Origin of the sequence: Neisseria benedictiae (assembly GCF_958267435.1) — a bacterium.
GTDB lineage: Bacteria > Pseudomonadota > Gammaproteobacteria > Burkholderiales > Neisseriaceae > Neisseria > Neisseria bergeri.
Genome location: NZ_CATQFV010000068.1, coordinates 1 through 106882, shown reverse-complemented (window position 1 = coordinate 106882; position 106882 = coordinate 1). Strand labels below are relative to the sequence as shown.

General features: G+C 52.1%; 109 protein-coding genes, 5 tRNA genes and 2 pseudogenes. 54 read left to right on the top strand and 62 right to left on the bottom strand.

The genetic code is table 11. From position 1 onward, the window contains the following. The first annotated feature begins 239 nt into the window (after positions 1-239). Positions 240-821 carry a superoxide dismutase gene (locus tag Q3O12_RS09115; protein WP_301670159.1) on the top strand — a complete coding sequence of 194 codons (582 nt, stop codon included), beginning with the start codon at positions 240-242 and terminating at the stop codon, positions 819-821. A gap of 64 nt (positions 822-885) precedes the next feature. Here the strand turns inward: Q3O12_RS09115 and Q3O12_RS09110 are convergent, their stop codons facing one another. Continuing rightward, on the bottom strand, positions 886-1218 hold the full coding sequence (locus Q3O12_RS09110) for a general secretion pathway protein GspG (protein ID WP_118782836.1): 333 nt from the start codon (positions 1216-1218) through the stop codon (positions 886-888). Positions 1219-1403: 185 nt separating this feature from the next. Between Q3O12_RS09110 and cysT the strand changes: the two genes are divergently transcribed. The 3 genes from cysT (at position 1404) to Q3O12_RS09095 (ending at position 4587) form a co-directional block, all read left to right on the top strand. Continuing rightward, positions 1404-2240: a sulfate ABC transporter permease subunit CysT gene (cysT, locus tag Q3O12_RS09105; RefSeq protein WP_301670158.1), complete on the top strand. Its 837-nt coding sequence runs from the start codon at positions 1404-1406 to the stop codon at positions 2238-2240. Positions 2241-2502: 262 nt separating this feature from the next. Next, the gene (gene cysW / locus Q3O12_RS09100) at positions 2503-3324 is read left to right on the top strand and encodes a sulfate ABC transporter permease subunit CysW (RefSeq protein WP_301670157.1); all 822 of its coding nucleotides are present in this window, start codon (positions 2503-2505) and stop codon (positions 3322-3324) included. Positions 3325-3513: 189 nt separating this feature from the next. Further along, positions 3514-4587, top strand: coding sequence for a sulfate/molybdate ABC transporter ATP-binding protein (locus tag Q3O12_RS09095; RefSeq protein ID WP_301670156.1), 1074 nt, complete (start codon positions 3514-3516; stop codon positions 4585-4587). A 55-nt stretch (positions 4588-4642) separates the two neighbouring features. Here the strand turns inward: Q3O12_RS09095 and ilvA are convergent, their stop codons facing one another. Beyond that, a complete protein-coding gene (gene ilvA / locus Q3O12_RS09090) occupies positions 4643-6169 on the bottom strand; it encodes a threonine ammonia-lyase, biosynthetic (protein WP_301670155.1) in 1527 nt (508 codons plus the stop codon). A 147-nt stretch (positions 6170-6316) separates the two neighbouring features. Between ilvA and Q3O12_RS09085 the strand changes: the two genes are divergently transcribed. Further along, a complete protein-coding gene (locus Q3O12_RS09085) occupies positions 6317-7486 on the top strand; it encodes a D-alanyl-D-alanine carboxypeptidase family protein (RefSeq protein WP_301670154.1) in 1170 nt (389 codons plus the stop codon). Positions 7487-7610: 124 nt separating this feature from the next. On the opposite strand, the gene Q3O12_RS09080 is transcribed toward Q3O12_RS09085, so the two are convergent. The 12 genes from Q3O12_RS09080 to Q3O12_RS09025 all read right to left on the bottom strand — a co-directional run bounded on the left by Q3O12_RS09080 (position 7611) and on the right by Q3O12_RS09025 (position 15480). Next, positions 7611-8183, bottom strand: coding sequence for a 50S ribosomal protein L25/general stress protein Ctc (locus Q3O12_RS09080; RefSeq protein WP_301670153.1), 573 nt, complete (start codon positions 8181-8183; stop codon positions 7611-7613). Between the two features lie 66 nt (positions 8184-8249). Next, positions 8250-9233, bottom strand: a complete 984-nt coding sequence (locus tag Q3O12_RS09075; protein ID WP_107818814.1) for a ribose-phosphate pyrophosphokinase — start codon at positions 9231-9233, stop codon at positions 8250-8252. A 167-nt stretch (positions 9234-9400) separates the two neighbouring features. After that, positions 9401-9476, bottom strand: a tRNA-Gln gene (locus tag Q3O12_RS09070). 12 nt (positions 9477-9488) lie between these two features. Next, positions 9489-9564, bottom strand: a tRNA-Gln gene (locus tag Q3O12_RS09065). Between the two features lie 8 nt (positions 9565-9572). Further along, positions 9573-9648: transfer RNA gene (locus Q3O12_RS09060), tRNA-Gln, on the bottom strand. Between the two features lie 7 nt (positions 9649-9655). After that, positions 9656-10501, bottom strand: a complete 846-nt coding sequence (gene ispE / locus Q3O12_RS09055; protein WP_301670152.1) for a 4-(cytidine 5'-diphospho)-2-C-methyl-D-erythritol kinase — start codon at positions 10499-10501, stop codon at positions 9656-9658. 9 nt (positions 10502-10510) lie between these two features. Then, a complete protein-coding gene (locus tag Q3O12_RS09050; protein WP_301670151.1) occupies positions 10511-11092 on the bottom strand; it encodes an outer membrane lipoprotein LolB in 582 nt (193 codons plus the stop codon). 139 nt (positions 11093-11231) lie between these two features. Further along, the gene (locus Q3O12_RS09045) at positions 11232-13076 is read right to left on the bottom strand and encodes a tetratricopeptide repeat protein (protein WP_301670165.1); all 1845 of its coding nucleotides are present in this window, start codon (positions 13074-13076) and stop codon (positions 11232-11234) included. 326 nt (positions 13077-13402) lie between these two features. Further along, a complete protein-coding gene (panC, locus tag Q3O12_RS09040) occupies positions 13403-14239 on the bottom strand; it encodes a pantoate--beta-alanine ligase (protein ID WP_301670150.1) in 837 nt (278 codons plus the stop codon). A gap of 122 nt (positions 14240-14361) precedes the next feature. Continuing rightward, positions 14362-15153 carry a 3-methyl-2-oxobutanoate hydroxymethyltransferase gene (gene panB, locus Q3O12_RS09035; protein WP_301670149.1) on the bottom strand — a complete coding sequence of 264 codons (792 nt, stop codon included), beginning with the start codon at positions 15151-15153 and terminating at the stop codon, positions 14362-14364. A gap of 141 nt (positions 15154-15294) precedes the next feature. Continuing rightward, positions 15295-15370: transfer RNA gene (locus Q3O12_RS09030), tRNA-Thr, on the bottom strand. Positions 15371-15404: 34 nt separating this feature from the next. After that, a tRNA-Thr gene (locus tag Q3O12_RS09025) sits at positions 15405-15480 on the bottom strand. Between the two features lie 165 nt (positions 15481-15645). On the opposite strand from Q3O12_RS09025, the gene Q3O12_RS09020 reads away from it, so the two are divergent. Further along, positions 15646-16437 carry a polyamine aminopropyltransferase gene (locus Q3O12_RS09020; protein WP_301670148.1) on the top strand — a complete coding sequence of 264 codons (792 nt, stop codon included), beginning with the start codon at positions 15646-15648 and terminating at the stop codon, positions 16435-16437. A 54-nt stretch (positions 16438-16491) separates the two neighbouring features. Continuing rightward, complete coding sequence (locus Q3O12_RS09015) at positions 16492-17133, top strand: alpha/beta hydrolase (RefSeq protein WP_301670147.1); 642 nt, start codon at positions 16492-16494, stop codon at positions 17131-17133. Positions 17134-17210: 77 nt separating this feature from the next. Here Q3O12_RS09015 and Q3O12_RS09010 read toward each other — a convergent pair whose 3' ends face one another. After that, the gene (locus Q3O12_RS09010) at positions 17211-18134 is read right to left on the bottom strand and encodes an RluA family pseudouridine synthase (RefSeq protein WP_301670146.1); all 924 of its coding nucleotides are present in this window, start codon (positions 18132-18134) and stop codon (positions 17211-17213) included. A gap of 163 nt (positions 18135-18297) precedes the next feature. Here Q3O12_RS09010 and Q3O12_RS09005 point away from each other — a divergent pair. The 11 genes and pseudogenes from Q3O12_RS09005 (at position 18298) to dcd (ending at position 26843) form a co-directional block, all read left to right on the top strand. Next, positions 18298-19160, top strand: a pseudogene (locus tag Q3O12_RS09005) (meta-pathway of phenol degradation family protein). A gap of 42 nt (positions 19161-19202) precedes the next feature. Further along, positions 19203-19598: a hypothetical protein gene (locus tag Q3O12_RS09000; protein WP_301670145.1), complete on the top strand. Its 396-nt coding sequence runs from the start codon at positions 19203-19205 to the stop codon at positions 19596-19598. Then, entirely contained in the window at positions 19588-19803 is a 216-nt protein-coding gene (locus tag Q3O12_RS08995) for a hypothetical protein (protein ID WP_003707391.1), read from the top strand. Before Q3O12_RS09000 ends, Q3O12_RS08995 begins: the two co-directional genes overlap by 11 nt. Before the next feature lie 203 nt (positions 19804-20006). Continuing rightward, the gene (locus tag Q3O12_RS08990; RefSeq protein ID WP_003707389.1) at positions 20007-20294 is read left to right on the top strand and encodes a hypothetical protein; all 288 of its coding nucleotides are present in this window, start codon (positions 20007-20009) and stop codon (positions 20292-20294) included. 193 nt (positions 20295-20487) lie between these two features. Then, positions 20488-21144, top strand: coding sequence for a C39 family peptidase (locus Q3O12_RS08985; RefSeq protein WP_301670144.1), 657 nt, complete (start codon positions 20488-20490; stop codon positions 21142-21144). A 126-nt stretch (positions 21145-21270) separates the two neighbouring features. Then, a complete protein-coding gene (gene hisS / locus Q3O12_RS08980) occupies positions 21271-22566 on the top strand; it encodes a histidine--tRNA ligase (RefSeq protein ID WP_301670143.1) in 1296 nt (431 codons plus the stop codon). After that, positions 22567-23196: a YfgM family protein gene (locus Q3O12_RS08975; RefSeq protein WP_301670142.1), complete on the top strand. Its 630-nt coding sequence runs from the start codon at positions 22567-22569 to the stop codon at positions 23194-23196. A gap of 149 nt (positions 23197-23345) precedes the next feature. Beyond that, complete coding sequence (gene der / locus Q3O12_RS08970) at positions 23346-24803, top strand: ribosome biogenesis GTPase Der (RefSeq protein ID WP_301670164.1); 1458 nt, start codon at positions 23346-23348, stop codon at positions 24801-24803. A gap of 30 nt (positions 24804-24833) precedes the next feature. Beyond that, the gene (locus Q3O12_RS08965) at positions 24834-25733 is read left to right on the top strand and encodes a recombination-associated protein RdgC (protein ID WP_301670141.1); all 900 of its coding nucleotides are present in this window, start codon (positions 24834-24836) and stop codon (positions 25731-25733) included. A gap of 61 nt (positions 25734-25794) precedes the next feature. Beyond that, a complete protein-coding gene (locus Q3O12_RS08960; RefSeq protein WP_137426389.1) occupies positions 25795-26211 on the top strand; it encodes an MORN repeat-containing protein in 417 nt (138 codons plus the stop codon). Between the two features lie 65 nt (positions 26212-26276). After that, positions 26277-26843, top strand: coding sequence for a dCTP deaminase (gene dcd / locus Q3O12_RS08955; RefSeq protein ID WP_002224592.1), 567 nt, complete (start codon positions 26277-26279; stop codon positions 26841-26843). Positions 26844-26907: 64 nt separating this feature from the next. On the opposite strand, the gene Q3O12_RS08950 is transcribed toward dcd, so the two are convergent. Then, the gene (locus Q3O12_RS08950; protein WP_301670140.1) at positions 26908-27612 is read right to left on the bottom strand and encodes an SIMPL domain-containing protein; all 705 of its coding nucleotides are present in this window, start codon (positions 27610-27612) and stop codon (positions 26908-26910) included. Positions 27613-27813: 201 nt separating this feature from the next. On the opposite strand from Q3O12_RS08950, the gene Q3O12_RS08945 reads away from it, so the two are divergent. Further along, the gene (locus tag Q3O12_RS08945; protein WP_301670139.1) at positions 27814-28767 is read left to right on the top strand and encodes a PhoH family protein; all 954 of its coding nucleotides are present in this window, start codon (positions 27814-27816) and stop codon (positions 28765-28767) included. 103 nt (positions 28768-28870) lie between these two features. On the opposite strand, the gene Q3O12_RS08940 is transcribed toward Q3O12_RS08945, so the two are convergent. The 5 genes from Q3O12_RS08940 to yjgA all read right to left on the bottom strand — a co-directional run bounded on the left by Q3O12_RS08940 (position 28871) and on the right by yjgA (position 34199). After that, a complete protein-coding gene (locus Q3O12_RS08940) occupies positions 28871-29194 on the bottom strand; it encodes a hypothetical protein (RefSeq protein ID WP_301670138.1) in 324 nt (107 codons plus the stop codon). A 172-nt stretch (positions 29195-29366) separates the two neighbouring features. Continuing rightward, complete coding sequence (locus Q3O12_RS08935) at positions 29367-30728, bottom strand: polynucleotide adenylyltransferase PcnB (protein ID WP_301670163.1); 1362 nt, start codon at positions 30726-30728, stop codon at positions 29367-29369. Positions 30729-31160: 432 nt separating this feature from the next. Beyond that, the gene (gene recJ, locus Q3O12_RS08930) at positions 31161-32861 is read right to left on the bottom strand and encodes a single-stranded-DNA-specific exonuclease RecJ (RefSeq protein WP_301670137.1); all 1701 of its coding nucleotides are present in this window, start codon (positions 32859-32861) and stop codon (positions 31161-31163) included. Positions 32862-32929: 68 nt separating this feature from the next. Beyond that, the gene (locus Q3O12_RS08925) at positions 32930-33646 is read right to left on the bottom strand and encodes a YidX family protein (protein ID WP_301670136.1); all 717 of its coding nucleotides are present in this window, start codon (positions 33644-33646) and stop codon (positions 32930-32932) included. Between the two features lie 46 nt (positions 33647-33692). Then, the gene (gene yjgA / locus Q3O12_RS08920) at positions 33693-34199 is read right to left on the bottom strand and encodes a ribosome biogenesis factor YjgA (RefSeq protein ID WP_301670135.1); all 507 of its coding nucleotides are present in this window, start codon (positions 34197-34199) and stop codon (positions 33693-33695) included. A 152-nt stretch (positions 34200-34351) separates the two neighbouring features. On the opposite strand from yjgA, the gene pmbA reads away from it, so the two are divergent. After that, entirely contained in the window at positions 34352-35683 is a 1332-nt protein-coding gene (gene pmbA / locus Q3O12_RS08915) for a metalloprotease PmbA (RefSeq protein ID WP_301670134.1), read from the top strand. A gap of 135 nt (positions 35684-35818) precedes the next feature. Here pmbA and Q3O12_RS08910 read toward each other — a convergent pair whose 3' ends face one another. Further along, positions 35819-36043: a hypothetical protein gene (locus tag Q3O12_RS08910; protein WP_301670133.1), complete on the bottom strand. Its 225-nt coding sequence runs from the start codon at positions 36041-36043 to the stop codon at positions 35819-35821. Between the two features lie 61 nt (positions 36044-36104). Beyond that, complete coding sequence (locus Q3O12_RS08905; protein WP_002217533.1) at positions 36105-36308, bottom strand: cold-shock protein; 204 nt, start codon at positions 36306-36308, stop codon at positions 36105-36107. A 244-nt stretch (positions 36309-36552) separates the two neighbouring features. On the opposite strand from Q3O12_RS08905, the gene clpS reads away from it, so the two are divergent. Together clpS and clpA are read left to right on the top strand one after the other, a co-directional pair. Further along, the gene (clpS, locus tag Q3O12_RS08900) at positions 36553-36855 is read left to right on the top strand and encodes an ATP-dependent Clp protease adapter ClpS (RefSeq protein WP_002221161.1); all 303 of its coding nucleotides are present in this window, start codon (positions 36553-36555) and stop codon (positions 36853-36855) included. Between the two features lies 1 nt (position 36856). Beyond that, positions 36857-39148 carry an ATP-dependent Clp protease ATP-binding subunit ClpA gene (gene clpA, locus Q3O12_RS08895; protein WP_301670132.1) on the top strand — a complete coding sequence of 764 codons (2292 nt, stop codon included), beginning with the start codon at positions 36857-36859 and terminating at the stop codon, positions 39146-39148. Between the two features lie 64 nt (positions 39149-39212). On the opposite strand, the gene rfaD is transcribed toward clpA, so the two are convergent. The 7 genes from rfaD to adk form a co-directional block, all read right to left on the bottom strand. Further along, positions 39213-40217: an ADP-glyceromanno-heptose 6-epimerase gene (rfaD, locus tag Q3O12_RS08890; protein ID WP_301670130.1), complete on the bottom strand. Its 1005-nt coding sequence runs from the start codon at positions 40215-40217 to the stop codon at positions 39213-39215. 40 nt (positions 40218-40257) lie between these two features. Next, positions 40258-41376 (bottom strand): HNH endonuclease, encoded by a 1119-nt coding sequence (locus tag Q3O12_RS08885; protein ID WP_301670129.1) that lies wholly within the window; start codon positions 41374-41376, stop codon positions 40258-40260. 1 nt (position 41377) lies between these two features. Continuing rightward, positions 41378-42613, bottom strand: coding sequence for a DNA cytosine methyltransferase (locus tag Q3O12_RS08880; protein ID WP_039856213.1), 1236 nt, complete (start codon positions 42611-42613; stop codon positions 41378-41380). Between the two features lie 44 nt (positions 42614-42657). After that, positions 42658-43617, bottom strand: a complete 960-nt coding sequence (gene hldA, locus Q3O12_RS08875) for an ADP-heptose synthase (RefSeq protein WP_301670128.1) — start codon at positions 43615-43617, stop codon at positions 42658-42660. 103 nt (positions 43618-43720) lie between these two features. Continuing rightward, on the bottom strand, positions 43721-44113 hold the full coding sequence (locus Q3O12_RS08870; protein WP_301670127.1) for a DUF2185 domain-containing protein: 393 nt from the start codon (positions 44111-44113) through the stop codon (positions 43721-43723). A 96-nt stretch (positions 44114-44209) separates the two neighbouring features. Next, positions 44210-44941, bottom strand: coding sequence for an orotidine-5'-phosphate decarboxylase (pyrF, locus tag Q3O12_RS08865; protein WP_301670126.1), 732 nt, complete (start codon positions 44939-44941; stop codon positions 44210-44212). A 366-nt stretch (positions 44942-45307) separates the two neighbouring features. Next, positions 45308-45955 (bottom strand): adenylate kinase, encoded by a 648-nt coding sequence (gene adk / locus Q3O12_RS08860; RefSeq protein WP_301670125.1) that lies wholly within the window; start codon positions 45953-45955, stop codon positions 45308-45310. A 214-nt stretch (positions 45956-46169) separates the two neighbouring features. Between adk and htpX the strand changes: the two genes are divergently transcribed. Next, on the top strand, positions 46170-47009 hold the full coding sequence (gene htpX / locus Q3O12_RS08855) for a protease HtpX (protein ID WP_196427884.1): 840 nt from the start codon (positions 46170-46172) through the stop codon (positions 47007-47009). Positions 47010-47226: 217 nt separating this feature from the next. Here htpX and Q3O12_RS08850 read toward each other — a convergent pair whose 3' ends face one another. Beyond that, positions 47227-48525 carry an adenylosuccinate synthase gene (locus Q3O12_RS08850; RefSeq protein ID WP_184910097.1) on the bottom strand — a complete coding sequence of 433 codons (1299 nt, stop codon included), beginning with the start codon at positions 48523-48525 and terminating at the stop codon, positions 47227-47229. A gap of 82 nt (positions 48526-48607) precedes the next feature. Further along, complete coding sequence (locus Q3O12_RS08845; RefSeq protein WP_301670124.1) at positions 48608-49780, bottom strand: ATP phosphoribosyltransferase regulatory subunit; 1173 nt, start codon at positions 49778-49780, stop codon at positions 48608-48610. Positions 49781-50114: 334 nt separating this feature from the next. On the opposite strand from Q3O12_RS08845, the gene norM reads away from it, so the two are divergent. The 8 genes from norM to Q3O12_RS08805 all read left to right on the top strand — a co-directional run bounded on the left by norM (position 50115) and on the right by Q3O12_RS08805 (position 57244). Beyond that, complete coding sequence (gene norM, locus Q3O12_RS08840; RefSeq protein WP_301670123.1) at positions 50115-51494, top strand: multidrug efflux MATE transporter NorM; 1380 nt, start codon at positions 50115-50117, stop codon at positions 51492-51494. A gap of 63 nt (positions 51495-51557) precedes the next feature. Continuing rightward, the gene (locus Q3O12_RS08835) at positions 51558-52331 is read left to right on the top strand and encodes an LEM-3-like GIY-YIG domain-containing protein (protein ID WP_301670122.1); all 774 of its coding nucleotides are present in this window, start codon (positions 51558-51560) and stop codon (positions 52329-52331) included. Between the two features lie 46 nt (positions 52332-52377). Further along, positions 52378-53418: a UDP-N-acetylmuramate dehydrogenase gene (gene murB, locus Q3O12_RS08830; RefSeq protein ID WP_301670121.1), complete on the top strand. Its 1041-nt coding sequence runs from the start codon at positions 52378-52380 to the stop codon at positions 53416-53418. Positions 53419-53429: 11 nt separating this feature from the next. Continuing rightward, complete coding sequence (locus Q3O12_RS08825) at positions 53430-54080, top strand: TetR/AcrR family transcriptional regulator (protein ID WP_301670120.1); 651 nt, start codon at positions 53430-53432, stop codon at positions 54078-54080. Positions 54081-54127: 47 nt separating this feature from the next. Further along, on the top strand, positions 54128-54934 hold the full coding sequence (locus Q3O12_RS08820; protein WP_301670119.1) for an SDR family oxidoreductase: 807 nt from the start codon (positions 54128-54130) through the stop codon (positions 54932-54934). A gap of 50 nt (positions 54935-54984) precedes the next feature. Then, the gene (locus Q3O12_RS08815; protein ID WP_301670118.1) at positions 54985-55551 is read left to right on the top strand and encodes a ubiquinone biosynthesis accessory factor UbiJ; all 567 of its coding nucleotides are present in this window, start codon (positions 54985-54987) and stop codon (positions 55549-55551) included. A gap of 19 nt (positions 55552-55570) precedes the next feature. Further along, positions 55571-56461, top strand: a complete 891-nt coding sequence (locus Q3O12_RS08810) for an NAD(+) kinase (protein WP_301670117.1) — start codon at positions 55571-55573, stop codon at positions 56459-56461. A gap of 24 nt (positions 56462-56485) precedes the next feature. Continuing rightward, positions 56486-57244 (top strand): pseudouridine synthase, encoded by a 759-nt coding sequence (locus tag Q3O12_RS08805; protein WP_301670116.1) that lies wholly within the window; start codon positions 56486-56488, stop codon positions 57242-57244. A 54-nt stretch (positions 57245-57298) separates the two neighbouring features. Here Q3O12_RS08805 and Q3O12_RS08800 read toward each other — a convergent pair whose 3' ends face one another. After that, complete coding sequence (locus Q3O12_RS08800) at positions 57299-57964, bottom strand: NAD(P)H-dependent oxidoreductase (RefSeq protein WP_301667885.1); 666 nt, start codon at positions 57962-57964, stop codon at positions 57299-57301. A 196-nt stretch (positions 57965-58160) separates the two neighbouring features. Continuing rightward, positions 58161-58934 carry a GTP cyclohydrolase FolE2 gene (folE2, locus tag Q3O12_RS08795; protein WP_369414975.1) on the bottom strand — a complete coding sequence of 258 codons (774 nt, stop codon included), beginning with the start codon at positions 58932-58934 and terminating at the stop codon, positions 58161-58163. Between the two features lie 202 nt (positions 58935-59136). Here folE2 and Q3O12_RS08790 point away from each other — a divergent pair, with 202 nt between their 5' ends. Beyond that, entirely contained in the window at positions 59137-60294 is a 1158-nt protein-coding gene (locus tag Q3O12_RS08790; RefSeq protein ID WP_301670114.1) for a trans-sulfuration enzyme family protein, read from the top strand. Between the two features lie 62 nt (positions 60295-60356). On the opposite strand, the gene hemB is transcribed toward Q3O12_RS08790, so the two are convergent. Further along, on the bottom strand, positions 60357-61358 hold the full coding sequence (gene hemB / locus Q3O12_RS08785; RefSeq protein WP_301670113.1) for a porphobilinogen synthase: 1002 nt from the start codon (positions 61356-61358) through the stop codon (positions 60357-60359). Between the two features lie 171 nt (positions 61359-61529). Further along, complete coding sequence (yhbY, locus tag Q3O12_RS08780; RefSeq protein ID WP_025457224.1) at positions 61530-61814, bottom strand: ribosome assembly RNA-binding protein YhbY; 285 nt, start codon at positions 61812-61814, stop codon at positions 61530-61532. Positions 61815-61923: 109 nt separating this feature from the next. Here yhbY and Q3O12_RS08775 point away from each other — a divergent pair, with 109 nt between their 5' ends. The 11 genes from Q3O12_RS08775 to Q3O12_RS08725 all read left to right on the top strand — a co-directional run bounded on the left by Q3O12_RS08775 (position 61924) and on the right by Q3O12_RS08725 (position 70869). Beyond that, positions 61924-62544, top strand: coding sequence for an RlmE family RNA methyltransferase (locus Q3O12_RS08775; protein WP_107818735.1), 621 nt, complete (start codon positions 61924-61926; stop codon positions 62542-62544). Positions 62545-62607: 63 nt separating this feature from the next. Further along, complete coding sequence (ftsH, locus tag Q3O12_RS08770; RefSeq protein WP_301670112.1) at positions 62608-64575, top strand: ATP-dependent zinc metalloprotease FtsH; 1968 nt, start codon at positions 62608-62610, stop codon at positions 64573-64575. A gap of 220 nt (positions 64576-64795) precedes the next feature. Next, a complete protein-coding gene (locus tag Q3O12_RS08765; protein WP_301670162.1) occupies positions 64796-65227 on the top strand; it encodes a type II toxin-antitoxin system RatA family toxin in 432 nt (143 codons plus the stop codon). Continuing rightward, complete coding sequence (locus tag Q3O12_RS08760; protein WP_301670111.1) at positions 65220-65498, top strand: RnfH family protein; 279 nt, start codon at positions 65220-65222, stop codon at positions 65496-65498. The genes Q3O12_RS08765 and Q3O12_RS08760 overlap by 8 nt, the downstream gene beginning before the upstream one ends. A 52-nt stretch (positions 65499-65550) precedes the next feature. Further along, positions 65551-66129, top strand: a complete 579-nt coding sequence (gene pth, locus Q3O12_RS08755) for an aminoacyl-tRNA hydrolase (protein ID WP_301670110.1) — start codon at positions 65551-65553, stop codon at positions 66127-66129. A gap of 60 nt (positions 66130-66189) precedes the next feature. After that, a complete protein-coding gene (locus Q3O12_RS08750; RefSeq protein WP_301667896.1) occupies positions 66190-66396 on the top strand; it encodes a dioxygenase in 207 nt (68 codons plus the stop codon). Beyond that, on the top strand, positions 66393-66752 hold the full coding sequence (locus tag Q3O12_RS08745; protein WP_301670109.1) for a VanZ family protein: 360 nt from the start codon (positions 66393-66395) through the stop codon (positions 66750-66752). The genes Q3O12_RS08750 and Q3O12_RS08745 overlap by 4 nt, the downstream gene beginning before the upstream one ends. A 228-nt stretch (positions 66753-66980) precedes the next feature. Next, entirely contained in the window at positions 66981-68396 is a 1416-nt protein-coding gene (locus tag Q3O12_RS08740; RefSeq protein ID WP_003750818.1) for an SLC13 family permease, read from the top strand. Between the two features lie 105 nt (positions 68397-68501). Beyond that, entirely contained in the window at positions 68502-69011 is a 510-nt protein-coding gene (locus Q3O12_RS08735; protein WP_107818727.1) for a peptidylprolyl isomerase, read from the top strand. A gap of 162 nt (positions 69012-69173) precedes the next feature. Continuing rightward, positions 69174-70556, top strand: coding sequence for a phosphomannomutase/phosphoglucomutase (locus Q3O12_RS08730; protein WP_301670108.1), 1383 nt, complete (start codon positions 69174-69176; stop codon positions 70554-70556). Between the two features lie 49 nt (positions 70557-70605). Further along, entirely contained in the window at positions 70606-70869 is a 264-nt protein-coding gene (locus Q3O12_RS08725; protein ID WP_002234239.1) for a hypothetical protein, read from the top strand. Positions 70870-70984: 115 nt separating this feature from the next. On the opposite strand, the gene Q3O12_RS08720 is transcribed toward Q3O12_RS08725, so the two are convergent. Genes Q3O12_RS08720 through Q3O12_RS08710 form a run of 3 tightly spaced genes read right to left on the bottom strand, consistent with a single transcriptional unit; the run spans position 70985 to position 73280 of the window. Further along, entirely contained in the window at positions 70985-71740 is a 756-nt protein-coding gene (locus tag Q3O12_RS08720) for an amino acid ABC transporter ATP-binding protein (protein ID WP_301670107.1), read from the bottom strand. A gap of 9 nt (positions 71741-71749) precedes the next feature. Further along, positions 71750-72466: an amino acid ABC transporter permease gene (locus tag Q3O12_RS08715; RefSeq protein ID WP_301670106.1), complete on the bottom strand. Its 717-nt coding sequence runs from the start codon at positions 72464-72466 to the stop codon at positions 71750-71752. Next, complete coding sequence (locus Q3O12_RS08710) at positions 72456-73280, bottom strand: amino acid ABC transporter substrate-binding protein (protein ID WP_301670105.1); 825 nt, start codon at positions 73278-73280, stop codon at positions 72456-72458. Before Q3O12_RS08710 ends, Q3O12_RS08715 begins: the two co-directional genes overlap by 11 nt. A 370-nt stretch (positions 73281-73650) precedes the next feature. Here Q3O12_RS08710 and Q3O12_RS08705 point away from each other — a divergent pair, with 370 nt between their 5' ends. The 4 genes from Q3O12_RS08705 to Q3O12_RS08690 all read left to right on the top strand — a co-directional run bounded on the left by Q3O12_RS08705 (position 73651) and on the right by Q3O12_RS08690 (position 79254). Continuing rightward, entirely contained in the window at positions 73651-74559 is a 909-nt protein-coding gene (locus Q3O12_RS08705) for a Dyp-type peroxidase (RefSeq protein ID WP_301670104.1), read from the top strand. 78 nt (positions 74560-74637) lie between these two features. Beyond that, positions 74638-78252, top strand: a complete 3615-nt coding sequence (gene recB, locus Q3O12_RS08700) for an exodeoxyribonuclease V subunit beta (RefSeq protein WP_301670103.1) — start codon at positions 74638-74640, stop codon at positions 78250-78252. A 38-nt stretch (positions 78253-78290) separates the two neighbouring features. Continuing rightward, a complete protein-coding gene (locus Q3O12_RS08695; protein WP_115177693.1) occupies positions 78291-78650 on the top strand; it encodes a rhodanese-like domain-containing protein in 360 nt (119 codons plus the stop codon). A 124-nt stretch (positions 78651-78774) separates the two neighbouring features. Further along, a complete protein-coding gene (locus Q3O12_RS08690) occupies positions 78775-79254 on the top strand; it encodes a DUF302 domain-containing protein (protein ID WP_301670161.1) in 480 nt (159 codons plus the stop codon). A gap of 270 nt (positions 79255-79524) precedes the next feature. Here Q3O12_RS08690 and radA read toward each other — a convergent pair whose 3' ends face one another. The 14 genes and pseudogenes from radA to Q3O12_RS08620 all read right to left on the bottom strand — a co-directional run bounded on the left by radA (position 79525) and on the right by Q3O12_RS08620 (position 91651). Beyond that, positions 79525-80904, bottom strand: coding sequence for a DNA repair protein RadA (gene radA, locus Q3O12_RS08685; protein ID WP_301670102.1), 1380 nt, complete (start codon positions 80902-80904; stop codon positions 79525-79527). Between the two features lie 189 nt (positions 80905-81093). Beyond that, positions 81094-82158, bottom strand: a complete 1065-nt coding sequence (gene hemE, locus Q3O12_RS08680) for a uroporphyrinogen decarboxylase (RefSeq protein WP_118813993.1) — start codon at positions 82156-82158, stop codon at positions 81094-81096. A gap of 153 nt (positions 82159-82311) precedes the next feature. Continuing rightward, positions 82312-82752, bottom strand: coding sequence for a hypothetical protein (locus Q3O12_RS08675; RefSeq protein WP_118787014.1), 441 nt, complete (start codon positions 82750-82752; stop codon positions 82312-82314). 32 nt (positions 82753-82784) lie between these two features. Continuing rightward, complete coding sequence (locus Q3O12_RS08670) at positions 82785-84008, bottom strand: heme biosynthesis protein HemY (protein ID WP_301670100.1); 1224 nt, start codon at positions 84006-84008, stop codon at positions 82785-82787. Then, positions 84005-85366 carry a uroporphyrinogen-III C-methyltransferase gene (locus Q3O12_RS08665; RefSeq protein ID WP_162817104.1) on the bottom strand — a complete coding sequence of 454 codons (1362 nt, stop codon included), beginning with the start codon at positions 85364-85366 and terminating at the stop codon, positions 84005-84007. The genes Q3O12_RS08670 and Q3O12_RS08665 overlap by 4 nt, the downstream gene beginning before the upstream one ends. After that, positions 85353-86133, bottom strand: a pseudogene (locus tag Q3O12_RS08660) (uroporphyrinogen-III synthase). Before Q3O12_RS08660 ends, Q3O12_RS08665 begins: the two are co-directional and overlap by 14 nt. Positions 86134-86150: 17 nt before the next feature. Beyond that, positions 86151-86573, bottom strand: coding sequence for a protein Gly1ORF1 (locus Q3O12_RS08655; protein WP_373323077.1), 423 nt, complete (start codon positions 86571-86573; stop codon positions 86151-86153). A gap of 170 nt (positions 86574-86743) precedes the next feature. After that, positions 86744-87061 carry a DUF2322 family protein gene (locus Q3O12_RS08650; protein ID WP_115177688.1) on the bottom strand — a complete coding sequence of 106 codons (318 nt, stop codon included), beginning with the start codon at positions 87059-87061 and terminating at the stop codon, positions 86744-86746. A gap of 22 nt (positions 87062-87083) precedes the next feature. Continuing rightward, a complete protein-coding gene (upp, locus tag Q3O12_RS08645) occupies positions 87084-87710 on the bottom strand; it encodes a uracil phosphoribosyltransferase (RefSeq protein ID WP_002242442.1) in 627 nt (208 codons plus the stop codon). Between the two features lie 105 nt (positions 87711-87815). After that, positions 87816-88127, bottom strand: coding sequence for a Grx4 family monothiol glutaredoxin (gene grxD / locus Q3O12_RS08640; RefSeq protein ID WP_002241342.1), 312 nt, complete (start codon positions 88125-88127; stop codon positions 87816-87818). A 243-nt stretch (positions 88128-88370) separates the two neighbouring features. Beyond that, complete coding sequence (locus Q3O12_RS08635; RefSeq protein ID WP_301670099.1) at positions 88371-89150, bottom strand: TatD family hydrolase; 780 nt, start codon at positions 89148-89150, stop codon at positions 88371-88373. A 4-nt stretch (positions 89151-89154) separates the two neighbouring features. Then, entirely contained in the window at positions 89155-89505 is a 351-nt protein-coding gene (locus Q3O12_RS08630) for a PilZ domain-containing protein (protein ID WP_301670098.1), read from the bottom strand. Between the two features lie 3 nt (positions 89506-89508). After that, complete coding sequence (locus Q3O12_RS08625) at positions 89509-90486, bottom strand: DNA polymerase III subunit delta' (protein WP_301670097.1); 978 nt, start codon at positions 90484-90486, stop codon at positions 89509-89511. Between the two features lie 34 nt (positions 90487-90520). Further along, a complete protein-coding gene (locus Q3O12_RS08620; protein WP_050155682.1) occupies positions 90521-91651 on the bottom strand; it encodes a PilT/PilU family type 4a pilus ATPase in 1131 nt (376 codons plus the stop codon). Positions 91652-91816: 165 nt separating this feature from the next. On the opposite strand from Q3O12_RS08620, the gene Q3O12_RS08615 reads away from it, so the two are divergent. From Q3O12_RS08615 to lepB, 3 genes are all read left to right on the top strand, one after another. Continuing rightward, the gene (locus Q3O12_RS08615; protein ID WP_301670096.1) at positions 91817-92518 is read left to right on the top strand and encodes a 5'-methylthioadenosine/adenosylhomocysteine nucleosidase; all 702 of its coding nucleotides are present in this window, start codon (positions 91817-91819) and stop codon (positions 92516-92518) included. Positions 92519-92659: 141 nt separating this feature from the next. Next, positions 92660-94453 (top strand): translation elongation factor 4, encoded by a 1794-nt coding sequence (gene lepA, locus Q3O12_RS08610; protein ID WP_301670095.1) that lies wholly within the window; start codon positions 92660-92662, stop codon positions 94451-94453. Between the two features lie 144 nt (positions 94454-94597). Then, positions 94598-95617: a signal peptidase I gene (gene lepB / locus Q3O12_RS08605; RefSeq protein ID WP_301670094.1), complete on the top strand. Its 1020-nt coding sequence runs from the start codon at positions 94598-94600 to the stop codon at positions 95615-95617. 218 nt (positions 95618-95835) lie between these two features. On the opposite strand, the gene Q3O12_RS08600 is transcribed toward lepB, so the two are convergent. The 5 genes from Q3O12_RS08600 to dapF all read right to left on the bottom strand — a co-directional run bounded on the left by Q3O12_RS08600 (position 95836) and on the right by dapF (position 99979). Further along, positions 95836-95985 (bottom strand): hypothetical protein, encoded by a 150-nt coding sequence (locus Q3O12_RS08600; RefSeq protein WP_003708054.1) that lies wholly within the window; start codon positions 95983-95985, stop codon positions 95836-95838. 45 nt (positions 95986-96030) lie between these two features. Beyond that, positions 96031-96936 carry a DMT family transporter gene (locus Q3O12_RS08595; protein WP_301670093.1) on the bottom strand — a complete coding sequence of 302 codons (906 nt, stop codon included), beginning with the start codon at positions 96934-96936 and terminating at the stop codon, positions 96031-96033. 461 nt (positions 96937-97397) lie between these two features. Next, positions 97398-98330 (bottom strand): cysteine synthase A, encoded by a 933-nt coding sequence (gene cysK, locus Q3O12_RS08590; protein ID WP_301670092.1) that lies wholly within the window; start codon positions 98328-98330, stop codon positions 97398-97400. Positions 98331-98525: 195 nt separating this feature from the next. Further along, the gene (locus Q3O12_RS08585) at positions 98526-99131 is read right to left on the bottom strand and encodes a hypothetical protein (RefSeq protein WP_301670091.1); all 606 of its coding nucleotides are present in this window, start codon (positions 99129-99131) and stop codon (positions 98526-98528) included. After that, a complete protein-coding gene (dapF, locus tag Q3O12_RS08580) occupies positions 99128-99979 on the bottom strand; it encodes a diaminopimelate epimerase (protein WP_301670090.1) in 852 nt (283 codons plus the stop codon). The genes Q3O12_RS08585 and dapF overlap by 4 nt, the downstream gene beginning before the upstream one ends. Positions 99980-100093: 114 nt before the next feature. Between dapF and Q3O12_RS08575 the strand changes: the two genes are divergently transcribed. The 3 genes from Q3O12_RS08575 to Q3O12_RS08565 all read left to right on the top strand — a co-directional run bounded on the left by Q3O12_RS08575 (position 100094) and on the right by Q3O12_RS08565 (position 101551). Then, positions 100094-100381, top strand: a complete 288-nt coding sequence (locus Q3O12_RS08575) for a barstar family protein (RefSeq protein ID WP_301670089.1) — start codon at positions 100094-100096, stop codon at positions 100379-100381. Between the two features lie 190 nt (positions 100382-100571). Continuing rightward, complete coding sequence (locus tag Q3O12_RS08570; protein WP_301670088.1) at positions 100572-100886, top strand: hypothetical protein; 315 nt, start codon at positions 100572-100574, stop codon at positions 100884-100886. Continuing rightward, complete coding sequence (locus Q3O12_RS08565) at positions 100883-101551, top strand: sulfite exporter TauE/SafE family protein (protein WP_250314134.1); 669 nt, start codon at positions 100883-100885, stop codon at positions 101549-101551. The genes Q3O12_RS08570 and Q3O12_RS08565 overlap by 4 nt, the downstream gene beginning before the upstream one ends. A 73-nt stretch (positions 101552-101624) precedes the next feature. Here Q3O12_RS08565 and pnp read toward each other — a convergent pair whose 3' ends face one another. Together pnp and Q3O12_RS08555 are read right to left on the bottom strand one after the other, a co-directional pair. Next, a complete protein-coding gene (pnp, locus tag Q3O12_RS08560; RefSeq protein ID WP_301670087.1) occupies positions 101625-103748 on the bottom strand; it encodes a polyribonucleotide nucleotidyltransferase in 2124 nt (707 codons plus the stop codon). A 233-nt stretch (positions 103749-103981) separates the two neighbouring features. Next, the gene (locus Q3O12_RS08555; RefSeq protein ID WP_301670086.1) at positions 103982-104845 is read right to left on the bottom strand and encodes a phosphoribosylaminoimidazolesuccinocarboxamide synthase; all 864 of its coding nucleotides are present in this window, start codon (positions 104843-104845) and stop codon (positions 103982-103984) included. Between the two features lie 205 nt (positions 104846-105050). Between Q3O12_RS08555 and rfbD the strand changes: the two genes are divergently transcribed. Further along, a complete protein-coding gene (gene rfbD / locus Q3O12_RS08550) occupies positions 105051-105914 on the top strand; it encodes a dTDP-4-dehydrorhamnose reductase (protein WP_301670085.1) in 864 nt (287 codons plus the stop codon). A gap of 375 nt (positions 105915-106289) precedes the next feature. On the opposite strand, the gene Q3O12_RS08545 is transcribed toward rfbD, so the two are convergent. After that, on the bottom strand, positions 106290-106523 hold the full coding sequence (locus Q3O12_RS08545; protein ID WP_025456684.1) for a glutaredoxin family protein: 234 nt from the start codon (positions 106521-106523) through the stop codon (positions 106290-106292). Positions 106524-106563: 40 nt separating this feature from the next. Continuing rightward, the gene (locus Q3O12_RS08540) at positions 106564-106797 is read right to left on the bottom strand and encodes a thioredoxin domain-containing protein (RefSeq protein WP_107862541.1); all 234 of its coding nucleotides are present in this window, start codon (positions 106795-106797) and stop codon (positions 106564-106566) included. Between the last annotated feature and the right edge of the window lie 85 nt (positions 106798-106882).

Genomic DNA, 106882 nt, shown 5'->3' with positions numbered 1-106882 from the left:
CGCCTCCATTGAGTGCGGCGGAAGCGACAATGAGCCGATTCCTCCGTCTTCAGACGGCATGGCTGTGTAATCATTCATGGTACATCCTATCTGTCGTGCCGAAATTGCAATCTTCTATTATAGCGTAAAGCAGGTTTAATTGGTTTCCATCCCTCAAAACAGGTAAAATATGTGCGCTGCTGAGCTATTTGCAGCACACTGCCAAAATACAACATTTAAAACAATATTAGGAGCACAAAATGGAACATAAGCTGCCGCAACTGCCTTATGAACTGGACGCATTGTCCCCGCATCTGAGCAAAGAGACTTTGGAATTCCACTACGGCAAACACCATCAAACCTACATCACCAATCTGAACAATCAAATCAAAGGTACGGAATTTGAAAACCTGCCTCTGGAAGAGATTGTGAAAAAATCTTCAGGCGGCATTTTTAACAACGCAGCGCAAACTTGGAACCACACCTTCTACTGGCTGGGTTTCACGCCCAAAGGTCAAGGCAAACCTTCCGGCGGACTGGCCGCCGCCATCGACGCGAAATGGGGCAGCTTCGAGAAATTCCAAGAAGCGTTCAATGCCTGCGCGGCCGGTACTTTCGGCTCCGGTTGGGCGTGGCTGGTGAAAACCCCTGCCGGCGGATTGGATTTGGTTTCCACTTCCAACGCCGCTACGCCGCTGACCACTGAAAACACGCCGCTCTTGACTTGCGACGTATGGGAACACGCCTACTACATCGACTACCGCAACAGCCGCCCCAACTATCTGAAAGGTTTTTGGGAAATCGTCAACTGGGACGAAGTCGCCAAACGTTTTGCCGCATAAGCCGCAAACCGGCAAAATGCCGTCTGAATACATTTCAGACGGCATTTTTTACGGGAAATCCAAATCAATGTCCGCAAGCGCAAGCGTCGCCGTGGTGTCCGCAACCTTTAGCCGCTTCGAGCCATTCGTCGTCATCGCCGTCAAACTCTTCCACTTCGTCAAACTCGCCGCGCTCGACCATGGCGCACAATTCTTCAAGGCTTTCCGCCCCCTCTACCCAAAAACACGGAATATCGGGAGGCGTATCCGGCGCAAGCAATGCCGCCAAACCTTGATGCCACGCAATCCAATAACCGTTTGCCGTTTGGACGAACTGCGCGTCCCGATGCACCGATTCTCCTTCCGTGCCGACGAGCATACGCTCCGCAATACTTTCCTGAAAAGATAAAATCTGCATAAGTGTTCCTTTATATGATGGTTTTCCGTCAAAACAAGGCGTTATTTTAGAACATCGCGCCCGCTTGAGAAACTGCCAACCGCTTTATAACAAATTCGTCTTTGCACCAAACTTTCCATTCTTTCCGTTTTTCAGACGGCATCGTTAAAGTAGCCCTTCCTTTTTTCTATTTTCAGCATTATTTCATGTTACTGCTCAAAACGCCCGGCGTACTGCCCGGCTTCAAAATCAGCCTCGGTCTGACCGTATTGTGCCTGTCGCTTCTGGTGGTTTTGCCGTTTGCGATGATGGCGGCGAAGGCGGCGGAAATCGGCTGGGGCGGCTTTTGGAACACGATTGCCGAGCCAAACGTGTTGGCGGCGGTGTGGCTGAGTTTGCGGATGTCGTTTTATGCGATGCTGACCAATGTCGTGTTCGGCACGCTGGTGGCGTGGGTATTGGTGCGCTATGAATTCCCGGGCAAGGGTCTGGCGAACGCGCTGGTCGATTTGCCGTTTGCGCTGCCGACGGCGGTTACGGGTATCGCGTTGGCAACCCTGTATGCGCCCAACGGTTGGATAGGCCGTTTTTTCGAGCCTTTGGGCATCAAAATCGCGTTTACACCCATCGGCATTTGGATTGCGCTGATTGTCGTCAGCCTGCCCTTTATCGTCCGCGCCGTGCAGCCGGTATTGGAAGAATTGTCGGGCGAATATGAAGAAGCGGCAGCGACTTTGGGGGCAAGCCGTTGGACTACGTTCCGCCGCGTCCTCTTGCCTGAAATCACACCGGCCTTGTTGACCGGCGCGGGCATGATGTTCGCGCGGGCAACGGGGGAATACGGTTCGGTGATTTTTATCGCGGGCAATATTCCGATGGTTTCCGAAATCCTGCCGCTGATTATTACGGGCAAGCTGGAACAGTTCGATGTGCAGGGCGCGTCGGCGGTGGCGTTGTTTATGCTGCTGGTTTCGTTTGTCATCCTGTTTGCGCTGAACGTGATGCAGTGGGCGTTAAGCAGGCGTTCGGGTGCGAAGGGTTGAGGGGTCGTCTGAAAACCTGAACTACGCTGTTACCGTCATTCCCGCGCAGGCGGGAATCCATTGGTGAATTTCGGCTGCCTTATTTATTTTCTGTTTTCCTGTTGCCCTGTGGTGGATTCCCGCCTGCGCGGGAATGACGGTAGCTAGACGTTTTTATTCCCTTAATCAATAAAAGGTCGTCTGAAAACGAATCCGCTCCCCAAAACACAGTTTTTCAGACGGCCTCCAAACATTTTAAAACCAACCAGAGAACACCACCGCCATGAAACCCTATTCCACCAATCCCAACCTGACCGAACCACGCTGGCTGCGCGTGCTGCTGACCGCTGTCGCGCTAGGATTCCTGCTGCTGATGCTGGTCGTGCCGCTTGTCGCCGTGTTTTACGAAGCCTTAAAAGGCGGTTGGGATTTGTACCTGAAATCCTTAAGCGATCCCGAAGCGTGGTCTGCCATCAAATTGACGCTGATTACCGCACTGATTGTCGTTCCCGTCAATGCCGTCTTGGGCGTGGCGATGGCGTGGCTGCTGACCCGTTTTGACTTCCGCGGCAAGCAGTTGCTGACCACCCTGCTCGATTTGCCGTTTTCCGTATCGCCCGTGGTGGCCGGTTTGATGTTCGTCTTATTGTTCGGCGCGCACACGGCATTGGGCGGCTGGCTGGAAGCGCAAGGCATACAGATTATCTTCGCCATCCCCGGCATTGTTTTGGCGACGCTGTTCGTTACCTTCCCCTTTGTCGCGCGCGAAATCATCCCGCTGATGCAGGCGCAGGGCGACAGCGAAGAACAAGCCGCGCTGATTCTCGGCGCAAGCGGCTGGCAGATGTTTTGGCGCGTTACCCTGCCCAACATCAAATGGGCGTTACTCTACGGCATCATTCTCACCAACGCCCGCGCGATGGGCGAATTCGGCGCGGTCAGCGTGGTATCGGGACACATACGCGGCGAAACCAACACCGTCCCACTTTTGGTCGAAATCTTCTACAACGAATACAACTTCACCGGCGCATTCGCCCTCTCCGGCGTATTGGCACTTTTAGCCTTGGCCACCTTGCTGGTGCAAAACATCATCACCAAATTATAGTGGATTAACAAAAATCAGGACAAGGCGACGAAGCCGCAGACAGTACAAATAGTACGGAATCGATTCACTTGGTGCTTCAGCACCTTAGAGAATCGTTCTCTTTGAGCTAAGGCGAGGCAACGCCGTACTGGTTTAAATTTAATCCACTATACAAGACAAAAAACTCGCCGCCGCCGAAAGGAACGCAATATGAGCATCACCATTCAAAATTTAAACAAACACTTCGGAGCGTTCCACGCGCTGAAAAACATCAACCTCAACGTCCCTACCGGCAAACTCGTTTCCCTGCTCGGCCCGTCCGGCTGCGGCAAAACCACACTTTTACGCATTATCGCCGGACTGGAAAACGCCGACGGCGGCAATATTCTCTTTGACGGGCAAGACGTAACCGCCAAACACGTCCGCGAACGCAAAGTCGGTTTCGTGTTCCAACACTACGCCCTCTTCCGCCACATGAACGTGTTTGACAACGTCGCCTTCGGTTTGACCGTATTGCCCAAGCCAGAACGCCCGTCCAAAGAACAAATCCGCGCCAAAGTCGAAGAATTGCTCAAACTCGTGCAGCTCTCGCATTTGGCAAAATTCTATCCGCACCAGCTCTCCGGCGGCCAACGCCAACGCATTGCCCTCGCCCGCGCCCTCGCCGTCGAACCCAAACTCCTACTCCTGGACGAACCCTTCGGCGCGTTGGATGCCAAAGTACGCAAAGAATTACGCACCTGGCTGCGCGACATTCATCACAACCTCGGCGTAACCAGTATTCTGGTTACGCACGACCAAGAAGAAGCCCTCGAAGTTTCCGACGAAATCGTCGTGATGAACCACGGCAAAATCGAACAAACCGGCAGTGCCGAAGCCATTTACCGCAAACCCGAAAACGCCTTCGTTACCGAGTTCCTCGGCGAAACCGACGCATTTGAAGGACGCATCGAAAAAGGCTTCTGGCATTACAACGGTTTCGCGTGGAAATTGGACGCGCAATACAAATGGCAGGAGCAAACCGCCACCGGCTATATCCGTCCGCACGAATGGCAGATCGCCGCCGAACACGAAACCCCGATGATTTGTGCCGAAATCGAAAAAATCCACGCCGTCGGCGCATTGACGCACGTTTTGGTGAAACACGGCAAACAAGACGTGCATATCACGCTGGCTGGCAGCGATGCCGCGCGTTACCAAATCGCTGAAGGCAAAGAATTGAACTTAATTCCGAAACAGGTTTATGTCTTCTCTCAAAACGAACTGATTGAATATTCGATTTAACCCTGAAAGCACAATGCCGTCTGAAAGGCTTTCAGACGGCATTGTGTATTACCCATTAAGCAAGAAACAGCTTGTACGCAGCATTTTGCGTTTCCTCGTGATAGCTGTATCCCAGACTTTCCAAGAAACCGTCAAATGCGGCGGCATCGTGAGGCGGCACATCGATACCGACCAAAATCCGCCCGTAATCCGCACCGTGGTTGCGGTAATGGAAGAGCGTAATATTCCACCCTCCCTGCATATGGTTCAAAAAGCGTGCCAATGCCCCCGGACGCTCCGGAAACTCAAAACTGACCAAACGCTCGTTTTCTACTTTGTCCGTCCGTCCTCCAACCATATAGCGGATATGGATTTTGGCAATCTCATCATCGGTCAGGTCGACATTGGGCAATCCCGCCTCATCCAACCGGCTGCCGATAACCGCCAAATCCTGCGGGCCTGCCGCTTGAAGTCCGACAAAGATATGCGCTTTTTCATCGTCCCCGTAGCGGTAGTTGAACTCGGTAATATTCCTATTTCCCAATATATTGACAAACTTAAGGAAGCTGCCGCGTTCTTCAGGGATGGTAACGGCAAAAATACCTTCGTTGCCCTCACCCAATTCGCTCCGTTCCGAAACGTGGCGCAAACGGTGAAAATTCATATTCGCGCCGCTGGTAACGGCAATCAGGGTTTGGTTTTCCGCGCCTTCTCGGGCAATATAGGCTTTCAGACCCGCCAACGCCAACGCGCCCGCCGGCTCGGTAATGCTGCGCGTGTCATCGAAAATATCCTTAACCGCACCGCAAACCGCATCGGTATCGACTGTAATGATTTCATCCAAAAGTTCTTTGCAGAGGCGGAAGGTTTCGTCTCCGACAACTTTGACCGCAGTGCCGTCTGAAAACAGCCCGACATCTTTCAAATGAACGATTTGACCCGCTTCGACCGATTGCTTCATACAGCAGGAATCATGTGTCTGAACGCCGATAACTTTGATTTCGGGACGGACCTGCTTGATAAATGCCGCCACGCCCGCTGCCAAACCGCCCCCCCCTATCGGGACGAATACGGCGTGAATATCATCCGGATGCTGGCTGACAATTTCCATCCCCACCGTCCCCTGTCCCGCAATCACATCAGGATCGTCAAACGGTGCGATATAGGTTAACCCTTCTTTTTCCGCCAACTCCATCGCATAATCGTATGCATCGTTGTATGAAACACCGCGCAAAACCACCTCGCCACCACGGCTCTTAACCGCATCTACTTTAATTTTCGGCGTAGTCTCCGGCATGACGATAACGGCACGGCAACCCAAACGCTGTGCGGACAATGCCACGCCTTGGGCATGGTTGCCCGCGCTTGCCGCAATCACGCCGCAAGCGAGCGCATCTTTCGGCAACTTGGACATTTTGTTGTACGCGCCGCGTATTTTGAAAGAAAATACAGGTTGCAAATCTTCGCGTTTCAGCAAAATATTGTTTCCCGAACGTGCAGAAAGGCTGCGTGCCGGTTCCAAAGGCGTTTCGACCGCGACATCATAGACAGATGCCGTCAGGATGCGGATGAGGTAATCGGAATAAGGAAGGGGCGTGTTCATAATTCAATATGGGATAATCGGTTTATTAAAATCGCAAAACCCAAAACCATACGCCCAAGACGGCGCGAAAGCAAGAAAAATCCGCCCGATCAGACACCCTAAGCGTATAATCGGCAGGCTGAAACACTCACACAATTAGAATATTTCATGACAGCACATAAAATCCTGCCCGTCCTGCTTTCCATCATCTTAGGCGTTTCTCACGCAACGGCTGCATCGCCCGCGCCCAATAGACCGACGGTACACGCCGCCCCCACGCTCCAAACACCCGAAACCCTCACAGCGGCACACATCGTTATCGACCTTCAAAGCAGGCAGACTTTATCCGCCAAAAACATCAATACCCCTGTCGAACCGGCGGCACTAACCCAACTGATGACTGCATATTTGGTTTTCAAAAACATGAAATCGGGAAATATCCAATCTGAAGAAAACTTAAAAATACCCGAATCCGCATGGGCTTCAGAAGGGAGCAGAATGTTTGTACGTCCCGGCGATACGGTCAGCACCGACAAACTCTTAAAAGGCATGATTGCCCTATCCGCAAACGATGCCGCCCTAACCCTTGCCGGCCGGCTGGGCAACGGCTCGATTGAAAATTTTGTGCAACAAATGAACAAAGAAGCCCGACGCCTGGGCATGAAAAACACCGTATTCAAAAACCCGACAGGCTTGAGTAGAGAAGGACAGGTTTCCACCGCCAAAGACCTCGCCCTGCTGTCTGAAGCATTGATGCGCGACTTTCCGGAATATTACCCGCTGTTTTCCATCAAATCTTTCAAATTCAAAAATATAGAACAAAACAACCGCAATATCCTTTTATATAGGGACAACAATGTAAACGGTCTGAAAGCCGGACACACAGAAAGCGGCGGCTACAACCTTGCCGTGTCATACTCCGGCAACGGCAGGCACATCCTTGTCATCACATTGGGTTCGGAATCGGCGGAAACACGCGCATCAGACAACAGCAAGCTGCTGAACTGGGCATTGCAGGCCTTCGATACGCCCAAAATATATCCGAAAGGCAAAACCGTTGCCCAAATCCAAATTTCCGGAGGCAGCAAAAAAACCGTCCGCGCAGGCTTCCTCAAAGAAGCCTACATCACTCTGCCACATAAGGAAGCGAAAACAGCCGAACAAATTTTGGAAACCATACAGCCGATTCCCGCCCCGGTAAAAAAAGGGCAGATTTTAGGAAAAATCAAAATCAGGCAAAACGGATACACCATTGCCGAAAAAGAAATCGTCGCACTGGAAAATGTAGAAAAAAGAAGCCGGTGGCAAAGGCTTTGGGCGCGTCTGACAGGGCAGTAATCTGCCGTTTCAAATATCCCGTTTTTCCAACAAATAAAGAAATGCCGTCTGAAACACGGTTCAGACGGCATAAAACAACAGGGCGGTACGTATTGCATACGCGCCGCCCTGCTGCTGAAATCAATTAGCGTTTCTTACCGGTAACGGTAGCAACAGCCAGATTTTCATTACGTTTCAAGGAAACGCTTTCTACACCTTCAGGCAATTTGATGTCTGACAAGTGCAAAATGTCGCCGGCAACCACTTCGGCACAATCCAAATCCAAGAAAGCAGGGATGTTGGCAGGCAAAGCAACTACTTCAACAGAAGTGTTCAACAGAGATACGCGACCGCCTTGCAGTTTGACCGCTTGGGAATTTTCAGTGTTAACGATGTGCAGGGGAACGCGGATGCGTACGGGTTGGTCTGCTTTAACGGCTTGAAAGTCGATATGTTGGACTTCGCGGCGGAACGGGTGCATTTGGAAATCACGGACGATAACGTCTTTGGTTTCGCCGTTCAGAGACAATTTAATCAATGCGGTATGGAAAGATTCTTTTTCCAATGCGTAGAATACGGTTTTGTGATCTACGGCAATCGCAACGGGCTCTTGACCTTCACCGTACAGAATACCGGGGATTTGACCTTCGCGACGCAGGCGGCGGCTCGCACCAGTGCCTTGTGCTTCACGAACAGAGGCTTGAATTTCATAAGTCATGTTAAATACTCCAAGTTAGGTAAAATCGCCGTCATCGGCCGCGACCAGCTTAAGACGGCTTCGGGCTTATGGCAGCAACATGCTGCCTGTCATCACTTCTTCATTAAAAAGATATGAGACGGATTCTTCATTGCTGATACGGCGAACCGTTTCGGCCAACAGACCGGCAATCGTTACCTGACGGATACGGTCGCAGTTTTTAGCCGCTTCAGACAAAGGAATGGTATCGGTTACGACCACCTGGTCGATTTCGGATGAGGCGATACGGCTGACCGCCTCTCCGGAGAATACGGCGTGGCTGGCATATGCTAAGACACGTTCTGCACCGCGCTCTTTCAGGGCGACGGCGGCTTTGCACAACGTATTTGCAGTGTCAATCATATCGTCCACAATCAGACAGGTTCTGCCTTGAATGTCGCCGATGATGTTCATGACTTCCGCCACATTGGCTTTCGGGCGGCGTTTGTCGATGATTGCCAGGTCGGCATTCAGGGATTTTGCGACGGCGCGGGCGCGGACGACACCGCCGATGTCCGGGCTGACGACGGTCAGATTTTCAATCCGCTGCTGCTTGATATCGTTCAACAGAATCGGGGTAGCATAAATATTATCCACAGGAATATCAAAAAAACCCTGAATCTGGTCTGCGTGCAAATCAACGGTCAAAACACGGTCGATCCCTGCCGAATACAGCATATTTGCCACCAGTTTGGCAGAAATCGGGACGCGGACGGAACGCGGACGGCGGTCTTGGCGCGCATAGCCGAAATACGGAATGGCTGCGGTAATACGGCCTGCCGAAGCGCGTTTGAGCGCATCCGCCATTGTCAGGATTTCCATCAGGTTGTCATTGGTCGGCGCGCAAGTAGGCTGAAGGATGAAAACATCGCGGCCGCGTACGTTTTCCAACAGTTCGACGGCAACTTCGCCATCTGAAAACTTGGAAACGGAAGCATTGCCCAAAGAAATGTCCAAATGCTTGACAACACGTTGTGCCAATTCGGGATTGGCATTGCCTGTAAATACCATCAAACTGTCGTACGCAGCCATATTCTCACCTGATTTTATGTTTAACTTCCGCTCAGAAAACACAATGCTTCCCTCCGCTTGTACCAAGCCCGACATTATACCTGCAACATCCGACACAAACAAAGGCATTTCAATATTTTTATTTCTATGAAATAAAAAGCGTGTAAGCAGGCTTACACGCTTTTATCTGGCTGGGGAGGAAGGATTCGAACCTTCGCATGCTGGAATCAAAATCCAGTGTCTTAACCGCTTGACGACTCCCCAACTCGTTTGACTTGGCTGGGGAGGAAGGATTCGAACCTTCGCATGCTGGAATCAAAATCCAGTGTCTTAACCGCTTGACGACTCCCCAAAAAAATATGGCTGGGGAGGAAGGATTCGAACCTTCGCATGCTGGAATCAAAATCCAGTGTCTTAACCGCTTGACGACTCCCCAACAATGTTTATACGGACAACAAAGGATGTTTTGAAAGACCCTCTGCTAAATATGCCTCGTACAAACCTGAAACTTGTCGGTATGTATTGTATGCGCTATCCCTATCTTGAAATGCTGCAAATATACAGGCTCCTGAGCCTGTCATCATTGCAGAACCGTATTTCGACAACTCGGAATAGGCTTTCCAAACTTCGGGGTATTCTTTAAATACCACTGCCTGCATATCATTTCTGAACGGTTGCAGGTTTTGGAAAGTCGGCATTATGCTTGAGGCGGAATTTCGTGTCAAGCCTTCGTGTGTGAAAATTTTTGCGGTGGAAACGTGGACGGGCGGTTTGACGATAACATACCACTGTTTCGGAATATCCATTTCGTCCAGCCTGTCGCCTATACCCCGCGCAAACGCATTTTTGCCGAAAATAAAAAACGGCACGTCCGCACCCAGTGTTGTACCCAGTTCAATCAGCTGCGGCGTTGTGAGCCCGCACTGCCACCAACGGTTCAACACCAGCAAAACGGTTGCCGCATCCGAGCTTCCTCCGCCCAAACCGGCCCCGGTCGGAATTTTTTTGTCCAACCATATTTCCACGCCGTCGGGGTTGCGCGCATATTTTTGCAGTAATGATGCGGCACGGTAGCTTAAATCCGCTTCCTGCGGCATTCCGTCAACTGGATTGTGCAGGATGATTTTGCCGTCGTCCCTCGGTTTCAAATATACGGTATCCTGCAAATCTATCAGGCAGAATATGCTTTCGATATTATGATAACCGTCTTCCCGCCTGCCGGTAATCCTCAAATCGAGATTCAGTTTGGCAGGGGCGGGAAACGCCTGCCGTCCGTCCGTAATATTCATCTGTCCGCCTTATCTCGTGCGCGCCGCACAGCGTTCCGGGGTTTCGGTTTCAGACGGCATTCCAATCTCGGTGAAAACCAGCCTGATGTTCAATTTCCCGTTGTCCAATTGCAGGATGCGGGTTTTTCCTCCGCTGCCTGCGGTTCTGCCGATTGTCCAACCGTATTGTTCCAATATGCCGTCTGAAAGGATGCGGTAAGGTGCATGGGCAACCCGTCTGCCGTCTGCCCAGATATGCAGATATTGGATTGGCAGCTTGAAGCCAATAAGCTGCCGGCTCAATTCTTCCGTACTTTCCGCCTGATAAACATTTCCTTTAGCATCCACTGCCAACGCACCGTCTTTGTCTTGACACAACTGCCCGAGCGTACTGCCCAAAGGGGTGTTGATATTGATGGTTTCCACAGGCGGTTGGTATGTCCAATCGAAATTTGCATACGAACCTTTCCCTTCCGCTTTGACTGCCAACCGCCCTTCCGCCGTGAACCTGCGGGTGTGTTCGGACGGCTGCCACAGGTTTTCGTTATTTTGAGGTAATTGCGCGCAAGCGGTCAAAAGCAGGATGACCGATGCGGATACGGTGTGTTTCATCAGAATTTCCTTAACGGGTGCTATCCTGTCGGCCGGCGGGTTCGATGTGCCGTGCAAAACGCGTGCGAACTGCATGCCGTTTGCCCGAATGCCGCAGCTTCCCGGCAAACCTTATGCCGTCTGAAAGGATGGGCCTGCATTATTTCCGGGGTTTGCGGGAAGGTTGGGGCAATGCGATTCCGTAGCGTTTGAGCGTTTCGCGCCATATTTTCTTGTCTCCCGTAAGGTGTGCCGCCTGAGTCCACACGTCAACCGCCTGATCGCGTTCACCCAATGCCCACAACACTTCGCCCAAATGGGCGGCAACTTCGGGCCCGGGGTCGTTTTCAAACGCATACCACAGATACGGCAGCGCGCTTTCCGCGTCGCCTTTCAGGTAATACGCCCAGCCTATGCTGTCGTTGACGGCGGTATCGTCCGGGTTGATTTGGTATGCCGTCTGAAGCAGGGCGAAGCCTTCGTCCAAACGCTTGGAATCGGTCAGCAGGCTGTAGCCCAGATTATTCATAATTTGTGCATTGTCGGGCGTAAGTTTGAGCGCGGTTTCAAGGTCGGCAATCATTTTTCCCCGTTTGCCGAACTGTTCGTAAATAATGGAACGCTGTGCCAATGCTTCCGCCAAAGGTTCCGCGCTTCCCGCCGCCGAAAGTTTGGCGACAATCTTGTTCAGCCCGATCAGGGCTTCCCGTTTGTCGGGCAGCTTCGACAGGGCGAGCATCTGTATTTTGGACAAATTGTCTGCCGTAAAATACCGCCCCTGCTGTTCGGGCAGCTTCCTCACCTTCCCGATCTGCCGCAAAGCCGCCCTGCCTCCGTCCAATTCGGCAGCCGCCGCAGCCGCCAGCACGCCTTTGTCGAACAGGTATTCCGGCGCGGACACTTTTTTCAACCACTGCCTGACTTTGGCGTAATCCCTGTGGTCGGCATATATCATCGCCGCCGTCATCGCCGCCCTGCTCCTCTGCTCCTCCGTCCCCCTGCCGTATGCCTTTTCGGCATAGCCGTCGATAACGGAAGCACCTTCTTTCCGGTTTGCCGCCAATATTGCCGCCTGAATATACAGGTCTGCATTCGGATTGTGTTCCAACAGCACGTTCAAACGCGCATAGGCATCATCCGACCTGTGCAGGGAAACCAGATTCATGATTTCCATTTCCTGCCAGACGGTTGAAAGGTTTTTGGTGTCTGTCTGCTCGAAAAAGCCGTCGAGTATTTCGGGATATTTGCGTGCAGTCAGACGCAACGTCATTAAAGTGGGGGGCAGTATTTCCGTATCGAACTTCGCCAAACGCTGCAAAGCACCGATTGCCTTTTCCTTTTCGCGTCCCTGTACGCTGAACACCGCATCGGCAACCGCCGCTTCGGGCAGATGTTCATATTTCAACGCCGCGCGGCGGACGGCCTCCGATGCTTTTTGCGCCAAGCCGCCCTGCTGCACGGCGGCTTGCGCCAGCAGCAAAAATATCCTGCGTTTTTGCACATCGTCCGATTGCGCCAGCACTTCTTCCAATCCGTCAAGATGCTGATTTCCCCCTTCCCTCAATACGTTCCGTAGCCATCCCGCCCGTTTTTGCGCCTCACCCGGCACAGGCTCGATTTCACGCCATTTCTGATAAATCATTTCCGCCTGTTCAAACGCGTTCAGCGACACGGCCATTTCCAAGGCGCGTTCGGCGACTTCGGGGGATTTTGTGCGTTCCAACATCAGCATATAGCTTGCCAGAGCCGTTCCCGCCTGCCCTTTTTGCAAGGCGGTTTCGCCGCCCAGCAGCGTAAATATCCTGTTGACCCGTTCGCCCACTGCCGCAAGCCGTGCGCGTTCGTTTTTGATTTCTTCCTCGCTGTAACGCTGCTGCTTTCTGAAAACCTTTCCGACTTCCTTCGGCGGCTTCACATCAACCGTATCCCTGCCGGCGGCGGACACCTGTCCGACAAGCAGGGCTGCCGCGAGCACAGATAAAATGGTGAAACGGGCGGGTAACATAATCATCCTTTATCCGACATCCGTCCGAACCTCCAGACGGCATATTGAGCCTATAGACAAGGCATCACTTTATCACAAGCCAAACGGTTTGTAGATTTGCAAAACCCGCCAGAAGGCAGGGCTGCATTTTGGGATTGCGTAGGTTTGCCTGCATACGATGCAGGACAATCCTTGCCTTATCATTTGGTTTGACAGTTTAATTTATTGAACAAAAAGAAATTTATTTCATTCCGTCTATTTTTCGACATGATTCCGAAGCACAGCCGACGGCAAAATGCCGTCTGAAACGCAAATCCGCTTCAGACGGCATTCCCGACTCCGACGGGCTAAGGCAGGACGACTTCCACATTGTCAATCAGGCGCGTCGTCCCCAGACGGGCGGCGGCCAAGACCACCAGTTTCTTATCTCCCGCCCGAGCCACTTCGAGCGTATTGGCGCGGCGGATTTCGACATAATCGACCGTCCAGCCGTGTTCCGTCAGGGATTGGACGGCGCGTGTTTCCAAACCCGCATAATCCAAACCGCCCTGCGCCAAGGATTCGGCAACAGCCTTTAATTCGCGGTACAGGCGCGGTGCTTCGGCACGTTCCGCCGCACTCAAATACTGGTTGCGGCTGGAGAGTGCTAACCCGTCTTCCGCGCGCCCTGTATCGACAGGCACTATTTCAACATCAAAATTCAAATCCTCGACAAAACCTTTAATCACAGCGAGCTGCTGGTAATCCTTCTTACCAAAACAGGCGATGTCCGGGGAAACGATATGGAACAGTTTGGACACCACCGTCGCCACACCGCGAAAATGCCCCGGGCGGAATTTGCCGCACAATTCGTTTTGCAGATGGGGCGGTTCGACGTTGTAACGCTGTTCCACGTTCGGATAGAGTTCTTTCTCATCGGGCGCGAAAACAACGGCAACGCCTTCGGCGGCAAGTTTGTCCGCATCCTGCTGCAAAGTACGCGGATATTTGTCGAAATCCTCGCCCTGACCGAATTGCAGGCGGTTGACGAATATGCTGACAACAACGTTGTCGGCGCGTTTTTTGGCTTCGCGAACGAGGGCAAGATGCCCTTCATGCAGATTGCCCATGGTCGGCACAAATGCCACCTTTCCCGCATTTTTACGCCACGCGCGCAGTTCTCGAATGGTATGTATGATTTGCATAACGGTAATCCTTATCCTTCGGGCTTCCTGCCCGACAAAACGCGCCGATTATACGCGCCGCGCACGGCAAAACAAAATGCCGTCTGAAACGGCATTCAGACGGCATCGGCAGCAGACCTTGTTCAGTCTGCAAAAATATGTTCCGCAGCAGGGAAGGTTTTGGCTTTGACTTCGGCAACATACGCCCGAACCGCCGCCTGAATGCTGCTTTGCCCATGCATAAAGTTTTTGACGAATTTCGCCGTTTTGCCCGGGAAAATGCCCAGCATATCGTGCATCACCAAAACCTGACCGTCGCAATCGACACCCGCGCCGATGCCGATGGTCGGACAGGCAACAGTTTCAGTTACCTTTTTTGCCAGTTCCGCAGGAACACACTCCATCAGCACGACCGCCGCCCCCGCATCATCATGCGCCTTGGCATCGTTAAGCAACGCCTGCGCCTTACTTCCGCGACCCTGAACCTTGTATCCGCCGAAGGCAAACACGGATTGCGGGGTCAGACCGATGTGGGCACAGACCGGAATGCCGCGCATTTGCAGAAATTCAGTCGTTTCCGCCATCCACACGCCGCCTTCGAGTTTGACCATATGCGCGCCGGCCGCCATCAGTTCGGCGGCAGCGGCAAACGCCTGCTCCTTACTCTGCTGATATGCACCAAACGGCAAATCGCTGACAATCATCGCATTTTTTGCACCGCGTGCTACACATTCGGTGTGATAACACATATCGCTCAGGCTGACGGGCAGCGTCGATTTCCGCCCCTGAACCGCCATCCCCAAAGAATCGCCGACCAGCAGCATTTCCACGCCAGCATCGTCCATCAGCGCGGCAAAACTGGATTCGTAAGCGGTCAGCATAGCGATTTTCTCGCCGGCCGCCTTCATTTTTTGCAGTGTGTTCACAGTAATCATCAGATATTGTTACCCCGCCCTTTTCAGACGGCCTTTTTAGTTTGAAACGGGCTATTATAGTGAAATGCCCGCAGCCCTGCCACCGACCGTGCCGCAAATGCAAAACAGCCCGACTGTTTTATACAATCAGGCTGTCAAATCTGGTGCCGGCACCAAGAGTCGAACTCGGGACCCCCTGATTACAAGTCAGGTGCTCTACCAACTGAGCTATACCGGCTTACTGAAATGTTTTGCAACACCATCAGCAGAAATGGTGCCGGCACCAAGAGTCGAACTCGGGACCCCCTGATTACAAGTCAGGTGCTCTACCAACTGAGCTATACCGGCAAAGAAGGCGAATTATGCAGGCAACTTCACACTTTGGCAAGAAATTTGTTCGACCCCCTCATAAAAATACACTAAGTATCTTATTTAAAACAAAATTAATTTGAAACAGAACAAGCATCGGCATTCTGATAAAATATCCGCCTTTCAAACCGACCGTTCACACCGATGGCAAGACATCCCTACCGCCGCCTGCGTCCTGCAAAATCCGGCTTTCCCGAAGTCGGCATTTCCGAAGAAGGCAATATCCGTTCGCTTCACTTGGGCAGCGACACCATCCAAAGCTCGATGAACCTCGACCACCCGTCCGAGCTGGTGCTCTCTTACAGCCGCGCGATGATGGGCTGGCTGCTGCTTGCGGAACGCCTGCCGCAACATATCACCCAAATCGGCTTGGGCGGCGGTTCGTTTGCACGCTGGATAGACACCTACCTGCCCGACACGCGCCAAACTGCCGTAGATATCAACCCGCAGGTCATCGCCATTGCCCGCAGCCTGTTTGAGTTGCCTTTCGAGGGCGAGAAATTTGAAATTATCGAAGCAGACGGTGCGGAGTACATCAAAGTCTTCCGCCACAATACCGATGTGATTTTGGTGGACGGGTTCGACGGCGAACAAATCATCGATACGCTGGTTGAAGAACCGTTCTTCCGAGACTGCCGCAACGCGCTTTCTTCAGACGGCATATTCGTTACCAACTGGTGGAGCGGCGACAAACGCTACCAACGCTTCATCGAACGCCTGTTAAACGTCTTTGAAGGGCGCGTCTTGGAACTTCCTGCCGAAAGTCACGGCAATGTCGCGGTAATGGCATTCCAAAGCAGTCCCAAAGAGCAAAACATAGACAAACTCAAAAAACGTGCCGACAAACTGAGCAACGCATACGGATTGGACTTCCACCGCATGTTCGCCGACCTGAAAGCATCCAACCCCAACAACGGCAAGCATTTCCACCTTTAAGCAACTATCTTTACGGTTGCATCGGAATATGCAGAAAATCAAGAGGAAACCATTATGCTGAAACCCGAAACCATACACATACCCGGCCCTGCCGGCATTTTAGAAACCATCCATATCCCGTCCGAACAAGTACCGGCGCGCGGCGTTGCCGTCATCAACCACCCCAACCCCCTCCAAGGCGGGACGAACACCAACAAAGTCATCCAAACCGCCGCCAAAGCCTTAAGCAAACTCGGCTTCCACTGCTACCTGCCCAACCTTCGCGGCGTAGGCGGCAGCGGAGGCACACATGATTACGGACGCGGCGAAACGCAAGACTGCCTCGCCGTCATCGACTATGCCCGCGCCCAACATCCCGAAGCCCCGGAATTTGCCTTATCCGGCTTCTCCTTCGGCGGTTATGTCGCCACATTTGCCGCACAAGCGCGCACACCCGATTTATTGCTGCTCATCGGCGCGGCAGTCTGCCACTATACCGACCGCCCCGAGCCGTCCGCCGTTCCCGACGTTGCAAAAACGCTGATGATACACGGCGCGGAAGACGAAGTCGTCAAAATCGGGAAAGCATTGAAATGGGCAGAACCGCAAGATTTGCCCGTCATTACCATCGCCGGTTCCACGCATTTCTTTCACGGCAAACTCATCGTCCTGCGCGACACCATCCTCCGCTTCGCGCCCGTATGCCTGAACGGATAAAGCCCCTTTCAGACGGCATCGATAATATCAAACCCGTATCGGCGGCATCTGCCGATACGGGTTTGCATTCCCTCTCATTATAGGCAAAACCCACTGCAAAACACCCTTTCCCGACCCGACAAAGGGTCTGCAAACGCAATCTTTTTTGCCAAGAGCTTCAAAGGTTTCCGATAATCCTCGCTTCCCGCTTCAGACGGCACGGGATAGAGCGCGTCATTCAACAGCGGCATACCCAAGCCCATCATATGCACGCGCAACTGGTGTTTCTTGCCCGTATGCGGCGTGAGGCGGTAAAGGCTGAATTTCCCCCTGTTTTCAATCAGTTCGACCGTCGTGTGCGCATTCGGCACGCCTTCCGCCTCTTGCGTCGTAAAAAATTTTTCACCCCTTACCAAACGCGAAACCACATCGAGCGGATACAGCAAATCCGTCCTTGTCGGCGCAAGCGCCTCATACGTTTTCCATACCGTTTTGTTTTGAAACATCGTCTGATAGGCTCCGCGTGTGGCAGAATTGTGCGACAGCAGCATCACACCCGCCGTATCCTTGTCCAAGCGGTGCAGCGGCGTAATGTCTTCAACATTCAAATGCTGCAATTCAGGGCGCAGGCGCAGACGTGTAAGCAGCGTTTCCCTCAAAAAACGCCCGCTGGGGATGACGGGCAGAAAATGCGGTTTGTCCACGACAATCAAATGTTTATCAATATGCAAAATTTTTTCTTCAAACGGAATACACGGCTCATCCTCACTGCTGGTTTCCCGATAATAAAACATCGTCTTACCCGGCTCGAACAAAGTATATTCGTCCAACGCCGCACCATCCGAACCGACCACAAAACCGCTGTTCAACCGCCTGCGCCAATCGTCCGCGCCCACAAAAGGAAAGCGGATGCACAGAAAATGCAGCAGCGGCAGCCCGTAAAACTGCTTTTCATGCGGCAGCACCAAATAACTGGGTTTGACACCGTTCAACAACGGAAGAGGATTGTTGCGTTTTTTCATGCGGCGGATTGTAACCGTTTTTCACAAACTTTTCAGACGGCATATCAAAACATAATTGATAAAAACAAATATATCGTTTTTTTGATTTAAAAATTTATTTAGACAGAATTATCGGATATTCATTACCATTCTTAAATAAGAATTAATATCAATAATAGGAAATATGAAACGTATCTTTTTGTCCGCCTTGCCCGCCATCCTGACTTTATCCGCTTATGCCGACCTGCCCTTAACGATTGAAGACATAATAACCGACAAGGGCAAATGGAAACTTCCCTTACCTACCTGAACAGCGAAAACAGCCGCGCCGCACTTGCCGCACCGGTTTACATTCAAACTGGCGCAACCTCGTTTATCCCCATTCCGACCGAAATCCAAGAAAACGGCAGCAATACCGATATGCTCGTCGGCACGCTCGGTTTGCGCTACGGACTGACCGGCAATACCGACATTTACGGCAGCGGCAGCTATCTGTGGCACGAAGAACGCAAACTCGACGGCAACGGCAAAACCCGCAACAAACAGATGTCCGACATATCTGCCGGCATCAGCCATACCTTCCTCAAAGACGGCAAAAACCCCGCACTCATCGCTTTTCTCGAAAGCACGGTTTACGAAAAATCGCGCAACAAAGCCTCGTCGGGAAAATCGTGGCTCATCGGCGCCACCACCTACAAAGCCATAGATCCGATTGTCCTTTCCCTCACCGCCGCCTACCGTATCAACGGCAGCAAAACCCTTTCAGACGGCATCCGCTACAAATCGGGCAACTACCTGCTGCTCAACCCCAACATCTCATTTGCCGCCAACGACAGAATCAGCCTGACCGGAGGCATCCAATGGCTGGGCAGGCAGCCCGACCGGACGGACGGCAAACGGGAATCCTCCGGAAACACATCCACCTACGCCCATTTCGGCGCAGGTTTCGGTTTCACCAAAACCACGGCTTTAAACGCATCCGTACGTTTCAACGTTTCAGGGCAAAGCAGTTCCGAACTGAAATTTGGCGTACAGCATACATTTTAAGCAGGTTTTGATTTTCCAACCTTGTAATCCAAAGGAGTTATTATGAAAAAACAAATCACCGCAGCCGTAATGATGCTGTCTATGATTGCCCCCGCAATGGCAAACAGCTTGGACAATCAGGCATTTGAAGACCAAGTGTTCCACACGCGGGCAGATGAGCCGATGCAGTTGGCGGAGCTTTCTCAAAAGGAGATGAAGGAGACTGAGGGGGCTTGGGGACCGGTAGGTGCATTTATCGGAGGAGTCGGAGGCGGAATCGGATATATGATGAACCAGCAACTTAGCGGAAGCAGATTTTCTCCCACAGCATTCACTCTTGCCGTAGGGGCGGGAGCTTTTGGAGGGGCGACAGCAGGTCCGGCAGGGGTTGTATGGGGATTTAACCGATCTTTGGCAACAGGTATGGTTACGGGTGTTGCCCAACGATATGGTAAATAAATATATAAAAACAGCAATCAGCATAACCGCCATATCTATATTTTATCTTCTAACTCAAGAAAGCAGCGGCAAAACTGAAGAACCATCATATTTCTTGATGTTCATGTTTCTCAACTCGCTTTGGTTTGAAGAAAATAAAACAGTTATGGCTGCCGTTACGGCAATGATTGCCGCCCACCTTATATTTGTCACACTATCCGATTAATAAGCAAACAAAAAGGCTGCTTGGAAATTTCAGGCAGCCTTTCAGGAGGACTTTGATGAAACATTATCTCCTCCCTAAGAATTTGTTATGAAAAAACAAATCACCGCAGCCGTGATGATGCTGTCTATGATTGCCCTCGCAATGGCAAACGGCTTGGACAAAATGAATTAAGGACATTAGCTGTTTTTACAGAAATTTTTAAAATGGATGATTTGATTGTAGCTTTTTTAGGCTATTTATCAGGTAAATATAGCGAAGGGAAAATAAGCAGATTAGAAATATCCCTAACGGCAGGAAGTATTTTCTTTGCAGTATTCTTTATTCATGAACTGATAATTTTTATTGTTGATGGAAATAAGGAAAATCTTTGGAATTTTATTACTGAGATGATGAAAGATTTATTTTTATTTTCATGTTCTGTTTGTTTATTATTCTACTTCTTATTATTTATTGCGGAAACTATTGGGAAAACAATCAATAAAATTAAATAAGATATTTAAGCCGCTAAAACCATTTAAGTATTTTATCTTTTCTATGCGGCATTTATCTTGGAATTGAAATACTGCAATCGGACTGCCGTTACGGCAATGATTGCCGCCCACTTTATATTTGTCGCACTATCCGATTAATAAGCAAACAAAAAGGCTGCTTGGAAATTTCAGGCAGCCTTTCAGGAGGATTTTGATGGAACAAAAAAGGCGGTTTGCCGCTTCCCTGCTCCTCGCCGCCGCCCTGCCGCTTTGTGCACATTCTTTTCCCTTTGCGGAAGAAAACCCCATAGCCTACGGCAAAGTCAAAATACAAAGCTGGAAAGCGCAGCGGGATTTCAATATTGTAAAGCAGGATTTGGATTTTTCCTGCGGGGCGGCTTCGGTGGCGACGCTTTTGAACAATTTTTACGGGCAAACGCTGACGGAAGAAGAAGTGTTGAAAAAGCTGGATAAGGAGCAGATGCGCGCGTCGTTTGAGGATATGCGGCGCATTATGCCAGATTTGGGTTTTGAAGCGAAAGGCTATGCCCTGTCTTTCGAGCAGCTCGCGCAGTTGAAAATCCCCGTCATCGTGTATCTGAAATACCGTAAGGATGATCATTTCTCGGTATTGCGCGGTATAGATGGCAATACGGTTTTGCTTGTCGACCCGTCGCTGGGTCATGTTTCGATGAGCAGGGCGCAGTTTTTGGATGCTTGGCAAACCCGTGAGGGAAATTTGGCAGGTAAGATTTTGGCTGTCGTACCGAAAAAAGCCGAGACAATTTCAAATAAATTGTTTTTCACACATCATCCCAAGCGGCAGACGGAGTTTGCAGTCGAACAAATCAGGCAAGCACGTGCAGAGTAAGTCAAATGCCGTCTGAAAACTGTTTCAGACGGCATTTTTACCCGTCCGCAAACCACCCCCAACCTCACAAGCCCTTAAAAATCCGCTATAATCGCCCGCAATTTGATTTAAGCATTTTTACTTGAAATGGCACAAAAAATCCAATCCGTCAAAGGTATGAACGACCTTCTGCCTGTCGAACAAAAAGATTTCAAACTGACGGCTGCGTTTTGGCAGGCGTTTGAAGATACGGTAAACCGCTGGACACGCGCTTACGGTTATCGGCAAATCCGTACGCCGATTGTCGAGCAAACCGGTTTGTTTGTCCGCTCCATCGGCGAGGAAACCGATGTGGTCGGCAAGGAAATGTACACCTTCTCCGATTCAAACGATTCTTTGAGTTTGAGCCTGCGTCCTGAAGGTACGGCTTCTTGTCTGCGTGCAGTGGTCGAACACAACCTTCTGTACAACAGCCCGCAAAAGCTGTGGTATATGGGGCCGATGTTCCGCCGCGAGCGTCCGCAAAAAGGCCGTTATCGTCAGTTCCATCAGGTCGGTATCGAGGCTTTGGGTTTTGAAGGGCCGGATATTGATGCGGAAATCATCGCGATGTCTGCCGACTTATGGGAAAAATTGGGTATTCGCGAATACCTGACTTTGGAAATCAACAGCTTGGGCAACCGTGAGGAACGCGCGGCACACCGTGCGGCATTGGTTGAATATTTGACCCGCTATGAAGCGCAACTGGATGAAGACAGTAAACGCCGTCTGAAAACCAATCCTTTGCGCGTTTTGGATACGAAAAACCCTGATTTACAGGAAATCTGTAATGCCGCGCCGCGTTTGGTGGATTACTTGGGTGAGGCTTCGCAAAACCACTATGCACGCTTCAAGGCGATGTTGGACGGTTTGGGTATTCAATATGTTGAAAATCCGCGCTTGGTACGCGGTTTGGATTATTACAATCAAACAGTTTTTGAGTGGACGACCGACAAACTCGGCGCGCAAGCGACTGTGTGCGGCGGCGGCCGTTACGACGGTTTGATTGAGGAACTTGGCGGTAAGCCTGCGCCGTCTATCGGCTTTGCAATGGGTATCGAGCGGCTGCTGCTTTTGGTGGGCGAATACGGCTCGCTGGAAGTAAACGCCGCGCCTGATGTCTATGCAATGCACCAAGGCGAAGGTGCGGACTTGCAGGTGATGAAATACGCGCAAGCCTTGCGCGCGCAAGGTTTCAATGTGATGCAGCATTCCGGCTATCAAAGCCTGAAAGCGCAAATGAAAAAAGCCGACAACAGCGGCGCGCGCTTTGCCCTGATTGTGGCTCAGGATGAGCTGGCAAACGGTACGGTTACCCTGAAAGATATGCAGGGCAAACACGGTCAGCAAACCGTCTCCGCCGCTGATTTGACAAACACTTTACAACAATGGAAGAACGCATAAATGGCAGCCCATCTCGAAGAACAACAAGAGTTAGACAACTTTAAATATTTTTGGAAAACCACGGGCAAATGGCTGTTTGCCCTGCTGATTTTGGCGGCACTCGGCTACTTGGGATACACGGTTTACCAAAACCGTGCGGCTTCCCAAAATCAGGAAGCGGCGGCGGTGCTGGCAAACATCGTGGAAAAGGCGCAAAACAAAGCCCCGCAAAGCGAAATCAATGCCGAATTGACCAAGCTCCAACAAAGCTACCCCCATTCCATTTCCGCCGCCCAAGCCACGCTGATGGCGGCAGCAACCGAATTTGACGCGCAGCGTTACGATGTTGCCGAAGGTCATTTGAAATGGGTATTGTCCAACCAAAAAGACAGCCTGATTCAAGCGTTGGCGGCGCAGCGTCTGGGCGTTGTGTTGTTGCAACAAAAAAAATACGATGCCGCGCTTGCCGCGCTCGACACGCCGGTTGAAGCGGACTTCGCCCCCCTGCTGATGGAAACCAAAGGCGATGTTTATGCCGCACAGGGAAAAAACCAAGAAGCCTTAAAAAACTACGGACAGGCTTTGGAAAAAATGTCTCAAGATTCTGTCGGTCGCGAATTGGTTCAAATGAAACTCGATTCGCTGAAATAAATGCCGTCTGAAATGCCACCCTCTCTTCAGACGGCATTTCAGACAACCCCATCCTACGGTAATTCCCGTAAAACCATCCGCCGTGTCCCAACGGACACCTGCTCGTGTTCAGTTCTCCCGAACGGCACTTGACACAGAAAGACCCAATGATGAAACCCACCATCGCGCTTGTCGGCCGTCCCAATGTCGGCAAATCCACCTTGTTCAACCGTTTGACGCGCACCAAAGACGCGCTCGTGCATGACCTGCCCGGCCTGACCCGAGACCGCCATTACGGTCATGGCAAAGTCGGCAGCAAACCTTATTTGGTCATCGATACCGGCGGTTTTGAGCCGGTTGTGGACAGCGGCATTTTGCACGAAATGGCAAAACAAACCTTGCAGGCTGTCGATGAAGCCGATGCGGTTGTGTTTTTGGTGGACGGTCGTACCGGCCTGACCCCGCAAGACAAGATTATTGCCGACCGTTTGCGCCAAAGTCCGCGCCCTGTTTATTTGGCGGTGAATAAAGGCGAGGGCGGCAATAGGGCCGTGCTTGCCGCCGAGTTCTACGAACTTGCTTTGGGCGACCCTTATGTTATTTCAGGTGCGCACGGCGACGGCGTGTATTATCTGATTGAAGATATTTTGGAAACCTTCCCAGAGCCGGAAGCCGAAGAAGCCGATGCAAAACATCCTGTTTTTGCCGTTATCGGTCGTCCGAATGTCGGCAAATCGACCTTGGTAAACGCCATTCTCGGCGAAGAGCGCGTGATTGCCTTCGATATGGCAGGTACGACACGCGACAGCATCCACATTGATTTTGAACGTAAAGGCAAACCGTTTACCATCATCGATACCGCAGGTGTGCGCCGTCGCGGCAAAGTGGATGAAGCAGTAGAAAAATTCTCCGTTATCAAAGCGATGCAGGCGGTTGAAGCGGCAAACGTCGCTGTTTTGGTATTGGACGCGCAGCAGGACATCGCCGACCAAGATGCGACGATTGCCGGTTTCGCCTTGGAAGCAGGGCGCGCGCTGGTGGTTGCCGTCAACAAATGGGACGGCATCAGTGAAGAGCGGCGCGAACAGATCAAACGCGACATTTCCCGCAAACTGTATTTCCTCGATTTTGCCAAGTTCCACTTTATTTCCGCGTTGAAAGAACGCGGTATAGACGGTTTGTTCGACAGCATTCAGGCTGCCTACAACGCGGCGATGATTAAGATGCCGACGCCGAAAATCACGCGCGTATTGCAAACCGCCGTCGAACGCCAACAGCCGCCGCGTGCCGGCTTGGTGCGTCCGAAAATGCGTTATGCCCACCAGGGCGGCATGAATCCGCCGGTGATTGTGGTGCACGGCAATTCGCTGCACGCGATTTCCGACAGCTATACGCGCTATCTGACCCAAACGTTCCGCAAAGCCTTCAATCTGCAAGGTACGCCGTTGCGGATTCAATACAATGTTTCGGAAAACCCGTATGAAAACGCCGACGACAAGCCGAAGAAAAAACCGTTGCGCCGCGTCAGCTTGAGCAACCGTATTGAGAAACGTGAAGGCCGCAAGGAAGAGAAAAACCGTTTTAAAAAGAAAACCAAAGTCAGTGTGAAAAAACAATTCAGCAAATAATTCCCGACATTTCAAACAACAGGAAACATTATGTGGTTCAAGCAGATTAGTTTTTATCCGCTCAACAAAGAAAAGCTGCCTGAGGCGGACGTACTTGCCGACAAACTTGCTGAAGCTGAATTTACCCATTGCCAAGGCTTAGACTGGTTCAGCGAAGGCTTTACCGCACCGGTTTCATTCTCCCCGGAACTCGTTTTCCCTGCCGACTTTACCTTGCGCGTCGCCCTGAAAAAAGAGGAAAAAGTCCTGCCTGCCGGCGTCATCCGCGATATTTTGGAAGAGAAGGTAGCGGAAATCCAAAACAATGAAGCCCGCAATGTCGGTCGCAAAGAAAAACAAGAGCTTAAAGAGCAAATTACAGACGACCTGCTGCCCCGAGCGTTTACCCGCAGCAGCCGTACAGAAGCGGTGTTTAACACTCGCCACAGCTACCTGCTCGTCAATAACGCGGCTTCCGCCAAAGCAGAAAACATCCTGACCAAGCTGCGCGAAGCCTTGGGCGGTTTGGAAGCCTCGCTGCCGAATACCAAACAATCGCCCTCTTCCCTGATGACCGGCTGGCTGTTGCAAGGGCATTGCGAAGGCGGTTTTGAATTAGACAGCGATTGCGAACTCAAAGGTACGGGCGATATTGTTCCCATCGTCAAAGTATCCAAACAAGATTTAACCGCCGACGAAGTGGTTCAACACGTCAAAAACGGCAAAACCGTAACCCAGCTCGGTTTGGTTTGGCGCGAACAAATCGCCTTTATCCTCACTCAAGACTTCACACTCAAGCGCATCCAATACCTCGACGTATTGCAGGAAGAAGCCGAAAGCAACGGTGACGATGCCGCCAGTCTTGCCTTCGCCTCGCAAATCCTGATGGCGGAATCCGTCAGCACCATGTTGGAAGAGCTGGTTTCCTATTTGGGCGGCTGGCAAGATTGATTTTTCAGACGGCTTTTACACGACAAAATACCGTCAACCAAAATCCAATGGAATAACCCTTATGCTTAAACATCTCGCATTCCTACTGCCCGCCATGATGTTCGCCCTCCCCACTTCGGCCGCCGTCCTGACTTCCTATCAAGAACCCGGCTGCACCTACGACGGCGATGTCGGCAAAGACGGTAAACCCGCCGGCAAAGGCACATGGCGCTGCCAAGACGGGCGCAACTATACCGGTTCGTTTAAAAACGGCAAGTTCGACGGACAAGGCGTTTATACCGTTGCCGCCAACCGCGAAATATTTATCGAGCCGTTCAATTCCGACAGTACCAAATTCCGCAACATGGTACTCTCGGGCATATTTAAAAAAGGTTTGGCACACGGCAGATTTACCGTCTCGCAAAACGGCGAAACCCTCTTCATTATGAAATGCGAAAACGGCATGATTAAAGAAGTGAAACTGCCCAAAAACAAATAAGCCCCGTTTTCAGACGGCATCCCCGAATGCTTTGTCCGAACATCAAAAGAAACAAGGAAAACATTATGAGCATCAAGTCCGACAAATGGATACGCCGCATGAGCGAAGAATTCGGCATGATTGATCCCTTCGAGCCGAATCAAATCAAAGAAGCCGACGGCAAACGCATCATCTCCTACGGCACGTCCAGCTACGGCTACGATATCCGCTGCGCCAATGAATTTAAAATTTTTACCAACATCAACAGCACCATCGTCGATCCCAAAAACTTCGATCCCAAAAACTTCGTTACCGTCGAAGACGACTGCTGCATCATCCCGCCCAATTCCTTCGCACTGGCGCGCACGGTCGAATATTTCCGCATCCCGCGCAACGTCCTGACCGTCTGCTTGGGCAAATCCACCTACGCCCGCTGCGGCATTATCGTCAACGTTACCCCGTTCGAACCGGAATGGGAAGGCTACGTTACCCTCGAATTTTCCAACACCACCCCCCTGCCCGCCAAAATCTACGCCGGCGAAGGTGTGGCGCAAGTCCTCTTCTTCGAGAGCGACGAAATCTGCGAAACTTCCTACAAAGACCGCAACGGCAAATACATGGGGCAAACCGGCGTAACCCTGCCCAAAGCCTGAAATACAAAATGCCGTCTGAACCCTTATCGTCGGGTTTCAGACGGCATTTACCGTTCACCTCAAATCAGAACTGAACCGTCCCATTGACGCTGATGCTGATTTCCTCCACACCAGGCGCGGCGGAATCCGCACCCTCCATATTGACGCTTGCCGCCATCGGCATCGCGCGCAACATTTTCGCCCGCACCGCTTCGCCACCCGCGATATGGCTGCCGATGTGTCCCAAATTCAATTTGACGATTTTATAACCGGACGCACCCAAAACGCCCGCCAACTTTTCGGCACGCGCCTTGAAACGCAAAATAGCATCTTTACTGACCTGATCGATGACCTCGTTTCGGCGTTCGCGCGACACATGGAAATCCGTATATTCCAATGCGGCATCTGCCTGAACATCGGCAATAAAACGGTTTAACTCATCAAAATCCCTACCCTCGACCTTAAATTCCGCACGTTCCTCCCAGCCCGTTTGGATACGCTTACCGTTGGTATACTGGTAGCGCGGCATCGCACTTCGGGAAACCAATTCGATTTTAAAGCTGCCGTTTTTCGATTTTCTGTTAAAACTGTTGAATTTTTTAACAAACCCGGCATTGACGGCAGTTTTGTCCCGCCCTTCCGCCATCACTTGGAAACGCGCGGACATTGTATCCTGAACCACCTCGATACCCGCCGATTCGGAAAATTCGACAATATTGTAATTCAATGCCTCAGCCGCCGCCGGAAAAGATACCGTCAACAGGGAAGCCGCCAAAACAAGACGCAACATATCCGCCTCCTTACCGATAAAACTGCCAATCTAACACACCGGCGCGCCAAATTGCATTGGCGCGAGGCAATTATTTCAGACCCGCGTTTTTATTCCTGCCGCCCCGCAAACCCGTTATCGGCAGGCAGCCGCCAAATCCGATGCGAAAACGCCGGCAAAATAGATTAAAATCACACAATATCCAACCATTCGGATGAACATATGACACATACCGTCCACCTGCATTTGGAAGAAACCGACAACTTGGCGTTACAACGCCTGTGCGGTTCTTTCGACAGCAACCTCGATTCGCTCGCCAAAGCACTCGATATCCACATCAGCCGCCGTTTCGAGCATTTCACCCTCAACGGCGCATTTGCACACGCCGGCAAACGCGCCCTGCTCAAACTCTTGGAAACGGCGCAGACGCGCGATTTGGACGACAACGACATCAGGCTTGCCGCCGTCGAAGCCCAAACCGAAGATGCCGGGCATCAGGAAAACAACCATGACCACGCCTATTATTTCCGCACCAAACGCGGCAGCATCGGCGGCAGGACACCCAGGCAGAACGGCTATATCCGCGCCCTGCTCAACCACGACATCGTATTCGGTCTGGGGCCCGCAGGCACGGGCAAAACCTATCTCGCCGTCGCCGCCGCCGTCGATGCGATGGAAAAACACCAAATCGAACGCATCATTTTAGTGCGCCCCGCCGTCGAAGCCGGCGAGAAACTCGGTTTTCTGCCCGGCGACCTGACCCAGAAAGTCGATCCCTACCTCCGTCCGCTTTATGATGCCCTCTATGACCTGATGGGCTTCGACCGTGTAACCAAGCTGATTGAAAAAGGTCTGATTGAAATCGCCCCGCTCGCCTATATGCGCGGCAGGACGCTCAACGGCGCATACATCATCCTCGACGAAGCGCAAAATACCACGCCCGAACAAATGAAAATGTTCCTGACCCGCATCGGCTTCGGCGCGAAAGCCGTCATTACCGGCGACACCAGCCAGATTGACCTGCCCAAAAACATCAAATCAGGATTGAAAGACGCGCGTGAGAAACTGCACGGCGTGGAAGGGCTGTATTTCCATACCTTTACCGGCGAAGACGTTGTCCGGCATCCTCTGGTGCAAAAAATCGTCGAAGCCTACGAATCGGCAGAACACGACTGACACTCCAATGCCGTCTGAAACCCGATGCACGGAAAATCAGGCAGAAAAAACGGATACGGAAGCCAAGCTCCGTATCCGTTTCTTTATCCGTCCAACCGATACATCAATCGAATTTTCTGCATCGGATTGCCTCATCTCCGCAAAACATTGCCGAAGTTTCGCGGTTGCACGCCTGACGCACTTTCTGCCGCGCCACGCCTTCATTCCGATCGCTTGCCTCAAACGTCTTTTGAAAAGGCGTAACGCTGCATACATACATGGTGGGATTTGAACCGAAAAAATCGATTTTGACGGTATTGCCGCCGCTTTCCAATACGGCGACACGGTGTTCCAACTGCGCCAGACGTGCTTCCAAATCGCTGATTCTGTCGGCAAATGCAGGCATGGCGGCACACGCGGTCAAAATGCCCAAAATACATTTTTTCATCAATTTTTCCTTGTTGCTTGAACCCTGCCCACCCGGACATCCTTTTTCCGGGCGGCAGGGTCAGACTTTATTTGCGGAGATAAAGTCCCTTACAAATCAGTGCAATACATGGAACGGTACTTTATGCTTCATCCCATGTGTTGAAACTTCATTGTTCCTTGTCTGTTGACCCTTATTCCCAATCCGTTCCCACAACCTTCGGCTTGGGTTTGCGCCTGCGACGGCGGCGTTTTTTCGCCTGTCCTTCGTTTTTTTCGTGTCGGGCGGCGGCTTCGTTTTTGGTCATCTCCGACCGCTGTTCCGCCGATGCCGTCTGAAACGCCGTCCACCACTCGGCAAGTGCGCGGTCCGCATTGCCGGTTTCGGCGCGCAAGAGCAGGAAATCATAGGCGGCACGGAAACGCGCCTGTGCAAACAGTTTGTGCGGACGTGTGCCTTTGCGGTTTTCAAACTGCGGCTGGAACATCCAAATTTCGCGCATCGTGGCGGAAAAGCGTTGCGGCACGCCCCAACCGCGTTCGACGGTTTCGCGCATCGTATTGATTGCATCGGACAGGGCGGGCGCGGGTTTCAAACCCTGTTGCAGATTGCTTTTCCAATGGCGGGCCAACTCGGGCCACATTAACGCCGCCAACACAAAGCCGACCGAAACCGATTTGTCGGCACGCAGCCGCTCATCGGTATTTTTCAAGGCAAGCACCGTCATTTTTCCGGCGATGCCGTCTGAAACGCGCAAGGCATTGAGCAGCGGATGGATGTCGTCCGGTATGTCAAATCCGTTCAAACGTTTCAGACACTCGCGCGCGTGCCCTGAAAACAGCAGTTTCATGATTTCGTCAAACAGCCGCGCTACCGGTTCGTGCTTCAGACGGCATATCGATTCGGCAATCGGTGCGGCGGTTTCTTCCGACAGCTCAAAGCCCAATTTGCCCGACAGGCGGATGGCGCGCAAAATCCTGACAGGGTCTTCCTGATAGCGTTCGGCGGCATCGCCAATCATAACCAGCCTGCGGGCGGCAACATCGGCAATCCCGTTGTGGAAATCCAAAATTTCTTCTTTTTCAGGATCGTAATACAAGGCATTGCAGGTAAAATCGCGCCGCATCGCATCTTCTTCGATGCTGCCGTAGGTGTTGTCCTTCATGATTCTGCCGCGCGCGTTCTGATGAACCTTCGCACCGCCCCGGAAAGTCGTTACCTCTATGGTTTCCGCGCCGTTCATAACGTGGACGATTTGAAAACGCCTGCCGATGATGCGGCTGCGGCGGAAGAGTTTGTGCACCTGTTCGGGCGTGGCATCGGTTGCGACATCGAAATCCTTGGGTTCGATGCCGAGCAGCAGGTCCCTGACCGCGCCGCCGACCACATAAGCCTGAAACCCTGCCCCTTTCAGGCGGCGTATGACGTTTTCGGCGGCAAAGCTCAACATTTCGGCACGGATGTTGTGTCTTTCGGCAGGAATGATCGTTTTACTTTCCGCTTTTTTACTGCTCCGACCGGAAGGCAGCATCTTATTTAACCATTTTTTCAGCATAATATTCTGACCCGAAGAGCGGCATCTCCACGGGCAACCGTGTTCAGACGGCATCGGGCGCAGGTTTGCAAGATGCCGTAACCATAAACAAAAGGCGTAGAAACTACGCCGTCCGAATCACGCCGCCCTCGCGGCGGCAACGCGTCATTATAACAGATTGCCCTCCAAAAAAATCAGACCCTGCTTTTGTGGCAGAGTCTGAAATTTGATGCGCCTTCTCCGATTGGGAACATTCCCGTCGTACAAACAGGCAAATGTTTCAACACACAGGACGACACATAAAGTACCGCCCTATGTGTTGCCCTGATTTGGAAGGGGTTACGCCCCCTCCCAAATAAGGTCTGATTCTACCGCCCTAAAAGGCGGGGTTTCAACCGAAAAGGAAATACGATGAAGAAACAGAAATCACATTCAAACGGCGTTCCGCCGCCTCTACGCGGCTTCCCAGTAGTCGATATAAAGCTGCAATTCGAGATTATTCCGCCATTCGTTGGCAACGGGGCGGTACACTGTGCGGATGTATTCGGGGATGTCTTCTCTGCACCGCCAGAACATCGCTTCAAATTCGCAGCCGTCTTTTTGCAGCCACGCTTTTTTGTGTTTGCCTTCCGCGCCCAACGGCTGCTGGCGGACGACGTGGAACTCGTCGGTAAAGCTCGGCGGCGCGAAGCCCTGCCCCCAAACGTGGCGGGCGAGGTTTTGCGCCTGTTCCAACGTGATGTCGTGTGCAGGCAGGCTGCCGTCGGTGATGAAGGTTTGCGACAAATCGTCTTCGCATACCATTTCGCGCACGGCTTCTTCAAAGGCCGTCTGAAACGCGGGGATATTGTGTTCAAATATGCTCAAGCCCGCCGCCATCGCGTGTCCGCCGAATTTCAAAATCAAATCGGGATGGCGTTTGGACACCAAGTCCAAAGCATCGCGCAGGTGTAGATTGGGAATGGAACGCCCCGAACCGCGCACTTCGCCGTTGTCGGCAGGCGCAAACACGATGGTCGGACGATAAAAACGGTCTTTGAGGCGGCTGGCAACGATGCCGACCACGCCTTGATGAAAGTCGTCGCGATACGCCACCAAAGTCGTCTGACCTGAAGGCAGGGTTTCAGGAAAAGCATTCAGCGCGTCTTGCAGCATAGACTGCTCGATTTCGCGGCGTTCGATATTAAGGTTGTTTAACTGAGCCGCCAGTTCCTGCGCTTCGGCATCATCTCGCGCCAACAGGCAGGCAATGCCGACCGACATATCGTCCAGCCGTCCGGCCGCATTGATGCGCGGCCCCAGCGCAAAGCCCATATCAAACGGCTGAGCCTTGCGCCAATCCCGTCGCGCCACTTCAAACAAGGCGCGGATACCGGGGCGCATTTTGCCCGAACGCATCCGTTTCAAACCTTGCGACACGAGGATACGGTTGTTGTGATCGAGGGAGACGACGTCGGCAACGGTACCGAGTGCGACCAAATCCAAAAGGTCGCCCAGATTCGGCTCTTTGATGCCGTCTGAAAAATAATCGCGGCGGCGCAATTCGGCACGCAACGCCGTCAGCACATAAAAAATCACGCCCACGCCCGCCAAGCTTTTGCTTTGGAAACCGCAACCTTTTTGGTTCGGATTGACGATGATGCAGTCGGGCACGGTCTCGGCAGGCAAATGGTGGTCGGTTACAATCACATCCAAACCCAGAGCCTGCGCGCGCGCCACGCCTGCGATGCTGGCAATGCCGTTATCGACCGTAATCAGCAAATCCACGCCTTGCTCTGCCGCGATTTCAGCCAGCTCGGGCGTTAAGCCGTAGCCGTGTTCGAAACGGTTGGGCACGAGAAAATCCACTTTCGCCCCCATCGCCGCCAAACCGCTCATACCGACGGAACACGCCGTCGCGCCGTCGGCATCGTAGTCGGCGACAATCAGGATTTTTTCCTTGCGTTCAACCGCATCCGCCAAACGGCCGGCGGCGGCTTCGCAGTTTGTCAGCGTTTGATAAGGCAGGAGGGAAGCGAGTTTGTCGTCCAATTCGGCAGGACTTTGCACACCGCGCGAGGCACAAAGCCGGGCGATTAAAGGATCGGCGCCGGCGGCGAGCAAATGATTAAAAACGTTGGTATTGACGAATCGGGTTTGGATTTTGACGGACATAGCGCGGGGTTTTACAGTGCGGGTGTGCTTGAAATGCCGTCTGAAGGCTTTTCAGACGGCATTACCGTTCATTTGTCTGAGGAATTCGAGACTGCAATCAACGCCGCGATAGGCAAGGCCAGCACCGCGCCCGCCGCATCCAGTATCAGCAAGGGGGGTGTATATAAAATATTTCCAAACAGCTTGAGTTTGTCGGTATATTTTCCCTCAACCATAAAATAAATCTCGACAGGCACACTTTGCTCAAAATGGTAATCGGCGTTCAGTTTTTGCGGTGTGGCGTAGTATTTGCCTTTGGCGGATACGCAGCGCGTGTAAATGGTCTGATTGTCGAGTTTGACCGCTTTAAACTCAAGCTGTTTCAGCTTGGCGATGTCGTCAGGCCTGTCGGTATCGTAGCGCAGGCAAAGGCCTCCGGTACTGAAATTCTGGCTGCCGGGCGCTTCGAGTTTGACCGGCAGGGCTTGGTGGCGGGCATAGCTCGGGGTATCCTCAACTATTTGGAAGGGCTTGTCCAACCCGGCCTTCAAAATGCCCGTCAGCTTCGCCGAATCTTCAGGATTGACGACGAACCAGTATTTCCCGCCCATCATCACCAGGCTGCCCTTTTCCAATTGGGCATTGTCTTCGGCAACCACACCGAAGGCGCGGATTTGGTCTTTGTCAACGTGTTTGCGGGTGATTGTTTCGCTGACCGGGTTGTTCATTCCCCACAACATCAACGTACAGCCGTTCAGCATCAAGGTTGCCGCCAAAACAGCGGCGGTCGTTTTACGGAACAACATTTTATCCTCCAATCAGAATGACGGCGGATGCCGTCTGAAAATATGCCTAAATTTCCTCGTCCCCGTTTTCCATCACGGTTTTCAATTCTTGAAACAGGGCGCGGAAATTTTTCGGCGGTTTGTTTTGCTCCTGCTCTTTTTTGGTATTGCGGATGAGCGTCCTCAGCTTGCCCGCGTCCGCATGCGGAAAATCCGACATAAACTGCGTCAGCGCGCCGTCGTCTGCCAACAGCCGTACGCGCGTCTGTTCCACACGTTGCAAAAAGGCATTGTGCGCCGCATCGTCGCCGCGCAGCTTGGCAAGAAACGCCTCGATGGGCGCGGGATCGGTATCGCGCATCAGCCTGCCGATAAATTGTGCCTGGCGTTTGAGCGCGCCGTTGGATGTGATTTTTTTATAGGCGGTTACCGCCTCGTACAAATCCGCATCCAAACCGATTTTTTTCAGCGTATCGTTTGAGAGCTTGGTCAACGCCATGCCCAAATCCTGCAAATCGTTCATTTGCTTTTTCATTTGGGTTTTGCTGACCCATTCATCTTCTTGTTCAAACATCTTGGTTCTCAAATTTTATCCGATAGGCGCATTTTAACAGAATGATTCCGCGTTCAGACGGCATTTTTCCCCATATGCCTTTTAACTGGTACTTTTGCCCCTGTCGGCCGAAACGGTTAAAATGCCGCAACGCTCCACCAAGAAAGATTTTTATGCTGTTCAACCACACCGCCTCCGAACTCCTCGACCTCTGCCACCGCACGCTCGACTTGGCAAAAGCGACGGGCGCAACCGCCGCCGAAGCCGATTTCAGCGAATCATTGGGACAAAGCGTCAGCGTGCGGCTGGGCGAAATCGAACAAATCGAGTTCCAGCAGGACAAGTCGCTGGACATTACCGTTTACGTCGGCAAACGCAAAGGCCGCGCCAGCACTGCCGACTTCTCCGAAAAAGCCCTGCAAGACACCGTCAAAGCCGCCATCGACATCGCCCGCTACACTGCCGAAGACGATTGCGCAGGTTTGGCAGACGCTTCGCTTATGGCGCAACACATCGGCGACCTCGACCGTTACCACGAATGGGATTTAAGCCCGGAAGCCGCCGTCGAGTTGGCAAAACAATGCGAACAAGCCGCTCTGAACGAGGATGAGCGCATCGAAAACTCCGAAGGGGCAGCGGTACAAACCGGACATTACCAATACGTTTACGGCAACACCCACGGTTTTGCCGCACACCAGCAAGGCACACGCCACAGCATTTCATGCAGCGTCGTTGCCGCCGACGAAAACGGCATGCAGCGGGACTACTGGTACGATTCCTCCTGCCGACATCAAGACATGGACAGCCCGACGCAAATCGGTCAAACCGCCGCCGAACGTACCTTGCGTCGTTTGAACAGCCGCAGCATTCCGACTGGAAGCTACCCCGTCCTATTCGATGCGACCGTTTCGGGAGGTCTGATCGGACACCTAGTCGGCGCACTGTCCGGCGGCTCGCTCTACCGCCAAAGCAGCTTCCTGATTAACAGCATAGGCAAACAGGTTCTGCCCGATTTCCTCAGCCTGCGCGAAGAGCCGCATATTCCCCGCGCCTTCGGCAGCACCTATTTTGATTCCGAAGGCGTCGCCACGCGGCCGCGTTTCGTTATCCGCGACGGCATTGTCGAAAGCTATTTCCTCAGCAGTTATAGCGCGAGAAAACTCGGTATGCAGACCACGGGCAACGCCGGCGGCGCGCACAACCTTTATTTGAACCATACGCACGAAACGCAATCAGACCTGCTGAAAGAAATGGGCACAGGATTATTGGTAACCGAGCTCATGGGACAAGGCGTAAACGCCATTACCGGCGACTACTCGCGCGGTGCGGCGGGTTTTTGGGTGGAAAACGGCATCATTGCCTACCCCGTCCATGAAATTACCGTTGCCGGCCGCTTGCAGGATATGTACCGCGACATCGTCGGCGTAGCGGATGACGCTTTGCGCCGCTCTTCCAACAAAATCGGTTCTATCCTGATTGCGGGGATGACGGTTGCCGGAAGCTGAACGCCCTGCCGATGCCGTCTGAAGACCAAGGCGGCACATTTTGCCCCGTGCCTGTCCGTTTGCCGTTTTATGCCGCACCGCCTTTTGCCGGCAACATTGCACATTTTTTCATCAGTATTGATTTTCCCTTATCCGTCAAAATACTAAGCCACTTGTCCACAACAGGGTACACACAAGTTCAGGATAAGGCGTGCGGGTATTGAGGATTTTTCCGCAACCGGCTTCAGACGGCATTTTGCCGTCGGGCGGGATGGGCACGCCCAATCCGCAGGAGTTTCCCGGTTTGCCGTCCGATGCCGTCTGAAGCCGACTCCGCGCCGAACGGACCGCCTGACCCGCCGCCCGCAAAACGGCAGACAAAAACGGCGGGACATTTCCTGTCCCGCCGTTTTCAAATATACGTTTGACCGTACATCAGGAATTAAGCTGCCTGAATGTTGGCGGCCTGTTTGCCTTTAGGGCCGGTGGTTACGTCGAAAGAGACGCGTTGGCCTTCTTTCAGGGTTTTGAAACCTTCCATATTGATCGCTGAGAAGTGTGCGAACAAATCTTCGCCGCCTTCGTCAGGAGTGATGAAACCAAAACCTTTAGCGTCGTTAAACCATTTTACGATACCGGTTGCCATTAGAAACTTCCTATACTTAAAAATTAACAAAATCAGCAAAATAAGGCATACAGCAAACTTAAACGTTCAGCGTTTCTCACCAGCTTTATATACTTGGTCGAGTGCCGGCTTCTGCTTAACCGTCTTTTTACATTTGTTAAGACAAAACGTCAAGCTATGTTTTCAAAAAAGTGGGAAAATAGGCAAAAGTACCGAAAATACAACAAAAATGCCGTCTGAACGCGGCTTTCAAATGGGACACGCTATGACCGCGCAACACCAATCCGACACGCTTTTGCACCGCCTGAACACCCTGCCGCCGAAACGTTACGGCGTATTTTTATTGAACGACGATTACACCACGATGGAATTTGTCGTTGAAATCCTGACCGAAATCTTTATGCTCGGGCAGGAACAGGCGGTGGCGGTGATGCTCTTGGTTCATCACGAAGGCAAAGGCTTGTGCGGCACTTACACACGAGACATCGCCCAAACCAAACAACAACAAGTCATGCAACGGGCAAAAGCCGAAGGGCATCCGCTGCAATGTATTGTCGAGGAGATTTAATATGCTTTCCCCCGAATTGGAACAGATTTTGCAGCAGCTTTACCGCGAGGCGCGTAAGGCTCATTATGAATTTATCAGCCTCGAACATCTGCTTTTGGTACTCATCGAAGAAGATGCCGCCGTCCCCAACGTCCTCAAGCTCTGCGGTGCGGATTTGAAAGTGGTGTCCGAACAACTCGCCGCCAGCGTTGCCGAAAACACCCCCCTGATTCCAGACCACCTTTTAGACACGGTCGAAACCCAGCCCACGCTCGGCTTCCAACGCGTCATCCAACGGGCGATGGTGCATACCCAATCAGCAGGCAAAGGCTTGGTTGAGCCTTTGGACGTTTTGGTCGCGCTGATGAGCGAAACCGACAGCCACGCCGTTTATTTTTTGGGCTTGCAATCGGTTACGCGTTTTGAAGTTTTGCGCTGTATCGCCCACGGCTCTCCCGATGAAGATGAAGACGATGGCAACCCTGCTTCAGACGGCATCGACGGCGATGGCGGAAGCCGCGCCGCATCGGGCAAAAACCCTTTATCGGAGTACACCGTCAACCTCAACGCCGAAGTCAAAGCCGGCCGTATCGACCCTTTGATTGGTCGCAAACACGAAATGGAACGGCTGGTGCAAATCCTGTGCCGCCGCCGCAAAAACAATCCGCTTTTGGTCGGCGAAGCAGGCGTGGGCAAAACCGCGCTGGCGGAAGGCTTGGCGCATCAAATCGTCAACGGCGACATTCCCGACGCGCTCAAAGAGGCCGAAGTGTACGCGCTGGATATGGGTTCGCTTTTGGCGGGTACAAAATACCGCGGCGACTTTGAAGCGCGGGTCAAATCCGTCTTGAAACAGCTCGAAAAAATCCCGCACGCCATTTTGTTTATCGACGAAATCCACACCATCATCGGCGCGGGCAGCACCAGCGGCGGTACGATGGACGCGTCCAATCTGCTCAAACCAGCATTGGCGAAAGGCTCGCTGCGCTGCATCGGTGCAACCACCTACGACGAATACCGCACCATTTTTGACAAAGACCGCGCCTTAAGCCGCCGCTTCCAAAAAATCGACGTGGTCGAACCCACCATTTCCGAAACCGTACAAATCCTGCGCGGCTTGAAACCGATGTTTGAAGATTTTCACCAAGTCCGCTATACGCAAGGCGCACTCGAAGCCGCCGCCGAACTCTCCGCCCGCTACATCAACGAACGTTTCCTGCCCGACAAAGCCATCGACGTAATGGACGAAGCAGGCGCGGCTCAACGGATTCTGCCCAAATCCAAACAGAAAAAAGTCATCGGAAAAGCGCAAATCGAAACCGTCATCGCCAAAGTCGCGCGGATTCCCGAAAAAACCGTGTCGCACGACGACAAACAAGTCCTGCAATTCCTCGGCCGCGATTTAAAAAACATGGTTTACGGTCAAGAAAATGCCATCGACGCGCTGGTTGCCGCCGTCAAAATGTCGCGTTCCGGCCTTGCCCTGCCCGACAAACCGATAGGCAGCTTCCTCTTCTCCGGTCCGACCGGCGTCGGTAAAACCGAAGTCGCCAAACAGCTTGCCTACTCGATGGGCGTACCGCTGCAACGCTTCGACATGTCCGAATACATGGAACGCCACGCCGTATCGCGCCTCATCGGCGCACCACCGGGCTACGTCGGCTTTGAACAAGGCGGCCTTTTAACCGAAGCCGTCAACAAACAGCCGCATTGCGTGCTGCTCTTGGACGAAATCGAAAAAGCCCACCCCGACATTTTCAACGTCCTCCTGCAAGTCATGGACGCAGGCAAACTGACCGACAACAACGGCAAGAGTGCCGATTTCCGCAACGTCATCCTGATTATGACCACCAACGCAGGCGCGGAAAGCCTCAGCCGCCCCAGCCTCGGCTTTACCGCCAAGCGCGAGCGCGGCGACGAAATGCAGGCCATCAACAAACTCTTCACGCCCGAGTTCCGCAACCGCTTGGACGCGATTATCCCGTTTGCACCTTTGTCCGAACCCATCATCGTCAAAGTCGTGGACAAATTCCTGCTCCAGCTCGAACACCAGCTCCTCGACAAAAAAGTCGAAGCCGAATTCACACCGGCATTGCGCAAATATCTGGCGGAAAAAGGTTTCGACCCGCAAATGGGCGCGCGCCCGATGCACCGCCTGATTCAGGAAAAAATCCGCAAACCGCTCGCCGACGAACTCCTGTTCGGCAAACTATCCGACGGCGGCTTTGTGCGGATAGACTGGGATGCAGCAAAAGAAGAAGCCGTGTTGAAGTTTAAGAAAAGCAAGGTCAAAATAAAAACCGCCCCCGCATAAAATCAAAAATGCCGTCTGAAAGGTTCAGACGGCATTTTCTTTCAAACAAAATTACCAATCGTGTTTAAGCCAAATTTTCCAGCATCCATTTGACGTAGCGGTCAACGCCTGATTTGACATCGAAAAATTCTTCCTTATATCCGGCTTCGCGCAATTTGGTGATGTCGGCTTGGGTGAAGCTTTGGTATTTGCCTTTGAGCGCGTCGGGAAATGGAATGTAGCGGATAAGTTCTTCTTCTACCAGCTCTTTCAAGCTCATTTCAGGTTTGCCTTCGGCGGCGCGGCAGGCGTTGACGGTGGCGGCGGCAAGCTCGTTGAACTGTTGGCTGCGGCCTGTTCCGAGGTTGTAGATGCCGGAAAGTTCGGGATGGTCGAAGAAATAGAGGTTGACTTTGGCGACGTCTTCGACGCTGACAAAGTCGCGGGTTTGTTCGCCGTTGCCGTAGCCGTCGTTGCTGCCGAACAGGTTGACGTAACCGTGTTCGCGGTATTGGTGGAAATGGTGGAAGGCGACGGATGCCATGCGGCCTTTGTGTTGTTCGTGTTGTCCGTAAACGTTGAAGTAGCGGAAGCCGACGACTTGGGCGGTCAAGCCTTCTTCCATACGGCGGCGCAATACTTGGTCAAACAGAAATTTGGAGTAGCCGTACACATTGAGCGGTTTTTCGAGTTCGCGCTCTTCGCGGAAGATTTCGCCTTTGCCGTAAACCGCCGCACTGGAGGCATAAAGGAAAGGGATGCGTTCGTCCTGACACCAGTCCAGCAAATCCAGCGTGTACTGGTAGTTGTTTTCCATCATATACAAACCGTCGTGGTTCATCGTATCGGAACACGCGCCTTGATGAAACACGGCTTCGATATTTTGATAAGGTAAAATGTGTTCCCTCACTTGGCGGATGAATTCGTGTTTGTCGAGATAATGGGCAATTTCGCACTCGGCAAGGTTTTTAAATTTTTCGCCTTTGCTCAAATTATCGACGGCAACAATGTCGGTAATACCGCGTTGATTAAGTGCTTTGACGATGTTGCTGCCGATAAAGCCGGCCGCGCCTGTTACGATGATGGTCATATTGGGTTTCCTTTGTTTTGAGTAGAATTAATAAACTTAGTTACAAGAAATCATCAATATTATCCTGAAACACAAATTTGCGATGATATTCCAAATATTTTTCTCTTCCTTCGGGATATATTCGCATCTTATTTTTTGCATTTGGATTGATATTAAGTTTTTCCCATGTATAACGACTTAATCGAGTACCGCAGATTAAACGACCATCATCCAAGAAAGTGATATAACCTTGATCGAATAACCAATCATAAGTTGGTGTTAAGGCTAACCCATTTAAATAATCCAATGCCTCTTTCTCATTTTTCTCAGTAATACAAACCATATAAGGTTTAATATGACTAGCCCTTAACAAAATCTCATCTGTAATTAATGTAAATGGACATTGTGGCATATAATTTATGACATCTTTGCGATATTTCTGCTGCCCTTTTCTACTTTTCTGTTTAATGATCTCTTGCTCTACCGATTGATCAGCTTCTAAAGCTGGTATTTCTAATTTTTCTCTTGATAAGAGTTGCGGGTGCACAATAGAGCGAAATTGATAATCTAAAAATATTCGAAAATAAAATAATGGTTCTGAATCTTCTATCCCTTCGACAGGTAATAGTTTTAGAATTGATAAATAACTAATTTTAGGTAACACAATCTTACGCCAAATTGACCATATATCATCCTCCGAACGGATATAACCTCTACGATAACCTTTAGAATTATTTAAATGGTCTGATACATCATGAATTGAAAAGAAAATATTTTCTGTTGTCAAATTATCAATGCTTAATACATAATCATCATAAAACCTTGAAATATCATTATGATATTTCTGTTCTTGTTTTTGATATTCAACTTTTGCATCAACCAAATAGCGCTGTAAATTTTTCTTATTAAAAAAACAATTTTTCTGAATTATAGGATATTCTACTCTCCTTCCATTTTTTGTCTCAGTAATCCCCCAATTTTTATACTCAAAAAATGTACTCAGTTTTCGACCACTATCATCAATATAACTACCTACATATTTGCGTGCTTCCCCATTACCACCGAAAACAGACAACTTGTTATTTCGGTGAATAAAACTATCTTCCGCACGTAAATTTTGAATACTATCAACAATAAAATACTCTATGTTTTCAATAGTAATTCTTTGAAAATCCGACATTTTACTCTCCATAACGCGTAATATCCATTTGTTTTAATATAGCAATTAATACATCGACAACAATACTATTTCCTGCTTGGCGATACATTTGAGTATCACTAACTAAAATTTTAAAATCATCTCTAAAACCCATTAGCCGTAAACATTCCCTAGGTGTTAATTTACGAATACGTCCACGATTATGAGTAACGTAATTATCAACCCCTGCACGATGCATTTTATGCATAGTTTGCAATAAAGGGCGAGCTACAGGTAAATCAGTTTCTGTACTAGTTTTAAAATTTTTTGTTCCTCCTGCTAAAACATAATTTTTGATTTTTTCAGAAAGATAATATTTTTCTTCAACGCTATTTACATCAAAAATAAAGTCATCAAATTCAAACTCGCGGGCTGCCTGAAAAATAAAATCACCATGCCAATTAAATTGTTGATTTGCTTTTTGGCATAAGGCAATTTCTCCATTAATCTGTGTATAACGTTTTTGCCTATTTTTAGAACTGGTAACAAATTTCACACCCTTTTCACGTAAAAAATATTTGCTATCAGTATAATCTTCTAAAAAATCTTGCATAGTATGTTCTAATTCAATCTTCTCAGGAAACTGAAAACCATTTGTAGGTGGGGTATGAAAACCAACAACAAAAATACGCTCACGATGTTGAGGAATCCCATAATCCTTACTATTCATTATTTGAAAATATAAATCATAACCAAGTGAATGAAAGACACTTTTTACAACTTCCCAGGTTTTTCCATTATCATGATTAAGCAATCCCTTTACATTTTCATAAATAAATATCTTTGGTTGAACTTCATCAACAACGCGAGCAAATTCATAAAATAATGTTCCTCGTGTATCTTCTAATCCTGCTCGTTTACCAACCATAGAAAATGCTTGGCAAGGGCTACCACCAACTAAAATATCAACTTGATTTCTAAACTTCCTCGCATCAAATTGAGTAATATCGTCATGCCAAAAACCTTCATCTAATTGGTAATTGCCAAGATAACTTTTTTTAACATGCGGATCAATATCTCCTGCAAAAACAATAGTATGGTTTAAATTTAATCGATAAAATGCCTGTTCAACTGCACCAATCCCACTGAACACAGTTGCTAATCTAATATGTGAATTAGGTTTAAGAAAAGTTTTAGATTGCCAACCTTGTTGACTAGGAAAGAGCAAAGTTTTTTGTAATTGAGTATCGTGTGTCTGTGCCATTGTCGAAATAGTCATACTTATATCGTTCTGCTTATCTTGTTAATATGAAAAAGAAATTACTACTCTTCCAATGTTTTGTTCAATTCAACAAACGAGCAAACCGCCGTACCAAGTTTCGCCACGACAACCCCAGCCGCAGTATTGGCAAGGTGCATGGCTTCAGGCATGGTATAACCAGCAGCTAGCCCCAAGCCCATTCCGGCAATAACGGTGTCGCCTGCGCCGGACACGTCGTAAACTTCCTGGGCGCGGGTGGGTTGGTAAATGGGTTCGCCTTCGCTGAACAGGGTCATGCCCTCTTCGCTCCGGGTCAGCAAAACGGCGGTCAGGTCGAGGTGACGGCGCAGGTTTTGCGCTTTTTCGGTCAACTCGCCTTCGTTTTTCCAACTGCCGACCACTTCTTTCAATTCGGCGCGGTTGGGCGTAATCAGGGTTGCACCGGCGTATTTTTCGTAATCGTCGCCTTTGGGGTCGATTAATACGGTTTTACCGGCGTGTTTTGCCCAATCTATCATATCGGAGATGTGCGACAGGCCGCCTTTGCCGTAGTCTGAAAAAATGATTGCGTCGTATTCGGGCAAGATTTCACGGTATTTCCGCTTGATTTGTTCCAACACTTCGCGGTTGGGATGTTCTTCAAAATCAAGGCGGATAAGCTGCTGGTTGCGGGCGACGACGCGCAGTTTGACGGTGGTGGCAATTTGTTTGTCGCGCATCAGATAGGAGGCAACGCCGTCTTGTGTCATCAGCGCATCGAGCGCGTCGGCGGCTTCGTCGTCGCCGGTTACGGACAACAGCCCTGCCCTGCCGCCCAACGAAGCAATATTGCGCGCAACGTTCGCCGCGCCACCCGCGCGTTGGTCGATACGTCCGATTTTCGCCACCGGCACGGGGGCTTCAGGAGAAATACGGGACACATCGCCAAACCAATAGCGGTCGAGCATCACATCGCCGACAACAAGGACTTTGGCTTGTGCGAAACGGGATTTGAGGGTTTCTTGTTGGAACTTGGCGGGCATTTTATGCACTCCAAAATAAGTTGTTTATATGTGTGAAAACTTCAATATATTCTCAGCACTTATCTGGCAGATTTACTGATTAAAAATAAAATCTGACTTTTTATTATTCTTCAAAGTCGAAAGGAGACCAATCGGTAACAGGTGAAAAGCAATCCTCTCCTTCTTTTTTTTCAAAAACGCTGCCTATATCCGCCCAAAACAGCTCCCCAACATCTGCTTGATAATGAGTGAGCCGTGTCAAACTATGAAAGGTAAAATTCTCAGGGTTATTCGAGTATTCATCATCTTCTGTTCCAGAAAATACTCGCCATCCGCTATCAAATGGTAAATCCCCTTGATGTTCCCGATACATAAATTTAATAGGAAGCCCCTCTTCGACAATTTTATGCGACACAATCGCATACCACCCGACAGGGGTATCCTTTACAAGCAAATCATCTTCCGGAAATGCATCATAATCAAAAATATTGCTCACATCTGAACCACATTGAGACATCGGATAAATTCCTTTCTAAGCTGAAATTTTCTGGTTATTTATCTATCGTATCAAAGTGAGGCAGTTCTCTTTGAACGGCATCAAAATTGTTGATGTTTAAGCATTCGCCACGCGGTTCACTTCGCGCAATACGGTGACCGGATCGGCGGCTTGGGTTACAGGGCGACCCATTACCAAATAGGTTGAACCTGCCGCCAAGGCTTCGGCCGGTGTCATAATACGGCGTTGGTCGTCGTTGTTGCCGGCAACGTCCAAGCGGATGCCGGGCGTTACCAAGACAAAATCCTGTCCCAATTCGCGGCGCAGCGGCGCGGCTTCTTGGGCGGAACAGACCACGCCGTCCAAGCCCGAACTTTGCGCCAGTTTCGCCAAGCGGATGACTTGTTCTTCAGGGGCGATGTTCAAACCGATTTCCGCCAAATCGCTTTGTTCCATGCTGGTCAACACGGTTACGCCGATTAAGAGCGGCTTCGTGCCGTATCCGGCGACGGCTTCGGCGGCGGCTTCCATCATACGGCGGCCGCCCAATGCGTGCATATCGACCATCCACACGCCCATATCGGCAGCGACTTTGCAGGCTTGCGCGACGGTGTGGGGAATGTCGTGGTATTTCAAATCGAGAAAAAGTTTGAAACCCTGATGAATCAGGCTTTCCGCCAAACTACGCCCCGTGGCGGTAAACAGCTCTTTGCCGATTTTGATTTGACACAATGTCGGGGCAAGATTGCGGACGAAGCCGAGCGTGTCTTTTTCGTTGGCAAAATCAAGGGCAACGATGACGGGAGTGCGTTGTTGCGGGGTTTGGAAGTCGGTAATTAAAGGATTCATGGTGTTTTCGTTTCGGTTTTCAGACGACCTTTATCGTCTTTTCGCAGTACAACGTAAATTCAAACCGTAGGTCGGACATGATGTCCGACCTACGCGGACTCAAGCCCCGACAAACTGTTTCGGATGAATTTGAACCGGCACATCAGCCGTCATTCCCGCGCAGGCGGGAATCCATTGATAAAACTCAGTTTATCGGATTTAAACAGCGATTGCCCAAATTCAGAAATGGATTCCCGCCTGCGCGGGAATGACACCGAATGATTGTTTTTCGGTTGCAACACGCTTTTTATCAAAAACAGGTCGTCTGAAAACCTGATTTCCTGTTTTCAGAGTGCGAAGCCTGCCCGTGGGTACGACCTTTTCGATTTATTTGCCCAAGCCTTTCAATACTTCGGCTTTCACAGCCTCTACCTGCTGGGTGCCGTCGACTTTGATGTATTTCGGCGCGTGTTCGCCTTCCAGCTTGCTGTAAAAATCGACCAGCACTTCGGTTTGCTCGTGGTACACGGCAAGGCGTTTTTTCACGGTTTCTTCTTTATCGTCGTCGCGCTGAATCAAATCTTCGCCGGTTACGTCGTCTTTGCCTTCGACTTTGGGCGGATTGTAGGTAACGTGGTAAGTACGGCCGGAAGCCAAATGCACGCGGCGGCCGCTCATGCGGTCGACAATCACGCTGTCGGGTACGTCGATTTCAACAACCGCGTCCAAATCCACGCCTGCTTCAACCATCGCTTCGGCTTGTGCCAATGTGCGTGGGAAACCGTCAAACAGGAAACCGTTTTTGCAGTCGTCTTGGGCAATGCGTTCTTTCACCATGCCGATGATGATGTCGTCGCGTACCAAACCGCCTTCATCGATGATTTTTTTCGCTTCCAAACCCAGCGGGGTGCCTGCTTTAATGGCCGCGCGGAGCATGTCGCCGGTAGAGATTTGCGGAATGCCGAACGCGGCGGTAATGAATTGCGCCTGAGTGCCTTTGCCCGCTCCCGGCGCGCCTAAAAGTAATGCTTTCATGAAGTTATCCTTTTAAATGTGTTTATTGGAATCAAACAGATAATTTACGATTCTACACGGCTTGGCACAATAGTTCAAAAACCAACTGCACAAACTGCCATTTGCAAGCAAATGTTTTGCATACCTTTGCCGAGTCTGATATTCACAAGCCGGCAACTTTTTGGGACAATCCCCAAAATTTCAAAACATCACACCCTACCAAAAAGGAACATCCGTGAAACGAATTTTTCTGTTTTTGGCTACCAATATCGCTGTTTTGGTCGTAATCAACATTGTTTTGGCGGTTCTGGGCATCAACAGCCGGGGCGGCACGGGCAGCCTGTTGGCGTATTCCGCCGTCGTCGGCTTCACTGGTTCGATTATTTCGCTGCTGATGTCCAAATTCATCGCCAAACAATCGGTCGGCGCGGAAGTTATCGACACGCCGCGCACCGAAGAAGAAGCCTGGCTTTTGAACACTGTCGAAGCCCAAGCGCGGCAATGGAACCTGAAAACGCCCGAAGTCGCCATCTACCACTCCCCCGAACCCAATGCCTTTGCCACAGGCGCATCGAGAAACAGCTCCCTGATCGCCGTCAGCACCGGTTTGCTCGACCATATGACGCGCGATGAGGTGGAAGCGGTTTTGGCGCACGAAATGGCGCACGTCGGAAACGGCGACATGGTTACGCTGACGCTGATTCAAGGCGTGGTCAATACCTTTGTCGTGTTCCTGTCGCGCATTATTGCCAACCTGATTGCCCGAAACAACGACGGCAGCCAGTCGCAGGGGACTTACTTCCTCGTCAGCACCGTATTTCAAATCCTGTTCGGCTTCCTTGCCAGCCTGATTGTCATGTGGTTCAGCCGCCAGCGCGAATACCGCGCCGACGCAGGCGCGGCAAAACTGGTCGGCGCGCCGAAAATGATTTCCGCCCTGCAAAGGCTCAAAGGCAACCCGGTCGATTTGCCCGAAGAAATGAACGCAATGGGCATCGCCGGAGATACGCGCGACTCCCTGCTCAGCACCCACCCTTCACTGGACAACCGAATCGCCCGCCTCAAATCGCTCTGAGCCGATTTGAAACAACAAAAAAACCGTACGCATAAGCAGTACGGTTTTTTCATAGTAAACCAATGCCGTCTGAAAACATCGGGTTTGCCATACCGGATACGCCGCATTGATATATCCCCGACAAACCGTTTCCGGACAGAGAATATCAGATAAAACAGCGGTAAAAATGCCGTCTGAAACCAATTAGGGCTTCAGACGGCATTTTCACTGCAAAACCTTATGCGAACGGATGATGCAGCACAATCGTTTCCTCGCGGTCGGGACCGGTGGAGACGATGGCGACCGGTGCGCCACAGACTTCTTCAATCCGTTTCAAATATGCTTTGGCGTTTTCGGGCAATGCGTCGTAGTTTTTCACGCCGAAGGTCGATTCGCGCCAGCCGGGCATAGTTTCGTAAATCGGCTTGCAGGTTTCCACCGCGTCCGAACCACAAGGCAGGATGTCGGTTTTGCCGCCGTCGGGCAATTCGTAGCCGACACAGATATTGATGGTTTCAACGCCGTCCATTACATCGAGTTTGGTAATGCACATACCGGAAATGCCGTTGATTTGAATGGAGCGTTTCAGGGCGGCGGCATCGAACCAGCCGCAACGGCGCGCGCGGCCGGTTACCGAACCGAATTCGTGTCCGCGTTCCGCCAAACCTGCGCCTACTTCGTCGAACAATTCGGTCGGGAACGGGCCCGAACCGACGCGCGTGGTATAGGCTTTGACGATGCCCAAAACATAATCCAGCATTTGAGGACCTACGCCCGCGCCTGCCGAAGCCGCGCCGGCGAGGCAGTTGGACGAGGTAACGAAGGGGTAAGTGCCGTAGTCGATATCCAACAACGCACCTTGCGCGCCTTCAAACAGCAGTTTTTCACCGTTTTTGTTTTTTTCGTTCAACACGCGGGACACGTCGGCAATCATCGGCGCAATGCGCGGCGCGACTTTTTCGATAACCGCCATCACGTCTTCCGCTTTAACAGGTCCGGCGTTGTGCAGGTATTGGAGTTGGACGTTGTAATAGGCAAGGACGGCATCCAGTTTTTCACGTAGTTTTTCAGGATGCAGCAAATCGGCGGCACGGATGGCGCGGCGTGCCACTTTGTCTTCGTAGGCGGGGCCGATGCCGCGTCCGGTCGTGCCGATTTTGCCTTTGCCGCGCGATGCTTCGCGGGCTTGGTCGAGCGCGATGTGGTAAGGCAGGATCAGCGGGCAGGTCGGCGCGATTTTCAAACGGCCTTCGACGTTTTTCACGCCCGCCGCGTTCAACTCGTCGATTTCGCCCAACAGGGCTTCGGGGGAAACGACAACGCCCGAACCGATAAAGCAATCCAATCCTTCGTGCAGGATGCCGCTCGGAATCAGGCGCAAAATGGTTTTTTTGCCGCCGACGACCAAAGTATGACCCGCATTGTGACCGCCTTGGAAGCGCACGACGCCGCCGGCTTCTTCCGCCAGCCAGTCAACGATTTTACCTTTACCCTCGTCGCCCCACTGTGCGCCGATTACTACAACATTTTTAGCCATAGCCATATAACCTATCGATATTAAAAATTATTGCGGAAATCCCCAAACCGGTGCGGCTTTGCGCCACGCCTCGGTTTGCCTTTCATCCGCTATGAACGGGTATTTGGCATTTCACGACCTGCCAAACGCCGTCCGTCTTTTTCAGACGGCCTGCAAGCTCTTCCGAAACATTGTGTCCGATACCGTAGTCAATCACGACACACTGCCCTTGTTCACGCAAGGCTTCGACTGCTTCGCGCGCCGCTTCGGCATCTTCCGCATCGACCAACACGGCAGGCTGCCGTTCGATGGCGGGCAAACGCCCGATAAAGCTGCGCAAGTCGAAACTGAATCCCGTTGCCGGGCGCGCCCTGCCGAAATATCCGCCCAATCCGTCATAACGCCCGCCGCGCGCGACCGCGTCGTGGAAATCGGCGGCATAGGCGGCATACAGCAAGCCCGTGTGGTAATTGTCGACACGCAGCTCGGACAAGTCGATATGGATTTCACAATCGGGGAATGCGTCGCACACCGCCTGCAATTCGTCCAACGCGCTGCCGACCGCCGACAAATCCGGCAACCGTCCGCGCGCGTCGGACAACACTTCCCGCCCGCCGTACAGGCGCGGCAGCAGCGAGAATGCTTTTGCCCACATACCGTCCAGTTTCCAAGCCTTGACCTGCGCCTCGACCGCCCCGGTATCTTTATCCTGCATCAGCGACAAAAGTTCTGCCGATTGCTCGGCATCGAGATGCGCCGCATCGGATAGGGTGCGGAATACGCCGATATGCCCCAGCGAAAGCAAAACTTCGCCCATATCGGCAATTTTCATGCTTTTCAGCATCAGGTCAATCAGTTCGATATCGCCACGGATGTCGGCGAAACCGTACATTTCCGCACCCGCCTGCAAGGGTTCGCGCATATTCAGCAGACCGTCGGGCTGCGCGTGCAACACGGAGCCTGCGTAACACAACCGGTTAATCCCTTGGTTGGCGGACAAAAGATGGGCATCGATACGCGCCACCTGCGGCGTAATATCGGCACGGATGCCCAACTGCCTGCCGCTCAACTGATCGACCACCAAAATGGTTTTCAACGACAAGCCTGCGTCAATATGCGTCAGCAGGGAGTGGCTGTATTCCATCAACGGGGGTTGGACCAACTCGTAACCGTGTACGCGGAACAGTGCCAACAACTGCTCCCTCGCGCTTTCAAGCTGCCGCGCGTTCGTGGGCAGTACGTCGGCGATATGTTCCGGAAGCTGCCAAGTCTGCATGAGAATCTGCCTTCTATTTTATTTTGCAAACACAAAAGGCTGCCCGATCCGCAATCAGACGGCATCTTTGCCGCAACGCATCACGCCGCTGTCAAAACGGCGATGCTTCCTTCCGATTCAGAATCCGAACAGCCCCTGTCCGACGGCTCAATGCCGTCAAGTTGTTAAAACCAAACTTTACCATAAAATACACACAATCTGAATATACTTTTATACCTGTATCCGCCGTCTGACGGCACGGCATTTTTTTTACTATATAATGTGCACCATTATTTCTCATCACTCCCTGCTGCCGTTTTCTGCTTCAGACGGCATTTTTGTTGATTGAACACTTATGCTGCTCGACCTCGACCGCTTTTCCTTTTCCGTCTTCCTGAAAGAAGTCCGCCTGCTCGCCGCCCTTGCCCTGCCCATGCTGTTGGCGCAGGTCGCACAGGTGGGCATCGGTTTTGTCGATACCGTGATGGCGGGCAGTGCGGGTAAGGAGGATTTGGCGGCGGTGGCTTTGGGCAGCAGCGCGTTTGCCACGGTTTATATTACCTTTATGGGCATTATGGCGGCGCTGAACCCGATGATTGCCCAGCTTTACGGCGCGGGTAAAACCGCCGAAGTGGGCGAAACGGGGCGGCAGGGGATTTGGTTCGGGCTGTTTTTGGGGATTTTCGGCATGGTATTGATGTGGGCGGCGATTACGCCGTTCCGCAACTGGCTGACCTTGAGCGATTATGTCGAAGGCACGATGGCGCAGTATATGCTGTTCACCAGCCTGGCGATGCCGGCGGCAATGGTGCACCGCGCCCTGCACGCCTACGCTTCCAGCCTGAACCGCCCGCGCCTGATTATGTTGGTCAGCTTCGCGGCGTTTGTATTGAACGTGCCGCTGAACTATATTTTCGTTTACGGCAAATTCGGTATGCCCGCTTTGGGCGGTGCGGGCTGCGGACTGGCGACGATGGCAGTGTTTTGGTTCAGCGCGCTGGCATTGTGGATTTATATCGCCAAGGAAAAATTCTTCCGCCCGTTCGGACTGACGGCGAAATTCGGCAAACCGGATTGGGCGGTGTTCAAACAGATTTGGAAAATCGGCGCGCCCATCGGGCTGTCTTATTTTTTGGAAGCCAGCGCGTTTTCGTTTATCGTATTTTTGATTGCGCCTTTCGGCGAGAATTATGTGGCGGCGCAGCAGGTCGGCATCAGTTTGTCGGGGATTCTCTACATGATTCCGCAAAGTGTCGGCTCGGCGGGGACGGTGCGCATCGGCTTTTCATTAGGACGGCGCGAATTTTCGCGGGCGCGTTACATTTCGGGCGTGTCGCTGGCGTTGGGCTGGATGCTCGCCGTGATTACCGTGCTTTCTTTGGTATTATTCCGTTCGCCGCTGGTAAGTATGTACAACAATGATCCGGCGGTTTTAAGCATCGCTGCCACCGTCCTGCTGTTCGCCGGCTTGTTCCAACCGGCAGACTTCACCCAATGTATCGCGTCCTACGCCCTGCGCGGCTATAAGATCACCAAAGTACCGATGTTCATCCACGCCGCCGCCTTCTGGGGCTGCGGCCTGCTGCCCGGCTACCTGCTCGCCTACCGTTTCGATATGGGCATTTACGGCTTCTGGACGGCATTGATTGCCTCGCTCACCATCGCAGCCGTCGCCTTGGTGTGGTGCTTGGAATTGTGCAGCAGGGAGATGGTCAGATCGCATAAGGTCGTCTGAAATTTCTTTCAGACGACCTCCATTGATATTCCATTTACGACTTATTCACTTTTAAGGAAAAAAATGTTTTCAACTTCCATTATAGAAAAACTTGCTTACTATATTTATTGCTTGATTGACCCTAGAGACGGCAATATTTTCTATGTAGGTAAAGGCGTGGGCAATCGCGTTTTCCATCATGCCCTAGGTTCATTACAAGAAACAGAAACGCCAAGTGATAAAATTGCTTTGATTAGGGAAATACATAAAAGCGGACACCAGCCCGTGTATTACATTCTGCGGCACAACATCCAAACAGACAAACAGGCTTTTGAATATGAAGCGATGGCAATAGACCTACTCTCCCTAGTCAAGCCGAGCCAGCAGCCGCTGACTAATATTCAAGGCGGCACGCATTCTTCAGAAGTAGGATTAATGAGTTTGCCCGAATTAAAACGAAAATATGATGCGCAAGAATTAAAAACTGATAAACCTATTGTTTTAATTACGATTAATAATGAATACGAGAAACTGAAAAAAAGTATTAGATCCGGAAATATTCCTGAAGCCAATAGGAATAAGGAAATTTACGAACGCACACGGAAATATTGGAAAATCGGAAGCCGACGTGAAAAAGCAAAATATGCAGTTGCAGTCTATCGCGGCTGGACATTAGCAGTATATGAAATCGAAAGATGGATTTCTGCCGACGATATTATTCAAGGCCGTTGGATGTTTGAAGGCAAGCCGTTGCCAAAAGAGTCCGACATTTATCAAGAAATCGTAGACAAGCTGACCTATTCTTCCCAAGAAAACTATAAAGCTCCCCAAAACCCCATTACCTATCGTAATTGTTAAATAGTAAGTTTTCAGACGACCTGAATCCACAAAATCACAAATCATCATGCAACCCATCCAATACCAAACCGACCTCACACCCTACAACACCTTCGGTCTTCGCGCCCAAGCCCAAGCCTTTATCGCGCTCGAACACGCCGACGAGTTGCGCGACATCATCCGACTGCCCGAGTTCAACCGCGATACTGTTTTATGGCTCGGCGGCGGCAGCAATATCCTTTTGATGCAGGATTACGACGGCTTGGTCGTACACATGGAAAACAAGGGCATACGCGAGATTACGCGTTCAGACGGCATGGTTCTGATTGAAGCGCAGGCGGGCGAAATTTGGCACGATTTTGTCCTGCACACCGTCGCGCTGGGTTTAAGCGGTTTGGAAAACCTGAGCCTGATTCCGGGTACGGTCGGCGCGTCGCCCGTGCAGAATATCGGCGCATACGGCGTGGAGGCGAAAGACGTAATTCACAGCGTGCGCTGCTTCGATTTGGATACGGAAACCTTTGTAACCCTTTCCAATGCCGACTGCCGCTTCGCCTACCGCGAAAGCCTGTTCAAGCAGGAAGGCAAAGGGCGTTATGTGATTGTTTCGGTCGTATTTGCATTAAAAACGCATTTTGTGCCGAACTTGAGCTACGGCGATTTGGCGGCGAAGGTTGCCGAACTGAGCGCGGGCAGAGCACCGACGGCGAAAGACGTTTCCGATGCGGTGTGCGCCATCCGCAACAGCAAATTACCCGACCCGAAAGTTTTGGGCAATGTCGGCAGTTTCTTTAAAAACCCCGTCGTCAGCGCAGAAAAAGCCGCCACCCTGTTGCAGCAGCATCCCGATATGCCGCGCTATCCGCAGCCCGACGGTTCGGTCAAACTCGCCGCCGGCTGGCTGATCGACCAATGCCGTCTGAAAGGCTTCCAAATTGGCGGCGCGGCGGTACACGACCGGCAGGCTCTGGTTTTGGTGAACAAAAACAATGCTTCTTCAGACGACATCTGGAAACTGGCGCAACACGTCTGCAATACAGTATTTACTCGATTTCAGGTAGAATTACACGCCGAACCCAATTGGCTGCCTGCTTCGTTCAGCCTATAAATCCAAGGAGTATGCCCGTGACCCGCATTGCAAAAACCAATACTTACACCCGCATCATCGACGCCAGCCTTGCGCTTTTCAACGAGGAAGGCGAGCGCAACATCAGTACCAACCATATCGCGGCACATTTGGGCATCAGTCCGGGCAATCTCTATTACCACTTCCGCAACAAAGACGAAATCATCGTCCAGCTCTTCAAACGTTACAGCGAAGCCCTGCTGGCATACCTGAATGAAGCCGTGTTGCCGTCTGATGTCGAAGATTCCATCAACTATATGGCAGGGATTTACGATGTGATGTGGGAATACCGTTTCCTCTTCAGCGACGTGAACACCCTGCTTGCGCGCAGTACCGAACTTTTGGGCGAGCACAACACCTTCACCCAAGCCAAAGTCTCCCCGCTCTTGGTCAACCTGCTCACCCAGCTCAACGGCCTGAACATCATCCAAGCCGACCAAACTGCTATGAACGACCTCGCCGTCAATATGTGGATGGTCACGAAATATTGGTTCGACTTCGACAGCTCACTGCGCGGGCGTACCAAGCTGACCGAAGACTCCAAAGCACGCGGCATCCGCCGCACCTTAAGCCTCCTGCGTCCTTATCTTTTGCCCGAACACCGCGCGGAATACGACCGGAAAATCGGCAGTACGCATTCATAATTTCCATACCGTCTGAGCTTATTTTCAGACGGCATTCATCTATAAACATGATACATACACCCCCTTCCGCCTCCCCCGACTCATCTATCTTAGGCTTAGGCTATCTCGGCCGTCCTTTGGCGCAGAAACTTTACGAACACGGCAGCCGCGTTGCCGCCGTCAAACGCAGCCTGACTTCGGACGATATCAATCTGCCCATACACCTCGATACCATCGACCTCAATCAAGACAGCGTGTTTCAAAGCGCGAACCTTGCCCGCGATACAAGCTTTTGGCAGCACCACGCCGACAAACCCGTCTGGTTCTTCCTGCTGCCGCCCTCCTCGCTGACGCATTACGCCGATACCGTCAAACAATGGACAGAACTTGCCCGAGCGTGTAACGTGCAACATCTGATTTTCACGAGCAGCACCAGTGTTTACGGCGATAAGGCGCGCGAATGCGACGAAACTGCCACACCCGATCCGCAAACCGAATCCGCCCGACAAATCCTCGCCGCCGAACAACACCTGCTCGACAGCGGCGTGCCGAACATCGACATCCTGCGGCTGGGCGGGCTTTATTGCGCCGAACGCCATCCCGTCAGCTGCCTTGTTCAAAAGCAAAACATCCCGGGCGGCAACCGCCCCGTCAATATCGTCCACCGAGATATCGCCGTCGAAACCCTATTTCAGACGGCATTCAAACCCAACGGCAAAAGACTGAAAAACATAATCGAACCGCGCCACCCGGCACGCCGCGAATTTTATACGGAAGAAGCCGCCAAACTCGGTCTGCCCGCGCCGGATTTCGCACCCGACGACAGCGTGGGCAAAATCATCCGTACCGTTTGCGATAACGGCTTAAGCCTGTAAAATAAGCGGCAACAACAACAAACAGGCATTCTCCGCCCCGATCAGAAAATATGTCCGCCCTCCTCCCCATCATCAACCGCCTGATTCTGCAAAACCCGGACAGCCGCTCGGAACTTGCCGCCTTTGCAGGCAAAACACTGACCCTGAACATTGCCGGGCTGAAACTGGCGGGACGCATCACAAAAGACGGTTTGCTCTCGGCGGGAAACGGCTTTGCAGACACCGAAATCATCTTCCGCAACAGCGCAATACAGAAAATCCTCCAAGGCGGCGAACCCGGGGCGGGCGACATCGGGCTCGAAGGCGACCTCATCCTCGGCATCGCGGTACTGTCCCTGCTCGGCAGCCTGCGTTCCCGCGCATCGGACGAATTGGCACGGATTTTCGGCACGCAATCAGACATCGGCAGCCGTGCCGCCGACATCGGACACGGCATCAAACAAATCGGCAGGAACATCGCCGAACAAATCGGCGGATTTTCCCGCGAACCCGAGTCCGCAAACATCGGCAACGAAGCCCTTGCCGGCTGCCTCGACGAAATAAGCAGACTGCGCGACGACGTCGCCCGCCTCAACGAACGCCTCGACCGGCTCGAACGCGACATTTGGATAGACTAACCTTCAGACGGCATCCGACATGAACAGCCCTTTTCGCAACATCGGCATCGTAACCCGCCCCAACACGCCCGACATCCAAGACACCGCACACACGCTGATTACCTTTTTGAAGCAGCACGGCTTTACCGTCTATCTCGACGAAGTCGGCATAAGGGAAGGCTGCATCTATACCCAAGACACCGCCGGCTGCCATATCGTCAACAAAACCGAACTGGGACAATACTGCGACCTGGTCGCCGTTTTGGGCGGAGACGGCACTTTTCTCTCCTCCGCCCGCGAAATCGCCCCGCGCGCCGTTCCGATTATCGGCATCAACCAAGGTCATTTGGGCTTCCTGACCCAAATTCCCCGCGAATATATGACGGACAAGCTATTGCCCGTTTTAGAAGGGAAATACCTTGCCGAAGAGCGCATCCTGATTGAAGCCGCACTCATCCGCGAAGGCAAAACCGTCGAACGCGCCATCGCCCTCAACGATGCCGTCCTCTCCCGGGGCGGTGCCGGACAGATGATTGAGTTTGAAGTCTTCGTCAATCGGGAATTCGTCTATACCCAGCGTTCGGACGGGCTGATTGTCTCCACCCCCACCGGATCGACCGCCTATTCGCTTGCCGCCGGCGGTCCCATCATGCAGGCAGGATTACACGCCTTCACACTCGTACCCATCTGTCCGCAATCCATGACCAACCGCCCTATCGCCATTTCCGACGCATCTGAAATAGAAATCCTCGTTACCCAAGGCGGCGACGCGCGCGTCCATTTCGACGGTCAAACCCATATCGACGTGCAAAGCCTCGACCGCATCACCATCCGCCGCTACCGCAACCCCTTACGCATCCTACATCCGACCGACTACCAATATTTCAAAACCCTGCGCCAAAAACTGCACTGGGGCGAACAATTGGTCTGAACCGACCCTTACCGGAAAACACCTATGAATCCAAAAACTCCCCCCGACCATACAGAAGATGCCGTGCGCCTGTCCAAACGTATGGCGCAACTCGGGCTTTGTTCGCGCCGCGAAGCCGACGGCTACATCGAACAGGGCTGGGTAACGGTCAACGGCAAAACCGCCGTACTCGGTCAGAAAGTTTCACCGGCCGACCGTATCGAACTAAACAAGAAAGCCCACGAACAGCAGGCGGCACGCATTACCATCCTGCTGAACAAACCCGTCGGCTATGTCAGCGCACAAGCAGAAAAAGGCTATAAATCCGCCGCCGAACTGATTACCCCCGAAAACCGCTGGGAAGGCGACACCGGCCGCATCCGTTTCGATCCGAAACACAAAATCGGCCTCGCTCCCGCCGGCAGACTCGATATCGATTCAGTCGGATTGCTGGTATTGACGCAGGACGGCCGTATCGCCAAGCAGCTTATCGGCGAAAACAGCGGCAGTGAAAAAGAATATTTGGTGCGCGTGCGCGGCAAATTGGACGAAAAAGGACTTGCGCTGCTGAACCTCGGGTTGAGCTTGGACGGCGAGAAACTGCGTCCCGCCAAAGTAGAATGGCAAAACGAAGACCAACTGCGCTTCGTGCTGAAACAGGGTAAAAAGCGGCAAATCCGCCGTATGTGCGAACTGGTCGGACTGCGCGTCGTCGGGCTGAAACGCATCAGGATGGGCAAGGTCAAACTCGGCAGGCTGCCGCCCGGCAAATGGCGTTATCTTGCTCCCGGCGAATCGTTTTAAATAAGCATTAAAAAATGCCGTCTGAACGTCCTTACGTTTTCAGACGGCATTGCCTTATGCCCAAATAACGGTTTCTTCCAAGGGCCTGCGCGCTTTCGTGGCGATTTCCTGAACCCGGTAGCCGAATGTCGCGGCGACGGACACGCCCCATTCTGCCGCATCGAACAAACCGAACTGCCCGGACAATACGCGTTCCATCTCGGCATAGTTGAAACCTTCCACCGGGCAGGAATCGATACCCGCCATCGCCGCACCCGTCATCATGTTGGCTAACGCGATATAGGTCTGGCGGCAACACCAGTCAAACAAGGCGCGTGGATCGTCCAAAATCTTGATGTCGTCGGCTTGAAACGCCCGATACCTCGCCAAAGATTTTGCCACGGCATCCGGTTCGGTAACGCCGCGCCGTTTGAGGCTTTCCAACATAAACGGGCTGTCGAAGCGGGCATTTTTCTTCGCCAAAAACACCACCAAATGACTGGCGGTATCCAAAGCATCCGCCATACCCCAAGAAAACGGCTTGATTGCCTGTCGGATTTCGGGGTTTTGAACCACAACAAACTGCCAAGGCTCCGAACCGACCGAACTGGGCGACAAACGCCCGAGTTCTAAAATAAACTGAAAATCCCCGGCACTGATTTTGCGTGCCGCATCGTAATGCCGGCATGATTTGCGGTTTTTAAATGCGGATAGAACCTGCTCTCTGTCTAATACCGTCATCGTGCATCCTTTATTACTTTTATTGCAAATTGATTTCAAACCGATACGGCTCTGCCGCACCATACAATCCGCCCTCGCCGTCGGACCTTATCCGGACTTTGCCCGTCCTTCGGCGGCTCGGAAAGTGAAGCGGCGGCAGATTCGCCAATAACGCCCAAACGCCTTTCAGACGGCATTTGGTTCATCGCAAACACGCCTACGGGTAGGCGATATAGGCATAAGCCGAATGGTTGTGGATAGACTCGAAATTCTCGCTCTCGACAACGAAACTCTTGATGCGTTTGTCGGCAATCAGCGAAGTAGCGACATCACGCACCATATCTTCCACGAATTTCGGGTTTTCGTAGGCTTTTTCGGTAACATATTTTTCATCGGGGCGTTTAAGCAGACCGTAGAGTTGGCAGCTTGCCTGCGCCTCCACATAATCGATGACTTCCTCGATACCGACTTCGGCATCGGCAGTCAGGCTGACGGTAACGTGCGAACGCTGGTTGTGCGCGCCGTATTGGGAAATTTCTTTGGAACACGGGCAAAGCGAGGTTACGGGAATCATGACTTTGAGGCTGTGGTCGTATGCCCCGTCTTTGATTTCGCCCGTGAGGCAGACATCATAATCCAGTAAAGACTGAATACCGGAAACTGGGGCGGTTTTCTTGCGGAAAAACGGAAAAGAAACGCTGATTTTACCGGAGTGGGAGTCCAAAAGCGCGACCATTTCGGCAGTCAGCCTATGCAATTGTGCGAAATCCAAGGCTTCAGAATGTTGCTCCATCAATGCGACAAAGCGCGACATATGCGTACCCTTCTGCTCGGCGGGCAGGTAAACCGTCATGGTCAGGCGGGCAACCGTGGATTGCGTTCCTTCGGCGGTTTTCAGGGTAATCGGGAAGCGCAGGTCTTTAATGCCGACCTGATTGATCGGCAGGTTGCGTAAATCTCTGCTGGATTGCACGTCTGCAATGGCGTTCATGCGTTGTTTGTCCTTAATATTCAGATAATTATTGAGATGTGTGTATTGTATGGCAGGCAGATGCCGTCTGAAAAAACGCTGTCGGCCGCCTGCCTGCAAATGCGAGATTATATCACTTGCTTTTGGCGGCTGCATTGATTGTTTCTATTTTCGGGATAGTGATAAAATCCCGACTTATTCATATCTTACAAGGCAGAAACAGATGAAATTCCCGACCCGCGCCATTCATTCCAGCTACGATTGCGACAAACACAACCGCGCGCTGATGCCGCCGATTTATCAAAACAGTATGTTCGCGTTGCACGAGATTGGCGAAAATGTGCCTTACCGCTATTCGCGCCTGAGCAACCCGACCCGTCAGATTTTAGAAGACACCGTTGCCGATTTGGAACACGGTGCGGCAGGTTTTGCGTTTTCCAGCGGTATGGCGGGGATTGATGCCGTATGGCGCACATTCCTGCGCCCGGGCGATACCATTGTCGCAGTCGCCGATATTTACGGCGGTGCTTATGATTTATTGGTCGATGTTTATCAAAAATGGGGGGTGAACGTTGTTTTTGCCGATTTGGGCAAGCCGGATAATTTGGACGAGCTGCTCAAAGCGCACAAGGTCAAACTGGTTTGGCTGGAAACGCCGTCCAACCCGCTTTTGCGCTTGGTAGACATCAAAGCCCTTGCGGCGAAAGCCAAAGCAGCCGGTGCGCTGGTCGGTATCGACAACACTTTTGCCACGCCGTATCTGCAACAGCCCTTGGATATGGGTTGCGATTTTGTATTCCATTCCGCTACCAAATATTTGTGCGGCCATTCGGATGTATTGATGGGTATCGTCGTTGCCAAAACCAAAGAACTGGCGCAGCCTTTGCACGATATGATGGTGCATACCGGCGCGGTTGCCGGTCCGATGGACTGCTGGCTGGTGTTGCGCGGCATCAAAACGCTTGCCCTGCGTATGGAGGCACACTGCAAAAACGCACTCGAAATCGCACGCCGTTTGGAAGCCCATCCTGCCATTGAAAAAGTGTTCCATCCCTGCCTGCCGTCGCACGAACATTATGAACTGGCGAAAACACAAATGCCTAAAGGCATCGGCGGCGTGGTTACGGTTTATCTCAAAAACGATACGCGTGAAGCGGCAAACAGCGTGATTAAAAACATGAAACTGGTCAAAATGGCCTCCAGCCTCGGCGGCGTGGAAAGTCTGGTCAACCATTGCTATTCCCAGTCCCACAGCGGCGTACCGCATAATGTGAAAATGGAAATGGGCATCAAAGTCGGTCTGCTGCGCTTCTCCATCGGTATTGAAGACGTAGATGATATTTGGAACGATATTTCCGCCGCACTCGATACGACTTTGTAAACCGTAAAAATGCCGTCTGAAACCATAGTTTCAGACGGCATTTCAATATTGCGAATCAAATATCAACGCTTCAGCATCTTTGCCGCCTCAATGGCGTAATAGGTCAAAATCCCGTCCGCACCCGCGCGTTTGAACGCCAGCAGGCTTTCCAAAACCACCTTATCACCGTCCAGCCAGCCGTTGGCAATTGCTGCCTGCAACATCGCGTATTCGCCCGAAACCTGATAGGCATAAGTCGGTACGCCGAACTCGTCCTTCACGCGGCGGACAACGTCCAAATACGGCAAACCGGGCTTGACCATCACCATATCCGCACCTTCCTGAATGTCCAACGCCACTTCGTGCAACGCCTCATCGGTATTTGCCGGATCCATCTGATAGGTCTTTTTATCTGCCTTGCCCAAATTGCCCGAACTGCCCACCGCATCGCGGAACGGCCCGTAAAACGCCGAAGCATATTTGGCAGAATACGCCATAATCCGCGTGTGGATATGCCCGGCATCCTCCAACGCCTCGCGAATCGCACCGATACGCCCGTCCATCATATCCGACGGAGCAACCACCTGCGCGCCCGCTTCAGCGTGGCACAAAGCCTGCTTGACCAAAACCTCTACGGTTTCATCGTTCATCACGTAACCGTTTTCGTCCGTCAGCCCGTCCTGACCGTGAACCGTATAAGGATCGAGCGCGACATCCGTCATAATGCCCAGTTCGGGAAACCTCTCGCGCAGGGCGCGGACGGCTGCCGGCACGAGTCCTTCGGGATTGTACGCTTCCTCCGCACGCTCGGTTTTGTTTGCCGTAACCACGGGAAAGAGTGCCAACATCGGAATACCGAGCTTCACCGCCTCCTCCGCCGTAAACAGCAACCTGTCCAAACTCTGACGCTTCACACCCGGCATAGAAGGCACATCCTCCTCGCGCGCCGCCCCCTCCAATACGAACACCGGATAAATCAAATCATCGGCGGTCAGCGTATGCTCGCGCATCAGGCGGCGTGAAAAATCGTCCCTGCGCATACGGCGCATACGCGAAGCCGGAACATTGCGGTAAGGAAACTGCATAATCCCTCCAATCATCCTGTCAACAATTCAAATCATACGGAAGCCGCCGCAACTTGCAGACGGCATCGGGCGGTAATCAAAATCCGTTTTCACCGGAAAGGGTTTCGGCACGCCGGAATGCCGCGCCGGAGGACAGCGTCCCGCCCGTTAAAGAACAAACCCCTTCCAAAATCAGGCTTCAATATTCTTACGCCACAATACCAAAAGTTTCCCGATATGCTGAACCGGTTGCGCGTCAACCGCCTCACACAAGGCATTGCAGATTTCGATGCGTTCGGCACGGTCGTCGCCGAATACGCGCACCTTAATCAGCTCATGCGCCGTCAGTGCCGCATCGGTTTCCTTGATGACCGCGTCCGTCAAACCCTGCTGACCGACCATCACAACAGGATGGAGATGGTGCGCGCGCGCTTTCAGTTCCAAAATTTCTTTGGTGTTCAATTTGGTATCCGTCATTTTCCTACTGCTTGAATAAAAAGAATAATGCAGCATTGTACGCGATTTGGCGCAGCAGGGGCAAAATTAACGTACAATACGCGGTTTCCATTCCGACCCGCGAACCACTATGGCTGTACGTTCCAAATCCTCAAAAGCGTGGCTGTACGAACACGTCAACGATCATTACGTCCATATGGCGCAAAAAGACGGCTACCGCGCCCGTGCCGCATACAAACTTTTGGAAATCAACGAAAAAGACAAATTAATCAAACCCGGCACGGTACTTGCCGACTTGGGCAGCGCACCGGGAAGCTGGTCGCAGGTTGCCGCCAAGCTGACGGGTACTTCCGGAGCAGTTTTCGCCTTGGACATCCTGCCTATGGAAGCCATAGGGGGCGTGTCCTTCATTCAGGGCGACTTCCGCGAGAACGACGTACTGGCACAATTCGAAACCTTGTTGGACAACCGCCCGCTCGACCTTGTAATCTGCGATATGGCGCCCAATATGTCGGGCAATGCCGTAACCGACCAGGCACGCAGCTTTTATCTGTGCGAACTGGCTTTGGACTTCGCCTCGCAACACCTGAAAACCGGAGGCAGCTTTTTGGTCAAAGTCTTTCAGGGTGCAGGCTATCAGGAATACATGGCAGCCATGCGCGAAATTTTCGGCACGGTGCAGACGCGCAAACCCGAAGCCTCGCGCAATCGCTCCAGTGAGATTTATTTATTGGGCAAAAATAAACGCTGACAATACAGACGGCGTGTTTTACAATCATTTCCGTTTTACACCTCAATTATGGAGCCTTGCTAAGTGGGGAACACCTTTAAATCAATCCTTGTCTGGGTCGCCTTGGGTATCGGCCTGATGGCTGCGTTCAACGCTTTAGACGGTAAAAAAGAAGACAACGGGCAAATCGAATATTCTCAGTTCATCCAACAGGTCAACAACGGCGAAGTATCCGGCGTCAATATCGAAGGATCCGTCGTCAGCGGTTACCTGATTAAAGGCGAGCGCGCCGACAAAAGCACCTTCTTCACCAACGCGCCTTTGGACGACAACCTAATTAAAACGCTGCTCGACAAAAACGTCCGCGTAAAAGTAACGCCGGAAGAAAAACCGAGCGCGCTGACTGCCCTGTTTTACAGCCTGCTGCCCGTCCTGCTGCTGATTGGCGCATGGTTCTACTTTATGCGTATGCAGACAGGCGGCGGCGGAAAAGGCGGCGCATTCTCCTTCGGCAAAAGCCGCGCCCGCCTGCTGGACAAAGATGCCAACAAAGTGACCTTTGCCGATGTCGCCGGCTGCGACGAAGCCAAAGAAGAAGTGCAGGAAATCGTCGATTACCTCAAAGCACCGAACCGCTATCAAAGCCTCGGCGGCCGCGTGCCGCGCGGCATCCTGCTGGCGGGCAGCCCGGGAACCGGTAAAACACTCTTGGCGAAAGCCATTGCAGGCGAAGCCGGCGTGCCGTTCTTCAGCATTTCAGGTTCCGACTTTGTCGAAATGTTCGTCGGTGTCGGTGCGAGTCGCGTCCGCGATATGTTCGAGCAGGCGAAGAAAAACGCTCCCTGTATCATCTTTATTGATGAAATCGACGCAGTCGGCCGCCAACGCGGCGCAGGTTTGGGCGGCGGCAATGATGAGCGCGAGCAAACATTAAACCAATTGTTAGTTGAAATGGACGGTTTTGAGAGCAATCAGACTGTAATTGTGATTGCGGCAACCAACCGCCCCGACGTACTCGACCCTGCGCTGCAACGCCCCGGCCGCTTCGACCGCCAAGTCGTCGTCCCCCTGCCGGACATCCGGGGGCGCGAACAGATTTTGAACGTCCATTCTAAAAAAGTGCCTTTGGACGAATCTGTGGATTTATTGTCCCTCGCGCGCGGCACGCCGGGCTTTTCCGGTGCGGACTTGGCGAACCTGGTCAACGAAGCCGCCCTGTTTGCCGGCCGCCGCAACAAAGTCAAAGTCGATCAGAGCGATTTTGAAGATGCCAAAGACAAAATCTATATGGGTCCGGAACGCCGCAGTATGGTGATGCACGAAGACGAAAAACGTGCGACGGCGTATCACGAATCCGGACACGCGATTGTTGCCGAAAGCCTGCCCTTTACCGACCCCGTCCACAAAGTAACCATTATGCCGCGCGGACGTGCGCTGGGTCTGACTTGGCAGCTTCCCGAACGCGACCGCATCAGTATGTATAAAGATCAGTTGTTGAGCCAGCTCTCCATCCTGTTCGGCGGACGGATTGCCGAAGACATCTTCGTCGGACGCATCTCCACCGGCGCATCAAACGATTTCGAACGCGCCACCCAAATGGCGCGCGAAATGGTAACGCGCTACGGCATGAGCGACAAAATGGGCGTGATGGTTTATGCGGAAAACGAAGGCGAAGTCTTCTTGGGGCGCAGCGTAACCCGTTCGCAAAACATTTCCGAGAAAACCCAGCAGGACATCGACGCGGAAATCCGCCGGATTTTGGACGAGCAGTATCAGGTTGCCTACAAAATCCTCGATGAAAACCGCGACAAGATGGAAACGATGTGCAAAGCCCTGATGGAATGGGAAACCATCGACCGCGATCAGGTATTGGAAATTATGGCGGGCAAACAACCCAGCCCGCCCAAGGATTACAGCCACAACCTGCGCGAGAATACGGACGCGGCGGAAGATAACGCGCCGCACGCTCCGTCTCGGGAAGAAACCGAAGCACCTGCCCCGGCAGACACCGCCTCGACAGAGTCCGAGCAGCAGCCTGAAAACAAGGCTTAACTCCCCGAACAAACGGCAGCCCGCAAGCTGCCGTTTTCCCATCTTGTTTTCAGACGGCATTTCCCGCCCAATGCCGTCTGAAACGCAAAAGCCGTATCGGTTTTTGCGAATCTGCGATATGGCGGTTTAAATTGAAATCAGACGAGGCAAGGCTGTACCGGTTTAAAATTAAACCGCTATAATACCGCCCTTCAAATACACGCCCGCATTGGTGATGCCTGTGAAAAAAGTTGAAAAAAACATCTTGGTGCTGCACGGCGCGGATAAAATGTTCGAGCTGGTCGACAAGGTTGAGGATTACCCGAACTTTCTACCGTGGTACAGCAAGACCGAAGTCATCGGGCGTAGCGGCAACGAACTGAAGGCGCGGCTGTTTATGGACTATATGCACGTGCGCCAATCATTCGCCACGCACAACCGCAACATACCCGGCAAGGAAATCCGTATGGATTTGCTTGACGGCCCGTTCAAAACCCTGCGCGGGACATGGAAGTTCATCGATTTGGGCGACGATATGTGCAAAATCGAATTCAACCTTGAATACGATTTTTCCAATGCCGTTTTGTCCGCCTTAATTTCTCCCGTCTTCAACCACCTTTCCGCCACGCTGGTCGAAGCGTTCGTCAAAGAGGCAGACCGCCGTTATGCTTGAAATTGAGATTGTGTACGGTCTGCCCGACCGACAGGTTTTGAAAACCATGCAGCTTGCCGAGGGAACAACCGTCCGCGCCGCCGCACTGCAAAGCGGTTTGGACGGCATATTTGAAGATTTAAACCTGCATTCCGCGCCTTTGGGCATTTTCGGCAAAGCCGTCAAGGACGACACACCGCTGCGCGACGGCGACCGCATCGAAGTGTACCGCCCGCTGTTGATCGACCCCAAAGAAGCGCGCCGCAAACGCATTCAAAATCAAGAAAAATAACCATGCCGTCTGAAGCCTTCAGACGGCATTCGACAGAAACACGGAAAATATCATGTCAAACACAATCAAAATGGTTGTCGGCTTGGGCAACCCGGGCAAAGAATACGAACAGACCCGCCACAATGCGGGTTTTTGGTTCCTCGACGAACTGGCTTGGAAGTGGAAGGCTTCGTTTAAAGAAGAAAAAAAATTCTTCGGCGAAGTCGCCCGTGCTACCCTGCCCGACGGCGATGTCTGGCTGCTCAAGCCGACCACGTTCATGAACCGTTCCGGACAGGCAGTTGCCGCCCTTGCGCAGTTTTATAAAATCAAATCCGAAGAAATCCTCGTCGTCCACGACGAACTCGACATTCCTTGCGGACGGATCAAATTCAAACTCGGCGGCGGCAACGGTGGACACAACGGCTTGAAAGACATTCAGGCACGGCTCGGCACGGCCGACTATTACCGCCTGCGCCTCGGTATCGACCACCCGGGCGACCGCAACCTCGTCGTCGGCTATGTCCTGAACAAACCCAGCGCGGAACACCGCCAACAGATTGACGATGCCATTGCCAAATCCCTGCAAGCCATACCCGACATCCTTGCCGGCAAATGGGAAGAAGCAACACGTTTCCTGCATAGCAAATGACCCAATGCCGTCTGAAGCCCTTTCAGACGGCATTTTCCCGATTTCCATATCCGAACAGTCATGACCGAACTCAAACAGCTTATCCAAACCGAATCCGTCCCCGTCATCGAAGAAACCCTCGATTTTCTGCTGTACGAATGCAGCATCGACGACGCACCGTCCGCCGAAGAAGTGGCACAATGGCGCGACATACTTGCCGCACGCGGCGGCAAATTCCTGCGCCTGTCCGAAATCTGCCAAATGTGGCTGGACGAGGAGGCAGCATGAAGCTGCCGCGCAACCGCTTTATCCTGCTTTCCGCATTGTGGTTTGCCGGCGGCATCTATGCGCTGCTCAGACCCGCCGAAACCGCGCCGCCGCCTTTTCCGCATTTTGACAAAGTGGCGCACCTCGCCCTGTTTTTCGCACAAATCTGGCTTCTGACCAAAGCATTCAGAACAGGAAAACTTCCCATCCCCTACTGCAGCCTGATTGCGTTCGCCTTCTGTTTTGCCGTAGTCAGCGAATGCGCTCAGGCATGGTTTACCGCAACGCGAACCGGCAGTTTGGGCGATGTCCTTGCCGATATGGCGGGTACGGTTCTCGCACTCTTTGCCGCCCGCGCCGCCTGCCGCTTGGACTGAATCGGTTTATTTCTCCCAAACAGGATGAATCCCCCCGATGCATCCTGTTTTTCTCCTTACATATCAATCCCATCTCATAAACAAAACCGACAAATCGTTTACAATATATTTACACTACATCGGATTACAAATATACTCGAACCAGTTGCAGAACCGGCGGTTTCACAAACCGTTTCGGATTGCACGACACAAAAGAAAAACCGATTTTGTTGCCTTAAAGGAGCATTCATGAACCTGCATGCAAAGGACAAAACCCAGCATCCCGAAAACGTCGAGCTGCTCAGTGCGCAGAAGCCGATTACCGACTTTAAGGGTCTGCTGACCACTATTATTTCCGCCGTCATCTGTTTCGGCATTTACCACATCCTGCCTTACAGTCCCGATGCCAATAAAGGTATCGCGCTGCTGATTTTCGTTGCCGCACTTTGGTTTACCGAAGCCGTCCACATTACCGTAACCGCACTGATGGTGCCGGTTCTCGCCGTCGTACTCGGTTTCCCGGATATGGACATCAAAAAGGCAATGGCAGGTTTCGCCGACCCGACAATTTATATCTTCTTCGGCGGTTTCGCACTCGCCACCGCCCTGCATATGCAGCGTCTCGACCGCAAAATCGCCGTCAGCCTGCTGCACCTGTCGCGCGGCAATATGAAAGTGGCGGTTTTGATGTTGTTCCTCGTTACCGCCTTTCTGTCCATGTGGATCAGCAACACCGCGACCGCCGCGATGATGCTGCCTTTGGCAATGGGTATGATGAGCCACCTCGACCAGGAAAAAGAACGCAAAACCTATGTCTTCGTTTTGCTCGGCATTGCCTATTGCGCCAGTATCGGCGGCTTGGGAACAGTCGTTGGTTCGCCGCCGAACATGATTGCCGCCAAAGCCCTGAATCTCGATTTCGTCAGCTGGATGAAACTCGGTCTGCCCATGATGCTGCTGATTCTGCCGCTGATGCTGTTCTCCATGTACGTCATCCTCAAGCCCAACCTGAACGAGCGCGTGGAAGTTAAAGCCGAATCGATTCCGTGGACTTTGCACCGCGTTATCGCGCTGTTGATTTTCTTGGCCGCTGCCATCGCTTGGGTATTCAGCTCCAAAATCAAAGCCGCATTCGGTATTTCCAACCCCGATACCGTTATCGCCCTGATTGCCGCCGTTGCCGTCGTCGTCTTCGGCGTGGCGCAATGGAAAGAAGTTGCCCGCAACACCGACTGGGGCGTATTGATGCTCTTCGGCGGCGGTATCAGCTTAAGCGCGCTGCTGCAATCTTCCGGCGCATCTGAAGCACTGGGTCAACAGGTTGCTTCCACATTCTCCCATTCTCCTGCATTGCTGGTGATTTTCGTGGTTGCCGCCTTTATCATCTTCCTGACCGAGTTCACCAGTAACACGGCTTCTGCCGCCCTGCTTGTGCCCATTTTCGCCAGCATCGCCGCGCAAATGGGCCTGCCCGAACAAGTCTTGGTATTCGTCATCGGTGTTGGCGCGTCTTGCGCCTTCATGCTGCCGGTTGCCACACCGCCTAACGCGATTGTGTTCGGCACGGGCTTAATCAAGCAACGCGAAATGATGAATGTCGGCATACTGCTGAACATCCTCTGCGTAGTATTGGTTGCTCTGTGGGCATACTTCTTCCTGATGTAAATCCGATTCCCTAAAACGATGCCGTCTGACATAATCCGTTCAGACGGCATTGGATTTTCCGCAAGCCTCCCAATTTTGCCTGTGATTTTCAACGAAAGGAAACCCATGATTATCCTGCACACCAACAAAGGCGACATCAAAATCGAACTCGATTTCGACAAAGCCCCTGTTACCGCCAAAAACTTCGAGCAATACGTCAAAGACGGCTTCTACGACGGCGTAATCTTCCACCGCGTCATCAAAGGCTTCATGATTCAAGGCGGCGGCATGGATGAAAACATGAACGAAAAAGAAACGCGCGATCCGATTCAAAACGAAGCGTCCAACGGCCTGCCCAACGATAAATACACCATCGCCATGGCACGCACTTCCGACCCCCATTCCGCCAGTGCGCAATTCTTCATCAACACTGCCGACAATGCCTTCCTCAACCAACGCTCCAAAGAAATGTACGGCAGAACCGTCGTACAAGACTGGGGTTATGCCGTATTCGGCAAGGTAGTCGACGGTTTTGACGCTGTCGACGCCATCGAAGGCGTATCCACCAAACGCCACGGCTACCATGACGACGTACCGACCGAACCTGTCATCATCATTAAAGCCGAAGCGGTATAAACCGGCAATCCGAAAGCAGCCTGCACAAAGGCTGCTTTTTTTGTTTCAGGCGGCATAAAATCCAAGCACATATGCCGTCTGAACACCTCCCGCAGGCCTTCGGACAATGTTGCAACGTGTTAAAATAGCCTCCTTTCCTGAAACCACAACAAGGAAACCATCATGGCAAATATTGCCCGCGACATCTTCAAAGCCTACGACATCCGAGGCATTGTCGATAAAACCCTGACCAACGAAGCCGCCTATCTCATCGGCAAAGCCATCGCCACCAGAGCCGCCGAAAAAGGTATTACCCGCATCGCACTCGGACGCGACGGCCGTTTGAGCGGCCCCGGCCTGATGGCACAAATCCAACGCGGTTTTACCGACAGCGGCATCGACGTCCTCAACGTCGGCATGGTTGCCACGCCCATGCTGTATTTCGCCGCCATCAACGAATGCGGCGGCAGCGGCGTAATGATTACCGGCAGCCACAATCCGCCCGATTACAATGGTTCCAAAATGATGCTCGGCGGCGACACGCTCGCAGGCGAAGCCATTCAAGAACTTTTAGCCATTATTGAAAAAGACGGTTTTGTTGCCGCCGACAAACAAGGCAACGTAACCGAAAAAGACATCTCCGGCGAATACCACAACCACATCGTCGGCCACATCAAACTCAAACGCCCCATGAAAATCGCCATCGACGCAGGCAACGGCGTAGGCGGCGCATTCGCAGGCAAACTCTACAAAGGCTTGGGCAATGAAGTTACCGAACTTTTCTGCGAAGTGGACGGCAACTTCCCTAATCACCACCCCGACCCTTCCAAACCGAAAAACCTGCAAGACCTCATCGTCGAGCTCAAAAACGGCGAGGCCGAAATCGGCTTGGCATTTGACGGCGATGCCGACCGCTTGGGCGTAGTCACCAAAGACGGCAACATCATCTATCCAGACCGCCAATTAATGCTTTTCGCGCAAGACGTGTTGAGCCGCAATCCTAAAGCCAAAGTGATTTTCGACGTCAAATCCACCCGTCTGCTCGCGCCTTGGATTAAAGAACACGGCGGCGAACCTGTGATGGAAAAAACCGGCCACAGCTTCATCAAATCCACCATGAAAAAAACCGGCGCACTGGTTGCCGGTGAAATGAGCGGTCACGTTTTCTTTAAAGAACGCTGGTTCGGCTTCGACGACGGCATGTATGCCGGTGCACGCCTCTTGGAAATCCTGTCTGCCTTCGACAATCCGTCCGAAGTATTGAACAAGCTGCCGCAAAGCATTTCCACACCCGAACTCAACATCGACCTGCCCAAAGGCAGCAACGGCCATCAGGTTATCGACGAACTTGCCGCCAAAGCCAAATTCGAAGGCGTGACCGAAATCATCACCATCGACGGCCTGCGCGTTGAATTCCCCAACGGCTTCGGCCTGATGCGTGCTTCCAATACCACGCCGATTTTGGTGTTGCGTTTTGAAGCGGACACGCAAGCAGCCATCGAGCGTATTCAAAACCAATTCAAATCCGTCATCGAAAGCAATCCAAATCTAATCTGGCCTCTGTAAAGATAGAAAATCTGCATATCCTCAGAAATAATTAAGAAAGGAATCTCTTATGGATAAAGAAATTAAAATTTGCCCAAGATGTGAGCAAGGCTACCTTTATCATGCAAAGCCTAAATATTTCTCTGGGGAGGTCATTTTATGCGATGAATGTTATGCTATGTGGCTTGGGGATATGAAAATTTTTTACGGACAATATGGAAAAGATTTTTATGATTATCATGAGTTTATGAAAGATAAAGGCATAGAAGAAATAAATATGTGGGAAGGAGAGCTTTTTGATCACCCATATTATGAGGATGAAAAATTTAAATAATTGATTTTCTGTTCCCCGAATTTGGGAAATACGATGATATTTTAAACCCAAATATTATTTAAAGTAGCAAAATGCCGTCTGAAAGTTTCAGACGGCATTTTTCATAAATGGTTAATCAAATCTTGGCAGATTGGATTTGGCTTAAAAATCTCCGCGTCCGTTCGTGTTTGGGGTGGTCGAACAATTCTTTCGGGCTGCCCTGCTCTACGATAACGCCGCCGTCCATGACGACGACGGTAGTCGCCACCTCAAGCGCGAACTTGATTTCGTGGGTCACGACGACCATCGTCCAGCCTTCTTGCGCCAATTCCTTCATGGTATCCAAAACATCTTGCACCAATTCAGGGTCAAGCGCGGAAGTCGGTTCGTCAAACAACATCAGCTCGGGCTGAATCGCCAATGCGCGGGCGATGCCGACGCGCTGCTGTTGACCGCCGGAAAGCTGGTAGGGGTAGAGGTCAATCTTGTCGCCCAAACCGACTTTTTCAAGCAATTTCAAAGCTTCTTCGCGCGCTTTGGCGACAGGCTTGCCCTGTACGGCAACCGGTCCTTCCATCACGTTTTCCAACGCGGTTTTGTGCGGAAAGAGGTTATATTGTTGGAACACCATGCCGGATTTTCGGCGCAGCGCCAAAATATCGTGTTTGCTTGGTTTTTTGGCAAAATCGATGCTTAACGGCTGCTCGTTGTCAAACTCGATCTGACCTTGTTCAGGCATTTCCAGCGCGTTTAAACAGCGCAGAAACGTCGTTTTGCCTGAGCCGGAAGGTCCGAGAATGACAACCACCTGCCCTTTGCCCACATCCAAATCGATGCCGCGCAAAATAGCGTTTTCGCCGAAGGTTTTGCGGATATTGCGGATTTTAATCATGGCTTTCCCTTATTTGGCGACATAGCGGTCGAAGCGTTTTTCCAAGCTCGCCTGAATCAGGAACAGCACTTTGCAGAAACACCAATAAACCAATGCGGCTTCGATATAAACCGGCAAAAAGTCATAAGTACGGTTTGCCGTCTCTTGGGCGACACGGAAAAGCTCCGTTACCGTTACTACGGCGGCAAGCGAGGTGTTTTTGAACAAGCCGATAAACTCGTTGCTCAAAGGCGGCACGGCAACGCGGAATGCCTGTGGCGCGACAATGCGGCGGAAAGTCTGCATATAGGTCATGCCGATGGAGAAACCTGCTTCCCATTGGCCTTTAGGTACGGACAAAATTGCCGCGCGTATGGTTTCGGAAGCGTATGCGCCGACATTGAGCGAAAAGCCGATGATGGCGGCAGGAATCGGGTCAATATAGATGCCGACGGAAGGCAGCCCGTAAAACACAATCACAAGCTGCACCAACAGCGGCGTACCGCGAATGACGGAAATATAAAATTCCACCAGCTTCAGCAAGCATCTTTGGAAAATGCCGCCGGAGGGCATGATTCGCACCAAAGCAACGGCTACGGCAATAATCATGCCGATAACGAAAGAAGCGATCGCTAAAGGCAAAGATACTGCGAAGCCGGCTTTGACCATAGGCCAAAACGCGCTGATGAGCATATCAGCGCGTGTTTCCGTCATAAACGGCAGAGAGGCAAGGAAATTATTTAACACTGATGTCTTTTCCGAAGAATTGTTCACCCAGTTTTTTCAGCGTGCCGTCGGCTTTCAGCTCGTTGATTGCCGTACTGAATTTTGCCACGACTTCGTCATTGCCTTTATTGACAATCAAGCCGGAACCGACTTTTTCATCGGCAGGCGCAGACCAAACGATTTTCACGCCAGCATTTGGGTTTTTCTTCAGGTAGTCCAATACCGCCAATTCGTCGTTCAGGGTTGCATCGGCACGTTTTTGTTCAATCAGGGTCAGCGATTGCGCCAAACCATCAACAGCCACCAAATCTGCGCCTGCAGCTTTGGCTTTTTCACCGTAGTTGCTGGTCAGGGATTGTGCGGTTTTCACGCCTTTGATGTCGTCGATAGATTTGATGTTGCTGTCTTTACGGGCAACCAAAACCGCACCGCTCCAGCTATAAGGCTCGGATTTGTCGAATGTCGCTTGACGCTCAGGGCTGGTCAGGCCGACTTGGTTTGCCACCACGTCAAAACGGCCGGCTTTCAAGCCTGCCATCATCGAATCCCATTGTGTTTCTTTAAATTCAACTTTGATGCCCAGTTTGTCGGCAACTGCGCGGGTTACTTCGACATCGTAGCCGGTCAATTTGCCGTCTTTGTCGTGGTAGGTAAACGGTGCGTAAGTGCCTTCCGTGCCGACGGTAACCGTGCCTTTATTGTTGATGCGTTCGATTAAAGAACCGGAAACTGCCGATTGTGCAGGCGCGGAAGATGCTCCGCTGCCGCCTTCCGAACCGCCGCAGGCCGCCAAAACCAATGCGGTCATACCGCCGAGTATGAATTTTTTCAACATAATCTTCTCCTGAAGAAAAAGTGTGCAAGGGCTGCATTCTAAGTGAAATTGCGGCAAATACAAAGAACACTTTCATCACGCTGCCGAACCCGATTGCAACCAAACGGACATGCCGTCTGAATCTCCCTTGCTTTCAGACGGCATGTCCGAACTACCCGCGCAACCTGCAACAGTACAAAAAGTCGAACAGAAACCTTCTCAAACCAAAATTAAAGAAACTGAAAGAGAATCAGGCAGAACCCAAACCGTAAATAAAACACCGCGCGATACGCAAACATCAGATGCCTGCTTGCCGATTCTGTCAAAATCCGACTGCCGATTCAGTGCTATAATCCCACCCATAAAACACATGAGACCACAGAGGAACATCATGAATACGCCCCAATCAGCCATCATTCCCGACCACGCCCAAGCCGGCATCTTTATCGAAGCCGACATCGCCGCCAACCGCACCGACGATATCAAAACCGCCTGCCGTGTTTCGCTTGACGCGTTAACTGCCTTGAAAGCCCGCTTTCCGGACGACATTTTAGGCTTGACGATAGCTTTCGGCAGCAAAGCATGGGCAACATTCGGACACCCGGAAGAAGGTCGGGAAATCAAACCGTTTCCCGAAATGGGTAACGGGCTTGCACCGTCCACGCAACACGACCTCTACATCCACATCCAATCCCTCCGGCAAAGCGCCGCCTACGCGCTTGCCCAATCCGTTTTGGGCGCATTCGGCGACAGCATATGCGTCGCTTCCGAAGAACACGGTTTGCGCCTGTATCAGGATCGCGGGCTGGACGGTTTCGTCGACGGCACGGAAAACCCGCAGGGCGATGAAAAAATCCGCGAAGTCGCCATCATCCCCGAAGGGCTGCCCGATGCGGGCGGCAGCTATGTACTGCTGCAAAAATACCTGCACGATTTGAAAAAATGGGATGCCGTCCCCGTCGCCGAACAGGAGGCCTCGGTCGGACGCAGCAAGGAAACCGACGACGAATTCAGCCGCGATGTCCGCCTGCCCGATTCGCACCTCGGCCGCGTCAACCTGAAAGAAAACGGAGTCGGCCTGAAAATCGTCCGCCGCAGCCTGCCCTTCGGCAAAATCAGCGGTGAACACGGTTTGATGTTTACCGCATACTGCCGCACGCTGCACAATATCGAAGCGCAATTATTGAGTATGTTCGGCGATACGGACGGCAAAACCGACCTGCTGCTCCGGCACCTCTCCGCCGCCGTTTCGGGCGGATACTACTACGCCCCGTCCCTCGAACGCCTGCAAAACCTCTGATGCGGACCATGCCGTCTGAAACCCTTTTTCAGACGGCATTTTCCTGTTTTACCATCCAACCGTTTTCCCATATGCCCCATGTCTGCAAGCATCCAAGCATTTGACCCGCTGGCCGTCCCCATTGCCGGCACCAACCTGATTGAAGCCTCTGCCGGCACCGGCAAAACCTACGGCATCGCCGCCCTGTTTACACGTTTGATCGTATTGGAACAAAAAAGCGTCGAACGCGTATTGGTCGTAACCTTCACCAAAGCCGCCACCGCCGAGCTGAAAACACGCCTGCGCGCGCGTTTGGACGATGTGTTACAGGTTTTAGAAAGCAAAGAAATTGCCAAACTTGGAGACGACACGCTTTCAGACGGCATCGCCGCCTATTGTGCCGAACACCACAAAGGCGACACCTTCCTGCCCGCACTCTTGGAACAGGCTTTGCAAAAAGAAAGCCGGACGCGTCTGATTGTCCGCCTCAAAGCCGCCATCGGGCAATTCGACAACGCCGCCATCTATACCATACACGGCTTCTGCCAACGTATCCTGCGCGACTACGCCTTCCTGTGCCAAGCACCGTTCGATGTCGAACTGGCCGAAGAAGACGGCGACCGCCTGCTTGTCCCGGCGCAAGATTTTTGGCGCGAACGCGTCAGCAACGACCCCCAGCTTGCCGCATTGGCGTTTAAACGCAAGGCTGTGCCGCAAACTGTCCTTGCCCAAATCCGCGCCTACCTGTCCCGCCCGTACCTGAATTTCCGCTTTCCGCAAACCAATTTGCCGCAAGCCCGGGATGCCGCTTTGGCAAGCTGGCAAAACATTTGCGGAAATCTAGCTGAATTAAAAGAAACTTTTTGGCGCATCCACCCCCTTTTAAACGGCAATTCGTATCGGAAAAACAGTTTTGCCGAACTGTTTGACGCGTTGGAACAAAAAGCCCTGTCGCCGGATTTGCCCTTTTTGGAGGCAAAGCTGCACGAACGGCTCTTGAAACTCTCATCCGACAAACTCGAAGCCGCCCTCAAAAAAGGCAAAACGCCCGATGCGGCAGTATTTGCCGAATTGCAGAAACTGGCAGACTTCGGGCGCGATTTGAACGCACTCGAAGAAGCGGAAGAAGCAACAATGATCCGGCTGCAACTGGATTTAATCGGATACCTCAACCGCAGCCTTGCCGAGATGAAGAAAACCCGCCGCGAACGCGGTTTCGACGACCTGCTGCTCGATGTCCACACCGCGCTGACCGACAATCCGCACGCCGAAACCCTCGCCCGCGCCGTTGCCGAAAACTGGGAAACCGCACTGATCGACGAGTTCCAAGACACCGACCCGCTGCAATACGAAATCTTCCAAAAGATTTTCATCGCCCAAAACCGCCCGCTGTTTCTGGTCGGCGACCCAAAACAGGCGATTTACAGCTTTCGCGGTGCGGATATTTACGCCTATCTTCAGGCGGCGGAAGACGCGCAGCACCGCTACACGCTCGCCACCAACTACCGCAGCCACGCCGCGCTTATCGGCAGCATCGGCGCGCTGTTCCGCCTCAAAGAACGTCCGTTCGTTTTGGAAAACATCGGCTATTCGGAAGTCGGTGCGGCGCGTGCCGAAAGCAGGTTGTCGCCCAAACGTCCTGCCGTACAGCTCCGTTGGCTGCACGAAAACGACAATGAAAAAGCCAACAAAGACGTTTTGCGCCGCCGTGCCGCCGACTATTGCGCCGACGAAATCGCCCACACGCTCAACGAAGCCGCCGGAGGCCGTCTGAATTTCAAAGGCCGCCCGCTGCAGTCGGGCGATATTGCCGTTCTGGTACGCACGCACAACGAGGCGGTGATGGTTTCCGCCGCACTGAAAAAACGGCAGGTGCAAAGCGTCCTGCTTTCGCGCGAATCCGTGTTCGCCTCGCCCGAAGCCGCCGCCCTGTCCGCACTCATCGGCTTCTGGCTCGAACCGCGCCGCGCCGGAACGCTGCGCTTTGTCCTGACAAGCAACATATTCGGTTATGACGCGCAGCAATTGCACGACTTCAACCAAAACGAAAGCGAGATTTTGCATTGGGCGGAATCTGCCCGAACCGCACTCGACATATGGCAAAAATACGGCATTTTCGCCGCCATGCAGCAGTTTTCCCAAACACACGGCATCGAAACGCGCCTTTTAAGCCGGAACAACGGGCGCAGCCTGACCAATTATTTCCAACTGCTCGAACTGCTTGCCGCCGAAGACACGCAAAACCGCAACCCCGCCGCGCTGCACAAATGGCTGCGCGACCAAATCAGCCTGGCCGGCAACAACGGCGGCGACAACCGCGCCATCCGTTTGGAAAGCGACGAAGATTTGGTCAAAATCGTTACCATGCACGCCTCGAAAGGTTTGCAGTATCCGCTGGTGTACTGTCCGTTTGCGTGGGACGCGCAAGATACCGGGCCGTCTGACTGGCAAATCCTCCACCAAAGCGCAAACCGAACCGAACTGTTGGCAAAGGCGCAACTGTCGGAAGACGAACAGAAGCAATACGCCGACGAAGAAATGGCGGAACGCCTGCGCCTGCTTTATGTCGCGCTGACGCGTGCCGAGGAACAGCTCAACATCTACGCCGCCTATTCTTCCGATACCGCCGACAACCCCCTCGCCTACCTGATCGAAGGCTCGCTCCAAGACAGCCGCGAAACCGTCCGCCAAACCTATGACCGAGAAAAAGACGGCATCGCGATGCTCAAACACAACTGGCGGCGCGTGGCGGACAACGCCCCTTCCGGCACGGATTTCGCCTTCACAGAAAATGCGCCACCCCCTGCCGTATATTGCGGCAACGCCGGTCAAACCGCCGAATTTGCCGCCTCCGACATTCCCAAGCGCGGTTTCCGCTTCATCCGCCACACCAGCTTCACCGCCTTAAGCCGCCAAACCCAAACGCCCGACGATGGGGAAGAAGAGGTGCAGCCTTCCCTAGACCCTGCAGAAACGGCAGAATCAACTATGCCGTCTGAAACACCGACGGCTTCAGACGGCATATCGATACACGACTTTCCGAAAGGCACGCAGGCGGGGCTGTGCCTGCACGAAATTCTTGAAGATTTCAAATTCGGACAAGCAGCCGCCGGACAGGAAACCCTCATTGCCGACAAGCTGAAAAAATACGGTTTTGAAGAAATATGGCTGCCCGCCGTTGCCGAAATGGCGGAAGCCTGCCGCAAAACGCCGCTGACGGGGGCATACTGCCTGTCCGACATCCCGCCCGAGTGCCGCTGTCCCGAAATGGGCTTTACCCTCCACACCGAAGACTTCGGCCTCAAACGGCTGCGCGACTGGTTTGCCCGCGACGATATCCGATTGCCCGAAGTCTGCCGTGCCGCCGCCGAAACGCTCGACTTCCACACCGTCAACGGCTTTTTAAACGGCTTTGTCGATATGGTCTGCCAAGACCCCGACGGCAATATCTGCGTCATCGACTACAAATCAAACCACCTCGGCGCGGACGCATCCGCCTACACGCAACAGGCGATGGATGAAGCCGTCGCGCACCACCACTATTACCTTCAGGCACTGATTTACGCCGTTGCCGCCGCGCGCTATTTCAAACTGCGCGGACAACCGCCCGCCGCCGTTTCCGTCCGCTACCTGTTTTTGCGCGGCACAGACGGCAAAGGCGGCGGCGTTTGGCGTTGGGACATAGATGCCGCCGCTTTGGAACAGATAAAATAACTTCCCGTCCCTTAAGACAACAACCGCAGGAGAACCCTATGAATATCAAACACCTGATTACCGCCGCACTCATTGCCTCAGCCGCCTTTGCCACGCAGGCAGCCCCGCAAAAACCCCTATCCGCCGCCCAAACCACGCAACATTCAGCCGTTTGGATCGATGTCCGCAGCGAACAGGAATTTAGCGAAGGTCATTTGCACAACGCGGTCAACATCCCCGTCGACCAAATCGTCCGCCGCATACACGAAGCCGCGCCCGACAAAGACACGCCGGTCAACCTCTACTGCCGCAGCGGACGGCGTGCCGAAGCTGCCCTTCAAGAACTGAAAAAAGCAGGTTATACAAATGTTGCCAATCACGGCAGTTATGAAGACCTGCTCAAAAAAGGGATGAAATGACACAATGCCGTCTGAAAGGACAGGCTTTCAGACGGCATACAGCACTCCGGCACGCGGCGCAACATCGGGCGCGGCGCGTGCCGCCCCGTCCGAAGCCTGATAAACAAACCGATAAGGAACAATGATGAAACACATACTCCCCCTGATTGCCGCATCCGCACTCTGCATTTCAACCGCTTCAGCACATCCTGCCGTCAAACCGTCCACCCAAAACGAAACCGCTATGACCACGCATACCCTCACCTCAAAATACAGTTTTGACGAAACCGTCAGCCGCCTTGAAACCGCCATAAAAAGCAAAGGGATGAACATTTTTGCCGTCATCGACCATCAGGAAGCCGCCCGCCGAAACGGCTTAACGATGCAGCCGGCAAAAGTCATCATCTTCGGCACGCCCAAAGCCGGTACGCCGCTGATGGTCAAAGACCCCGCCTTCGCCCTGCAACTGCCCCTGCGCGTCCTCGTTACCGAAACAGACGGCAAAGTACGCGCCGTCTATACCGATACGCGCGCCCTGATTGCCGACAGCCGCATCGGTTTTGACGAAGTGGCAAACACTTTGGCAAACGCCGAAAAACTGATACAAAAAACCGTAGGCGAATAAGCCCGTCGCCGACATATGGCGGATGGAAATCAAATGCACACGCCCCTCATTCCCACGAAGTCGGGAATCCAATCGGTTGGGTTACCGTGATTTTCAATCATTGCCAAAACGGACGATTCCGGATTCCCGCCTTCGCGGGGATGACGGGCGTGTGTGTTTTTGCCATATCACAGGCAACTTTGCCGCAAATCTTATCTGTCGCCGGTATGCCTTCTTGTTTCAATCCGCCACAAACCAAATGCCGTCTGAACCTTCAGACGGCATTTCCGTTTATTCCCTGCTGTCGCGGCAAATATCGATGGCTTCCTGCAAACTCGAAACGCCGTAGATTTTCAGGTTCGGAAACTCTTTGGCGTTGCGCGGCATATTGGCTTTGGGGACGATGGCGCGTTTGAAGCCGAGTTTTTCCGCTTCTTTGAGCCGCTCTTGTCCGCGCGCGACGGGGCGGACTTCGCCGCTTAAGCCGATTTCGCCGAAAACCACGGTTTTTTCAGGCATAGGGCGGTTGCGGAAGCTGGAAAGCATCGCGAGGATAACCGCCAAATCCGCCGCCGGTTCGCCGATTTTCACGCCGCCGACGGCGTTGAGGAACACATCCTGATCGAAACAGGCGATGCCGCCGTGTCGGTTTAATACGGCAAGCAGCATCGCGAGGCGGTTTTGTTCCAGTCCGACGGTGAGACGTTTGGGCGTAAAGCCGTGCGCGTCATCGACCAATGCCTGAATTTCGACCAAAAGCGGACGGCTGCCTTCCTGTGTAACCAAAACGCACGAGCCGGGCGTGTCGTCGCGGTAGCTGGCGAGGAAAATGGCGGACGGGTTGGACACGCCTTTCAAACCGTTTTCGGTCATCGCGAACACACCCAATTCGTTTGCCGCGCCGAAACGGTTTTTGATGGCGCGTATCATTCGGTAGTTGGAATGCTGGTCGCCCTCGAAATACAGCACGGTATCAACCATATGCTCCAACACGCGCGGGCCGGCAATCGCGCCGTCTTTGGTCACGTGTCCGACCAATATCATAGCGGTGCCCATCTGTTTCGCCATACGCGTCAGTTGGGCGGCGCATTCGCGCACCTGCGACACGGAGCCGGGGGCGGACGTGATTTGGTCGGAATACATGGTTTGGATGGAGTCGATGACGACGACCTCGGGCTGATGCTGTTTCAAGGCCGTCTGAATCGCTTCCATGCGGATTTCGGCAAGAAGGTTTACGCCGTCGGTCGGCAGTTCCAAACGTTGCGCGCGCAGGGCGACCTGCTGGGCGGATTCCTCGCCGGAAACGTACAGCACTTTGCGGCTTTGCGCCATTTTGGCGATGGTCTGCAACAGCAGCGTGGATTTGCCGATGCCGGGGTCGCCGCCGAGCAGGATGACCGCACCATCGACCAAACCGCCGCCCAATACGCGGTCGAGTTCGCCCATACCGGTCGGATTGCGCGGCACTTCGGTCGCAGTAACGGCGGAGAGGGATTGGACGGTCGAAGTGTCCGCCGCCCAAGATTGGAAACGGGCGTTTTTCGGTTCGGGCGCGGCTAAGCTTTCCTGAAGCGTGTTCCACTCGCCGCAATGCGGGCATTTGCCCTGCCATTTCGGGGAAGTGCCGCCGCATCCGGTGCATTGGTAAAGGGTTTTAAGCGTTTTTGCCATCGGTTTTCCCTGCATCTGAAAACAAAAATGCCGTCTGAAAATAAGGACGGTTGAAATTACGCCAATGCGACAACGCCTCCGCCGTCATGTACTATCCGTACACGGCGGATATTGCCGCATTGCCTTATTTTTACCCTAACCTGCCATCCCTCGGCTTTCAGACGGCATATCAGGCAGTTTCCTGCCGGCTTACCTGCCGTGATACTGCCGCGACAGCTCGTGTACGGTGTCGACTAAGATTTTGGCGTGTTCGGGGTCAGCGTGTTGGTTGATGCCGTGTCCGAGGTTGAAGACATGGCCGCTGCCTTGTCCGTAGTCGGCGAGGATGCGTGCGGCTTCGGTGCGGATGGATTCCGGCGTACCGAAGAGGGCGGACGGATCGAAGTTACCTTGCAGGGCGACTTGATCGCCGACACGGCGGCGTGCTTCGCCGATGTTGCACGTCCAGTCCAAGCCCAATGCGTCTGCGCTGATTTGGGCCATACTTTCCAGCCAGAGTCCGCCGCCTTTGGCAAACACGATAACAGGCACGCGCCTGCTTTCGCTTTCGCGTTTCAGTCCGGCAACGATTTGGCGGATGTATTTGAGGCTGAACTCTTTAAACGCCGCATCGCTCAACACGCCGCCCCAAGTGTCGAAAATCTGCACAGCCTGCGCGCCCGCGTCGATTTGGGCGTTGAGATAGGCGGTAACGGCTTGGGCGTTGGTGTCGAGGATTTTATGCAGCAAATCGGGGCGCGAGTACATCATGGTTTTGATGGTGCGAAATTCTTTGCTGCCGCCGCCTTCGACCATGTAGCAGGCGAGCGTAAACGGGCTGCCGGAGAAGCCGATAAGCGGTACGCGGCCGTCCAATGCTTTGCGGATGGAAGTTACCGCGTCGAAAACGTATTGCAGTTTTCCCATATCGGGAACGTGCAGCTTGGCGATATCGGCTTCGTGTTGCAAGGCGCGTTCGAATTTCGGGCCCTCGCCTTCGGCAAAATACAGCCCCAAGCCCATTGCGTCGGGGACGGTCAGGATGTCGGAGAACAAAATCGCCGCGTCCAAATCGAAGCGTTCCAAAGGCTGGATGGTGACTTCGGTCGCCAATTCGGTGTTTTTGCACAAATCAAGAAAGCTGCCCGCTTTCGCGCGTGTGGCTTTATATTCGGGCAGATAACGCCCCGCCTGGCGCATCATCCAAATCGGCGTGTATTCGACGGGCTGTTTGAGCAGGGCGCGGAGGAAAGTGTCGTTTTTCAAAGAGGTCATGTGGGGCTTTCGGTTTGTTTGTAAAACGGAGAAGGAAAACGGTTTTCAGACAACCTTTGCGGCGGTTTCCGCAATGAAAGGTCGTCTGAAAAGGGAGGGACGGGCACATTTGCCTAGGTAATCATCAGTAGATGATTAAACGGCAGCAGGTTTTCATGGGGTTTCAATGGTGCGTTTATCTTCGATATGGATAACTTTGGGTTCTTCAGCATCACAATCGCGATGAGAGCGCCCTTCGATACCGATTTTGAAATCTTCATCCAATCCTTCTTCTTTTAGGATTAGCGTAAAAATTTCAGGATGATGGCATGAAACGGCATATCCATCGCCACTATCTAAAGTGATAATGCCAAAATCTGCAGATGGTGTTCCTATTTGAACCTTGCCCCATTTGCTTAATATCTCTTTAGCTTGTTTCTCCAGATCTTTTTCCGGTTCAAGTAAAATGACGCAAGTCCCATTTTCAAAGAGCACCCAAGATTTTTCGTTTCCATTAATGCTCTTTTTCCAAACATCAATTAACTTTTGTCGATAAGCAGGCGTTCCAATTTCAAATATTTTTTTCTTTTCCTTAAAGGAATCTGAAGGTCCCATCAAATTCTCCCAGATAAAGATATTTCCCAAAATCAGCTATGCTGCTCTAACGCTGTGTGGCGTTCGTCATCGGAGACGGCTTCCAAAACCAAGTTGCGCTGCGCCTCCGCCTTCTGCGTTTCTCCGGTTTCGTCAAAGACTTTCGCCAACACCAGACGCGCCGGAATACTCGGCTTCAGTGCAATGCTCGCTTCAAGGTAGCCTTTTGCCTTGCCCCAAAGTTTGCGGCCGTAGGCAAGCTGTCCGAGATACATCAAAAGCAGGGCATTGTTAGGCTGATCCTGAAGCCAAGCATCGGCCAAATCAATGGCTTTCTGCTGACCGCGTTCGTCCAAAAAGCGCACACTTCCGACAAATGCCTCCAAAAGCCCGGGGAGGCGGTTTTGCGGATAATGCTGCCTGACCCATTTGACCGCATCGGCATACAGCCCCAAACGCCGGTATTTTTCCGCAACCGATACGCTCAATTCTCCGTTTTTAAGGCTGTCGGGAATCCGTTTCAGACAGGTTTTCAAAGCGGCGGCATCGGCAGCGTCCGCCAACAGCCGGCGGTAGGCCCAATTTTGATACCGTTCCATTTCCGATTTGCCCAACGCGCCCGCCTTGGAAAGTTTTTCGGTTTTTGCCAACACCTGCGGCACATCGCCCCTGTCGAAGGCGTAGCGCAATTGCAGGCGCACGAGACGCGTCAGGCCGGCATTCATTTTGGCTGCCGCGTGCAGATTGGCCTCCGCCGCTTCGTAATCGCGCCGGTTCAACGCCGATTCCGCCAGCAGCAGGTAGCGGGAAAGCTGCTGTTTTTCCGGCAGTTTGGCGATTTCGGCAAGGTAGCGGTCGCGCAATTCGGTATTTTCCATCTGTCCGGCGGCGTGTGCGCCCAGCATCAATGCCAAAGTACGGTTGTCGCCCGCCTCTTTGTTGCCCAACACGCGCGAAGCTTCGAGTTCCGCCTTTTCAAAACGCCCTTCAAAATACGCCAAACCCGCCTTGTTCAAGGCAAGCGCGGCCTTGCGTCCTTTCCGCGCCGAACCGGAACGCCGCAGCTTTTCGGGGATATTGAGTACGCCGATAATGAATTTGAACAGGAAATACCAAGCCGCAACGGCAATCAGCAGCCCCAGCACAAAGGCGTGCAGGTTGATTCTGAGCATAGTCTGTCCGACGACGACGAACACATCGCCGGTATAAATGCCCGAAGCCAATGCCAGCCCGACGGCAGCGGCAAACAGTACGACAATCCAGACTACCGTTTTCATGCGCGTTCCCCTTTAACGGATGGCGAACGCGCCGCTTTTTCCGGGGCGTGTTGTTTCTTCGCCGGCTGCTCCGGCTTGCCTTCCGAAGGCAGGGACGGTGCTTCTATGGCCTTCGCATCGGGCGTGCCGGCCGGTTCCGATACTGTTTTCCCATTTGCCGGTTCGGAGGCATCCTGCACAGCCCCCTGATTTTCCGCCGTTGCCGCACGCGCGCCGTCGAGGTAGGCGCGGACGGCGTTCAGGCTGGCTTTCAAACCGTCGTCTGCCGACACCCGGACATCCAACGCCTTCAATTCCGCCAATTCTTTCAGCCACGACTGCGTGGCGGGCGATTTGGCATCGAAATACTGTCTGACGGCGGCTTCGGCGCTGCTCAAATCGCCCTGATAGATTTCGCTGTTGCGCTGCATCAGTGCGGTTCGCGCACCCAAAAGGCGCAGGCGCAGGTTTTCACGCACAAAATATGCCTGTTCGGGAGAAATCAGCATCGCATCGTTGTTATTCAAGCGGCGGATTTCGACCAGCCCTTTCAATGCTTCGAGGGATTTCCCCCAAGCGTCCTGCCACCAAGATGAGGCGGGCGCTTCGTTTTTTGCCTGCACGCCGGGCTTCAATACGCCTTCAAGGATCAGCGGCAGCCCGGATACGGCGGCTTCCAGCCTGTCGAGGCGCAATGCCGTGCCGGAAATATCGGCGTAGGGGCGGTTTTTCAATTCTGCCAAATCGCTGCCGACCGCCTGTTTGATCGGCAGCAGCTCCGCCTGATCGAAACGGGACAGTCGGCTGTCGATATGCTCCAACACGCCGACGGCTGCCTGTATGTTGCCCGTCAGCACCAGCTGCTGCGCCGCCATATCGAGCATCGCCTCGGCTTCGTCCGCCAGCCAGTCGGCGCGTCCTTTGGTCAGTTCGCGGTAGGCTTTTTGCGCCGTCGAAATCTGTTCGGCGTTGGTTTTGACATTGTCCCCCAAACGGTCGAGTTCGGACTGCATCGCCGCTTGGCGGTTGATGCCGTCTTTCAGCAGCGCGGCGTTTTCCGACTCGCCCAAGGCGGCTTTGTCGATTTTCTGGTTGAACGCCAATTCTTGGTTTTTCAGGACATTCTGCCCTTGTACGAACAAAAATCCGCCCGCACCCAAACCCAAGGCCGCCAATACCAGGGCGCAGATTGCCAGGGCGTTGCCGCCGGCCTGTTTGACGACGAATGGGCGGGCATCCTGCGCGTAACCCGTACGCACATTGCCGGTTTGCGCCTCGGATTCGGACTTTTTGTCCGGTAAAGAGGTTTCAGACGGCATTTCTTTTTGCGCCGCCGCCCCGCTGACGGGTTCGGATGATTTGTTTTCAGGTTCGCCCACCGTTTTGCTCCTTATCGATTGGGTGTTTGGGGAAAGTCATACCGTCTGAAACGGAAATGGGACAGCGCGGCTTCCAGTGAAGGGACGGTTTCCACCGCCTCCGCGCCTTCGCGCTTCAATGCCTCCGCAATGCGCGGATGATGGGTAAAGTATAACAAGGATTTGAAGAATCGGGAAAATTGCGGCGGAAGCTGTGCAAACAGCGAGCGCGCGAGTTCTGCGGACGTAATATAGGCGGCAGTAATATTTTCGGCTTGGAAATTTTGAAAGTTCAAAGGTTTATGCCGTCTGAAATACACTTCGGCCAATTCGGTTTGCAAACCCTTTTCCCGAAGCCGCCCCATAAGGAAATCGCGCCCGCCGTGTCCGCGCACAAACAATACGCGCGCGCCTTCCGGCAGGCCGTCCCAAACCGGCAGGCGCAAAACCGCCTCGCTGTCGTTTCCGTCATCCGGCGCGATGACCGTTCTGCCCAAACAGCGTTCCAATGCGCGGCGGCTGCCCTGCCCTACGGCAATGTGTATCTTTATGCCGTCTGAAAGGTCAAGGTGCGGGACGGCGGTTTCGATTGCGGTCGGACTGACCCAAAATACCGCATCGGCGCGGGCATATTGTTCGGACAAAAGTTCCAGTCCGGCAGCATCTGCTTCGATTTCGACCGGGCTCAATACTTCCGCGCGCCAACCGGCATTCAGGCAGGTTTCGACATCTTCTGCGGCCCTGGCGGACGGACGGACAATCAGCATAATGGGTTTCGCTGTTTCCATCGCCTTATCCGCCCCGATTACCAGGAAAAATCAGCATCGTTGAAATTCGCCTGCGCGGTTTTCGGTGTACAGCCGACCCGTGCGACTTCCTTGCCCCTACGCTCCACAACGACACCGCTGCTTTCCGTATGAATCACGGAATCGAAGTCTGTCCATACGGTGTACATAAATTCGCCGTTTTGGAATTTCATCGTTGCCCAGCGTCCTCTACCTATGCCTTGCCACCTGTCGGAACGCCCCAACAGGTCAACTTTGCTGTTGCGTATGGCAATTTCTTTTTTTGCCGCACTGCCGAACGAATATTCGTAAAGATTGCGGTTGATTTTTTGAACTTCTATATATTTGTTGTTGTCCGTCTTACAGGAAAATACCGAACCTGCTTGGGCAATACCTGCCGTGCCAATCATTCCTGAAAAAATCAAAATCAAGGTTCTTTTCATTGGAATCACCCGATGTCTTATAAGGATTTAATCTTTCACAAACCAAACCGTGCATACCTTATTCTTGCCCGAGGTGTTGAAACCGCTTCCCTTTGGCTTGAAATCATTATTCCACTTTAAGGGAATGCCGTCTGAAAACGCTTTTCAGACGGCATTCCCTTTATTCCGCATCAGGCGGAGACAGGTTTCAGCAACAAGGTTTCGCCGCTTTGCACGACATTTTCCAGCAGGTCGATGTTCGGATGCTTGCCGGGATGGGCGCGCGCGTCGGCAACGTGTTCGGCAAACCATATCAAACCTTGCTCTGCCGCTTCTTTATCCAATTTTCCGCCAAAACGTTCCGCCAAGGCATTGTACAGTTTGAGCGAACCGAGCTTGCCCTGAACGGCGGGAATGTGGTGAACCGTTTTGCCGTCGGCATCCCGAACGTCCAAACCGGTCAAATGATCGATGGGCGGGAATGTGGCGAGATAGTCTTGGAAATTCATATCAGCTCCAAAAATCAGTCAGTTAGCGAGTGCCGAAAATCTTGTCGCCCGCATCGCCCAAGCCGGGGATGATGTAGCCGTTCTCGTTCAAGTGGCTGTCGAGCGCGGCGGTGTAAATCGTAACGTCAGGGTGCGCGTCATTAACAGCCTTCACACCCTCAGGGGCGGCAACCAAGACTAAGGCTTTGATGTTGCGGCAGCCTTTTTCTTTCAACAGGTCGATAGTTGCCACCATCGAACCGCCCGTCGCCAGCATAGGATCGATAATCAAAGCCGGACGCTCGTCCATACTGTCCACAAATTTCTCAAAATAGGAAACGGGTTTCAATGTTTCCTCGTCGCGCTGCAGTCCGACCACGCTGATTTTGGCAGTCGGAATCAGGTCAAGCACGCCGTCAAGCATACCCAAACCGGCACGCAGGATAGGAACGACGGTCAGGGTTTTGCCTTTGATGCGGTCGCCTTCAATCTGACCGCACCATCCGTCGATAAGGTATTTTTCGATTTCAAAATCACGGCTTGCCTCGTATGCCATCAGGCGCGCCAGCTCGGTGGCAAGCGTCCGGAATTTGTAGGTGCTGCAATCCGCCTCCCTCATCAGGGTTAATTTGTGGCGGACGAGCGGATGGTTGATAACGTTAACGTTCATCGCGGTGTTCCAGTGTGATTTTGAGACGCACCATTATACTTTTTTTTGATTTGCCGGAAAAGAAAATGCCGTCTGAAACACGTTCAGACGGCATTGCCTGCCGGATCAGGCTTTGAGCAGATCCTGCAGCTCGCCTGCCTCATACATCTCCGCCAGAATGTCCGAACCGCCGACAAACTCGCCGTTCACATAAAGCTGGGGGATGGTCGGCCAGTCGCTGTATTCTTTAATACCTTGACGTACTTCGGGATTTTCCAATACGTTGACGGTAACGTAATCGGTACAGCCTGCCGCGTTCAGGATTTGCACGGCGCGGGAAGAGAAACCGCATTGCGGAAACTGCTTCGTGCCTTTCATAAACAATACGACGCGGTGTGTCGTTACTACTTCTTTGATTTGGTCGTGGATGGAAGCCATCGCTTATTCCTTTTGATAAAGTCGACAAAATTTGTCAGGTAGGGCGCATTATACGCAAAAGCGGAAACTTCCCACAACATCCGCCCTATTCCGCGCACGTTTCAAGGGAAAAAGGAAAACGCCCGTTTCCTTCAAATAACCGCCGCAAAGAATATTTCCCGCCGAATCCGTTTCCCCCGTCCTTTCCGCCGCAACTTTTAAAAACACATCGTGCGGCTTGCCGAAGCACGGCGTTGACATTTGTCAGCACGTCCGCATATCGGGCACTTTTTTAAACAGCCGGTAAAAGTTTTCCGTCGTATATGCCGCAACCTGCTCCAATGTTTGATTCCGCAATTTGGCAATATGTTCGGCGGTATGGCGCACAAAAGCCGGCTCGTTCTGCCTGCCGCGTTTGGGAACGGGTGCGAGGAACGGCGCATCGGTTTCCACCAAAATGCGGTCGTCCGGAACGTATTTCGCCGCCTCCTGAACCAAGGGTGCGTTTTTAAAGGTAACGATTCCTGAGAAAGAAATGTAAAGCCCCAAATCCATTGCCGCTCGGGCAAAACCGATGTCTTCGGAAAAACAGTGGATAACGCCCGAATTAACCCGGCATTCTTTCAGGATAGACAAGGTATCCGCCGCCGCATCGCGCGTATGGACGATAACGGGCAGTCCGGTTTGATTGGCGGCTTCGATGTGGTCTGCAAAGCGTTTGTGCTGCCAAGACAAATCGCCTTTGCACCAGTAATAATCCAAACCCGTCTCGCCTATGCCGACCACTTTCGGCGAAGCAGCTGCGGCAACCATTTCCGCAATGGAAAATTCTTCGGCTTCCTTACTGTCGGGATGTACGCCTATTGTGCAGTAAATATGCTCATAAACTTCGGCGATAGCGGATACTTCGGCAAAACTTTGCCTGCTGACGCTGATGGCAAGCGCCTGCCCCACTCCGTTTTCTTCCATATTGGACAAAACTTCGGGCAGGCGTTCTTTCAAACCCTCAAAATTGAGGTGGCAGTGTGAATCGATAATATGCATGGTGTTACATGGTAAATGTAGGCCTATTGCTGCCAAGCACGCTGCCCAATTCGGCTTCGATTTGGTCTTTGACTTTCAAACAGTTTTCATGTGTCGTAAACGCCAACCCCACCCCTTTGGGCTTTGACGAGGTGCGCGCCGGATTAATCCAGGCAACTTTGGTCGGCAGGAAAAGCTTGGGAAGGTTAAGGATTTCTGCGGCAAGCAGGATGTCTTCCCCGATGGAAAATACGTCGTCGGTCTGCACAAACAGACCGCCGTGTTCCAAAAACGGCATATAGGAGCTGTACAGCAGATTCATGTCTTTCAGCTGCAACGACATCATTTTTGCCGGAATATTTTGTCCGTCTGACATAATTCACCCGTTCTCTTTCTTCAATTCCAAATAATTGATGAGCAGATGCTCGATCTGCATTTTGACATTTAAAGTATGAAACCCGTAAGGGGCAAGCTGTTTGAGCATATCCTCCGCCGCAAATACATTGCGCGGACGGAAACCGGATGCCGTCTGAAGCAGCCTGTCTTCATAAGCGGGATAATAGACGGGTTTCATGTGTTGCAGGCACAATCCCAAATCGACCAGCCACTTCTGCATCCACCCGACAAATACGGCGAGCGGCAGTTTTTCCTTATCGAAAAGCGCGGCGTAATCCAAAATCTTCAACAATCTTGGCTCTGCCAATATCTCCAGCAGCTTTGCCCTCAATTCCCGAAGCTCGCCTTCCTCCTGAAACAGCGGCGCGCCGGAATGGAAAGCTAGGCGGTCTTCCGGTTCCGCAACACCCCTGTCGCGCAGATACGCCAATGCTTCCGCATGCGAAGGCGCAGGCAAAACCATTTTCCGGCAGCGGCTTTTAATGGTCGGTAAAACCTTGTCCGCCGCGTGGCTGACCAGCAAAAAGACCACTTGGGGCGGCGGTTCTTCCAACACTTTCAACAGACTGTTGGCGGCCTGGACATTCATACTTTCCGCAGGATAAATCAGAACCACGCGCAAACCGCCCCGTACCGAAGTCAGATACACGTTGTCGATAATTTTCCTGATGGCATCGATTTTAATCTGCAACAGTTTGCGCCCGTTTTCCGGCTCATCCGACAAGGGGGTTATCTCATAAAAATCAGGATGGCCTCCCTGTTCGAACAAATGGCAGGACGCGCATACCCCGCAAGGTCCGCCCCCCGGCACAGGGTTTTCGCATAACAGCTTCTGTGCCACAAAGCGGGCAAACGCAGTCTTTCCCGTACCTTTTTTACCAATGAACAGCCATGCATTGGGACGACGCTCCCAATGTTCCGCAATCTGCCGCCATTGCTCATTATGCCACGGATAAATCATTTCAAACCATCCGTCCGGAAATCCATGCCGTTCATCAGAGCAGTTCCAAATCGGGGTCGGAACTTTGCGCGCGGCGGCTGCGCAACTGCACCGCCAAACGCAAATCGTGTGCGGAATCGGCATTTTTCAAGGCATCCTGCAAGGAAATCTCGCCTTTTTCATACAATTGGTAAAGGTGTTGGTCGAAGGTCTGCATACCCAGGGTAGTGGATTTTTTCATCACTTCTTTGATTTCATGGATGTTGCCGTTGTGAATCAACTCCGAAATCAGGGGCGAATTGAGCAGCACCTCGACTGCCGCCACCCTGCCCTTGCCGCCGTCTCGCGGAACGAGGCGTTGCGAAATAAATGCCTGAAGGTTGAGCGACAAATCCGTCAATAACTGCTCGCGCCGCTCCTCGGGGAAGAAGTTGATGATGCGGTCGAGCGCCTGGTTGGTGCTGTTGGCGTGCAGCGTCGCCATACACAAATGCCCCGTTTCGGCAAAGGCAATGGCGTAGTCCATTGTTTCGCGGTCGCGGATTTCGCCGATCAGAATCACATCCGGCGCCTGACGCAGCGTGTTTTTCAACGCCGCCATCCAGTTTTCCGTATCCACGCCGACCTCGCGCTGGGTGATGATGCAGTTTTTGTGTTCGTGGACAAACTCGATCGGGTCTTCGATGGTGATGATGTGTCCGAACGAATTTTCATTGCGGTAATCGATAAGCGAGGCAAGCGAAGTCGATTTGCCCGAGCCGGTGCCGCCGACAAAAATCACCAGCCCGCGTTTTTTCAGCGCGACATCCTTCAAGACCGGCGGCAGGTTGAGGCTTTCAAACTTGGGAATCTTGCTGGTAATCGCGCGGAATACCAACGCCGTCGCGCCGCGCTGTATCATCGCATTGACGCGGAAGCGGCTGGTGTCCGGCAGGCTGATGGCGAAGTTGCACTCGTTGGTCGATGAAAATTCTTCCGCCTGCTTCGCACTCATAATCGAAAAGGCGATTTCCATACATTTTTCCGCCGTCAGCGGCTCGTCCGTGATGCGGGTGATTTTGCCGTCCAGCTTCATCGCGGGCGGGAAATGGGTCGTCACAAACAGGTCGGAACCTTTGTTTTTGTTCATATGGCGCAGCCAGGCGAACAGTTCTTCCTTTGCAGTCATATTTTCATCGGTAAACATCCTCGTCCCCCAATCTTCAAACAATCTGTATCTTCCCATTCTACCAAAACCCCGCCGTGCCGTCTGAACCGGTTTCAGACGGCATTGACGTTCTGCCCCGCCCAACCCCGCCCCTTTAACGTGTATAATCCGGCACTTATCCGAAACTCACAGCAGGTCAGCAATATGTCTTTGAAAACAGTGGCCGTTATCGGCGCGATGGAACAAGAAATCGAGCTTTTGCGCGAGGCGGCAGACAATGTAAAAACCTTGTCTTTCGGTCAATTTACCGCCTACGAAGGGCATTTGTCGGGCAGGCGCACCGTGCTTGCCTTAAGCGGCATCGGCAAGGTCAACGCGGCAGTTGCAACGGCCTGGCTTATCCATCAGTTCGCACCGGACTGCGTCATCAACACCGGCAGCGCGGGCGGCTTGGGCAAGGGTTTGAAAGTCGGCGACGTGGTTGTCGGCACGGAAACCGCGCACCACGATGTCGATGTAACGGCGTTCGGCTATGCTTGGGGGCAAGTGCCGCAACTGCCGGCAAGGTTTGCTTCAGACGGCATTTTGATTGAGGCGGCAAAACGGGCGGCGCGGACGTTTGAAGGCGCGGCGGTAGAACAAGGGCTGATTGTCAGCGGCGACCGCTTTGTCCACAGCAGCGAAGGCGTGGCGGAAATCCGCAAGCACTTCCCCGAAGTCAAGGCGGTGGAAATGGAAGCGGCGGCAATCGCCCAAACCTGCCACCGGCTCGACACGCCGTTCGTCATCATCCGCGCGGTTTCCGATTCGGCGGATGAAAAAGCAGACATCAGCTTTGACGAATTTTTGAAAACGGCGGCGGCAAGTTCCGCAAAAATGGTGGCAGAGATTGTCAAATCTTTATAAAACCTTTATCAAATCATGCCAAAACAGCGGTTTTCCGTTAGAATATCGGGCTATTTCCACGTTGCGTCCGATATTCGGACGTACCGCTGTTTGTTCAGACGGCATTTCTAAAACCTACCGTTCAGCATTAAAAACAACTCAATGAAAAATATCCGAAATTTCTCCATTATCGCCCACATCGACCACGGCAAATCGACGCTTGCCGACCGTTTTATCCAATATTGCGGCGGCTTGGATTTGCGCGAAATGAGTACGCAGGTGCTCGATTCCATGGACATCGAAAAAGAGCGCGGCATCACCATCAAAGCGCAAACCGCCGCGCTCAACTACAAAGCACGCGACGGGCAGGTGTATCAACTCAACCTGATTGACACGCCGGGACACGTCGACTTCTCTTACGAAGTCTCCCGTTCGCTGTCCGCCTGCGAAGGCGCGCTTTTGGTGGTTGACGCATCTCAAGGTGTCGAAGCGCAAACCGTGGCGAACTGCTATACCGCGATTGATTTGGGCGTGGAAGTCGTGCCTGTTTTGAACAAAATAGACCTACCCGCCGCCGACCCCGAGCGCGTGGAGCAGGAAATTGAAGACATCATCGGCATCGATGCCGTCGGCGCGGTGCAGTGTTCAGCCAAAAGCGGCATCGGCGTGGAAGACGTTTTGGAAGAAATTGTTGCCAAAATCCCTGCGCCGACTGGCGATGAAAACGCGCCGCTGCAAGCCGTTATCGTTGATTCATGGTTTGACAACTACGTCGGCGTGGTCATGCTGATCCGTGTGAAAAACGGCACCATCAAGCTGAAAGACAAAGTGCGCTTTATGAGCACCAAAGCTGAAACGCAGGTCGAACAGTTGGGCGTATTCACACCGAAATCCGTTCAGAAACAAGAACTAAAAGCCGGCGAAGTGGGCTTTTTGATTACCGGTGTGAAAGAATTGGGACAGGCAAAAGTCGGCGACACAGTTACTTTGGTTGCCAACCCCGCCTCTGAGCCGCTGCCCGGTTTCCAAGAGGTACAAAGCCAAGTATTCGCGGGTCTTTACCCCGTGGAAAGCCACGACTACGAAGCCTTGCGCGACGCTTTGGAAAAATTGCAGCTTAACGATGCTTCGTTGAAATTCGAGCCTGAAGTTTCTCAGGCATTGGGCTTCGGCTTCCGCTGCGGTTTCTTGGGCCTTCTGCATTTGGAAATCGTGCAGGAACGCTTGGAGCGCGAGTTCGACATGGATTTGATTACCACCGCGCCGACGGTGGTTTACGAAGTCGTGTTGAAAAACGGCGAGAAAATCGAAGTTGAAAATCCGTCCAAACTGCCCGACATCGGCAGCATCGAAACCATACTCGAGCCGATTATTACCGCGACTATTCTTGTGCCGCAGGAATATGTCGGCAACGTCATGACTTTGTGTAACCAAAAGCGCGGCGTGCAGGTCAATATGCAGTACATGGGCCGCCAAGTGATGCTGACTTATGATTTGCCGATGAACGAAGTCGTCATGGACTTTTTCGACAAACTCAAATCCACTTCGCGCGGTTATGCTTCGTTGGACTACCATTTCAAAGAGTTCCAACCGTCTGATTTGATTAAGCTCGACATTATGGTCAACGGAGAAAAAGTCGATGCGCTGGGCCTGATTGTGCACCGTCAAAGCTCGGTTCACCGAGGCCGCGAACTGGCATCGAAAATGCGCGAACTGATTCCGCGCCAAATGTTCGACATTGCCGTCCAAGCCGCCATCGGCAGCCAGATTATCGCCCGCGAAAACGTTAAAGCACTGCGTAAAAACGTCTTGGCGAAATGTTACGGCGGCGATATTACGCGTAAGAAAAAACTGCTTGAAAAACAAAAAGCAGGCAAACGCCGTATGAAACAAGTGGGCAACGTGGAAATTCCGCAAAGCGCGTTCTTGGCGATTTTGCAGGTGAGCGACAAATAATATTTCGGCACATAGGGCGGCGCGTCGGGAACACCCCTCAAACCGTCCTGATTTCAGGGGCACGCGCCCGCAAACAAATTTTGCAATTTGCCGCCTTAAAACGGTTGCACGGACAGGCGGGTTTTTAAGCATTAAGGAACAACAATGAACACAATGCTAATGTCGGGCGCGGCTGCCGCGCTGCTTGCCGGCATCATCCTTTATTTCAAAAGCGACAAGAAGCGGCAGGAAAACGGTGAATGGAGTTCCAGCCTTGAATACGCCTATATCCTGACGGCGGTCGGCGTGTTTGCCGCTTTGTCCCTGTTTATGAGCTTTACCGCCGTTTTCCTGATTTTCGTTGTATTGTGCGGTACGGCTTGGGGGGTATACAAATACCGCCTGAAGACTCATCCCGAAATCTCGGAAAGCAGCCACTTCGGCGATTATTTCGGCAGTTTCTTCCCTACCGTTTTGGTATTGTTTCTCATCCGGTCGTTTATTGCCGAACCGTTCCAAATTCCATCCAGCTCCATGCGCCCAGGCCTAATCAAGGGCGATTTCATTTTGGTCGGCAAATTTTCCTACGGCTTGCGCGTACCCGTTTTAAACAATGTATTTATCCCCACAGGCAAAATCGAACGGGGCGATGTCGTTGTTTTTAATTATCCTCTGCAGCCGGAGATGACCTACATCAAGCGTATTGTCGGCATTCCGGGCGATGTGGTCGAATATCGGGATAAGATTTTGACGGTAAACGGAAAACCGGCTTCCGACATTCCTGACGGCACATACCGTTATCACGACGACACCGACCCATCCGAAATCCACAACACGGATATGTTCCGCAGCGGTTTGGACGGCAAATCCTTCAATATTCTGAAAAAAGAAGGACAGCCTGCCGTTTCCCTGCCCGTATTGGGCAAATATACCTCCGATATTATGTCTGAAAACGGCTATTCCATAGAGCAAAGCGGTTTGGAACACTGCCAATATGCCGACGACGGCAGCGGTTTCGTGTGCAAAGTTCCCGAAGGACGCTATTTCGCTATGGGCGACAACCGCGACAACAGTGCCGATTCTCGCTACTGGGGATTTGTGGATGACAAGCTGGTTGTCGGCAAGGCAATGTTCATTTTGATGAACTTCGGCGATTTCGGCAGGGCCGGTACGGCAATCCGTTAGGCCGGAAAATTACGCCGGAACATCAAAAATGCCGTCCGAACCCTGTTTCAGACGGCATTTTTATCATCAAACGCCTTGTTTCCCTGCCGGCAGCCTCGGGGATAATATAGTGGATTAAATTTAATCCACTATATTTCCGTTTGTGTGGAAACCCATCCCATTGAATAAAGGGCATTTCGTCCGACTGACGGTGTGGGCGGCATATGGAAATACGGACATTATTTTAGTTGCATTGCCATTCCAGCGGAGGCGGCTTTTTTGATTCTGCCCGCCCCGATGCCGTCTGAAAGGGCTTCAGACGGCATTTTCCGCTCCGCGCCGTTGCCGGCGTGTTTGGTCTTGCCGGTTTTGACTGCCTGCCAGTTCAATCGTACGCAGGTTTGCCACGGCAGAAAATCTGATGCCGGACGGAGTCAAGGCTCGGACTGCTGTTTCAGCGAACCGAGGTAAATTGCCGAAAGCGTCAGCGCCACCCCTGCCCACTGCACGCCTTCAATCGGTTTGCCCAACCCGAAATAATCGATGAACAGGGCGGCAACCGGTTCGGACAAAAGCAGCAGCCCCGTCAGCGACAGCGAAAGCAGCGGAATCGCATAGGCAACCATCGCCCACGCGAAGCACTGCATCACTACGCCGTACACAAGCACCAAACCAGCATCTTTCCAAGTCGTCGGATAAAGCGCGCCGCCGTCCATCAGCAATGCCGGAACAACCAGCGATACCGCGCCGCCCAAACTCAAAATCATCATTGAAGGGAAAAGTGCCACCGGCTCGACTTCATGAATCTTGCGGACGAACACCATCGACAGGGCGAGCATCAGCCCGGACACCAAACCGCTGACGAATCCCCAAACCGCATTACCGTTGTAGCCGAATTCCGCACCGGCAATCATCGCCACGCCAGCAACTGCCGATATTAAGCCCGCCTTTTTCAGCCCGCTCAAACATTCGTTAAAAAAGAAAACACCGATTGCCGACAAGAAAAAGATTTGCAGGCTGTTGAGCAGGGTGGAAATACCCGGCCCGACCGCGTGTATGCTTTCATGCCACAACGCCAAATCGAAAGCAAGAAACACGCCCGCCGTCAGGGCATAGCAGACGGTTTTCCTGTTTTTTGGGAATTTTTGCCCGAAAAACCGTGCCAAAAACCAAAATACGAACACCGAAATCAGCAACCGCCAAAATGCGATCGCATATGGGCCGATGGGGACGGATCTGACAATCAGGCTGCCCAGACCGAACACCACGCAACCCAGCACCAGCAATGGTGCGGCATATTTTTTTCCGTTACCGACCACAATATCCCCTCCCTTCCCCATACGGCTGCCACGCCGACGGCAAGAATGCCGCCATTCCGAAAATATGCCGTCTGAAGCCCAAAACCCCGGCTGCGCCGGACAAACGGCTGACTTTACGGGCAGTCCGGCTATTTTCCGTTGGGGCAAAAAACCGTCCTGCCAAATAAAACCCGAATATAGTGGATTAACAAAAACCAGTACGGCGTTGCCTCGCCTTAGCTCAAAGAGAACGATTCTCTAAGGTGCTGAAGCACCAAGTGAATCGGTTCCGTACTATTTGTACTGTCTGCGGCTTCGTTGCCTTGTCCTGATTTTTGTTAATCCACTATAAAAAATATTTCCCTCAAACAATGCGGCGGCACCAACACCTGATTAAAACACAACCGGCGTTTTCGGCATATATGCAAAAACGCATTTTCCGGCACGGCGTTACACCGATACCGAAAAATGCGTCTGAATGTTTCGACAATCCGATTAAAGCATTATGCCAAATCTGCAAAAAGTGGCGTAGAGAGATAGCGTTCGCCATAAGAAGGCAGCAGCACGACTATCAGCTTGCCTTCGTTTTCAGGCTGTTTGGCAAGCTGCAACGCGCTCCAAACCGCCGCACCGGAAGAAATACCCACCAAAATGCCTTCTTTTTCCGCCATTGCGCGGGCGGTTTCAAAAGCGGCTTCGTTCGGCACTTTGGCAATACTGTCGTAGATTTTGGTATTCAAAACGGTCGGAATAAAGCCTGCGCCGATGCCTTGAATCGGGTGCGGACCTTTTTCGCCGCCGCTCAATACGGGGGAAGCCTCAGGCTCGACGGCAACCACTTTGACTTCGGGTTTGTATTTTTTCAATACTTCGCCCACACCGGTAATCGTACCGCCCGTGCCGACACCGGCGACAAAGATATCGACTTTTCCGTCAGTATCGTTCCAAATTTCCTCGCCTGTCGTTTTGCGGTGGACTTCGGGGTTTGCCTCATTGTCGAACTGGCGTGGCATAAAATAAGTGTCGGGATGTGCATCCACCAAGGATTGCGCCTTCGCAATCGCGCCGCCCATACCTTCGGCGGCAGGGGTCAGAATCAGTTCCGCACCAAACGCGCGCAACAGCATTTTGCGCTCTTTGCTCATGCTTTCCGGCATGGTAATCGCCAGTTTGTAGCCGCGTGCCGCACATACCATCGCCAAACCGATACCCGTATTGCCGCTGGTTGCCTCGACAATCACGGTGTTTTTGTTGATTTTGCCCGCTTTCTCGGCGGCCTCGATCATTGCTTCGGCAATGCGGTCTTTGACGCTACTGCCCGGATTGAAAAATTCCAGTTTCACGGCAACCTCTGCCTTCAAACCTTCGGTCAGACGGTTCAGTTTGACCAAAGGCGTGTTGCCGATCAGTTCGGTGATGCTGTTTGCAATTTTCATCTTCTGCTCCTGAATAATAAGGTTTCGACAGTAAGGCACAATCCCCATCGGCATCCTGTCCGATTGCAGGGGATTTGCGCCGAACCATAAACAAATTTCGGATATGGCTTCATCCTAAACCTATGCCGCCTAAAAAACCAATACCCAAAATTTCTTTCTTTATAACTTTTTGTTCCGATACAGACGGCATCACAATCATCTGCCGATTTCGGCAAGCAGCATCGCCGTTACCGCAACCTGCATCAACATCGCCGCCAACACGCCGAGTCGCAGCTGCGAACCGCCGAACGTTGATGGCGGCTGCCGGTCTATACCGCAGCGGTGGACATAGGCAACCGCCATCAGCACAAACTGCAACACGAACCAATAAACCGGCTTCAGCGCATAAAGTTTGAGCAGTGCCGCAAACACAAACACTTGAACCGTTCCCGAAAAGCAATAATGCACCAACGCACATATTCCGACAAAAGCAAGCGTCATCGATACATTACTGACGGCAAACAGCCCGAGCAGCGGATGTTCGTGGTCTGCCTGCCATCCGTTTCCATCCGTTTTCCGGTTCCAATGCCCGATGAAAAAAAATATGCTGCCCAAAGTCAGGTAAAAATGGGGGATGAACAAAGGCGCGGCGCGGGTCATTCCCCATATGCCGGGCATCAGCTTCGCCCCCAAAACCGATATACCGAGCCACAGCGCAATACTCGCCCAAAACCATTGCAACATCCCGGCGCGGAATATCAGGAACAGAAAAACCGCCGCATACAGTAAGGCAGACAAAAAATCCAAATGCAGCAAAATCATGAATACGCCAACTCGCCTTCAAACACCGTTTCCGCAGGGCCGGTCATCATCACATCGCCGCCGCAGGCCCATTCGATATATAAAGTCCCGCCCGGCAAAACCACCTCTACCGTTTTCCCTTCATCCAACAGCCCCAGACGGATACCCGCCACCACAGCCGCACACGCGCCCGTGCCGCACGCTTGGGTTTCGCCCACGCCGCGCTCGAACACGCGCAAACGGATTGCCGTCCGACCGACAATCTGCATAAAGCCGACGTTGACGCGTTCGGGAAACTGCCTGTGCGCTTCGATACACGAACCGGTTTCGCGCACCGGCGCGCATTCCACGTCATCCACTACAATCACCGCATGGGGATTGCCCATATTGACGCAGCTGACCGGCTGAATGCCGGATTCGAGATGCACCCCGTAAATACAGGCATCATCCCCCTCGTCCGATACGGGAACAAACGGTATTTCAGACGGCATGAACTTCGGTTTGCCCATATTGACCGTAACCATGCCGTTATCGGACAATTTCGGAAAAATAATGCCCTTGGCCGTTTCAACACAAATTTCTTTCTTATCGGTCAAACCCTTGTCTGCAACAAAACGGGCAAAACAACGCGCCCCGTTGCCGCATTGCCCGACCTCGCCGCCGTCGGCATTGAAAATACGGTAACGGAAATCCACGCCTTCGGTTTCCGAACGCCCGACCACCAAAAGCTGGTCGAAGCCCACGCCCCGGAAGCGGTCCGCCCATTCCGCAATCGGCGCGTCCTCGGGGGTAAAATCCTGACTGACCGCGTCAATCACCATAAAATCGTTGCCCAAACCGTGCATTTTGGTAAATTTCAAAGTTTTCATATCGAACCAGACTGGTACTAGATTGTTATATTCTAACGATGGATTGCTATATATAACAACTGATTATTATATCTCTGCAACACAAATTGGAACTTGGAAATAGGAGTATAACTTATGCAATTAGAGATTATCGGTAGTAAAATTTATACGGAACAAGATTTTCATAATCAAATTTCAAAAATATTTTCTATACAAGATTATTATGGGAACAATCTTGATGCTTTGTGGGATTTATTGAGCACAAATGTAGAACGACCGATTACTTTGGTATGGAAAGATGCTATGTTCTCAAAAAATCAATTAAAAAGTATATTTATTGAAATAGTAAAAGTTCTAGAAAGAGTTAAGAAACAAGATGAGGATTATGGATTCGAAGAAAAATTTAATTATATTTTAGAGTAAGCAAACCCTAATTACATTACGTACACAGGTTTAAAACTCACCGAAGCCAATTAAGATTGTTCCGAAATCCCGTATCGTCTATTGCTTCCGAATTCCGAAATCCCCGTGCCGAAGGGAAATGCTTCCATCTCCCGCCGTCGGGAGATTAAAATAAGCATTATACTGTTTGTTACCCATTACAATAAACACCATGTTCCGCATATTACTGTTACTTTTCCCTTGTGCAATCCTTGCTGCCTGCACCCGAAACATACCGGCAAACCCGGCCGTTTCAAATTGCGCGCATCTTCAAAACCGCACAATCCTGTATTTTGACGCACACGGCAAACCAGCCGACAGCGCAGTAAAGGGCGGATTTTACAGGACTGTCGAAATTCATGACACAAACCGCATCCTTATTCAAGACTTTAACAGCACGGGGCATGCCCTCGCCAAACCCTATTGGTCGGACTGCCGGAAATTATCCGTTTTCCTCGACAAACATCTGACCATGAGCCGTCCATGAACCACGACATCACTTTCCTAACCCTGTTCCTGCTCGGTTTCTTCGGAGGAACGCACTGCATCGGCATGTGCGGCGGATTAAGCAGCGCGTTTGCGCTCCAACTCCCCCCGCATATCAACCGTTTTTGGCTGATCCTGCTGCTCAACACAGGACGGATAAGCAGCTATACGGCAATCGGTCTGATGCTCGGATTAATCGGACAGGTCGGCGTTTCACTCGACCAAACCCGTGTCCTGCAGAATATTTTATACACAGCCGCCAACCTCCTACTGCTCTTTTTAGGCTTATACTTGAGCGGTATTTCTTCCTTGGCGGCAAAAATCGAGAAAATCGGCAAACCGATATGGCGGAACCTGAACCCGATACTCAACCGGCTGTTACCCATAAAATCCATACCGGCCTGCCTTGCGGTCGGAATATTATGGGGTTGGCTACCGTGCGGACTGGTTTACAGCGCATCACTTTACGCGCTGGGAAGCGGTAGTGCGACAACGGGCGGGTTATATATGCTTGCCTTTGCACTGGGTACGCTGCCCAATCTTTTAGCAATCGGCATTTTTTCCCTGCAACTGAAAAAAATCATGCAAAACCGATATATCCGCCTGTGTACGGGATTATCCGTATCATTATGGGCATTGTGGAAGCTTGCCGTCCTGTGGCTGTAAGCCCCATTCATTCCCAATACCCGTAAAAAATGCCGTCTGAAACCTGTTCAGACGGCATTTTCATCCCTAAGCATTACTCAGCGGCATTTTCTTCGCGTGCAGGAGCTTCAAGCAAAGCTTTGATAGACAGGCGTACGCGGCCGCGATCGTCTACTTCCAATGCTTTCACGTTCACCACCTGACCGACTTGCAGGTAATCGCTGACATTGCGTACGCGCTCGTGGGCGATTTGGCTGATGTGTACCAAACCGTCTTTGCCCGGCATCACGCTGACAATCGCGCCGACGTTGTTGTCGAGGATTTTCACCACAGTGCCTTCATACACTTTGCCCACTTCCACTTCGGCAGTAATCTGCTCGATGCGTTTTTTCGCCGCATCTCCGGCTTCTTGAGTGGTCGCGGCAATGGTAATCGTACCGTCTTCGGCAATATTGATTTCCGTACCGGTTTCAGCGGTAATCGAACGGATGGTTTCGCCGCCTTTACCGATAACTTCGCGGATTTTGTCTTGGTTGATTTTCATCGTGAACAAGCGTGGCGCGTGTGCGGACAGCTCTTGCGGGCCTGCAACGGCGGCTTTCATCTGATCCAAGATGTGCAGACGCGCTTCTTTGGCCTGCGCCAAAGCGATTTGCATAATCTCTTTGGTAATGCCTTGGATTTTGATGTCCATTTGCAGCGCGGTTACGCCTTCGGTCGTACCGGCCACTTTAAAGTCCATATCGCCCAAGTGGTCTTCGTCGCCCAAGATATCAGTCAGGACGGCAAACTTATTGCCCTCCAAAATCAGACCCATCGCGATACCGGCAACGTGTGCTTTCAAAGGCACGCCGGCAGACAGCAGGCTCAGGCAGCCGCCGCAGACGGAAGCCATAGAGGAAGAGCCGTTGGATTCGGTAATTTCGGAAACCACGCGCATGGTGTAGCTGAAATCTTCAGGTTTCGGCAATACGGCCAACAACGCACGTTTAGCCAAACGGCCGTGGCCGATTTCACGGCGTTTCGGCGCACCTACGCGACCCACTTCGCCGGTAGAGTACGGCGGGAAGTTGTAGTGCAGCATGAAGCGGTCGGTGTATTCGCCGGACAGCGCGTCAATGATTTGCTCGTCGCGCGAAGTACCCAAAGTTGCAACCGCCAAAGCTTGGGTTTCGCCACGGGTAAACAGTGCAGAACCGTGCGTGCGTGGCAAGACACCGGTTTGAATGTTCAACGGACGAACGGTGCGGGTGTCGCGGCCGTCGATGCGCGGTTGGCCGTCCAAAATTTGGCTGCGGACGACATCGGCTTCCAAGTGTTTGAAAATGCCTTTGATTTCGTTGGCTGCCAGCGTGTCGGTTTCTTCGGTAAGCAAGGCTTCTTTTACCGCATTCCAAGCTTCGTCCAATTTTGCGGAACGCGCCTGTTTCTGACGGATTTTGAACGCTTCTTTAATGGTTTCGCCGGCAATCCCGCGTACTTTGGCAACCAGTTCCTCATTGGTTTCAGGTGCTTTCCAATCCCAAACTTCCGGATTGACTTCGTCGGCAAACTCATTGATGGCGTTAATCGCCGCCTGCATTTGATCGTGGCCGTAAACCACCGCGCCCAACATCACGTCTTCAGGCAGGATTTTGGCTTCGGATTCCACCATCAACACGGCTTTTGAAGTACCGGCGACCACCAAGTCCAATTGCGATTTCGCCAACTCGGCTTTAGTCGGGTTCAAAACGTACACGCCGTTTACATAACCCACGCGTGCCGCGCCGATCGGGCCGGCAAACGGTACGCCGCTCAACACCAGCGCGGCAGACGCGCCCAACATTGCAGGAATGTCGGAATCGATTTCAGGATCGACGGACACGACCATCGCTACGATTTGGATGTCGTGGTAGAAACCTTCGGGGAACAGCGGACGGATCGGACGGTCGATCAGACGGCTGGTCAGGATTTCTTTTTCGCTTTGTTTGCCTTCGCGTTTGAAGAAACCGCCGGGGATTTTACCTGCGGCGTAAGTGCGTTCCAAATAATCAACGGTCAACGGAAAAAAGTCCTGACCTTCTTTGACCTCTTTGTTGGTGGTAACGGCAACCAAAACCACGGTGTCGCCCATAGATACTTTAACGGCAGCGGCGGCTTGGCGGGCAATTTCGCCGGTTTCCAAGGTAACGGTCTGATTACCGTATTGGAAGGTCTTAACGTGTTTATTGAACATCATTGTTCCTTTCAAAATACCGCACTGCTAAAACACTAATAATGCACACTAAAATCCGAATGTGCATAGTTAGGGTTTCAGACCGTGCGGCAGGTTGTAAACAAGCTTTCAGACGGCATTTCGGACGCTGAAAGCAATTGCGGATTATAAAGGCAACCATCCTTAAAATCCAGTATTGATACAATAAAAAGGCCGTCTGAACCATATTTCTTTCAGACGGCCTTCAAACTTAAAAATCAATCCTGAGTCAGCAAAGTCAATGCTTCCCGATACTTCTCGACAGTTTTTTGAATCACATCGGCAGGCACTTTAGGCGCAGGCGCTTTTTTGTTCCAACCGCTTTGCTCCAGCCAGTCGCGGACGAACTGTTTGTCAAAAGACGGCGGATTAGTGCCGACTTTATATTGATCCGCCGGCCAAAAACGGCTTGAATCAGGAGTCAATACCTCATCCATCAGCGTCAGCGTACCGTTTTCATCCAAACCGAATTCAAATTTGGTATCGCAAATGATGATGCCGCGCGATTTGGCATATTCCGCCGCTTCGGTGTAAAGCCGAACCGCCTTGGCGCGCACTTCCGCCGCCAGCTCTTTGCCGATAATGCGTCCGCATTCTTCAAAGCTGATGTTTTCATCGTGATCGCCGACTGCGGCTTTAGTTGAGGGCGTAAAAATCACTTCGGGCAGTTGTTGCGCTTCCCGCATACCTTCAGGCAGCCGAATACCGCAAACCGAGCCGGTTTTCTGATAATCCTTCCAACCGCTGCCTGCCAGATAGCCGCGCACAATCGCCTCAACTTTCACCGGAGTGAGCTTTTTAGCCACGACAGCGCGTTTTTCTAAAACTTTGGCCTCGCCTTCGGGCAAAACATCGTAAACCGTCTGACCGGTAAAGTGGTTAGGCATAATGTGTGCCAGTTTTTTAAACCAAAAATTGGAAATCTGCGTCAGGATTTCGCCCTTACCCGGAATCGGGTCGTCCAAAATCACATCAAACGCGGACAAGCGGTCGGAAGCGACCATCAGCATACGTTTATCGTCAATTTCGTACAAATCGCGGACTTTGCCGGAATAAATTTTTACCAAGCCGGTTACACTCATTTCACATCACCCTGAAAATGCCTTAAAAAATACCGAAACGACACTCGACAATCGGAATCGGAACCGAATCGCGCTATTTTAGCCGAAGTCGGTATAAAACAATACTCTTAACACAAAATACCGGCGCATCGGACACCGGCAAAATTTTGGCACTATAATATCGGCAACAAACCTTACAATACATTTTTATCAAGGAAATTGCCTTATGAGGATTCTACTGACCGGCTCAAAAAGCCAACTTGCCCGCTGCCTGCGCGACCGCATTCCGGAAAGCTGGGAAACCATCGCGACGGATTCCGCATCTTTAAACATTACCGATGCCGATGCCGTCTTCAATATGATAAAGAATTTCCAGCCTGATGCCGTTGTGAATACCGCCGCCTACACCGCCGTCGATAAAGCAGAAGGCGATGCGGCGGCGGCATTTGCCGTCAATGCTTCCGCCGTGTACAACCTCGCTTCGGCGGCGCACCGCGCCCACGCCCGATTCGTCCACATTTCGACCGACTATGTCTTTGACGGCCAAAGCAAAAAACCTTACTTGGAAAGCGACTTTACCAACCCGCTCAATATATATGGGAAATCCAAGGCCGCCGGCGAACTTCTCGCACTGTCCGCCAATCCCGACAGCCTTATCCTGCGGACTTCTTGGCTGTTTAGCGAATACGGGGACAACTTTGTCCGCACCATGCTGAACCTTGCGCGGGAACGTTCTCCGCTGTCCGCCGTACACAACCAAACCGGCTGCCCGACCTACGCCGGCGACCTGGCTGCCGCCATCATCCGCCTTTTTCAGCAAACGTCGCCCGTGCGCGGCATTTACCACTATGCCGGCAAGCAATCCGCTTCTTGGTACGAATTTGCCCGGCACATCTTTCAGACGGCATCGCAGCAAGATGCCTCTTTTCCCGTTCCCGAACTGAATGCCGTATCGGATGAAGAGTATCCGGATGCCGCTTCCAGACCGCCGTACAGCATTTTGGACTGCCGCAAAATCGAAAGCGGCTTCGGCATCAAACCGTCAGACTGGCAAAAAGCCCTTTCACAAGTTGTTTTAAAACTGCTTTAACCCCCTCTCATTCATACCGTTTCCGCCGCCAAGCTCAGACTTGGCGGTTTTATTATAAAATCCGATGATTACACAAACGCTTATCATCTTTACACAATCATGCCTACACTTTCTTCGAAACATGCTATGATTGCCAACCAATAACATCTCACAATTAATCTTACTTCTCTCATTGAGTAAACCAATAGATTAGATTCTCTCCCAACCGACAAATAAAATAAAGAAAGGGTTAATATGCAACATCGAAGAAGACTGGCAATTTACCAAGCATTCAAACGTACTGCCTTTAACGGCAAGTCCTCTGTTCCGCAAAAAAGCGAGAACCGTTGATTCAATCTAAAAATGCCGTCTGAAGTCCTGCTTCAGACGGCATTTTTACGATTCGAGAACCTGCCTCAACTTTTTTTCATCCAAATACCAATGGCAAATTTCTTTATCACCCGCCAACAAAACAGGCACCAGCTCATTGTATTTCTCTTCCAAGACGGGATCATCATCCACATCAAGCACATCCAGCCCGAAACCGTATTCATCCTGGAAAGGTTTAAGTTCGTCTCGCATCTTGTGGCATAAACTGCAATATTCGCGAAACATCAAGGTTAGTTTCATCAGCATTTCCTTACCGTTCTGCTTCCACAATCCCAAGCCTTCAGACCAGGGGCTCAGGGGTGGGTTGACAAGTGGTCATTTTTTCATAAATTTCAATAAAATATTTCTTCAAATCATCTACTTCATCTCTTTCAACGCCATGGATTATTTCAAATTCCCTTGCATCTACGCATACACCTGCATATATCTCACTCAAGATAGCCCGTAAAACAAAAACTTCATCTTGAGTTAGTGATATCGTTGAGTTTTGATTGTTTATGGATAGTATGTCCATAGCCGGTTTCCTAGCTTTAAGATTAATTAATTTTTAATATTTTTAATATTAATGCAATTATCCCAAGTAAAATAGGAACTATTAT

What these genes read in the sequence shown, in the direction of transcription:
- lepA (WP_301670095.1), top strand. Translation starts at nt 92,660, where the DNA reads ATGAAAAATATCCGAAATTTCTCCATTATCGCCCACATCGACCACGGC.
- Q3O12_RS09115 (WP_301670159.1), top strand. Translation starts at nt 240, where the DNA reads ATGGAACATAAGCTGCCGCAACTGCCTTATGAACTGGACGCATTGTCC.
- Q3O12_RS08595 (WP_301670093.1), bottom strand. Translation starts at nt 96,936, where the DNA reads ATGGGGAAGGGAGGGGATATTGTGGTCGGTAACGGAAAAAAATATGCC.
- Q3O12_RS08555 (WP_301670086.1), bottom strand. Translation starts at nt 104,845, where the DNA reads ATGAGTGTAACCGGCTTGGTAAAAATTTATTCCGGCAAAGTCCGCGAT.
- Q3O12_RS08960 (WP_137426389.1), top strand. Translation starts at nt 25,795, where the DNA reads ATGCTTAAACATCTCGCATTCCTACTGCCCGCCATGATGTTCGCCCTC.
- Q3O12_RS08545 (WP_025456684.1), bottom strand. Translation starts at nt 106,523, where the DNA reads ATGAAACTAACCTTGATGTTTCGCGAATATTGCAGTTTATGCCACAAG.
- dcd (WP_002224592.1), top strand. Translation starts at nt 26,277, where the DNA reads ATGAGCATCAAGTCCGACAAATGGATACGCCGCATGAGCGAAGAATTC.
- Q3O12_RS08730 (WP_301670108.1), top strand. Translation starts at nt 69,174, where the DNA reads ATGGCAAATATTGCCCGCGACATCTTCAAAGCCTACGACATCCGAGGC.
- Q3O12_RS08885 (WP_301670129.1), bottom strand. Translation starts at nt 41,376, where the DNA reads ATGTCGGATTTTCAAAGAATTACTATTGAAAACATAGAGTATTTTATT.
- panC (WP_301670150.1), bottom strand. Translation starts at nt 14,239, where the DNA reads ATGCAAATCATACATACCATTCGAGAACTGCGCGCGTGGCGTAAAAAT.
- Q3O12_RS08845 (WP_301670124.1), bottom strand. Translation starts at nt 49,780, where the DNA reads ATGCAGACTTGGCAGCTTCCGGAACATATCGCCGACGTACTGCCCACG.
- Q3O12_RS08925 (WP_301670136.1), bottom strand. Translation starts at nt 33,646, where the DNA reads ATGTTGTTCCGTAAAACGACCGCCGCTGTTTTGGCGGCAACCTTGATG.
- Q3O12_RS09080 (WP_301670153.1), bottom strand. Translation starts at nt 8,183, where the DNA reads ATGACTTATGAAATTCAAGCCTCTGTTCGTGAAGCACAAGGCACTGGT.
- Q3O12_RS08825 (WP_301670120.1), top strand. Translation starts at nt 53,430, where the DNA reads ATGCCCGTGACCCGCATTGCAAAAACCAATACTTACACCCGCATCATC.
- folE2 (WP_369414975.1), bottom strand. Translation starts at nt 58,934, where the DNA reads ATGAACGCCATTGCAGACGTGCAATCCAGCAGAGATTTACGCAACCTG.
- Q3O12_RS08540 (WP_107862541.1), bottom strand. Translation starts at nt 106,797, where the DNA reads ATGGACATACTATCCATAAACAATCAAAACTCAACGATATCACTAACT.
- Q3O12_RS08905 (WP_002217533.1), bottom strand. Translation starts at nt 36,308, where the DNA reads ATGGCAACCGGTATCGTAAAATGGTTTAACGACGCTAAAGGTTTTGGT.
- Q3O12_RS09010 (WP_301670146.1), bottom strand. Translation starts at nt 18,134, where the DNA reads ATGAAAAAACGCAACAATCCTCTTCCGTTGTTGAACGGTGTCAAACCC.
- Q3O12_RS08965 (WP_301670141.1), top strand. Translation starts at nt 24,834, where the DNA reads ATGTGGTTCAAGCAGATTAGTTTTTATCCGCTCAACAAAGAAAAGCTG.
- recB (WP_301670103.1), top strand. Translation starts at nt 74,638, where the DNA reads ATGTCTGCAAGCATCCAAGCATTTGACCCGCTGGCCGTCCCCATTGCC.
- Q3O12_RS08750 (WP_301667896.1), top strand. Translation starts at nt 66,190, where the DNA reads ATGACCGAACTCAAACAGCTTATCCAAACCGAATCCGTCCCCGTCATC.
- Q3O12_RS08790 (WP_301670114.1), top strand. Translation starts at nt 59,137, where the DNA reads ATGAAATTCCCGACCCGCGCCATTCATTCCAGCTACGATTGCGACAAA.
- Q3O12_RS08810 (WP_301670117.1), top strand. Translation starts at nt 55,571, where the DNA reads ATGAACAGCCCTTTTCGCAACATCGGCATCGTAACCCGCCCCAACACG.
- Q3O12_RS09085 (WP_301670154.1), top strand. Translation starts at nt 6,317, where the DNA reads ATGACAGCACATAAAATCCTGCCCGTCCTGCTTTCCATCATCTTAGGC.
- Q3O12_RS08625 (WP_301670097.1), bottom strand. Translation starts at nt 90,486, where the DNA reads ATGATTTATCCGTGGCATAATGAGCAATGGCGGCAGATTGCGGAACAT.
- Q3O12_RS08705 (WP_301670104.1), top strand. Translation starts at nt 73,651, where the DNA reads ATGAATACGCCCCAATCAGCCATCATTCCCGACCACGCCCAAGCCGGC.
- der (WP_301670164.1), top strand. Translation starts at nt 23,346, where the DNA reads ATGAAACCCACCATCGCGCTTGTCGGCCGTCCCAATGTCGGCAAATCC.
- ilvA (WP_301670155.1), bottom strand. Translation starts at nt 6,169, where the DNA reads ATGAACACGCCCCTTCCTTATTCCGATTACCTCATCCGCATCCTGACG.
- norM (WP_301670123.1), top strand. Translation starts at nt 50,115, where the DNA reads ATGCTGCTCGACCTCGACCGCTTTTCCTTTTCCGTCTTCCTGAAAGAA.
- Q3O12_RS08880 (WP_039856213.1), bottom strand. Translation starts at nt 42,613, where the DNA reads ATGACTATTTCGACAATGGCACAGACACACGATACTCAATTACAAAAA.
- Q3O12_RS08940 (WP_301670138.1), bottom strand. Translation starts at nt 29,194, where the DNA reads ATGAAAAAATGTATTTTGGGCATTTTGACCGCGTGTGCCGCCATGCCT.
- Q3O12_RS08935 (WP_301670163.1), bottom strand. Translation starts at nt 30,728, where the DNA reads ATGCTGAAAAAATGGTTAAATAAGATGCTGCCTTCCGGTCGGAGCAGT.
- Q3O12_RS09050 (WP_301670151.1), bottom strand. Translation starts at nt 11,092, where the DNA reads ATGAAACACACCGTATCCGCATCGGTCATCCTGCTTTTGACCGCTTGC.
- rfaD (WP_301670130.1), bottom strand. Translation starts at nt 40,217, where the DNA reads ATGACCATCATCGTAACAGGCGCGGCCGGCTTTATCGGCAGCAACATC.
- Q3O12_RS08740 (WP_003750818.1), top strand. Translation starts at nt 66,981, where the DNA reads ATGAACCTGCATGCAAAGGACAAAACCCAGCATCCCGAAAACGTCGAG.
- Q3O12_RS08695 (WP_115177693.1), top strand. Translation starts at nt 78,291, where the DNA reads ATGAATATCAAACACCTGATTACCGCCGCACTCATTGCCTCAGCCGCC.
- Q3O12_RS08975 (WP_301670142.1), top strand. Translation starts at nt 22,567, where the DNA reads ATGGCAGCCCATCTCGAAGAACAACAAGAGTTAGACAACTTTAAATAT.
- Q3O12_RS08990 (WP_003707389.1), top strand. Translation starts at nt 20,007, where the DNA reads ATGGATGATTTGATTGTAGCTTTTTTAGGCTATTTATCAGGTAAATAT.
- Q3O12_RS08620 (WP_050155682.1), bottom strand. Translation starts at nt 91,651, where the DNA reads ATGTTTACCGATGAAAATATGACTGCAAAGGAAGAACTGTTCGCCTGG.
- cysK (WP_301670092.1), bottom strand. Translation starts at nt 98,330, where the DNA reads ATGAAAATTGCAAACAGCATCACCGAACTGATCGGCAACACGCCTTTG.
- Q3O12_RS09015 (WP_301670147.1), top strand. Translation starts at nt 16,492, where the DNA reads ATGCTGAAACCCGAAACCATACACATACCCGGCCCTGCCGGCATTTTA.
- Q3O12_RS09045 (WP_301670165.1), bottom strand. Translation starts at nt 13,076, where the DNA reads ATGTTACCCGCCCGTTTCACCATTTTATCTGTGCTCGCGGCAGCCCTG.
- Q3O12_RS08570 (WP_301670088.1), top strand. Translation starts at nt 100,572, where the DNA reads ATGTTCCGCATATTACTGTTACTTTTCCCTTGTGCAATCCTTGCTGCC.
- pnp (WP_301670087.1), bottom strand. Translation starts at nt 103,748, where the DNA reads ATGATGTTCAATAAACACGTTAAGACCTTCCAATACGGTAATCAGACC.
- Q3O12_RS09020 (WP_301670148.1), top strand. Translation starts at nt 15,646, where the DNA reads ATGGCAAGACATCCCTACCGCCGCCTGCGTCCTGCAAAATCCGGCTTT.
- Q3O12_RS08995 (WP_003707391.1), top strand. Translation starts at nt 19,588, where the DNA reads ATGGTAAATAAATATATAAAAACAGCAATCAGCATAACCGCCATATCT.
- radA (WP_301670102.1), bottom strand. Translation starts at nt 80,904, where the DNA reads ATGGCAAAAACGCTTAAAACCCTTTACCAATGCACCGGATGCGGCGGC.
- Q3O12_RS09075 (WP_107818814.1), bottom strand. Translation starts at nt 9,233, where the DNA reads ATGGCTGCGTACGACAGTTTGATGGTATTTACAGGCAATGCCAATCCC.
- Q3O12_RS09000 (WP_301670145.1), top strand. Translation starts at nt 19,203, where the DNA reads ATGAAAAAACAAATCACCGCAGCCGTAATGATGCTGTCTATGATTGCC.
- Q3O12_RS08815 (WP_301670118.1), top strand. Translation starts at nt 54,985, where the DNA reads ATGTCCGCCCTCCTCCCCATCATCAACCGCCTGATTCTGCAAAACCCG.
- Q3O12_RS08985 (WP_301670144.1), top strand. Translation starts at nt 20,488, where the DNA reads ATGGAACAAAAAAGGCGGTTTGCCGCTTCCCTGCTCCTCGCCGCCGCC.
- Q3O12_RS08950 (WP_301670140.1), bottom strand. Translation starts at nt 27,612, where the DNA reads ATGTTGCGTCTTGTTTTGGCGGCTTCCCTGTTGACGGTATCTTTTCCG.
- Q3O12_RS08800 (WP_301667885.1), bottom strand. Translation starts at nt 57,964, where the DNA reads ATGACGGTATTAGACAGAGAGCAGGTTCTATCCGCATTTAAAAACCGC.
- Q3O12_RS08820 (WP_301670119.1), top strand. Translation starts at nt 54,128, where the DNA reads ATGATACATACACCCCCTTCCGCCTCCCCCGACTCATCTATCTTAGGC.
- pth (WP_301670110.1), top strand. Translation starts at nt 65,551, where the DNA reads ATGTCAAACACAATCAAAATGGTTGTCGGCTTGGGCAACCCGGGCAAA.
- Q3O12_RS08635 (WP_301670099.1), bottom strand. Translation starts at nt 89,150, where the DNA reads ATGCATATTATCGATTCACACTGCCACCTCAATTTTGAGGGTTTGAAA.
- Q3O12_RS08850 (WP_184910097.1), bottom strand. Translation starts at nt 48,525, where the DNA reads ATGGCTAAAAATGTTGTAGTAATCGGCGCACAGTGGGGCGACGAGGGT.
- Q3O12_RS08650 (WP_115177688.1), bottom strand. Translation starts at nt 87,061, where the DNA reads ATGAATTTCCAAGACTATCTCGCCACATTCCCGCCCATCGATCATTTG.
- ispE (WP_301670152.1), bottom strand. Translation starts at nt 10,501, where the DNA reads ATGAATATTACGGACGGACGGCAGGCGTTTCCCGCCCCTGCCAAACTG.
- Q3O12_RS08775 (WP_107818735.1), top strand. Translation starts at nt 61,924, where the DNA reads ATGGCTGTACGTTCCAAATCCTCAAAAGCGTGGCTGTACGAACACGTC.
- adk (WP_301670125.1), bottom strand. Translation starts at nt 45,955, where the DNA reads ATGAAAGCATTACTTTTAGGCGCGCCGGGAGCGGGCAAAGGCACTCAG.
- Q3O12_RS08670 (WP_301670100.1), bottom strand. Translation starts at nt 84,008, where the DNA reads ATGAAAACGGTAGTCTGGATTGTCGTACTGTTTGCCGCTGCCGTCGGG.
- rfbD (WP_301670085.1), top strand. Translation starts at nt 105,051, where the DNA reads ATGAGGATTCTACTGACCGGCTCAAAAAGCCAACTTGCCCGCTGCCTG.
- yjgA (WP_301670135.1), bottom strand. Translation starts at nt 34,199, where the DNA reads ATGTTTGAACAAGAAGATGAATGGGTCAGCAAAACCCAAATGAAAAAG.
- Q3O12_RS08835 (WP_301670122.1), top strand. Translation starts at nt 51,558, where the DNA reads ATGTTTTCAACTTCCATTATAGAAAAACTTGCTTACTATATTTATTGC.
- pmbA (WP_301670134.1), top strand. Translation starts at nt 34,352, where the DNA reads ATGCTGTTCAACCACACCGCCTCCGAACTCCTCGACCTCTGCCACCGC.
- Q3O12_RS08630 (WP_301670098.1), bottom strand. Translation starts at nt 89,505, where the DNA reads ATGTCAGACGGACAAAATATTCCGGCAAAAATGATGTCGTTGCAGCTG.
- hemE (WP_118813993.1), bottom strand. Translation starts at nt 82,158, where the DNA reads ATGACCTCTTTGAAAAACGACACTTTCCTCCGCGCCCTGCTCAAACAG.
- upp (WP_002242442.1), bottom strand. Translation starts at nt 87,710, where the DNA reads ATGAACGTTAACGTTATCAACCATCCGCTCGTCCGCCACAAATTAACC.
- hemB (WP_301670113.1), bottom strand. Translation starts at nt 61,358, where the DNA reads ATGCAGTTTCCTTACCGCAATGTTCCGGCTTCGCGTATGCGCCGTATG.
- Q3O12_RS08725 (WP_002234239.1), top strand. Translation starts at nt 70,606, where the DNA reads ATGGATAAAGAAATTAAAATTTGCCCAAGATGTGAGCAAGGCTACCTT.
- panB (WP_301670149.1), bottom strand. Translation starts at nt 15,153, where the DNA reads ATGATTACTGTGAACACACTGCAAAAAATGAAGGCGGCCGGCGAGAAA.
- grxD (WP_002241342.1), bottom strand. Translation starts at nt 88,127, where the DNA reads ATGGCTTCCATCCACGACCAAATCAAAGAAGTAGTAACGACACACCGC.
- Q3O12_RS08945 (WP_301670139.1), top strand. Translation starts at nt 27,814, where the DNA reads ATGACACATACCGTCCACCTGCATTTGGAAGAAACCGACAACTTGGCG.
- hldA (WP_301670128.1), bottom strand. Translation starts at nt 43,617, where the DNA reads ATGCCCGCCAAGTTCCAACAAGAAACCCTCAAATCCCGTTTCGCACAA.
- Q3O12_RS08745 (WP_301670109.1), top strand. Translation starts at nt 66,393, where the DNA reads ATGAAGCTGCCGCGCAACCGCTTTATCCTGCTTTCCGCATTGTGGTTT.
- Q3O12_RS08655 (WP_373323077.1), bottom strand. Translation starts at nt 86,573, where the DNA reads ATGAAAAGAACCTTGATTTTGATTTTTTCAGGAATGATTGGCACGGCA.
- hisS (WP_301670143.1), top strand. Translation starts at nt 21,271, where the DNA reads ATGGCACAAAAAATCCAATCCGTCAAAGGTATGAACGACCTTCTGCCT.
- Q3O12_RS08870 (WP_301670127.1), bottom strand. Translation starts at nt 44,113, where the DNA reads ATGTCTCAATGTGGTTCAGATGTGAGCAATATTTTTGATTATGATGCA.
- yhbY (WP_025457224.1), bottom strand. Translation starts at nt 61,814, where the DNA reads ATGACGGATACCAAATTGAACACCAAAGAAATTTTGGAACTGAAAGCG.
- cysT (WP_301670158.1), top strand. Translation starts at nt 1,404, where the DNA reads ATGTTACTGCTCAAAACGCCCGGCGTACTGCCCGGCTTCAAAATCAGC.
- pyrF (WP_301670126.1), bottom strand. Translation starts at nt 44,941, where the DNA reads ATGAATCCTTTAATTACCGACTTCCAAACCCCGCAACAACGCACTCCC.
- clpS (WP_002221161.1), top strand. Translation starts at nt 36,553, where the DNA reads ATGACCGCGCAACACCAATCCGACACGCTTTTGCACCGCCTGAACACC.
- Q3O12_RS08720 (WP_301670107.1), bottom strand. Translation starts at nt 71,740, where the DNA reads ATGATTAAAATCCGCAATATCCGCAAAACCTTCGGCGAAAACGCTATT.
- Q3O12_RS08575 (WP_301670089.1), top strand. Translation starts at nt 100,094, where the DNA reads ATGCAATTAGAGATTATCGGTAGTAAAATTTATACGGAACAAGATTTT.
- Q3O12_RS08675 (WP_118787014.1), bottom strand. Translation starts at nt 82,752, where the DNA reads ATGGGACCTTCAGATTCCTTTAAGGAAAAGAAAAAAATATTTGAAATT.
- Q3O12_RS08710 (WP_301670105.1), bottom strand. Translation starts at nt 73,280, where the DNA reads ATGTTGAAAAAATTCATACTCGGCGGTATGACCGCATTGGTTTTGGCG.
- Q3O12_RS09095 (WP_301670156.1), top strand. Translation starts at nt 3,514, where the DNA reads ATGAGCATCACCATTCAAAATTTAAACAAACACTTCGGAGCGTTCCAC.
- recJ (WP_301670137.1), bottom strand. Translation starts at nt 32,861, where the DNA reads ATGTCCGTCAAAATCCAAACCCGATTCGTCAATACCAACGTTTTTAAT.
- Q3O12_RS09110 (WP_118782836.1), bottom strand. Translation starts at nt 1,218, where the DNA reads ATGCAGATTTTATCTTTTCAGGAAAGTATTGCGGAGCGTATGCTCGTC.
- Q3O12_RS08585 (WP_301670091.1), bottom strand. Translation starts at nt 99,131, where the DNA reads ATGATTTTGCTGCATTTGGATTTTTTGTCTGCCTTACTGTATGCGGCG.
- murB (WP_301670121.1), top strand. Translation starts at nt 52,378, where the DNA reads ATGCAACCCATCCAATACCAAACCGACCTCACACCCTACAACACCTTC.
- Q3O12_RS08615 (WP_301670096.1), top strand. Translation starts at nt 91,817, where the DNA reads ATGTCTTTGAAAACAGTGGCCGTTATCGGCGCGATGGAACAAGAAATC.
- clpA (WP_301670132.1), top strand. Translation starts at nt 36,857, where the DNA reads ATGCTTTCCCCCGAATTGGAACAGATTTTGCAGCAGCTTTACCGCGAG.
- cysW (WP_301670157.1), top strand. Translation starts at nt 2,503, where the DNA reads ATGAAACCCTATTCCACCAATCCCAACCTGACCGAACCACGCTGGCTG.
- dapF (WP_301670090.1), bottom strand. Translation starts at nt 99,979, where the DNA reads ATGAAAACTTTGAAATTTACCAAAATGCACGGTTTGGGCAACGATTTT.
- Q3O12_RS08805 (WP_301670116.1), top strand. Translation starts at nt 56,486, where the DNA reads ATGAATCCAAAAACTCCCCCCGACCATACAGAAGATGCCGTGCGCCTG.
- Q3O12_RS08760 (WP_301670111.1), top strand. Translation starts at nt 65,220, where the DNA reads ATGCTTGAAATTGAGATTGTGTACGGTCTGCCCGACCGACAGGTTTTG.
- Q3O12_RS08565 (WP_250314134.1), top strand. Translation starts at nt 100,883, where the DNA reads ATGAACCACGACATCACTTTCCTAACCCTGTTCCTGCTCGGTTTCTTC.
- lepB (WP_301670094.1), top strand. Translation starts at nt 94,598, where the DNA reads ATGAACACAATGCTAATGTCGGGCGCGGCTGCCGCGCTGCTTGCCGGC.
- Q3O12_RS08690 (WP_301670161.1), top strand. Translation starts at nt 78,775, where the DNA reads ATGAAACACATACTCCCCCTGATTGCCGCATCCGCACTCTGCATTTCA.
- Q3O12_RS08735 (WP_107818727.1), top strand. Translation starts at nt 68,502, where the DNA reads ATGATTATCCTGCACACCAACAAAGGCGACATCAAAATCGAACTCGAT.